The sequence below is a fragment of the Pseudomonas sp. NPDC089547 genome (assembly GCF_050280665.1).
In the GTDB taxonomy this organism is placed as follows: Bacteria; Pseudomonadota; Gammaproteobacteria; order Pseudomonadales; family Pseudomonadaceae; genus Aquipseudomonas.
The window spans coordinates 1-111,195 of sequence record NZ_JBNNVS010000015.1 but is presented as its reverse complement, the minus strand read 5'-3'; the positions used below and the strand labels follow the sequence as shown (position 1 = coordinate 111,195).

Below are 111,195 nucleotides of genomic sequence, written 5' to 3'. Positions count from 1 at the left end.
ACGACTTCATCGCGCCGCTGCCCTGTGCCAGCAACTGGCGCAGGATCACGCAGGTATCGGTGAACTCGTCCACCGCCAGCAGCTGTGCGACCTTTTCCAGCTCGGGGCCCAGTGCCATGCCTGAATCCACCCGTTGCAGCACCTGGCGCAGCTCTGCGCTTATGTTCGGGATCAGCGACTGCCCTTCGTGGCTCAGCACGCGTAGCGCCTGCTCAACGGCAAGGCCGGTCTCGAAGAGAATTCGCAGCAAGGGGATCAACAGGCTGACCTCTTCCGCGATGCGTTGCTGACGACGTGCCGCAGCCAAGGCCAACAGGCGCTTGGGCAGCAGGTAACCGACGCCCAGTGCGCACAATGGCCAGACTACCCAGCTGGCTGCGGCATTGCCCTTGAAGCCCTGTTGCAACAGCAGCGTCATCGCCACTGCCAGCAGCGGCAGGCCCAGTTGAACGGCGGCAAACAGGGCGCGCTGGCGGCTGCGGCGCCAGCCGATACGTTCGAGCAGCGCCTGGCTTTCGCTGTCGAATCTCTGTAGCCGCTGCCCCCATGGGCTGCTGCCAAGCCAGTGCAGCCAGTCGCCCAGGCGCTCGTCGCGGGCCAGCCGCCCCTGCAGCCGGCGGGCCACCAGGGCCCGTGCGCGCCATTGGCGAACCGCCTGCAGCCCAAACAGGCTGGCGGCAACGAACAGGCACAGGGCGCAGATCAGCAAGGCCATGGTCACAGGCTCCTCATCATGCGCCACAGCACCAGGCAACCGACCACCTGCAGGGCGAAAGCCATCAACAGCATCATCTGGCCGCTGCTGTCGCGCCACATGGCCAGCAGGTAATGCGGGTTGGCCATCATGAAGTAGCCGACCATTGCCAGTGGCAATGAGCCGAGGATGATTGCAGTGATGCGGGTTTCACCGGTCATCGCCTTGAGCTGGCGCGCACCTTGCTCCCGCTCGCGGATCAGTTTGATCAGGTTTTCCATCAGCTCGCTGGCATTGCCGCCATAACGCTGGTTGATGCGCAAGCCTAGGGCGAACAGCCGCAGTTCATCCTGCTTGTGCAGTTCGGCCAGCTCGCTCACCGCGTCCTCCAGCGCCACGCCCAGCTGCACGTTGCGCCGCACCCGCGCCATGGTCGAGCGCAGGGGCTCGCGGCTACTGTCGATGCCACCCAGCACCGCGTCATTGAGGGTGCGGCCGGCCTTGAGGCTACGCACGCTGTAGTCCAGCAGGCTGGGCAACTGATCGACGATCTGGCGCATCCGCCGCCGGCTTTGCCAGCTCAAAATCAGGTACGCAAGGCTTGGCAGGCCAATCAGCAGCATCAATGCAGCCACCCAGCCGGCTGCGATCAGCGCCAGCAGCACCACGCCCAGCCACGCCAGCAACCAGCGCTGTGGCTCGAACTCGACAGTCCCCAGGCCGGCGCGCTGCAGCAGGGCGTCCAGCCATTCGCGCCGGGCGGTACCATTGCGCACAATGCTGAACGCCCGCCCCAGGCGTTGCAGGATGCGCTCTTCGTGCCGCTTGTACAGGCCACGGCGCAACAGCAACAGGGCCACGCCCAGCAACAGCGGCGACAGCGCCAGCAGCAAGGGGCCGGTCACAGCACGCCCTCTGCGCGCAGCTTGCTGCCCGCCGGGTTGGGTGCCTCGCGCAGAAAGCTATCGCCGCCACGGCGATCGAGGCGGAACAGGGTGTTGGTCACGTACACCTCATCGCGCACGCCGACCACTTCCAGCACCTCGCTGACGCAGCGTCGGCCATCAGGCAGCCGGGTCAGCTGGATCACTACGTCCAGCGCCGCGCAGACCATTTGCCGCAAGGTCTTTTCGGCAATCTGCCGGCCGCTCAGGCCGACCAGGGTTTCCAGGCGCAGCAGCGCATCCTGCGCGGTGTTGGCGTGTACCGTGCTCATCGAGCCATCGTGGCCGGTGTTCATCGCGGTCAGTACATCAAGCACTTCGCTGCCGCGGATCTCGCCCAGGATGATGCGGTCGGGGCGCATGCGCAGGGCGTTGCGGATCAGTTCGCTGGCCTTGATTTCGCCATGCCCTTCGGCATTTGGCGGGCGGGTTTCCAGGCGCACCACGTGGGGGTGGTGCAATTGCAGTTCGGCGACGTCTTCGATGGTGACCAGGCGTTCGCGCGGCGCGATCATCTGGCTGAGGATGTTCAGCAAGGTGGTCTTGCCAGTGCCGGTGCCGCCGCTGACCAGGATGTTGCAGCGTTTGCCCACGGCGCGTTCGAAGAAGTCGAAGATGGGCTGGTCGATGGCGCGGGTGGCCAGCAGGTCGGCACTCTTGAGCATGTCCTGGCGAAACTTGCGGATCGACAGGCACGGGCCGTCCAGTGCCACCGGCGGAATGATCGCGTTCACCCGGCTGCCATCGGGCATACGGGCGTCGACCATGGGTGACGATTCGTCCAGGCGCCGGCCGAGCGGTGCCAGGATGCGCTGCATCACCCGCTCCACATGGTGGGCATCGATGAAGCGCAGGTCGGTCTGCTGCAACAGGCCAGCCCGCTCCACGAACACCCGGTGAGGCCCGTTTACCAGAATTTCGGTGACGGTCACGTCACGTAGCAACACCTCCAGCGGGCCAAAACCGGTCAGCTCATCCACCAGCTCTTCGGCCAGGCGCTCCATTTCGTAGCGCGACAGGGCCAGGCGCAGGCGCGCGACGTAATCGCCTACCTGCTCCAGCACGAACTGGGTCAGGGCAGGCCGTGCGCCTTCGAGCAGGTTGCGGCCGCTGTCCTCGATGGCGTCGATGGCAAAGCGGTGCAGGGCACGTTTAAGCGCATAAGGGTCGCCGGAGGCGTGTTGCTGGCCGCCAAAGGGTTGGTCATTGTTCATTTGCTCCCCCAAAGCCGTCGCAACCAGGTAAAGGCCGGTGGTGAGAGGTTTTCCGAGCGCCGTGCCAGGCGTTCGCCCAGGCCGCGCAGGGCTTGGGTGAGGTTTTCACGCGGGGCCAGCTCGAACAGGCTCAGGCCCTGGTTTTTCACGTTCAGGCGCACTTCGGGGCTGTAGGGGATGGCCTTGAGCAAGGGCAGCCCATAGCGTTTGGCCAGGGTATCGGCGTCGGGTGCAACGTTGTTCAGGTAGCGGTCCACCAACAGGCTGGCGTGTTCCAGTTTCATGCCGTGGTCGCGCCACAGGTCGAGCACTTCCAGGTTGCGCCGGCAGTCGAGGATGTTCTGGTCGGTGTAGACGATCAGTTTGTCGCAGTGGCTTACCAGCGTGCGCAGGGCCTCGCTGTCGGCATGCCCGGTGAGGTTCACGACGATGTGCTGGAAGTGCTGGCGCAAGGCACTCAGCAGCATGTACAGCTCGGCGGCACTGGTTTGTTGCAGTGGGTCGTCGGCTTCGGCGTAGGTCAGCAGGCGCAAGCCTTTCTTGTCGCGGGTGAATGCGCTGTCGATCAGTGTGGTGTCGAGGCGGCGCAAGTGGCGCAGGGCGTCGCCGAAGAAGAAAGAAGCCTCCAGGCCGAGCAGTGCCAGGCTGTCGCCGCGCGGCAGGCCCAGGTCAAGCAACAGGGTTTGCTGGCCGCTTTCCTGCACCACCCGGGCGAGGTGGGTGGTGAGCAATGCGCCGTCGGCACTGGTTTGTACGCCGAACAGCACCGTCAGCCCGCCGAGGCTCGGGTTGCTGGTGACCGCCGGCATGCGCTTGCCCAGGCGCCGCACCAGCCCGGCCACTTCGCTGGCACGCGAGCCATAGGCCACGAAGTCGCGGGCGCCAGCGCGCATGGCATGCAGCACCAGCTGGTTGTCCATGCCATCGCCAAGGGCGACGATCGCCAGCATCGGCCTGGCCTCCAGCACCCCCTCGATCAAGGCGCACTGGCTGACCAGCTGTTCGCGGTCCAGGCCGATGAACATCAGGTTGCTGAACGTGGCATTGACCAGCGCCAGCAGCTCGTCGAGGCTGCCGGCACTGGCACCGATCACCTGGCCTTGTGGTGCCAGTGCGCCCTGCAGCCAGTGCAGGTCGTCTTCGTTGCGGGTGATGGCCAGAAAGGTGGGGTTCAGGCTCTCGTTCATTGGGAAAGCCCGCCCTTGCCATCGAAGTTGCCGTTCTCCAGGAAGAACAACCGCCCCCAGCTGGGGTCGTAAGTGCGCAGGTTCTCGCCCGGCAGTTGCGGCAGCCGTGCGTTGGCGGCCAGGGGCTGGACCAGGTGCGGGGTAACGATCATCAGCAGTTCGGTTTCTTCGCGGCGCATGGCCGAGTTGCGGAAGAACGCACCCAGTACCGGCAGGCTACCCAGGCCGGGCAGGCGGTCTACCGCGGAACGTGTGTTGTTGCTGACCAGGCCGCTGATGATGAAGCTTTCGCCATCGGCCAAGGCAATGCTGGTGTCGGTGCGCCTTACCGTCAAACCCGGCACCTGGGTGCCGGCAATGGTCACCACGTTGCTGTAGTCCAGTTCGCTGACCTCCGGCGCCACCTTGAGGGTGATCCTGCCTGGGCTGACCACGGTCGGTGTCAGCGCCAGGCGCACACCGAACTCTTTGTATTCGATCGACACGTTGTCGCTGCCCGCGCTGGGCACCGGGATGGGAATTTCGCCGCCTGCCAGGAAGCTTGCCGTCTGGCCGCTGAGCACGGTCAGGCTCGGGCGCGCCAGGGTGTAGGCGAAGCCGCTGTTTTCCAGGGCGTTGATCATGGCCAGGAAGCGGCTGCTGCCGCCGCCCCAGACGATGTTGAACACGGTGTCGTCGAGGGGGATCGACGGGGTTACGTTCGGCACCGAGCCGGGGCTGACGGACGTGCCGGGCACGGTCCCTGGCGAGCCGATCAGGCTATTGTTGGAGCCCTTGAAGAACAGCCGCGCACCGGCCTCCTTGTATTTGCTGCGGCGTACCTCCACGAAGCGGATATCGGCCTGCACCTGGCTGATCAGCTGTGCATCCTGTGACGGCAAGAAGCTGTCTTCGGCCATGTCGGCACTGGCCCGCCCTTTGACGAACACCATGGCCCTGTGGGGGGCCGGGGCGCATGCTGTCCATAGCATCAGCGAGGTATTGCCCTGGCCCACGGCGGTAATCACCACGCCGCGCTCTCCGCTGGCCTGCACATCGGCCACCTTGGGTTCGCCCACGGCAACCCGGGTGATGGTCAGCGGCAGGCGCAATTCCTGCTGCAGGCCCTGGTCGATCTCGATGACCGAGGGCAACTGGTTGAACGCTTCGCAGGCCTTGCCGGCCGCCTGGGCCTGGGGCAAGAGCACGGCCAGCAGCCCGCTACAACATGCTTGTCTGAAGAAGGAACTGCGCATCGCTGCATCCTTGCCGGGTCAGGGGGTCTTGGTCGTGTCGTCAGCCTTGGCGCCACGGATGATGTGCATGGCGGGTGCGGCGTTGCTGGTCGCCAGGTTGGCAGCGTTGGCCACCGGCGACTGGGACAGCTGGCTGAAGCGGTAGAGTTCGCGGTTGGCGGCTTCTACCTGCGGTTTGGCATCGGGCTCGGCCCAGTAGCGGGCCAGGCGCTGTTCATCGGCACTGCGGACGGCCAGGCGCAACGTGCCGGCCTGGGCAGCCAGCATCAGGCGGCTGGCCAGGGCCTCGGGCACCGCCAGCGCCACGGTGCGGGTGCCCGTGCTGTTCAGGCTGGCTTGTTCGCGCCGGGCTTTCTGCTCTTCGGCGGTTTGCGCCGGGCGGCCGTCGTTGGCAAGGCCCGTTTGCTCGCCGACGCTGAGCACGCGCAAGGCGGGTAACACGACCTGAGCGGAAGATTGCGGGTTGTTGGGTTCTTCACGCAGAAACAGCAGCACGTCCACGTAGTCGCCCGGGCGTAGTTGGCCGGCGGCCCCTACCACTTCGTCGACACCCACTGCCACGGCGCGCTCGTGGGCGCGGATCATTCGCGCCAGCGGCCCCCCAGCCTGAAAGCTCGAATCATCCAGCCAGGTACCTGCTGCCAGTGGCCTGGCGCTGGTGCGCCCGACCACCTGGGCGGTTTGCTGGTAGGCCCCGGCGGGGGCAACCTGAAGGCGCTCGACCAGCACATCGTCTTCGGTGACCGGTGTATTGGCAGGTAGCGCCTTGCGCAGCACGACCACGGCTGTGCGGGGCGGCTCGGGTGGCGTGGTGGGAGGTGGCGCGACGCCTACAACCGGTTGATCAGCCGTTGGGGCAACCGCCACGGGGGCCGGTGCAGGGCGACTGAGCACTACACCCCAGTAACCTGCCAATAGGGCTGCCAGCAGGAAGAACGCCGCCAGGAATAGGGTCAAGCGACTGCTCATCTCGGCCTCCCTGCACGCGTCGAGTGATGGCAAAAAGTTACTATTTCGCTATAGGACGGTAGCGCAGCCATCGCCGTTTGCCATGAGCCAGAGCGGTTTTTTTCGAAATTGTGATTAAGTCCAGCCAATACAGACAGTTAGCGATTTTGCTGTGGTTAATGCCTAGGTGTTAATGCCTTGTGATTAATCCTTTAATACATTTGCAGTCTGCGCTGGCTTGGCGATTCTTGGATGACAAATGGTGTCACTTTGATACCGCTGTAGCCGGCATGTACGCCGCAAGGAGCTGAGCCATGAAACTGTTCATTCTGCACTGCATGAATTTCCTGCATCGCAAGGATGGTGCATCCGGTATCGAGTACGCGGTCATTGCGACAATGGTCGCGGTGGTGCTGGCCGCCTTTGTCACGGATATCTCCACGGCCGTCAACGCTACCTTCACCACGATCAAGAACGCCCTTTGACGGTGACCAGGAGCCAACGCCATGCAGAGCGTTTCCTCGCGTCAACAGATCCTTTTGGTGGATGACGAGCAGGACGTTCTGCTGGAGTTGGCTGAACTGCTCGAGAACGAAGGCTTTGCCTGCCTGACCGCCACATCGGTAAAGGCTGCCTTGCAACAGCTTACCCGTTACCCGGACATTGCCCTGGTGATCACCGACCTGCGTATGCCGGGGGAAAGCGGCATTGGTCTGATCAAGCGCCTGCGCGACCATACGGCTCGCCAGCACCTGCCGGTGATCGTCATGTCCGGGCAGGCGGACCTGGACGATGTCAGTGATTTGCTGCGCCTGCAGGTGGTGGATTTCTTCCGCAAGCCGCTTTACCACGCGCGGCTGCTGACAACCCTGGAGAACCTGTTCCCGGTACCCAGGCTGAAGGTAGTGATTTGAGGGAGGGCTTGAATGGCCGTTAATAGCCCTTGATAGCTCTTAATAAAAAAAGCCCGGCACTTGGCCGGGCTTTTTCATTGTTGCGGTCAGGCCTCTGGGTCACTCAGTTCCAGGGCGCCGCGCTTGCTGCGCAGCTTGCCGTAGAAATGTTCCAGCGCGTGGTTGAGCTTGGTGGCGGCACCGTCGACTGCCTGGTCCACCGAAGTGGCAGTGTGGGTCACGGAAATCGGTTGGTGGCCTTTGGGGCGAGCCTCCATCTGGCAGCGTTTGTCATGCGGTCCGGGCTTGGCGCCGTTCTCGTCGCGCAGGTGAACCTCGATGCGGGTGAGGTCTTCTTCGTAACGTTCCAGCGAGTGCTGCAGTGTGCTGCGGACCCACTGGTCGAGCCGGGCATTGCCTTCGAAATGGTTGCTGCTGTTGACCTGGATTTGCATGATTCAATCCTTATTCAGCTTGCTCGCATGGAGGCGCGCCCAGGTCCTTGAGACCCTTGGAATTTCTGCGCCTCTTGACTCTAAGGTCAGGCAACTGGGAAACGAATTCAACCCCTTTTTGAAAATAAATTTCTTGTTGCAAATGGCCATTCTGGCAAAGCGATCCACTGTAGGAGCGGCCTTGTGTCGCGAAAGGGCCGCGAAGCGGCCCCGGCATTGTCGGCGGCGAAGCTGAAATCCTGGGGGCGCTTCGCACCCCTTTCGCGACACAAGGCCGCTCCTACAGGTACCCGTGCACCTCGGGTAGTATCAGAACTCTACGGATGTCTGCACATACAAGGTGCGCGGCTCACCCACATACTTGCCCTTGTTGTTGTCATCGTAAGAGCGCGTGTAGTACTCGCGGTTGAACAGGTTCTTCACGCCAACCGCCACTTTCAGGTTCGACAGCTGCGGGCCAAAGTCGTACCCGGCACGGGTGCTGACCAGCATGTAGCCGGGGATGCGCCCGGTGCTGCCGTCGGCGCTTTCGGTGCTGGTATTGGCATTGTCGGCGTACTGGCTGCTCTGGAAGCTGCCGTCCAGGTTCAACTGCCAAGGGCCTTCGGTGTAGCCCACGCCCAGGTTGCCCTTGTGGCGTGACGAGAACGGCACCTGGTTGCCTTTGTTCGGCCCGTCTTCGCGGATGGTGGCGTCCACGAACGCATAGCTGGCGTGCACGTCGAAGCCGGCCAGGGCCGGGCTCAGGCCGTCCAGTGCATAGCGGATGCTGGTCTCGATACCTTGGTGGCGGGTTTCGCCACGGGCGATGACCGAGTCGTTGGTCTGGTTGCTTTCGTACTGGTTGTCGAAGTTGATCAGGAAGGCGCCGATCTCGGCCTGCAGGTCGCCGCTGTCATAACGGGTACCCACTTCCCAGGTGCGCGCCTTTTCCGGTTTCACTTCGCCGCTGCTGACCCGGTTGGGCATCTGGCTGTACTGCACGCTGCCGAACGAGCCTTCGGTGTTGGCGTACAGGTTCCAGCTGTCGGTCAGGTGGTACATCACGTTCAGTGCCGGCAGCGCAGTGTTGTAGCTGCCCTGGTAGCGCTGGCCGTTGAGCTTGTTGCTCTGCTCGGAGTCGATCATCTCGTAGCGCACGCCGGGGGTAATGGTCCAGCGGCCGATGTCGATACGGTCATCCAGGTAGATGGCGTGGGCTTCGGTGCTGCCACGGGTGTCGCGGTCGTTGCGGCTGGCCGTGGTCGGCAGGTTGCCATTCAGCGGCTCGCGGAAGCGCAGTTCGTGGCCGGCTTCGTTGACATAGCGGTAGCCGATGCCCAGTTCGTGCCAGCTGTCGCCAAGGGCCAAGCCCTGCGAGAAGCGGGTTTCGATGCCGCGCACCCAGTATTCGCGTGGCGACAGCGAGACGAAGCTACCTTGGTCCAGGTAACCGCTGCGCAGGGTCTTGGTGAAGAAGCTGTTGACGCTGAACTGGCGGTCGTCCTGCTTGTAGTCGTAGCCGAAATTGAACAGGGTGCGGCGGCCCCAGAACTTGTCTTTCAGGCGCGTGGACTGGTACGGGTCGGCATCGAAGTCGGCCGTGCTCAGGCCGCCGGGCATGTCGGCTTCGCCCTCGTAGTACTGGGCCATGGCGTGCAGGCTGTTGGCTTCGTCCAGTTGCAGCTTGCCCTTGAGGATCAGGTCGTCGATCTGCGTGTCGCTGTGTTCGCGCCAATCACCACCGCGGGTACCGGAGTACAGCAAGGCGCCGCCCAGGCCGTTGGCGTTGGTGCCGCCGACCAGCAAGTTGGCGCTGTTCTTGAAACCATCGTGGCTGGAGGACGGGCTGATCTGGTTCTGCATGGCCGCCTTGAAGGTGGCCTCCTCGGGGATCGCCCGGGTGACGAAGTTGACGATGCCGCCAACGTTCTGTGGGCCGTAGCGCACCGCGCCGCCACCGCGCACCACATCCACGGCGTCCATGTTGCCCATGCTCAACGGTGCCAGCGACAGTTGCGGCTGGCCGTAGGGGGCGAAGGGCACCGGGATGCCATCCATCAGCACGGTGGAACGCGAGGCCAGGCGCGGGTTGAGGCCGCGGATGCCAAAGTTGAGCGCCAGGTCATGGCTGCCGGTGCCGTTGTTGTCGGGGGCGTTGACACCGGGGATGCGGTTGAGCACTTCGCGGGCAGTGGTCGCGCCGTTGCGCTCGAACTCTTCACGGCGCACCACGTCGCGGGCGCCGGGGTGTTCGAACACATTGTCCTGCTGCGCCTCGGCCAGCCAGTCGCCGACCACGGTGGAAGCGCCGAGCTCGACCGGGGCGTTGCCAGCGGGGCTACCGACGGGCTGCAGGCTGAAGGCGTTGTCGGTTTCCTGCCGCACCTGCAGGCCGCTGCCGCGCAACAGCACGTCGAGGCCTTGGCGCACATCGTACTGGCCGTCCAGGCCCTGGGTGCTGATGCCTTGGGTCAGTTGCGAGCCGAACGAGATCAGCGCACCGCTTTCGCGGCCGAACTGGTTGAGTGCGTCTTCAAGCGAGCCGGCGGCGATGTGGTAGCTGCGGGTTTCGGCATGGGCGGCGGGCATGGCCAGGCCAAGGGTGGTGGTGAGCAGCAGGGCGTGGAGCAGGGGGCTGGGGCGCAACGGCATGGGTCGGGTCCTGAAAGAGGGGTTCTGCCATGTCTGTCACGCGAGGTTGGGAAAATGGCTCACTTGATCGAAAAAAAATCTGCATCTGCCGGCCCTAGCCGATTTTTGGCTCGACGGTTACCCAGTACCGGGTGAACTGTCGCACTCGCACCGGCAGCGCGACTTCCAGCATTTGCAGGATGCGCTCGCTGTCATCCAGCGGGTACGACCCGGAAATGCGCAAGCCGGCGACCTTCTCGTTGCACCCCAGTTGCCCGTGGCGATAGCGCCCAAGCTCGGCAAGAAAATCCGCCAGGCGCATGTGCGACGCCACCAGCATGCCATCGACCCAGGCGCCCACATTGCGGTCCAGCGCCGAGATCGACTGCCAGCCCCCCGTGAAGCGTGCCTGCTGCCCAGCCAGTAACGGTTGCCCCGCGACGCTGGCCACACCCTCGAAGACGGAAACCAGGCTGTAGCCGTCGAACTGGCGCACGTTGAAGCGCCCGCTGTCCAGGCGTAATGCCCCTTCGCCGGTACGCAGCAGCAACGGCCGGGCATCGCTGGCCACCTGCAGCGCCAGTTCGCCTTCGAACAGCCGCACCCGGCGCTGTTGCCCGTCGAAGCGCACGTCGGCGGCACTGCGGGTGTTGAGCTGCAACACGCTGCCGTCTTCCAGGCCCATGCGCCGGCGCTGACCGACCGGGCTGCGGTAGTCGGCCATAAGGCCCGGCATTGGGTTGTGTTGTTGCAGCCCAAGCCCGGTGGCACTGGCCACACCCACCAGCAGCAGTGCCTTGAGCGCGCGCCGCCGGGCCGGCGAGTGGGGGGCTTGCAGGGTTGCATGCACCACCGGCGAGGACACGCCGCGCAGCCGCTGGTTTACCTGTTGGATATGCGCCCAGGCCCGCTGGTGCTCGAGGTCAGCCTTTAACCAATGGTCGAAGGCCAGTTGTTGCGCCTGGCCAAATTCATCGCCCTGGGACTCGATCAGCCAGTGCACGGCCTGCTCCGCCACCTGCGGGGAAAACGAGGCGTTCACAGGGCGAAGTAGCAGCGCATGGCCGCCTTGCTCAGGTAGCGCTTGACCGTGGCCAGCGAGATGCCCAGTTCGCGGGCGATTTCACCCTGGCCCAGGCCATCGACCTGTGCCAGCAGGAAGGCGCGCTTGACCAAGGGAGGCAGGCCGTCCAGCAGGCGGTCGAGCTCCAGCAGGGTCTCGAAAATGATCGCCTTCTGCTCCTCGCACGGTGCGACTTCTTCGGGCACCTGTGCCAGCGCTTGCAGGTAGGCACGCTCCAGCTCCTGGCGGCGAAAGTGGTTGGACAGCACGCGCTTGGCTACCGTTGCAAGGAACGCGCGCGGCTCGACCAGTTGCGGTGCTTCGCGGGCCTGCAGCAGGCGCAGGTAAGTGTCCTGGGCCAGGTCCGCGGCGCTCTGCGGGCAGCCCAGCCGGCGACGCAACCAGCCGGTGAGCCAGTTGTGATGCGCGTGATAAAGGCCTTCGACAGTGGATGAGAGCGCGCTGGGCACCGTGATACTCCGGCGCTGTACAGCGCAACTGGTAGTAAGAATTGTTCGCATTGTATTGACTGAAGGCTTTTTCAGCAATCGTCAGCCGTCTGCGGGCTTTGCTTATGAGAATTGAAATCATTATTATTGCACCCCCCAAAAAACGCCCGGACCTTCGCCATGACGCGCAAAACTGCCGGCCTCCCGCTCAGCTATCGGCTGGCCGTTGCCTCACGCAGCCTGGCCGCGCTGTTGGGTGGCTACCTGCTGGCGTCCATGGCCAGCGTCTGCATTGCCCTGGTGGCGCCGTTGCCAAGGGTTGATGCCACGCTTACCGGTCTGTTGTTGTCGTTCGTCTTCTACCTGCTGGCATTCATCTGGTGCTTCGCGTGCCGCAGCGCCTGGCGTGCCTGGTTGGGCGTACTGGCGCCAAGCCTGCTGCTGGGGATGATCAGCGGCGTTGCCTACTGGATGAAAAACCCATGAAAGAAGGCTTCCGCCAGGCGATGGCCTGGCTGCACACCTGGACCGGGCTGATTTTCGGCTGGCTGTTGTTCGCCATCTTCCTCACCGGCACGTTGTCGTATTTCAAGGAAGAAATTACCCACTGGACACAGCCCGAAGTGCGCAGCCATGCCCTTGACCCGCTCAATAGCCTGGACATGGCCCAGCACTACTTGCAAGAGCATGGCGCGCATTCGGGCACGTGGTTCATTCGCATGCCCAACGCACGCGAGGCGGCCTTGAGTGTGGGCTACCGCGACCCTGATGGCGGGCAGCGCGGGTTCGTGAGCAAAACCCTCGATACACAGACGGGCCAGCCGGTGGAAGCACGCGACAGCCGCGGTGGCGAGTTCTTCTACCGTTTCCACTTCCAGTTGCAGATGCCTTACCCGTTCGGCCGTTGGCTGTCGACCTTCTGCGCCTTCATCATGCTGCTGGGGCTGGTGACCGGCATCATCACCCACAAGAAGATCTTCAAGGAGTTCTTCACCTTCCGCCCCGGCAAAGGGCAGCGCTCCTGGCTGGACGGGCACAACGCCATTGGCGTGCTGGTGCTGCCGTTCCACCTGATGATCAGTTACAGCAGCCTGGTGCTGTTCATGTACATGGTGATGCCGGCGGGGATCATGGCCAGTTATGGCAATGACACCGACAAGTACTTCAACGACCTGTTCGGCCGCAACGATGCGCCGAAGGCCGCCCAGGTGGCTGCGCCGCTGGTGCCGCTGCCGAGCCTGTATGCCCAGGTGCAGGCCCTGCAACCGGGCGCGCGCATTGGCAACATCCAGGTGCAAAACCCGGGTGACAGCAACGCCCGCGTCACATTCACCCAATCGGCTGCCGACCATGTGGCTTACCGGCGCAGTGCCAACTGGACCTTCGACGGCGCCAGTGGCGCGCTGCTGAGCCAGGGCAAGCCCGAGAGCGGGGCGATGATGACCGCCTTCAGTTTTGCCGGGCTGCACATGGGCAATTTCGCTGGGCCTTGGCTGCGCTGGTTGTACTTCTTCTTCGGGGTGGCGGGTACTGCGGTGATTGGCACGGGGCTTGTGATGTGGTTGGGCAAACGCCAGCTCAAGCACGCCAAGAGCGAGCACATGCCGGGTGAACTGCGCCTGGTCGAAGTGCTGAACATTGCCAGCATGAGCGGCTTGTTGCTGGCGGTGGCGGCTTTCTTCTGGGCCAACCGCCTTATCCCGATGGGCTTCGAAGGCCGGGCCGACTGGGAGGTCAATGCCTTCTTCATGGCCTGGGGCCTGTCGCTTTTGCATGCCGTGCTGCGCAGTGGGCGCAGGGCCTGGGGCGAGCAACTTGCGGTGGGTGCGCTGGCCTTTGCCTTGCTGCCGTTGCTCAACGGCCTGAGCACTGATCGGGGGCTGAACAATTCGCTGCTGGAAGGTGACTGGGCCATGGCCGGCTTCGACCTGACAGCCCTGGCAACCGGGCTGTTCCTGGCCTGGCTGGCCGGCAAGATGCTGCGCAGCCCCAAGCCGGTTGCCAAGCGCCCACGTGTGGCGAAAAAGCCGAGCACCGAAACGGCGGAGGCGAGCTGATGCTGGGTAACGCACTTATCGCATTCGCAGGTTTTGTTGCCTTGTGCCTGGCCATGGAAAAACACTTCAGCGACTTGCTCGGGCGCAAGCCGCGCCCTGGGCAGTTGCGGCTGTTGCGTATCGCCGGTTGGCTGCTGCTGATGCTGTCGCTGGTTCTGAGCGTGCACTTGCGTGGCTGGGCCCACGGCCTGGTGGAGTGGACGGCGGTGATGATGGCCGGGGTGACCTTGTGGGTGTTCGGGCTACCTTACCAACCGCGCCTGCTGCTGGGCCTGGCCGCCGCCAGCGTGGTGCTGGGGCCGTTGCTGGCCGTGTTTGCAGTGTGACCCTGTGAGCGAGCCGGGGGACATGACCGAACTGGACGCCGAGAATGGCGGCGGGCGTGCACGTTTCGTCCAGGTTTTCCTGGCCCAACGGGCGCGCATGGAGGCGCTGGTCAGCCGACGGGTCGGCTGCCGTGCCACGGCTTCGGACCTGGTCCAGGAACTGTTCCTGCGCTTCTGGCGCCGCCCCGAGGTCAAGGTCGAGGCACTGGACACCTACCTGCTGCGTTGCGCCGGCAACCTGGCCATCGACCACCTGCGCAGTGAAGGCAGCCGAGAGCGTGTGGCAGAAGCCGCCTTGCCAGTAGACGAGGTGGCCATGGCCCAAGCACCCGAGCAGGCCCTGGAGGTGGACCACGACCTGCAGCGCATCGAGGCCGCCTTGCGTGCCTTGCCCGAGCGCACCCGGCAGATCTTTCTGCTCAACCGCATCCACGGCTGCAAGTACGGCGAAATCGCCAAGGCCATGCAGTTGTCCCAGAGTGCCGTGGAAAAGCATATGATGCGCGCCCTTGAAGCGTGCAAGGCCAGTGTTGCCGAGCCCGCGCCCACTCCACGCCGGCCAGGGAGCGCCCGTCGATGAGCAGCATGCCCCCCATTACCGAGGCGCAATCCCAGGCAGCACTGCAATGGCTCAGCCGCATCAACGAGCAGCCCGCGCAAGCCGAAGGGGCGGCGTTCAAGCGCTGGTTACTGGCCGACCCCCGGCATCGTGACGCCTATGAACAGGCCCAGGTGCTGTGGCAAAAAAGCGCTGCCCCAGCTTTGCTGCTGGCGGACGAGGAACAGGACGCCTTGCAGCGCTACCTCGATGCCATGGCCAGCCCGCCGACCCGCAGCCCGTGGCGGCGCGTGGCGGCACTGGCGATGGCGGCCTGCCTGGTGCTGGCAGTGGGGATTGCCGGTGGCTGGCACCCGGCCTACTGGTTACAGGACTTGCAGGCCGACTACAGCACTGCCGGGCAGATTCGCCAGGTGACCTTGGCCGACCAGTCGCAAGTAACGCTGGATGCGGGTAGCGCCATTGCCGTCGATTTTGCCCAGGGTGAGCGCCGTGTGCGGTTGCTGCATGGCGCGGCGTTCTTCCAGGTGACGCATACCGGCGAGCCGTTCCTGGTTGAAGCGGCCGGTGGCGAAGTTCGAGTGCTCGGCACCCAGTTCGAGGTGCGTGAGCAAGGCGAGGGCGCCCAGGTGACGGTGCGCAGCGGGCGTGTGGGGGTGAGCCCTGCGCAGGGCACCTTGGCGCGTGAGCTGACTGCCAACCAGCAGGTGAACTACAGCGCAGGCAAGGTCGGTGACACCCAGGTTGTGGACAGTGACAACCGCCTGGCCTGGCGCCAAGGGTGGCTGAACTATTACCAGGTGCCGCTGGCTCAGGTGGTAGAAGACCTCCGGCGCTATTACCCAGGGCGCATTGTGTTGCTGGATGGCGAACTAGGGCAGCGCAAGGTCAGTGGCAGTTTCCCGGTGGGCGAGCCACTGCTGGCGCTGGATTCACTGGGCAAGGTGATGGGCTTTTCGCGGCAGACCGTATTGGGGCGGTTGACCCTGGTTCGGTAGTCGCCTGCACCGGCCTCTTCGCGGGCACGCCTGCTCCCACAGGTACTGTGCCGGTTTTGAGGCTTGTGCCATTCCTGTGGGAGCGGGCATGCCCGCGAAGAGGCCAGCGCAGGAGAAAAAATTTTCAGAAAGCGGGTGAGGTAACAGGACGTGGCATCCGTGTAATGAGTGGAAGTGCGATTCATTCGCAATCATCACCCTCTCACAGGTCAGCGTCCATGAAGTTCACCCCGCGTTGCGTCCCTCTCTGGTTCGGCCTTGCCATGCTCCCGGCCATTGCTGTCGCCCCCTTGGCCAGTGCCGCCGAGCAACAGCAGACCTATGCCTTCGCCCAGCCGGCCCAGCCCCTGGCCCAGGCGCTCAACGCCTTCAGCCGCACCACTGGCCAGAGTGTGGTCTACACCCTGGAACTGCCGGGCGTGCAGGCACCGGCACTGAACGGCCGCTTCAGCGCCGAACAGGCCCTGCAGCAGTTGCTGGGCAATGCCGGGCTGGCCTGGCGCCGAGTCGATGCACGCACCCTCACCCTGGAAACCGCAGATACCTCCGGCGCCCTCAACCTGCAGGCCACCACCGTGACCTCGCAAATGGACGTGTACAGCTATCAACCGCCGGCCACCGCCTCGATCATGCGCGGGCAGGGCCCGAACCAGGACATCCCCCAGGCCATCAACGTGGTACCCGCCCAGGTCATCCGCGATCAGGCCCCGCGTAACCTGGATGATGCCCTGGCCAACGTCAGCGGCATTACCCAAGGCAACAACTTTGGCGGCACCTCCGACACGGTAATGAAGCGCGGTTTTGGCGATAACCGCGACGGTTCGATCATGCGTGATGGCATGCCCATCGTGCAGGGCCGCAGCCTCAACGCCAGCACCGAGCGGGTTGAAGTGCTCAAGGGCCCGGCCTCGCTGCTGTACGGCATCCAGGACCCGGGCGGGGTGATCAACGTGGTCAGCAAGCGCCCGCAACTTGAACAGTACAACGCGCTGACCGTACGCGGCTCCACCTACGGCAGTGGCAAGAATGGCAGTGGCGGCGGGTTCGACAGCACTGGCGCACTGGGTGACAGCAACTTAGCTTACCGGCTGATCGTCGATCACGAAGACGAGGATTACTGGCGCAACTATGGCGTGCACCGCGAGTCACTGGTAGCGCCGTCGCTGGCCTGGCTGGGCGAAGACACCCAGGTGGTGCTGGCCTACGAGCATCGCGAATTTCTCTACCCGTTCGACCGTGGCACCGCGTTCGGCAACAACGGCCACCCGCTGAACATCCCCGCCACGCGTCGGCTGGACGAGCCGTTCAACGACATGGAGGGGCGCTCCGACCTGTATCGGCTGGAAGTCGACCACCAGCTGGCCGATGACTGGAAACTGCACTTTGGCTACAGCTTCAACCGTGAAACATATGATGCAAGCCAGGTGCGGGTGACCGGCGTCAACGAGGCCAAAGGCACACTGACGCGCAGCATCGACGGCACCCACAACGCCATGAGCCGCGACCAGTTCGCCACCCTCAGCCTGGCCGGTAACGTGGAGTTGGCCGGCATGCAGAATGACCTGTTGTTCGGCGTCGACCATGAAGACCGCAAGGTGTATCGCGGCGACCTGATCCGCCAGACCGCACGCTCCACTTTCAGTTACCTCGACCCCGTTTACGGCCAGGAGGTGGAAGGCACCAGCGTACGTGCCAGTGACAGCGACCAGACCGACAAGCTGCGCACCGATGCACTGTTCGTGCAGGACGCGTTGCACCTGGATGATCACTGGCTCCTGGTGGCCGGCGCGCGATTCCAGCAGTTCGACCAGTATGCCGGCCGCGGTCGACCGTTCACGGCCAATACCGATAACAGCGGCCAGGCCTGGGTGCCGCATGCCGGCATTGTCTACAAGGTCGATGACCAGCTGTCGTTCTATGGCAGTTACAGCGAGTCGTTCAAGCCCAACTCCAGCATTGCGCCGCTGACGGGCGGCGTAGTACTGGACTCGTCCGTTGCGCCCGAGGAAGGCAAGTCGTGGGAGTTGGGCGCCAAGCTGGACATGCCGGGCCGCCTGACCGGTACCTTGGCGCTGTTCGACATCACCAAGCGTAATGTGCTGGTCGCCAATTTCGACAGCGGAACCGGCGAGACGGTCTACAGCAATGCCGGTGAGGTCAATTCAAGAGGTGTGGAGCTTGACCTGACCGGCCAGCTCAGCGAGCGCTGGAGCCTGATCGGCAGCTATGCCTTTACCGATGCCAAGGTGACGAAAGACCCGGACCTTGAGGGCAACCGCCTGCAGAACGTGGCCAGGCACACGGGCTCGTTATCGGCTGTGTACGACTTCGGCAGCCTGTTCGGTGGCGACAAGCTACGGTTCGGTGCAGGTGCACGCTACGTGGGTGAACGGGCGGGTAACTCGACCAACACCTTCGACCTGCCGTCGTACACCGTGGCTGATGCGTTCGCTACCTATGAGACCAAGCTCGATGAGCACAATGTCCGGCTGCAATTGAACGTGAAGAACCTGTTCGACAAGGTGTACTACAGCTCGGCGGTGAACCAGTACTTTGTGGCGATTGGCGATGCGCGGCAGGTGAGCTTGTCGAGCACCTTCGAGTTCTAGGTATCTGGGGCTGCTTCGCAGCCCATCGCGACACAAGGCCGCTCCTACAGGGGTGCGCGTTTCCATGTAGGAGCGGCCTTGTGTCGCGATGGGCCGCAAAGCGGCCCCTGTTTCACAGAACGAAGGCCAAACGGTACTCGCCCGGTGTGGCACCCATCGCCTGGCGGAACCGGTTGCTGAAATGGCTGGCACTGGCAAACCCGCAGAGCAGGGCAATTTCCCCCAGCGGCATCACCCCCAGTTGCAGCAGCTGGCAGGCCCGCTGCAGTCGTCGGGCCAGCAGGTACTGGTGCGGCGGTAGCCCGAAACTGGTGCGGAACATGCGCGCAAAGTGGTATTCGGACAGGTTGCAGCGCAAGGCCAGTTCACCCAGGGTAAGCGGCTGGTCCAGGTGTGCCTCGATGTAATCGACCAGTTGCCGGCGCAGGTTGGGTGCCAGCCCGCCTTTCAGGCGCAGGCCCTGGCGCAGGCCGACCTGGCTGAGCAGCGCATGGTCGACGATCTCGTGCGCCAGGGTACTGGCCAGCAAGCGCTCGCCGGGCTCGTCCCAGCCCAGGGTGATCAATTGGCGAAAGCGAGTGGCCTGTTGCGGGTCGTCGAGAAAGGTCGCCTCCTGCAACTGCAATTCACGGGGTTCCCGGTCGAGCAGGCGCACGCAACCCAAGGCGAACTGCGCCTCGCTCACATACAGGTGCGCCAGCCGGATCGCACCATTGACCACCCAGTTCGACTCCTGCCCGGCCGGCATCACGCACAGCTTGCCGGGCGCGCCCTTGTCTGCCGGGCGTTGGCGGCGGAAGGTGCCGGTGCCGTCGGCGATGTAGCACGACAGGGTGTGATGCGTCGGCGCCTGGTAGTCGCGGGCATCGTCACGGTTGCTCCACAACGCCGCCGCCAGCCCGTCGCCCAGGTGCGCGCTCAGCTCCAGCCGCGCGTGGGGCGAGGCGTGCATGGCGTTGAACACTTGCAGCTGGGTGAGTGGGGTCATGGGCGGTTCCTCTGTAGCTCATCCTACTGCGCCTTGGGCAGGGTTACAGCCACTGGCGGGACAAATGCGCAAGTTTGTGCAAGCGCGCAAGTGTTGGACAGGAGAACACTGGAATGCCTCGGCGAGGGCTGCGCCCTCGATTCGCGGGTGAACCCGCTCCCACAGGGACCGCGCCAGTTGCAGAGAAGTGCGGTCCCTGTGGGAGCGGCTTTAGCCGCGAAGCGCCGAGCACCGATCTCGAAAGGCCCCAAGGAACCACCGCCATGAACCTGTCACTGTACCTGCTCACCGTCCTGATCTGGGGTACCACCTGGATTGCCCTGAAGCTCCAGTTGGGTGTGGTCGCCATCCCTGTCTCGATCGTTTACCGCTTCGCCCTGGCGGGGCTGATCCTGTTCGCCATCTTGCTGCTCACCCGCCGCCTGCAACCTATGAACCGCCGCGGCCACCAGATCTGCCTGGCCCAGGGCTTGTGCCTGTTCTGCGTCAACTTCATGTGCTTTCTCACGGCCAGCCAGTGGATTGCCAGTGGCCTGATCGCCGTGGTGTTCTCCACCGCCACATTGTGGAACGCACTTAACGCTCGGATGTTCTTCGGCCAGAAAATCGCCAGCAATGTGCTGGGTGGCGGCGCCCTTGGCTTGCTCGGCCTGGGCTTGCTGTTCTGGCCAGAGCTGTCGCACCACAGCGCCAGCCGCGAGACGTTATACGGCCTTGGCTTGGCCTTGCTCGGCACGCTGTGCTTCTCGGCGGGCAACATGCTGTCGAGCATGCAGCAGAAGGCCGGGCTCAGGCCCATGACCACGAATGCCTGGGGCATGGCGTACGGGGCGATGATGCTGGCGGTGTATTGCCTGGCTAGCGGTATTCCTTTCGACATGGAATGGAACACCCGCTATATCGGGTCGTTGATGTACCTGGTGATACCGGGCTCGGTGATCGGCTTCACTGCCTACCTGACCCTGGTCGGGCGCATGGGGCCGGAGCGGGCAGCCTATTGCACGGTGCTGTTCCCGTTGGTTGCGCTTAATGTGTCGGCGGTGGCCGAGGGGTACCAGTGGACGGCGCCGGCCCTGATGGGGCTGGTGGCGGTGATGGCGGGGAATGTGCTGGTGTTTCGCAAGCCCAAGGCCAAGGTGGCTGAGGGGTTGGTGGTGGCCAAATAGATGATGTGCTGCCTGCACCGGCCTCTTCGCGGGCTTGCCCGCTCCCACAGGTAAAACACAGGCCTCAATATCTGTGCAGTTCCTGTGGGAGCGGGCGCGCCCGCGAAGGGGCCAGTACAGGCTAAGAAAGGCTATCAGCCCTTCCAAACCTGCGGGTTCACCAGGTCCCGCGGCCGCTCACCCAGCAGCGCCGCGCGCAGGTTGTCCATTGCCCGGTTGGCCATGGCCTGGCGGGTTTCGGCAGTAGCCGAACCAATGTGCGGCAAGGTCAGCGCATTGGGCAGCTTGAACAGCGGCGAATCGCTCAGCGGCTCCTTTTCGTACACATCCAGGCCAGCCCCACGAATGGTGCCGTTGTGCAGCGCTTCGACCAGCGCCGCTTCGTCCACCACCGGCCCGCGGGCAATGTTGATCAGGAAGGCGCTCGGCTTCATCAGCTTAAGCTCACGTGCCCCAATCAACTTGCGCGTGGCGTCGGACAGCGGCACCACGATGACCACGAAATCCGCTTCTGCCAGCAAATCATCCAGGCTGCGGAACTGCGCCCCCAGCTCCTGTTCCAGCGCGGTCTTGCGGCTGTTGCCCGCGTAGATGACCGACATGTTGAAACCGAACCGCCCACGGCGGGCAACGGCAGCGCCAATGTTGCCCATGCCGACGATCCCCAGCGTCTTGCCATGCACATCGCTGCCGAAGTGCGCCGGGCCCACGGTGGCCTGCCAGTTGCCGGCCTTGGTCCAGGCATCCAGCTCGGCGGTGCGGCGGGCGCAGCCCATGATCAGCGAGAAACCCAGGTCGGCGGTGCTTTCGGTGAGCACATCAGGGGTGTTGGTCAGGGCGATGCCACGTTCGTTGAAGTAGTCCAGGTCATAGTTGTCGTAACCGACCGAAACGCTGGACACCACCTCCAGCCTGGCCGCGCCTTCAAGCTGGGCACGGCCGAGCTTGCGGCCAACGCCGATCAGGCCATGGGCCTCGGGCAGGGCTTCGTTGAACTGGGCATTGATGTCGCCGAGTTTCGGGTTCGGCAGAATCACGTTGAAGTCTTGCTGCAGGCGTTCGGCCATGGCCGGGGTGATACGGCTGAAGGCCAGGACGGTCTTTTTCATCGGGCAACTTCTCTGCAAGGCGGTGGTTGTCAATGGTTAGCAACCTACCATTGTCTACCACCGCCTTGCAGCAGCTTTTTAGTTGGCGATCAGCACCTGATGGGTTTTCAGGTCGGCCTCATGGGCGGCGAGAATCTCCGGCAGCGAGTTGCGCAGGTACTCGACCCAGGTCTTGATCTTGGCATCCAGGTATTGCCGCGACGGGTAGATGGCGTACAGGTTCAGCTCCTGCAGGCGGTACTCGGGCAGCACCCGCACCAGGCTGCCATCACGCAGGCCGTCGATGGCCGAGTAAATGGGCAGCACGCCCACGCCCATGCCGCTGCGGATCGCGGTTTTCATGGCGTCGGCGGTGTTCACCATGAACGGCGAGCTGGTGATGTTGACCATTTCCTGGCCTTCCGGCCCGTCGAACAGCCATTTTTCCAGCGGGATCACCGGGCTGACCATGCGCAGGCAGGCGTGCTTGAGCAGGTCGGCTGGCTTTTGCGCGCTGCCGTGGCGGGCAATGTAGCCGGGCGAGGCGCAGACGATGCTGTAGGTAATGCCCAGCCGCTGGGATACGAACCCCGAGTCGGGCAGCTCGGTGGCCAGCACGATGGACACGTCATAGCCTTCGTCGAGCAGGTCGGGCACGCGGTTGGCCATGGTCAGGTCGAAGGTCACGTCCGGGTGCGATTCGCGGTAGCGGGCGATGGCATCCACCACGAAGTGCTGGCCGACCCCGGTCATCGAGTGCACCTTCAACTGCCCGGCAGGGCGGGCGTGGGCATCGCTGGCTTCGGCTTCGGCTTCTTCCACATAGGTAAGAATCTGTTCGCAACGCATCAGGTAGCGTTTGCCGGCTTCGGTCAGCGCAATGCGGCGGGTAGTACGGTTGAGCAGCCTTGTTTGCAGATGGGCTTCCAGGTTGGAGACCGCCCGCGACACGTTCGCGGTGGTCGTATCCAGTTGAGCCGCCGCAGCGGTGAAGCTGCCTAGCTGGGCTACGCAACTGAAAGCACGCATGTTTTGCAGGGTGTCCATGGGTCACTCTCAATGTAGAGGACAAAATTGTGTCACGAAGTAACGACAAAAAGCTGAAAAGTTACCTTCGACCAAAGGCGGATTATCGCTGTTTCGGTAACAAAGATTCGCAGGAATCTGCGCTTATCGCCAGTGCTGCCGCCCCCTAGAATTGCCCGGCCCCTTCACCTCTTCCTCGGGAAATCGCAGCTGTGCCGCGTCGCATCATCAGAACGCTCAATGCGTTCAGTGCCTGTGCCCTTGCCCTCACCTTGAGCGGCTGTATCGGAACCTGGGGCATTGCCCCGCAAAGCAAGACGCTGCAAGCCAATACCTTGACCACCGACGCGGCCATACGCGAAGCCGCGACCGACGCCCATTGGCCCGACCAGCAGTGGTGGCACGCCTATGGCGACCCCCAGCTGGACCGTTGGGTTGCCCTGGCAGTGGCCGGCAGCCCAAGCCTGGCCATGGCCGCCGCACGGGTGCGCGAAGCCATGGCCATGGCCGGTGTGGTCGAGTCGGCAGAAAAGCTCCAGGTCAATGGCCAGGCTGCGCTCAAGCGCCACAACTGGCCTGAGGACCAGTTCTACGGACCGGGCGCACTGTCGGGTGCCAACACCTGGGACAACAACGCCGCCTTCGGCTTCAGCTACGCACTCGACCTGTGGGGCCGCGAACGCAATGCCAGCGAGCAGGCGGTGGACCAGGCGCACATGAGTGTTGCCGAAGCCCGCCAGGCGCAGCTGGAGCTGCAGAACAACGTGGTGCGTGCCTACATCCAGCTGAGCCTGCACTTTGCCCAGCGCGATATCGTCAAGGCCGAGCTGGAACAGCAAGAGCAGATCCTGGCCCTGGCCAAGCGCCGCCTGGACGCCGGCATCGGCACCCATTTCGAAGTCAGCCAGGCCGAAGCACCGCTGCCGGAAACCCACCGCCAGCTCGACAGCGTGAACGAAGACATCGCCCTGACCCGCAACCAGTTGGCCGCACTGGCCGGCAAGGGCCCGGGGGAGGGCGCACAGTTGCAGCGCCCGACCCTGGCCCTGGCCGCGCCGCTGAAACTGCCATCCAACCTGCCTGCCGAGCTGGTCGGCCAGCGCCCCGACGTGGTCGCCAGCCGCTGGCAGGTGGCTGCACAGGCGCGTGGCATAGACGTCGCCCATGCCGGCTTCTTCCCCAATGTGGACCTGGTTGGCAGCCTGGGCTTCATGGCCACCGGCGGTGGCCCGCTGGAGTTCCTGACCGGGCGCAAATTCAACTACAACGTCGGCCCGGCCATCAGCCTGCCCATCTTCGACGGTGGCCGCCTGCGCTCGGAACTGGGTGTGGCGTCGGCGGGGTATGACGTGGCCGTGGCGCGTTACAACCAGACCGTGGTTGGCGCGCTGAAGAACATCTCCGACCAGCTGATCCGCCGCGAGTCGATGAAAGAACAGTCGCATTTCGCCGCCGAATCCGTCGCGGCCGCGCAGAAAACCTACGACATCGCCATGGTCGCTTTCCAGCGTGGCCTTACCGACTACCTGAACGTGCTCAATGCGCAAACCTTGCTGTTCCGCCAGCAGCAAGTGCAGCAGCAGGTGCAGGCTGCCCGGCTGATCGCCCATGCCGAGCTGGTCACTGCCTTGGGCGGTGGCCTGCAGGCTGGCCAGGATGTGCCGAAGGAGCAGCGCCAGGCGGCGCCGAAAACCCCGGCCACCCTGGCCATTTTCGACAAGAAGCCGGATAACGCCGAATGAGCACTTCCAGTTTGCCCGTGCGCTGGCTGCAAAGCCTGGAATGGCGCCGGGGCTTCTTTGCCTGGGCGCGCACCGACGGGGTGACGTGGGTGTACATCTTCAAGGTGCTGGCCGCCGCCTTCATCACCTTGTGGCTGGCCATGCGCCTGGAGCTGCCGCAACCGCGCACGGCCATGATCACTGTGTTCATCGTGATGCAGCCGCAAAGTGGCCACGTGTTCGCCAAGAGCTTCTACCGGGTGCTCGGCACCCTGGCCGGTTCGGCGATGATGGTGGCGCTGATCGCCATCTTTCCGCAAAACACCGAGCTGTTCCTGCCTAGCCTGGCCCTGTGGGTGGGGCTGTGCTCGGCCGGCGCCATGCGCTACCGCACCTTCCGCGCCTATGGCTTCGTGCTGGCCGGCTACACCGCGGCCATGATCGGCCTGCCGGTGTTGCAGCACCCCGACCAGGCGTTCATGGCGGCGGTATGGCGGGTGTTGGAGATTGCCCTGGGTATTCTGGTGTCGACTTTCGTCAGCGCCGCGATCTTGCCGCAGTCAGCCAGTGCCGCCATGCGCAACGCCCTGTACCAGCGCTTTGGCGTGTTCGCCGGGGTGGTGGTCGAGGCCTTGCGTGGTGACAGCCAGAAAGACCGGTTCGAGAGCAGCAACGTGCGTTTCGTTGCCGAAGCGGTCGGCCTTGAGAGCCTGCGCAACGTCACCGCCTTCGAAGACCCGCACATGCGCCGCCGTTCTGGCCGCCTGGTGCGGATGAACAGCGAATTCATGGCCATCACCACGCGTTTCAACGCCTTGCACCGTTTGCTGGAGCGCCTGCGCGCCCGTGGCCCGTTGCAGATCGTCGGTGCCATCGAGCCAGGGCTGAATACGCTGGTAGAGCTGTTGCAGCCCTACGTGGGCCGGGCGCTGACCGATGCCGATGCGTTGCGCCTCACCTTGGAGCTGGCCGCCTACAAGGAAGGCCTGCAAGCCCAGGTGCGAGGGCTGCGTGCCGAGTACCTGGCGACCGACCCCAGCGAGGCCGACCTGCTCGATTTCCACACCGCATTCGAGCTGCTGTACCGCTTTGTCGACGAAATGTACAGCTACGCCGAAACCCACGCTTCGCTGGCTGCACACAAGCACGAGCGCGAACAGTGGGATGAGCCCTACGTGGCGCAGACCAGCTGGCTGGTGTCGTTGGCCGCCGGCGTGCGCGCCTCGGCTGTGTTGTTGCTGCTGGGCAGCTACTGGCTGCTCAGCGACTGGCCCAGCGGCGCCATGATGACCCTTATCGCCACCGTCACCGTGGGCCTCTCGGCGGCCTCGCCGAACCCCAAGCGCATGTCGTTCCAGATGGCTTGCGGCACGGCCATCGGCGCCTTTGTCGGCTTCTTCGAAACCTTCTTCGTGTTCCCCTGGATCGACGGCTTCCCTCTGCTGTGCATGGTGTTGGCGCCGGTGTTCGTGCTGGGCGCGTTCCTCTCGTCGCGCCCGGCCTATGCCGGTTATGGCATCGGCCTGCTGGTGTTTTTTGCCATCGGCTCGGTGCCCAACAACCTCACCGTGTATGACCCGTATAGCTTCATCAACGACTACATCGGCATGGTCATCGGCATGTTCGTCTGTGCCGCTGCCGGGGCGATCATCCTGCCGCCCAACAGCCGCTGGTTGTGGAGCCGCCTGGAGCAGGAACTGCGCGAGCAGGTGCTGTTCGCCATCAGCGGCCGCCTGCGTGGTATCGGCACGGCCTTTGAAAGCCGCACCCGCGACTTGCTGCACCAGGCCTATGGTCTGGCGGCCGGTAAACCGCAGGTGCAAAGCCAGCTCATGGGCTGGATGTTCACCGTGCTGGAAATCGGCCACGCCGTGATCGAGCTGCGCAAGGAACAGGCCCGCGCGCCGGTGCACCCGGCCTACGCCGAATCACAGCCGTGGCGCCAGGCCATCCGCGTGATGGGCCGCGCCCTGGCACGGCTGTTCCTGCAACCCAGTGCCAGCAACCACGAACGTGCGCTGGTGGCGGTGGACCATGCCATTGCCCGTGTGCAGGCCACTGACGAGCCGTTTGCCCGGCACTTCGACACCTCGGTGCTGCGCCGTGCACAAAGCTATTTGCACTTCATCCGTTCTTCCCTGCTGGACCCACAGTCGCCGCTGGTACCGGCGAAAGGACTGCACGATGCTCCGTGAAAGCATGCCCCGTGAAATCGCCTTCCATGGCGTGTACATGCCCACCATGACCTTGATGTTCCTGTTCGCCCTGGGCCTGGCCTGGGGCCTGGACCGGTTCATCGCCAGCCATGATGGTTATCGCTTCTTCTGGCACCCGGCGCTGCTGCGCCTGAGCCTGTTCGTCTGCCTGTTCGGCGCCCTGGCGCTATCGCTCTACTGGTGAGAACCCTTCGATGAAAAAGTTTTTCAGCCTGATCGCTACCTTGCTGGTGCTGACCGCCGCCGTGGTGATTGGCCGCCAGTTGTGGCTGCACTACATGACCACGCCCTGGACCCGTGACGGCCGCGTGCGTGCCGACATCATCAACGTTGCCGCCGATGTGCCGGGCTACGTGGTGGACGTGCCGGTCAAGGACAACCAACGGGTGAAGAAGGGTGACCTGCTGATCCAGATCGACCCCGAGCACTACCAGTTGGCGGTCGACCAGGCCAAGGCCATGGTTGCTTCGCGCAAGGCCACCTGGGAAATGCGCAAGGTCAACGCCAAGCGCCGTGCCGACATGGACAACCTGGTGATCTCCAAGGAAAACCGCGACGACGCCAGCAACATCGCCAACTCCGCCCAGGCGGACTACCAGCAGGCCCTTGCCGAACTGGCGGCTGCCGAGTTGAACCTCAAGCGCACCCACATCGTGGCCACGGTGGACGGCTACGTGACCAACCTGAACATCCACAAGGGCGACTATGCGCGTACCGGTGAAGCAGTGATGGCGGTGGTCGACGAGAACTCGTTTTGGGTGTACGGGTTCTTCGAAGAAACCAAACTGCCGCACGTGAAAGTGGGCGACCAGGCCGAGTTGCAGATGATGAGCGGCGAGCGCATCAAGGGCCATGTGGAGAGCATTGCCCGCGGCATCTATGACCGCGACAACCCACAGAGCCGTGAGCTGATTGCCGATGTAAACCCGACCTTCAACTGGGTGCGGCTGGCGCAGCGGGTGCCGGTGCGGATTCATATCGATGAAGTGCCTGAAGGATTTTTGCTGGCGGCGGGGACGACGTGCACGGTGGTGGTGAAGCCGAGCGAGGGGTGAGCTGGCCCAGTCAGAGCTGCTGAGGCCCCTTCGCAGGCAAGCTCATTTCCACAGTCACGTGCAGTTTTTTTGTTTTGGGAAATGGCCTACTCGCTTCGGAGAAGAATCGCGAGTTGCTGCTATTGGCAGTGTTTTACCAGAAGAGCAGGCTGGGACCGCCATTCAAGCAGCATTTCGCCTGATCCAGGAACACTCATCCCATGCCCGAAAGAGCGCCATCTCTGATCGACACGCCAAATGGCTACAAAGCTTGGCTTGCTGATCTCAAGGTTCGTATTCATAAGAGCCAGCAAAAGGCCAGTCTCGCCGTGAATCGGGAGCTAGTGAGTCTTTACTGGCATCTTGGGCGAGACATTGTCGAGCGACAGGCTGCTCAGGGTTGGGGGGCTAAGGTCATAGAGCGACTGGCTCATGACCTGAAAGCTGAGTTCCCGGGGATGAAAGGCTTTTCGCGGGCCAACCTGATGTACATGCGAGCGTTTGCCGAGGCTTGGCCAGAGGAGGCAATTGTCCAACAGGCTGTTGGACAATTGCCGTGGGGCCACAATCTGGTGTTGCTGACAAAGCTGAAAAAACCGGAGGAGCGGCTTGCGTATGCGACGCGGGCATCGGAGTACGGATGGTCGCGCTCAACTCTGCAGATGCACATCGAGTCGAGGTTGCTGGAGCGGGAAGGCAATGCCATCTCGAATTTTTCGACGCATTTACAGCCGCCAGGTACTGATCTGGCAAAACAGTTTCTCAAGGGTCCTTATCTTTTCGACTTCCTGAATGTGACCCCCGAAGCCAGTGAACGAGAGATTGAAGCAGCTTTAGTAGAACACATCACATTATTCCTGCTTGAACTGGGGGCAGGTTTTGCCTTCGTCGGGCGCCAAGTGCATCTGGAGGTCGGAGGTGATGACTTCTACATCGATCTCCTGTTCTACCACTTGAAGCTGCGTTGCTATGTGGTGATAGAACTGAAGACTGAGAAGTTCAAGCCGGAGCATCTGGGTCAACTGAGCTTTTACCTCACTGCAGTTGACTTGCAGATGAAGCTGGAACAAGACAACCCTACGATTGGATTGCTTCTATGCAAAGGCAAGAACAAGGTGGTCGCTGAATACGCATTGCGTGGCAAGGCTCAACCTATTGGAGTCGCTGAGTTTCAGTTGATCAGTGCTTTACCAGAAGAGTTGCAGGCAAGCTTGCCGAGTATCGAGCAGATCGAGCAGGAACTTGCTAGTCGTCGCGATTGACCCATCCCTTATGGGATGCCGCTCAAGCCTGCCTACCTGGGCCTGACATGCACAGCCCCGCACTCTCGCAGCAATTGATCCCAATCGTCTGGTGGATGGCCAGTTAGCAGCATCTTCTGAAAGACCTTGTAAGCGTCCTCGCTGCTGTCGTAAGCCCGCTTGGTCGAATCGTCATTGACCCAAGCCAGTACGATGATCCGGCTGGCGGTGTGATAGCGAAAGAACAAGCGGTATTGCTGAAAGAATTTCGCTCTGAACCAGTGCTTGTGGTCGACGCTCAGCGTTGCGCCCTGCCTGTACTCAACTTTGGTCAATGCAATCGCATTACCCGGCTGATCAGCGGTTCACGCCGCCCCCACCAACACTGGAACCTCAACCCGGTCGATCACCTTTGCGCTGATCGACGGATCCAGCAACCGCCCCAGCCGCGACAGGTGGCGGTGGCCCATGATGATCAGCTCGCAGTTCAACGCCTGCGCCTTGGCCACGATAGCCTCTACTGGCTGCCCGGCCACCATGCAGCCCTGGCTGGTGAAGCCGGCTTGCTGCAATGCGCGCACCGCCTCGGCCACGGCGTGGTCGGCATGCTGCTGTTCCTCACAGGCGGCGGGGTATTCCTCCAGTTCTTCAGCGGTGTAGGGCGCGGGATGCTCGTGCACGGCGAAGGTGGAATCGATGGCCAGCAGGATGTGCAGTTCGTGTTCGGCGGGGCGGCAGTAGCGGCGGGCGAGGGTGAGCAGGGCGGTGGAGGCGGGGGAGGCGTCGATGGCAATCAGGACGGGGGTGGGCATTGGGGATCCTTGGCTGAGGCTGGCTGATAAGTCTGCAGGACCGGCCCTTTCGCGGGCATGCCCGCTCCCACAGGTACTGCGCAGCCTTCAGATACTGTGCGATCCCTGTGGGAGCGGGCGTGCCCGCGAATAGGCCAGACCTGGCAATGGTTCATTTATCGCCGATCACATTCGGTGAATAAATGCCCCACCACGCACGAGCGCATTGCGTCTGGTGCAATCCCCCAACCTGCTACCATCGCCATTCCCCACCGCTGTAACGGAAAACGGCCATGCAACTCCCGGACATGAACCTGCTCATTGCCCTCGATGTCTTGCTTGATGAAGGCAGTGTGGTTGGCGCGGCACAGCGCATGAACCTGAGCCCGGCAGCCATGAGCCGCACCCTGGGGCGTATCCGCGACGCATTGGGCGACCCGATCCTGGTGCGCGCCGGCCGTGGCCTGGTGCCGACGCCACGGGCATTGGCCCTGCGCGAGCAGGTGCACGGGCTGGTGGAGCAGGCCGGGCAGGTGTTCCGCAGCCGTGACGATGTGGACCTGGTGAGCCTGGACCGCGCGTTCAACATTCGCACCAACGACCTGTTCATCGCCCTGTACGGTGCCCAGTTGCTGCGCATGATGCTGGCCCAGGCGCCGCGTACGGTGCTGCGTTTTGTGCCGGAGGGCAGTGGCGACGATGATGCGGTGCTGCGCAACGGGCAGATCGACCTGATCATCAGTTCGGCCGTTGAGCTAGGCCCGGAAATCAAGGTCCAGAGCCTGTTCAACACTTACTTCGTGGGGCTTGCACGCGAAGGGCATCCGATCTTCGATGCGCCCATCACCCCACAGCGCTTCGCCAGCTACCCGCAGATCAGTGTGTCCCGGCGCGGCCGTGCCAATGGGCCGATCGATGTGGCGCTGGCCCCTCACAAGGTAGAGCGGCGGGTCGCATTGATCACCACGAGCTTCCATTCAGCCATGTTCTCGTTGCCGGATTCGGACCTGATCCTCCCGATACCGGCCAATATCCTTAACAGTGTGAACCGGCTGAAACTGCCATTGCGGTCGTTTGAAATTCCCGTGCCACTGGAAAAAGTGAACGTCAAACAGGCGTGGCACCCGCGTTTCGACAACGACCCGGCCCACCGGTGGCTGCGCCAGACACTTAAAGCCTGTGGCAGCATAGACCCGTGAAACCGGATGGGATTCTTCGCGGGCACGCCCGCTCCCACAGGGATATCACTGCCCTGAAGAGTAGCGATGCCCCTGTGGGAGCGGGCGTGCCCGCGAAGCAGGCGACTCGGTTGTGAAGTGGATTGCGTCTGACGCAACATAACACTACCGAGAATTCAGTTTTCGTCAGCATTCGACCTTCTTAGACTTGCTCCAGTCGCAAATTTGTTGCTGGAGATGTCTTCCCATGAGTTCCCTGTCCGCCCCGTCTGCCGCCATTGCCGCCGCCCCCGCGCCGGCAGCGCCTGCGCAAACGGCGTTCGGCCTGCAGGTGGTGGTGGGGCTGTTCGGTGTTTTGCTGGCCGTGTTATGTGCGGGCCTCAACGAATCGGTCACCAAGATTTCCCTCGCCGATATCCGTGGTGCCATGGGCATCGGTGCCGACGAAGGCGCCTGGCTGCTGGCGGTGTACAGCGCCGCTTCGGTTTCGGCCATGGCCTTTGCGCCCTGGCTGGCCACCACCTTCTCGCTGCGCCGCTTCACCATGAGCGCCATTGGGCTGTTCGCCGTGCTCGGCCTGCTGCAACCGTTCGCCCCCAACCTGCACAGCCTGATGCTGCTGCGCGTGCTGCAAGGCTTCGCCTCTGGCGCCTTGCCGCCGATGCTGATGAGCGTGGCCCTGCGCTTCCTGCCGCCCGGCATCAAGGTGTACGGCCTGGCCTGTTACGCCCTTACCGCCACCTTCGGCCCCAACCTCGGCACGCCGCTGGCGGGGCTGTGGACCGAGTACGTCGGTTGGCAGTGGGCGTTCTGGCAGATCATCCTGCCGTCGGTGCTGGCGATGGCCTGCGTCGGTTGGGGCCTGCCGCAAGACCCGCTGCGCCTGGAGCGTTTCAAAGAGTTTGACTGGCGCGGTTTGCTGCTTGGCCTGCCGGCCATCAGTTGCATCGTGCTGGGCCTGTCGCTGGGTGATCGCTGGGGCTGGTTCGACTCGCCGCTGATCTGCTGGCTGCTCGGCGGTGGCCTGCTGTTGTTGGTGCTGTTCATGTACAACGAATGGTCCGAGCCGCTGCCGTTTTTCCAACTGCGCATGTTGTCGCGGCGCAACCTGAGCTTCGCCCTGGTAACCCTGGCGGGTGTGCTGATCGTGCTTTCGGGCGTGGGTAGCCTCCCATCGGCCTACCTGGCGCAGATCCAGGGCTACCGGCCGGCGCAGACCAGCCCGCTGATGATGCTGGTGGCCATGCCGCAGCTGATCGCCCTGCCGCTGACGGCAGCACTGTGCAACATCCGCGCAGTGGACTGCCGCTGGGTGCTGGGCATCGGCCTGGCGATGCTGGCGGTGTCCTGCGTGGGCAGCAGCTTGTTGACCAGCGAGTGGATCCGCGGCGACTTCTACCCGTTCTACCTGTTGCAAGTGTTCGGCCAGCCGATGGCGGTGCTGCCGCTATTGATGCTGTCGACCAACGGCATGACGCCGCAGGAAGGCCCGCTCGCCTCCAGCTGGTTCAACACCGTGAAAGGCCTGGCCGCGGTGATTGCCGGTGGCCTGCTGGATGCCCTAGGCACCCTGCGCCGGCACTTCCATTCCAACCACCTGGTGGACAGCCTGGGCAACGCCCCGCTGGTCGATGACAACACCGCAGGCCTGGCCAAGCGCATCCACGACCAGGCGCTGGTACTGACCTCCGCCGACCTCTACCTGGTCCTGGCCTGCATCGCCGTGGCCCTGATCTGCCTGATTCCTTTCGTGCCTACCCGGGTCTACCCGCCGCGTGCGGTGGCCTGAACCCCGGATGAATTCGAGACCCCCTGAAATGACCAACAACCGCAAAACCCTGTTCATCGGCTCGGTGCTGGCCGTGGCTGTCCTGGCTGGCATCGTCGGCCCGTGGATGCTCGGCAGCGACCACCGCCAGAGCACCAATGACGCCTATGTAATCGCCGACTACACCGTGGTCGCGCCAAAGGTGGCCGGCTTCATCAAGGAAGTGCTGGTGGAGGACAACCAGCAGGTCACGGCCGGCCAGTTGCTGGCGACCATCGATGCCCGTGACTACCAGGCCGCCCTGGACGCCGCACAAGCGCAGTTGCTGGTAGCCCAGGCGCAAAGCGCCGATGCCCGCGCCACCCTCGAACGCCAGGCCGCACTGATCGCCCAGGCCGAAGCCGCAGTGAAAGCTGCCCAGGCCGAAGCGGCGTTCGCCGACCACGAGGTCAACCGCTACAGCCGCCTGGCCGAACAGGGTGCCGGTACCGTGCAGAACGCCCAGCAGGCGCGCAGCGGGGTCGACCAGGCCCGCGCCCGCCTGGCCAATGCCCAGGCGGCGCTGGTGGCGGCGCGCAAGCAAGTGGACATTCTCACGGCCCAGGTGGCCAGTGCCGATGGCCAGCTCAAGCGCGCCGAAGCGGGCCTGGAAAAGGCCCAGCTCGACCTGTCCTACACGCGTATCACCGCCCCGGTGGACGGCATGGTTGGCGAGCGCGCCTTACGGGTCGGCGCGTACGTCAACCCGGGCGCCCGCCTGCTGTCGGTGGTGCCGTTGCAGCAGGCCTATGTAGTCGGCAACTTCCAGGAAACCCAGCTGACCCATGTGCAGCCTGGGCAACCGGTAAACATCACGGTCGACACCTTCTCCGGCGAGAAGCTGCAGGGCCATGTAGAAAGCATCGCCCCGGCAACGGGTGTGACCTTCGCCGCCGTGAAGCCGGACAACGCCACTGGCAACTTCACCAAAGTGGTGCAGCGCATCCCGGTGAAGATCGTCTTCGATGACGGCCAGCCGCTGCTCTCGCGCCTGCGGGTGGGCATGTCGGTGGAAGCGACCATCGATACCCGTGGCGACAAGCTGGCCGGCAAAGAGGTAAGCGCACGATGAAGCCGGCATCACGCTTGAGCCCTTTGCTGCTGGCTGTGTTGATGGCGGGTTGCACGATGGGCCCGGACTTCCAGCGCCCCGACACCCAGGCACCGCAGCAGTGGGCGCCGTTGCAAGGCGAGGCAGCGGCCAGTCAGCCGCAGGCCGAACCGCTGGAGTTGCGCTGGTGGGAAACCTTCCATGACGCGCAGCTTGGCGCCTTGATCCAGCGGGTTGCCGAACGCAACCTCGACCTGCAGATGGCCAGCGCCCGCCTGCTGCAAAGCCGCGCCTTGCGCAGCACCGTCGCGGCGGATGAAGTGCCGTCGGTAGACGCGAACGCTGGCTACAGCCGTGCCCGCAACAGCGCCGAAGGCCTGAGCGACCCCTCTGGCAAGGCTGGCAAAGAGGCTTACAACCTCTGGCAAGGTGACCTGGTGGCGGGTTGGGAGCTGGACTTGTGGGGCCGCGTGCGGCGCCAGGTCGAGGCTGCCGATGCCACGGTCGAAGTGGCCGAGAATGACCGCCGTGGGGTGCTGCTGGCGCTGCTTTCGGAAACCGCCGGCAACTACATCCAGCTGCGCGCGGTGCAGCACACTATCGAGGTGACTCAGGACAACCTCAAGGTCGCCCGGCACAGCCTGAAACTCTCTGAAAACCGCCAGGCAGAAGGCGTCGCCACCCGGCTTGATGTGGCCCAGGCCAGCGCTCAGGTCGCTTCGATCGAGTCACGCCTGCCCAGCCTGGAAGCCCGCCGCGATGACCTGATCAACGCCCTCAGCCTGCTCGCCGCCGAGCCACCGCGCAGCTTGCAGGCCGAATTGTCGAAGGGCGGCGAGCTGCCCGCACCGCAACAGAAGTTTGCCATCGGCTTGCCGTCCGAGCTGGCCGAGCGCCGCCCGGACATTCGCCAGGCCGAGGCCCGCCTGCATGCCGCCACCGCCAGCATTGGCGTGGCCAAGGCCGATTTCTATCCGAGCATCCGCTTGTCGGGCAGCATCGGTTTTCAGGCGATGCAGCTGTCCGATTTCGGCGCCTGGGATTCACGCCGTTTTGCCTTCGGTCCGCAGTTGTCTTTGCCGATCTTCGAGGGCGGCCGGCTCAAAGGCACTTTGGAACTGCGCGAGGCGCAGCAGCAGGAAGCGGCGTTGAACTATCGCAAGGTGGTGCTGGGTGCCTGGCATGAAATCGACGATGTGCTACGCCTGTACAACGCCAGCCAGTTGCGTCGTGACCATTTGGCCGAGGCCGTACGGCAGAACCGCATCGCCCTGGAGACTGCCCAGCGCCAGTATGTGGAAGGGGCGGTGGACTTTCTCAATGTGCTGACCGTGCAGGGTGCCTTGCTGGCCAGCGAAGAGCAGTGGATCGACAGTTCGGCCGCGGTGTCGCAGGCGCTGGTGGGGCTGTACAAGGCCCTGGGTGGTGGCTGGCAGGCGTTTGATGAGCAGCCGGTGAAGAAAGCATGAAAGCGGGGCCGCTTTGCGGCCCATCGCGACACAAGGCCGCTCCTACAAGGGATTGCGTTCGCCTGTAGGAGCGGCCTTGTGTCGCGATGGGCTGCAAAGCAGCCCCGGCAATTGACCTGTTTACCTAGGAGGCACAGATGCACATTTCCCTGAACGGCAAGCGCGCCATCGTCAGCGGCTCCACCGCCGGCATTGGCCTGGCCATCGCCATCGGCCTGGCCGAGGCGGGGGCCGAAGTGGTTCTCAATGGTCGCACCCAGGCCCGCGTCGACGAAGCCCTCAAGGCCGTGCGCGAACGCCTGCCGCAAGCACGCATCATCGGCATCGCCGCCGACCTCGGCAGCAAGGACGGCGCGCAGAAACTCTTCGACCAAGTGCCGCACGCCGACATCCTCATCAACAACCTCGGCATCTTCGAGCCCAAGCCGTTCTTCGAGATCGAGGATGAGGACTGGCAGCGCTTCTTCGACGTCAACGTACTCAGCGCTGTGCGGCTGTCGCGTCACTACGCTCAGGGCATGGCCGAGCGCAAATGGGGGCGGGTGGTGTTCCTGTCTAGCGAGTCGGCGCTGCAAATCCCGACCGAAATGATTCACTACGGCATGACCAAGACGGCACTGCTGGCGGTTTCGCGTGGGCTGGCCGAAACCCTGGCAGGCACCGGGGTGACGGTGAATGCGGTGTTGCCGGGGCCGACCCGCTCGGAAGGTGTGGGCGATTTCTTTGCCAAGCTGGCGCAGGAACAGGGGGTGTCGAGTGATGAACTGGAAGCCAACTTCCTGGCTGAGCACCGGCCGACATCGCTGATAAAGCGGCTGGCGACGGTGGAAGAGGTGGCCAATATGGTGGTGTACCTGGCGTCGATGCAGGCCAGCGCGACGACCGGGGCTGCATTGCGGGTGGATGGTGGGGTACTGCGCTCCATCGCCTGATTTTGTGTTGCCTGTACTGGCCTCTTCGCGGGCTTGCCCGCTCCCACAGGTATTGCACCAGCTTCGGGATCACACTACTCCTGTGGGAGCGGGCAAGCCCGCGAAGAGGCCAGTACAGGCGACCGAAGCTCAGAGAGGGCGCAGCAAGCCAAAGCGTTTGCGCAACGCCCAGTCCAGCACCCGCCGCGGCAGCAAGCGGGCCATCAGTGGCAACGCGGTACTGCCATTCCCCAATCGCACCAGCGCCGGTACCGGTGTCTTGCCGACAGCCGCCAACACCCCCTGGGCAAACACCGCCGCCGAAGTCGGTTTGTCCTGCGACGCCCGGGCCCGGGCCTGTACATGCTCGCGCAACGGCCACCACGCCGAATCCGCCGCCAGTACCTGCTCTGCCTGGCGCTGGGCGTTGTTGGCGAACTGGGTGTCAATCGCTCCTGGCTGCACTTCCATCACCTGCACACCAAATGGCGCCAGTTCCAGGCGCAAGGCATCGCTCAGCGCATGCACGGCAGCTTTCGAGGCGCAGTAGGCTCCGGCGAATGGCGTGACCAGTACGCCCGAGACACTGCCGATGTTCACCACAGTGCCTCGTGAGCGGCGTAGCAGTGGGAACAAGGCGCGGGTTACGCCTACCACGGCGAACACGTTGGTTTCGAACTGCTGGCGCAGGGCGTCCACGCCGCCATCGAGCAACGGGCCCATGGCGCCGTAGCCGGCGTTGTTGATCAGGATGTCGAGGCTTGGCAGTTCCTCGGCCAGGCGGACCAGTGCCTCGCTGTCGTTCACATCCAGTTGCCGGGCGCTGAACCCGGCGGCGTTCAATACCTCTACATCTTCAGCCTTGCGGGCGGTGGCCCAGACTTGGTGGCCGGCATCGCGGAAGGCGTCGGCCAGGGCGCGGCCGATGCCGCTGGAGCAACCGGTGATCAGAACGGTGGGCATGTGAGTGGCCTTCGATTAATTGGCAAATGTACCCTGCAGGTGCTCAGCCCGAAACTCCAGGGTCTGTGGCCGGTACCCGGAGCGCAGCGGCGGCAATGGCAAGCAGTCTTTCCATTCGGCCCCCGGCTGCAATTCACCCGGCCCCCGGTAACGCGGCGCATTGTAGGTATTTTCGGCCAGGTTCACCGTATCACCCGGCGCATACGCCGCCACCCGCCAGCGCAGCTCGGTAAGCGGCACGTTGTTGCCGTTTTTCATGCGAACCTGCAGCGCACGGTCGGCAGGGCATTGCTCGGGGGCATAAACGAGGCGCAAGTCCAGGCGGGCCAGTCGTGAGGTTTCGCGGTTGTCCTGCCACACGACAAACAACGCCACCAGGCCCAGGCCGCACACGGCGGCCAGCGAAATCGGCAGGGCCTTGGCCGGGTAGCGCAGCAGCAGTACCAGCCAGGTAAGGATGAGGAAGGCACCGATGATCATGGGGCGGGCAGACCTTGGTTGCGCGGGGTCTGACCATCGTAGCCTGAAATGGGAAAGGGCCGCAAAGCGGCCCCTGGGTGTTACTTACTGCGCGATGGTTTTCACCGAAACACCTCGCTCGACGGGTGTGGAGGTTCGCCCATACACATCCTCGAAGCGCTCGATGTCATCCTCGCCCAGGTAGCTGCCCGACTGCACTTCGATGATCTCCAGCGGGATCTTGCCTGGGTTGCGCAGGCGGTGGATCGAGGCGATCGGAATGTACGTGGACTGGTTCTCGGTCAGCAGGAACACGTTCTCGTCGCAGGTAACCTCGGCAGTGCCCGACACCACGATCCAGTGCTCGGCGCGGTGGTGGTGCATCTGCAGCGACAGGCTGGCACCCGGCTTGACGGTGATGTGCTTGACCTGGAAGCGGCCGCCCATGTCTACCGAGTCGTACGAGCCCCACGGGCGGTACACTTCCAGGTGGTTCTGGGTTTCGCTGCGGCCCTGTTCGTCGAGGGTCTTCACCATCTGCTTCACGCCCTGGACCTTGTCCTTGTGGGCGATCATCATGGCGTCCTTGGTCTCGACCACCACGATGTTTTCCAGGCCGATCACCGACACCAGCTTGCCGTTGCCATGAATCATGCAGTTGCGGCTGTCCTGCACCACCACGTCGCCTTTGGTGACGTTGCCATCCTCGTCTTTCTCGTGCACTTCCCACAGCGATGACCAGCAGCCCACGTCGCTCCAGCCGGCCGACATCGGTACCACGCAGGCACGCTGGGTTTTTTCCATCACGGCGTAGTCGATGGAGTTGTCCGGGCAGCAGGCGAAGGTGGCTTCGTCGATGCTCAGCACATCGTCGTCTTCCTGGCTGCGCTCCAGGGCCAGCACGCAGGTGTCGTAGATGTCGCCTTCGTGCTTTTTCAGCTCTTCGAGGAAGCGGCTGGCGCGGAACAGGAACATGCCGCTGTTCCAGAAGTAACCACCGGCCTGGACGAACTCGGCAGCGCGTTTCTCGTCAGGTTTTTCAACAAACTGGGCCACCCGTGCCACGCCTTCGGGCAGCAGGGCGTCCTGGCTGGAGCGGATGTAGCCGTAGCCGGTTTCCGGTTTGGTCGCCGGCACGCCGAACAGCACCATCTCGCCACGCTCGGCGGCCACGGTGGCCAAAGCCAGGGCGCGTTGCAGGGCCTTCTGGTCATCGATCACGTGGTCGGCGGGCAACACCAGCATCAGCTCGTCGCGGCCTTCGTTGACCAGCTTCATGGCGGCCATGGCCACGGCGGGCGCGGTGTTGCGGCCGAACGGCTCCATCAGGATGCCCTGGGTTTCGAGCGTCAGCGCCGCCAACTGCTCCTGGACAATGAATTTGTGGTCTTTGTTGCAGACCACGATTGGTGCGTCCATGCCTTCGAACACCAAACGCTGGATGGTTTGCTGGAAAAGGGTGTATTCACCGGTCAGGGCCAGGAACTGCTTGGGGAACTGCTTGCGCGACAGAGGCCACAGACGGGAACCGCTACCACCAGAAAGAATTACCGGGATCATTGTGTTTCTCCAATAAGGTTCGAAAGAGGCAGAGGGGATCAGTTGCTAGCCACGGGGCGAGTTACCCACACCGGCGACAAGGCGTTGCCGGAACCTGTTACATACAGCACCGCGGCCTCGCCGCGCTCCAGGGCAACGGGTTTCACGTCGCCGACTTTCTTGTCTCCTTGGAACAGCGCCAGGTTGACCTTCACCGGGTTGATTTCACGTTCACCACGGCCGTTGGCGGCCACCGGCTTGACCACTTCGGTCTTGCCGTCGGCGGTTTTCAGGGTCAGTTGCTGGTCGCTCAGGTTCTGCACGCGCACCAGGGCTTTCTGCTTGTTCTTGAACGGCGGTTCTTCGATCAGCTGCGGGTTGCCGCTGCTGCTGTTGACCAGGGTGTAGTACTTGTCCGAGGCCAGCTTCACCGGCACGCTCTTGCCGCCGACCTGGGCGGTGTAGTCGCCACCGGGCAGGAAGCTGAAGTCGCTGCTGGCCTGAGCGCCAACCTGCTTGATCTGGGTGTTGCCGACGCTGGCGGCAGCCGGTGCGCTGGCGGCGTTGAACAGGCGCACGAAGGTCGAGCCTTTTGGCGCGCTTGGGCCGTACAGCGCAGCGTCGGCACCGGCAAAGGCCTGCATCGAAGCAAGGGAAAGGCCGGCCGCGAGGGTGAGGGCTTTGGCAATGGAAGTCTTGGTAGTCATGTGCATTTCCTCTCTATCGTTCAGTGGTTCGTCCGGGGGGACGACAAGGCCAGGTTTTCTTCGGATTTACGGGCGTTTTTCAGCTGCGCGATCCACTGCGGATCGAAGCTGCCGAGGTCGGTTTTCATGGGCAGGTAACGTTCGGGGAATTCCCACACCACCACTTGCGGTGCGGCGTTCTTGAAGGCATCGCTTTGCAGGTACTTGAGCATTGGCAGCAGCGGGCCATGGCCGTCTTCGGCGTAGTTGGCCACGTCGCTGCGCAAGGCCTGCTGCAATGCACCCAGGAAGTTCCAGTGCGGGTTGGCGCTGTAGCTGGTGCCTACCAGCGCCACCGGGATTTCGTTGTTGGCGAACAGTGCGTCGTCACTTTCACCCGCTGCTTCTGCCGGGCGGGTGCTGCGCTGTTGCAGGTTGTCCGGGGTTGGCAGCAGGTTGCTGAACAGCGGGTCGAGCGGCAGGAAGTTGGTCAGGTCGCCTTTGTAGGGCGCGGTGCTGCCGGCTTCGGTGACGAAGGTTTGCGGGTCACCGTTGAGCAGGTGCTGCCGGCTTACCGCCTCGGCCAGGGCCTGGGCGGCGACTTCGGCGCCCATCGGTGTCCAGTGGGTGTCGGTGCGCAGGAATACCTGGCCGCGAGCCTTGGCTTGTTCCATGGCCGCTTGCAGGTCCGGGGCAAACACGTTGGCCTGGCGCACCTGGGCGTGGAACTGGTTGTACAGGTCGTCGTGCAGGCTGGCCGGTTGCTCCTTGCCCAGGTATTCCGAATAGATACGCGCCTTGGCGGGCACGATGGCCAGCACCAGCTGGCTGCCATGCTGTTGCAAGGTGTCGCGCACGCCGCGGATCAGCGCCAGGTTTTCCTGCATCTGTTGTTCGGCACCGGCGGTGGGGTTGAACTCCTCGTCGCTGAACAGCCACTGGTCGCGGCCCAGCACCACACCGGGGCGGCCTTCGTTGAACAGCTTGAAGTCCAGCGCCGCCCAGAGGTTGGTGCCCAGGCGCTTGATCGGGAATTCGGCGTCGTAGTGGGTTTCGGCGGCCTTGGCCAGCTTGCCGTTGAGCACGGTCATCTGCTCGGTGCGCTGGAAGCTTTGCAGGCCACCGGTGGACCACACGCCCATGCCGACCAGCAAGCCGAGGAACGACAGTGAATACGTGATGCGTAAGGTACGGTTCATGTCATCGGCCTCAGAACTGGAAGTACAGGAACGGTGAGTAGCTTTGCGCCGAGAGCTTGAGGATCGAGGCCACGAACAGCAGCAGCACCAGGGCGCGGGTCATCACCCGGGCCCAGTCCAGGCCGATCGAGCCATCCGCGTTGACCTGCACTGGGGTTGCTTTTGGCGCTGGCTTGGCATTGCGGTAGAAGTCGCGCAGGCCGAAGAACGCCAGGGTGAGGTAGGCGATGACCAGGGTGGCCACTTGCAGGCCGGTGAGCTGGGCGCGGTTGAGTTCCGACAGCTGCCAGTCGCCGAAGCTGAACATGGCGCCGTACATGCGGCCGGCCACGTGCAGGTTTTCGGCGCGGAAGATCACCCAGCCGACCACCACCAGCAGGAAGGTGAAGGCCCATTTCACCGGGTTGAAGCGCTGCGGGTTGGTGTCGATGCCCAGCGCGCGCTCGATGGCCAGCCACATGCCGTGCCAGGCGCCCCAGATGATGTAGGTGAAGTTGGCGCCGTGCCACAGGCCGCCCAGCAGCATGGTCAGGAACAGGTTGCGGTAGGTGTTGAAGGTGCCTTTGCGGTTACCGCCCAGGGTGATGTACAGGTAGTCGCGCAGCCAGGTCGACAGGCTGATGTGCCAGCGGCGCCAGAACTCGGTGATCGACTGGCTGATGTACGGCTGCTTGAAGTTCTCCATGAAGCGGAAGCCCATCATCAGGCCAAGGCCGATGGCCATGTCGCTGTAGCCGGAAAAGTCGAAGTACAGCTGCGCGGTGTAGGCCAGTGCGCCAAGCCAGGCGTCGCCAGTGGTGGGGTTTTGCAGGGCGAAGCAGTGGTCGGCCACCACCGCCAGGGTGTCGGCGATGAACACTTTCTTGATGAAGCCCTGCATGAAGCGGGTGCAGCCTTCGGAGAACTTGTCCAGGGTGTGGGTGCGGTTGTTGAACTGGTCGACCAGGTCCTTGAAGCGCAGCACGGGGCCGGCGATCAGGTGCGGGAAGATCGCCACGAACGCCGCGAAGTCGATGAGGTTGCGGGTAGCCGGGGTGTCGCCGCGGTACACATCGATGATGTAGCTGATCGACTCGAAGATATAGAACGAGATACCGATCGGCAGCAGCACGTGGGTGAGGATGAATGGCTCCAGGCCGAACGAGCTGATGATCGCGTTGAGGCTGTCGACGCCGAAGTTGGCGTACTTGAAATAGCCAAGGATCGCCAGGTCGACGCCCACACCCAGCAGCAGCCAGCGTTGGGCGGGCTTGGTGCGCACACCGGCGGCACCGACTTTAAGGCCGATCCAGTAGTTCCACAGGGTGACACCGGCGAACAGGGCCAGGAAGTCCACCCGCCACCAGGCATAGAAGATGTAGCTCGCGACCAGCAGCAGCAGGTTGCGATAGCGTTGCCCGCTCAAGTAGTACAGGCCGAGGAAGATCGGCAAGAACAGGAACAGGAACACGTTGGACGAGAAGACCATCCCGGTTCTCCTTTTTGTTCACAGCATCCGGGGCACAGCGCCCCCCAAACCCCCCAGCAAAAAGCTGGAGGGCAACTTAGATCCCTGTGGGAGCGGGCATGCCCGCGAACAAGGGCGAAGCCCTTGCCATGCACCGCGGTGGCTTCTTCGCGGGCATGCCCGCTCCCACAGGTACCGACCCCACAATGGGAGTCAGTTCATTTCTTGCTTGCTGCGCTCGGGTCGTAGACCCGGGTCAGGTTGCCGCCAAGTCGGAAGCTGTCGAACGGCTGCATGCCATGCTTGCGCTCGAGCGTGTCGCCGACGCACTGGTACAGGGCGCACCACGGTTCGAGCCAGGCGTACTTGCTGTCGACCTTGAGGTCTTTCATGTCTTGTTTTTCGCCCGCGCGTTCAGCGAAGTGCTTGGGGTCGCGGGCGCCGTACAGCACGCCTTCACCCAGGCGCTGCAGGGCAAAGTTGTTTTCGCTGCGCAGGTCCACACCGTTGGCCTTGGCAAAACTGGCAATCATCGCCAGCGGTGGCAGGGCGTAGTTGTGGTAGGCCAGGGCGCGCTGCTTGCGCTTGATCTCGTTGGGCAGGAAGCCCTGCTCGTCCACCTGGTTGGCGCCGATCTTGTATTCCTTCACGGCCCAGTCGAACAGGTCGCGGCGGTTGGTAGCCACCGAGGTGGCCATTACCGACCAGGCGGCCCAGTAGCTGTGGTTGTTGATCTTCGCCAGTGGCAGGTTGCTCCAGTCGCGCACGGTCTGCTCGGCCAGGCGGGCGAACCATTTTTCAATCAGCTCGGCCTCGGCCTGGTGCGCGGCCAGCGGCTGCGAGTTGGAGAACTTCAGGCGCAGCCACGAACCACTCATGCTGCCCAGCGCCCATTTGCGCATGGACTTGCCCGTGTGGTTGTAGTTGGTGGACATCAGCGCATCGGCACGCGCCCAGGTGCCCAACCAGGTCAGGGCGCAGTCGAGTTGTGCCGGGCGGCCGTCACGCATGTACTGGTTGACCATCTTGGCGACGCCACGCTCCAGGGTGGTGATGTCCTTGGTGGAGTCGCGGAATGCCTGCTCGGAATCCTCGTTGAGGGTTGCCCGGGCACTGTCTGAACCTTCGTACTTGCTGCGGAACTGCAGCGCACCGGTGTACGGCTTGGGCGTGGCTTCGCAGCGGAAGTTACCGTCGCCGGTCTTGAGCTTTTCGATCCCCTCGTAGTACCCCTGTGGGGGGACCAGCGCAGCATGTGCGGCCCCCCCGAACAGGGCCAGCGCGAGCAGGGCGGGGCGGAAGATTCGCTTGAAGGTGGTCATGGGTCGCCTCACTGGCCGGCTTGCGCGGTTTGCGCAGGCACGGCGAAGTTGTTGCGTTTGCAGAGTTTTGCTTCGACTTTCTGGGTGCCGCTTTCCGGGCCCTGCACCTCGAAGGCCAGCAGGCTCTGGCTGGCCCAGTCCTCGTCTTCACGCATCTGGAAGACAAAGCGGCCGTCGGTGTCGGAGGTTTCCGGTTTTTCCAGCTTGATGTCCTCGTGGCGGCCGTTGAGGTACCACAGGGTGGCCTGCAACACCTTCACCGACGGGTCTTCGAACTTCACGTCCATTTGCAGGTTGCGGTTGATCAAGTCCTTGATCACGCCGCCCTTGCCGTTGACCATCAGTTCGTTCTTGCCGGGCTTGAGGGTGGTGCTGGCGCTCATCAGGGCCGGGCGGTCGTCGCAGCCGTCGTCGAGCAGGCCAAGGATTTGCCGCCAGATGGTTTCCTGGTCCAGGCGGTACAGCGGGGAGAATTCCCAGATCAGGATCTTCGGCGGGTTCTTCTGGAACTCCTCGCTGCCCAGGTACTGGATCATCGAGCCTTCCAGGCCACCACCGGGGAAGGCGACGTTGAGCACGTCGGCGCCGATGTACTGTTCGAGGAAGCCCGAGAAGTTGTAGTTCTTGCCACTGTGGCTGGTGCCCACCAGGGTGATCTGCGCGTTGCCACTGTCACCGAACAGGTCGTCGCCACCGCCGCTGGAGCCTTTGGGCTCGGTGGCGAACTGGTCCATGTACTGCACCGCATAGCTGGTGCCGCAGAGCTGGCCGGCAACGTTGTGCAGGGTGCCGGTCTTGCCCATGCGCCCGGATTTCTGGGTTTCGAATTCCTTGCGCGGGATGCCTTCGAACGCCGGCATGTGGTGCACGGTGTCGGCCACGATCCTGGCGGCGCGTTCGGCGCCGTAGGGCGTCCAGTGCTGGTCGCCGCGGAAGTAGAAATCCTTGCCCTGGTCGGCGGCAGCCAACTGCTCGTTGGTCAGCGGCGACAGGTCGGGCACGTTGTAGCCCATGCTGGCGAAGCGCTTGAGCATGGCCTGGTAGTTGCCCAGCGCCTTCTGGTAATCGAAGGCTGCTTTCTCGGCCGGGTTGAGCATGTTGCGGTTCACCAGGCCACGGGTCGGCTGGTACACCACCACCAGTTCCACGCCGCGCTTCTTGAACGCGTCGTGCACCTGCTGCAGGCGCTTGTAGCCGGCCGGGGTGGTGTTGAACTCGGTGCGCAGGTCTTCGCGGGTACGGAACAGCCAGTCCCCCTTGGCCTGCACCAGCGTGGTGAAGTTCTGCTGGTAACGGGTGGTGTAGCGGCTGGCGTCATGCGCTTCGGGGCACAGCTGGCAGCACGGCTCGGCGCTGAAGGTGGGAGCCTTCACGTCGTCGGCGCGCACGCCCTGGCTGATCGCCAGAAGGGCGGCGGACAGGCCCAGCAGTTTCATCAGGTGTGGGGTCATGGTCTGGGCTTCCTTAATCGATCATTTCGGTCTGGCGTTCGACCGGGTCGATCAGCACAGCCTTTTGCTGGCGCACCAGCAGGTCGAGGATTTCGTCCTGGCGCTCGCCGAGGATGCCGTTGAGGCTGATACCGCTGGCCTTGCGCGGGGCGAGCATCGACACCTTGTACAGCTCGACCGACAGCGGCGAGTCGATCGACAGCGGGCCGGAGCCGTTGGCCGTGAGCTCGCCGCCCACCAGAATCAACGACACCTTGGTGTCGAACGGGTCCAGGGCAATGTCGCGGTCGGTGTCGGACAGGTCTTTGATGTGGCCGTACACGCCCACCAGGCCGTTGGCCATGGCGACGTTTTCGTACAGGCGGATGTTCACGCTGTTACGCACGCGGATGCCGTGGCGGCGGTTGTTGATCAGCTTGTTGCCCCAGATCAGGTTGTCGCCGCTCTCGTACAGGGTGATGCCGTCGGTGTGGTTGCGGTAGATCTCGTTGTAGGCGATCAGGTTGTTGACGCTGTTACGGTCGATCACCACGCCTGAGAGCTTGTTGTCGTAGCTCTTGTTGTTGATGATCCAGCTGTCGTTCACCTCACGCGAAACGATGATGCCGTGCTTCTTCTTGGTGCCGTACACCGTGTTGCCGGCGATGATCAGGCGGTGCGAGCGGTCGTGCGGGTCGATGCCGTAGACGATGTTGTCGCGGTAGGTACTGTCCTTCACCACGAAGTCCTGGGTTTCGTAGCAGTAGAAGCCGTACCACATGTCGCTGAACTCTGAGCCGATGATCCAGCCGGTGGGTTCCGGGCGGCCCATGCGCTTGGCCATGTTCGGCGTGTACTGCGAGATGCTCACACCGTACGACTTGGACTTGGCGTAGCCGAAGCTGGCCATCTTCGTATTGACGATGTAGGTCTCGGTGCCGCCCCACGACAGCAGGAACGGGCGGAATTCCTTGGGCGAGCGGAAGGTCGCCGGGCCATTGTCCTTTTCGCGCCAGCCGGTCACCTGGGTGTCGGTGACGAACAGCTTGCCGTCGTTGACCAGGAACGAACCGCCCTCCTGGGACAGGCGCAGCTGCTTGACCTTGCCGTCGATCTCGAGGATGCCCTTTTGCCCGACCACAATCGGCAGTCGCGCCAGGTAAACACCGGGCTCGACTTCGCTCAGGTACTGCTTGGGCACCTTCTTGCTCAGCTCCACCAGGTCGACATGGCCGTCATCGACGAAGATCGCCTGGGGAATACCGTGCTGGCGCTGCACCCACTCGGCCGCCTTGTTGTCACCGCCGACGAATTCCTTGAGGGTGTCCTCCTGGAACATGCGGCGCAGGCTGACTTTCCCCTTGCGGCTACGGTCGATCTTTTTCTGCACGGCCTCGGCCGTGAAACCGGTCAGGTCAGGCAGCTTGGGCGGGTCCATCTGCAGCGGCTCGATCGGCGCGCTGGCCACGGTGTAGGTCTTGGCCTGCTGCAGTTCCTTGGCAATCACCTGAGGTTCTGCGGCGGCGACCAGGCCGCTGGCCAGCAGCAAGGCGCTGGCCAACAGGCTGTGACGTAAGTGCGGGTGAAGGTTCATCAGGTTTCTCCCGGCCTCAGAATCGCCAGATCACGTCGACGAAGGCGCGGTGCATGTACGAATCCGCTTCCTTGCCATAGGCGTCGCCCGGCTTGAACACACCGGCACGCAGGCGCACCAGGGCGGACGGCTCGTCGATCGCCTGGCTCATTGATGCCGGCAGCAGGCCTTGCTTGAAGTACTTGGTCACGACCACGTCCATTTCCTGGCCAAGGTCTTTTTCACCGTCGACCAGCTGGCGGTTGACGCCGTTGTCGTCGACAGCGGCATTGATGCCGCTGGAGCCGATGTTCTGGTTACCGTCGACACGCCAGAACTTGTGGTAGATCAGGCTGGCGTCGTAGTCGTCGCGCAGCTGCCAGGAGGCGAACAGGGTGGCGGCCTGCAGGTTGCCCAGTTCGCCACGGAATGCTTCGCCGAAACGGTGCACGCGCGAGCGGGTGCCGGTGAAGTTGGAGCGGTTGCTCTCAAGGCCGGTCTGCTCGAAGTTGTTCGAACCGTCGTCGCCACCGCCGCCGCTGCCACGGGCATAGGCCGCGCCGACCTGCCATTGCGGGTCCAGGCGCAGGCGGATGCCGAGGTCGGTGGCCCAGGCATTGACGTCGCCGCTCTGCTTGCCGGTGGCAACCTGCTCGTCGCCGACGGCCTGGCTGCTGAGGGTGTCGCGGTCACCGGTCAGCCAGGTGACGCTGCCCCAGTAGTTGACGGTGTGGTCGTTGCGCCAGTTGTAGGCGTCGCTGTTGGCTTCCAGGCCCAGCCAGGTCAGGTCGCCGGTGCGGGTCTTGTCCAGTGCGTCCACGGTTTCGCCCGGGTTTTTCAGGCTGCCGCTGTCGTGGGTGTGGTGGGCACGTACGCCTACCCAGTGGCCAGGCGTCCACTGCGTGGCGACGTTGCCGTAGATGTGCGTGCGGTCCTTGTCTTCCGGGGCCAGCTCGGTGAGGTCGGTGCGGTATTCGCTGAAGCGCTGGGCCACGCCCAGGTCGGCCTTGAGCAGGGTGGTGTCGAAGGTCCAGTTCAGTGCTTCGATGTTAGTGTCGCGCCACATGCCATCGTCGCTGCGCAGGCGCTGGCGACCAAGGCGAAGTTGCTCGCCCGGGTAGGCGGTGAGGCCACTGTAACCCACCCAGAACTCGCGCATGGCCAGGTAGCTCTTGTCGGGCGTGCGGCCATGATCGCCGGTGTCGGTGGTGGTGCCGTCGTCGTTCTGGCGCAGGGTGTCGGTTTCGATGGTGTCGGTGGCGGCGACGGCCTGGCCCATGGCGTAGGCGCTCCAGTTGCCGCGTTCGCCGTACACCCACGGGCGCAGGTCCAGGCCCAGGCCGTTGACGTCACCGCCAGGGCGGGTGCCCAGGTCGCGGTCGTCTTCCGACTGGCCGGTGATTTTCACGTCCAGGCCAAAGTTCTTTTCAGCAGTCATTTCCGCCAGGGTCGGGCAGGACCACAGCAGGGCGAAGCTCAGGCCGATGCCAGCTTTCACGAAGGGATTGAGCGTCATAGCGAGTCCTCACCGTCTACTTCTTTTTCGTCGTCTTGCAGGGCTTCCAGGGCCAACGTGCTGTTCGCGCCCTGGGCCATGCTGCCACGTGCCTGCTTCTCTTGCGCCAGCAGCTGCTGGGCCTGGCTGCGCTGGTCTGGCGTGAGTTGCTGGTCGAGTTGCTGCAGCAGTTCGCTCGATTGCGGGGTCGGGTTGACCTGCGACAGCTGGGCAAATACCCAGGCATTACCCGGTTGCGGGCGGATGCCGTGGCCTTCGCTGAACAATTGGGCCAGGGCGTAGTCGGCGCTGTTCTGCCCGCCACGGGCGGCGGCCAGCAGGTGGTCGACGGCCTTCTGCGGCTCGACGTTGCCCAGATAGCCGCGGCGGTACAGCTGGCCCAGGTAGTAATGGGCGCTGATCTCGCCTGCGTCGGCGGCGGCCTGCAGGTGTTGCTCGGCCTTTTTGGCGTCGGCTGGCAGGGTCTTGCCTTCGTAGTACAGGCGGCCCAATAGCAGTTCGGCACGAGGCTGTTCGGCTTCCCGGCCCTTGTCGATGTAGGCCAGCAACTGGTCGGTGTCGCCCAGTTCAGGGAAGTCGTAGACCAGCTGTGCCAGGCTGACCCATGAGGCCGGGTTGGCCGGGGCCACCTGCTCAAGCAGCGCCTTGGCGGTTTTCTCGTCGGTCTGGCCGAGGCTGCGGTCAGCCAGCACACGGGCAACGCTGTCGACCCGGGTGGCCGGCACTGCACCACGGGCGTAGGCGGCTTTGAGCTGGCCGAGCAGGGCCGCTTGCTGGTCGGCCTGGCCACGCTTCTGGTACACGGTGGCCAGTTCGACGTAGCAGATGTCGGTGGTGTTCAGGGCGGCCTTGCAGATTGTTTCCACGTCGCCCAGGTGCTGGTCGTAGGTGCCTTGGGTGCGGTAAAGCAGCACCTGGGCCAAGCCCGCTTCCGGGTTGCCGGCGGCGCGCCATTGGTCGATCTGCTGCTGGGCGTTGACCTTGGGGAAGCTCTGCGGGTAGCTCAGGTAGAGCATCGCCAGCGGGATCAGGGTATTGCTTTCGCCTTGACGGGCGGCTTGCTTGAGCAGGGTTTCGGCTTCTTCGCGTTCGGCCTGGGTGCTGTCGGGCTTGGCCACCAGCAGGCGACCAAGGCGTGCCTGGGCGCGGGGCGACGTGGCCGCTGCGGCGCGGTAGGTGGCCTCGGCTTCCTTGATTTGCGACGGGTCGCGGGTGGCCACCTTGATGTCTGCCAGGCCCACTTGCGCTTCGCTGTAGCCCAGGTCGGCCAGGGCCTTGTAGTTGCGCTCGGCCAGGGCTGTGTCACCGCGCTTCATGGCTTCGTTGGCCAGGCGCTGGTCGGGCAGGCCGGCACAGCCGGCCAGGGCGATGGCCATGGCCAGACCACACAAGCCAAGGTTCACACGGACCCTGTGGGAGCGGGCAAGCCCGCGAATTGGCGTGGCCGACGATGCTGCCCATGCTGGCCTCTTCGCGGGCATGCCCGCTCCCACAGGATAGGTGTTGGTATCAGAGATCATCGTCCGGTCCTCTTACAGCCCACGGGCCACGGCTTTGTCGATCAGCCAGTTCAGCGATGGGCCACGGTCGCTGTTGACCGCAGCCGGGCGGCCGGCCAGTTCGGCGGGCAGGCCGCTATCGGGCTTGATCTGCACGCGAATGTCGGAAGCCAGGTCTTCGCTGTTGAGGCTGGCGCTGCTGACAATCTGACCGGTGCGGACTTCGTCTTCGCCGGCCACCTGGAAGTTGACCTGGGTGCCTGGCTTGACCTCGTCGAACTGGCGGTAGCTGAAGCGCGCCTCGACCATCGGCGTGGTGGTGCGCGGGATCAGCTGGAAGATGGCCTGGCCCTTGGCGGCATACTGGCCGTCGTCCACCAGCTGGCGGGCGACCACGCAATCGCAGGGGCTGGTCAGGGTGCCGGACAGCTGCTTGCCGAACAGCTCCTCGATCTTGGCCGGTTCCAGTTGCGCGTCATCCAGGTTGCCTTTGAGCATGTCCAGCATGCTGGTGGTGAAGCTGGCCAGTGGTGCGCCCTTGGCAATTTGCCCACCACTTTCGACCAGGCTGCTCACGGTACCGTCGCGCGGCATGGTGATGGTGGTGGTCGGCACTGCGACCACACCGGCTTCGGCATGGCTGACGAAGTACATGCCGTAGAGCGATTTGGCGACAAAGCCGAAAGCAGCCACGCCGACCACGAACACGCCCAGGGTGACGGTAACGGCCTTGAGCCGGCCGAAGGCGCTCAGGCCAGAGCCGCCGTCTTTTTGCTTGCGCGCCTTGGTGAAGTTGTCACGTTGCAGGGTGCTGAGCACGTCGCCGATGCTGATCAGCTCACCCGACAGGTGGCTGGTGATGATGTGCCGCAGTGTGGCGATGTCGCGGGGTTCGAGGTTCTGGAACTGCGCGCCGGTACGGCCGCTGCCTGGGTTGTACGAGCGCACCTGGAACTCGATGTCGATCGACAGGCCCAGGTTGTCGACCACGAACTGCAGGCGCCCGCGCAGTACATCGCCCACCGACAGTGGCTGCTTGGTGTGGAAGCTCAGGCCACCGGCAGAAAGGTCGTCGACCTTCACTTCGTGGGTCTGGCGCTGGGCGTCCAGGAACCGCAGCTTGGCGGGAATGCGCACCCGGGCGTGTTGGCGCTGGGCTTCGGACTCATGCACGACATTGACGTTCACGGCGGTATTCATGGGGTTTGTTCCTGTTAGATCCGATCCGGGTTGGGCTCACACGACCATGAACAGCACAGCAACGAAGATGCTGGCAGCCGAGAAGGTCATGGTCCGCGAGGACCAGGTGTTGAACCATTGTTGAAAGCTGGCGAGGTCACGCTTGAGGGCAGTGGGCTGACGCGTCCACGACTGCTTGTCGAGGCGGAAGAACACGTAGATCTTCATCAGCGCGCCGATGATCTGGTTGTAATAGAGAATCAGCGGGTAGGCCGGGCCGACGTTGTGGCCGCTGCACAGCAGCATGACGGTGAGGATCAGGCGGGTGATGCCGATCCACAGCAGGTACACCAGCAGGAAGGCCAGGCCGAACTTGAGGCTGGCGATTACCGCCACGGTCAGCCCCAGCAGGCTGGTCCACATCGACACGCGCTGGTCGAACAACACGATGCTGGTGAACAGCCCCAGGCGGCCGAGGCCCAGGCCCAGAGCACGGGAGTTCTGCCGCAGGTTGTTGCCGTACCAGCGGTACATCAGCTTGCGGCTCGCCTTGAAGAAGCTCTTTTCTGGCGGGTGCTCGACCGTGTTGATGGCGGCGTCCGGCACGTAGAAGGTGTCGTAGCCCAGGCGCATCAGGCTGAACCAGCTGGACTTGTCGTCACCGGTGAGGAACTTGAAGCGGCCCAGGCGCCAGTGCATCAGCGAGTCGCTTTCGACGTCGGCGATGAACTCGGGGTTGGTCACCACGCTGGCGCGGAACATCGACATGCGCCCGGTCATGGTCAGCACGCGCTTGCTCAGGGCCATGGAGCACATGTTGATGTGGCGCTGGGCGAAGCGCAGCTTGTGCCATTCGCTCATGATGTAGCCGCCACGTACTTCGCAGAACTCGTTGGTGGTCAGGCCGCCCACGTTGGGGAACAGCTTGAACCACGGCACGGTCTTGCTTACCACGCCATCGGCCAGCACGGTGTCACCGTCGATCACCGCCACCACGGCGTTTTCGTCCGGCAGCATGCGCGAAATGGCACGGAAGCCGTAGGCCAGGCCATCGCGCTTGCCGGTGCCGGCAATGCGCACGATGTCCAGCTTCACATGGGCCGGCGGGTTGTACTTGGCCCACAGGCTCTTCACCAGCAGTTCATCGGACATTTCCACCAGCGAGCAGACCACGGTGGTGGGGAAACCACAGTTGATGGCCTCGCGGATCACCGAGCTGTACACCTGGGCGGTGGTCAGTGCTTCGATGCGGAAACTGGTCACCATCAGGTACACATGCGACGGGGCGGTGGCATCGCCCATTTTCTGCACCTTGCGGCGCAGGTACGGGTAGACGATGTACAGGAAGATCATGCCGCGGATGAAATGGGTGGCGCCCATGGAATAGCGCCAGATGCCGACTGCGCCGACCAGGAAGATGAAGTGCTTCGACTGCGAGTCGAAGATATCGGCTGGCAGGGCCAGGGCGATCAGCATGAGCAGGCTCATGTAGAGCAGCCACCCGGCGCACTGCAACAGCACGGTCTGGAGCCTTTGCATGTTCAGCATCCGTCGAGAATTCGGGGGAGGGTGGGCAGCGCAAGTGGGGAGGCTTGCGCTGCCCGGCCAGGCACTTACCAGCAGATGCCTTCAGTGCGGCTGGTGGTGCAGGTCGGTTTGCTCATGAAACCGACCAGGTCGATCACCTGCTTGCCGGCTGGCGCTTGCTGGGCCAGCGCGCGGAACTGCTCGTCGCGGTTGCCGAGCACGATGATGTCGGCGTTGTCGATCACCTGCTGGAAGTCGGCGTTGAGCAGCGACGACACGTGCGGGATCTTCGACTCGATGTAGTCCTTGTTGGCGCCGTGTACACGGGCGTACTGGACGTTCTCGTCGTAGATGTCCAGCTGGTAGCCCTTGCCGATCAGGCGCTCGGCCAGCTCTACCAGTGGGCTTTCGCGCAGGTCGTCGGTACCGGCCTTGAAGCTCAGGCCCAGCAGGGCGACCTTGCGCTTGTCGTGGGCTTCGATCAGCTCGAAGGCGTTCTGCACCTGCGATTCGTTGCTGCGCATCAGCGAGTCGAGCAGTGGTGCGCGTACATCGAGGCTGGCGGCACGGTAGGTGAGGGCGCGCACGTCCTTGGGCAGGCACGAACCGCCGAAGGCGAAACCAGGGCGCATGTAGTACTGGGACAGGTTCAGCACGGTGTCCTGGCAGACCACGTCCATCACTTCGCGGCCATCGACGCCCACGGCCTTGGCGATGTTGCCGATCTCGTTGGCGAAGGTGACCTTGGTGGCGTGCCACACGTTGCAGGTGTACTTGATCATCTCGGCCACTTCGATCGGCTTGCGGATGACCGGGGCGTCGAGTTCTTCGTAGAGGGCTTGCAGGATGTCGCCGCTGGCGCTGTCCAGTTCGCCGATGACGGTCATCGGTGGCTGGTCGTAGTCCTTGATCGCGGTGCTTTCACGCAGGAATTCCGGGTTGACCGCCACGCCGAAGTCGACGCCGGCCTTTTTGCCCGAGCAGTCCTCGAGGATCGGGATGACCACGTTCTTGACGGTGCCAGGCAACACGGTGCTGCGCACCACGATGGTGTGACGGCGGGTGGTGTCACGCAGCACGTAGCCGATTTCGCGGCACACCGACTCGATGTACTCCAGGCCCAGGTCGCCGTTTTTCTTGCTGGGCGTACCCACGCAGATCATCGACACGTCGCTGGCACGGATGGCTTCGGCGAAGTCTGTGGTGCCGCGCAGGCGGCCATTGGCGATGCCCTGTTGCAGCAGTGCTTCCAGGCCAGGTTCGACGATGGGCGACTTGCCCTGGTTGATCAGGTCGATCTTGGTGCTGGACACGTCCACACCGATCACTTCATGGCCACGCGCCGTCAGGCAGCCTGCACAGACTGCACCCACATAACCCAAACCAAAGATGCTGATACGCATCGCTATCACCTCATGTGTTTATCACGCCGACGCTTACCAGAAGTGCCGGCCGGGTTGATTAACAACAGTTTTCGGGCGCACGGGTCCATGGCGAATGCACACTTCGCCGAGCGCAGGCAAAACAAATCCGGAGCGCAAAAAGTTATGCACTCAACGTTGGCAGTAAAAAGCCATCAATTAAAAAACGTGCCCTGAAATGCAGCCGTCTTTATTGCAATACGCTACTTGGCGCGTTGCTGTGCTTGTTCTTTCAAGTGGAAAAATCCTTTGAAATCAACCACTAGGACGATTCGTAAGGGGCGCGCTTCTCCTGCGTGGACAGGGTTTCGGGATTTCCGTGATACCTGTCGAAGTTATCTAGGCGGGTAATGGATACCTGCCCGTGTCATCTGTAAGTCATCTCTCACAGCCCAGGGGCAGGAAATTCGTTACGGCACTATGAGCGGCAGGTTGCAGGAGAAGTTCCTGAGTGGGTTTCGCCCGGATGAAAGATTTCTAAATATTTATTCAGTTGTAGGCAGTTTCAATTTGATAGCACGCGGGGGTTTCGTCCCTGTGTATCAAGGGTGAAACTGTTGCGAGATATTTTTATGCCAGTATCGAAAAATATTTTTCAAAAATCGTCAAAAAAGGTATGAGCGGTCTTATGACGGTTGGCGATAACGACAGGTCTGGAGAAATTTTGGCGCCGGTTTTTTGGCGTAATGGCGGTTTGCAGTGTGCCCTGTTGCAGGGCAGGAGGATTTATCCGGGCTGCTGGCCTCTTCGCGGCTAAAGCCGCTCCCACAGGTTCAAAGTGAACCCGAAGCCAGTGCAGTATCTGTGGGAGCGGGCGTGCCCGCGAACACCGGCGCAGCCGGTGCCATGCCTTGCGTTGGATTCTTCGCGGGCACGCCCGCTCCCACAGGGATATCCCAGTATTCAAAACTGTGGTGATCCTGTGGGAGCGGCTTTAGCCGCGAAGAGGGCCTGGCAGGCTTACTCGCCCGGATGATCGCGCAAAAACACCAGATGGTCTGGCTTGGACTGCTCGGCACTGTAGTAGTACCCCTGCACATCGAACTGCTTGAGTTGCTCCGGGTCGCTGATGCGTTGCTGAATGACGAACCGGCTCATCATGCCGCGGGCTTTCTTGGCGTAGAAGCTGATGATCTTGTACTGGCCGTTTTTCCAGTCCTTGAAGTCGACGTTGATCACCCGGGCCTTCAGGGCACTGCGTTTTACCGCGCTGAAGTACTCGTTGCTGGCCAGGTTCAGCAGCACGTCATCGCCCTGTTCGGCCAGGGCCTGGTTCAGCCATTCGCTGATGCGCGTGCCCCAGAAGGCGTACAGGTCCTTGCCGCGGGCGTTGGCCAGCTTGGTGCCCATTTCCAGACGGTAGGGTTGCATCAGGTCCAGCGGGCGCAGCAGGCCGTAAAGGCCCGAGAGCATGCGCAGGTGGTTTTGCGCGTGGCTGAAGTCGTCTTCGCCCAGGCTCTCGGCGTCGAGGCCGGTGTACACGTCACCCTTGAACGCCAGCAGCGCCTGCTTGGCATTGGCGGGGGTGAAGTCCGGAGTCCAGCTGCCGAAACGGGCGGCGTTCAGGCCGGCGAGCTTGTCGGACAGGTGCATCAGATCGCTGATCTGTGCAGGCGACAGTTCGCGCAGCTGCTGGATCAGTTCCTGAGAGTCGTCCAGGTACTGGGGCAGGGTGAAGCGCTCGGTTACCGGCGGGGTATCGTAGTCGAGGGTCTTGGCGGGGGAAATCACCGTCAGCATCGGGTCGGCTCCTGGCATCGTTGGCCGGAGATTCTACGGGCTGGGCGGTGCAAGTCCAAACTATGGCGACGATAGTCACAGACCATGGGGCGGTACAGGCGCTATAGTTCGCGTTTTGCCGTTGCGGAGCCTTCCCCGTGCGCATTGCCTTTGCCTTGCTGGCCGCGCTGTTGAGCCTGGCCGTGCAAGCCGCCCCTTCACCCCAGGTAAGCCTGGACCGCAGCCTTTGGCCCGAGCAACTGGACAGCCCGGCGCTGTTCGATGTGGCCTCGCGTGCCGAGATCCTCTCGTTCGCCCAGGTGTTGCACGAAAGCGAACTGCTGGACGATGCGGCGCTGGCGTCGCGGCTGGGGCTGCGGCAGATCAACCTGCAGAAGGTGCGCCAGGTGAGGGCGCGCATGTGGCAAAGGCTGTGGGAAGGTTATGGACAAGCCCAGCGCAGCTGCGAGCAGGATGCGTCATTCTGCTACCCGGTAACCTCAATGGCGGATTTGCGCACACAGGCAGCGACGTTCGCTGCGGATGTCGGCACGTTCTATACCACCTGGATCGAGCCAAGCCATCAGTTCCATGTGCGTTACCTGGACGATCAATTGCGCAAGGCAGCACTGCTGCCGCAGACCAGCAGCGAAGTGGAGCGGTTGTCTTCGCGCGAGCGCAACGGTGATCAACTGAACGACCGCATGTTCCTGTTGACCTTCGTCGGCGGGCCCGGGCCGGATGGCGGGAATACCGACCTGCTGACGGATTACCTGCGTCGGCAGAAGCTTCAGGGCACGTTCTTCGTGCTGGGCAACCGCTTGCAGCAACGCCGTGACGCGGGTGCGGCGAATGCGTTGCGCCAACTGTATCGCGGGCAGTGTGTGGGCATTCAAGGCTGGGAATACCGTTCCCATGCCCAGTGGACGGATTGGCAGGACTCGTTGCGGCGCAGTCAGGCGCGGGTGCAGGCGGACTTACCGGACCAGTATGTGCCGCTGTTCCGCCCGCCTTATGGCCAACGCCGTGCTGATGGCGAGGCGTTCATGGCCACGCAGCAACTGCGGGTATCGTTGTGGGATATCGATGCCGAGGACGATGGCGCCCTGGGCGCAGAGGCTTCGGCGCAACGCGTGCTGACGCTGATGCTGTTGTGGCGCAAAGGGGTGATCCAGTTCCATGACAGCGCGCCCAAGGCCCAGCCCGCGGTGGAATGGCTGCTGCGTAATACCGCGCAAAGCGGGATCGGTTGGGAGGGTTGCCGGGAATATGGATATAGCGATTAGAGGGTATGACTTCTGAGCGTAGTCCCCTCTGGCCTCGCCGCCAAGGCCTCTTCGTCAATCGGAAAAATAAACTTCAAAAAGACGTAAAAATGCTTTTTTCGGTCATGGTTTTTGCGGTATGAAGAAACCAGACAGCCGATTCCTGCAGCACAGGTGGCGTCATCCAGGCCCACCTGAGCAGGTTCGCTTCCCGCCCGTAACAACGCGGATACGGGGAGAGCGGTAGTCACTTTGCGGCGCAACAGACCGCGCCGTATGGCTTCGACATAAGGTGACCGAGTATGGATGACCAAGGACGCAACCCTTCCTCCAGCAAGCCAATCCTCTATGTGCTCGATACCAACGTCCTGATTCACGACCCCAACGCGTTACTGAACTTCGAGGAGCACCATGTCGGCATTCCGATGACGGTGCTGGAGGAACTCGACAAGCTCAAGACCGGTAAACAGACCATCGCCGCCGAATGCCGCCAGGCCATTCGCCTGATCGACCAGACCCTGGGTGATGCTTCGCCCAGCGATGTGGAGCAGGGCGTGCCGATCCAGCGTAACAAGAGTGGGCCCAAGGGCTTCCTGTCGATCCTGATGAGCCCGCGCAACGAGCCCAGCAAGTTGTTGCCGGAAAACCTCAACGACAACATCATCATCAACACCCTGCTTGAAGTACGCAGCCGGCGCACCGACCTGGATGTGGTGCTGGTTACCAAAGACATCAACATGCGCCTGAAGGCCCGTGCCTGTGGCATTGCGGCCGAGGACTACAGCACCGACCAGCTGGTGGATGACGTGTCCTTGCTGTCCAAGGGCTACCATTCGGTTACCGGCTCGTTCTGGGACCGGGTGAGCAAGGTCGACACCCGCCAAGAGCGCGGCCGCACCTGGCATCGGGTGCAGATGATCGACAACCTGCCAGCCGTGCACATCAACGAGTTCATCATTGATGAGCAGGGCTTCGTTGGCTGGATCAAAGGCATTCGCAACGATGAACTGCTGCTGCTTGACCTGCACCAGGAACCCCTGTTGCACCAGGAGGCATGGGGGCTGAAACCACGCGACATCCATCAGAGCCTGGCGCTGTTCGCCCTGCTCGACCCGGATATCCATCTGGTAAACCTGACCGGCGCCGCCGGTTCCGGCAAGACCATCCTGGCCCTGGCCGCCGCCATCGAGCAGACCATGGTCAGCAAGCGCTACCGGCGCATCATTGCCACCCGCAGCGTGCAGGGGCTGGACCAGGAGATCGGCTTCCTGCCGGGCACCGAAGCGGAGAAAATGGAGCCCTGGCTGGGTGCGATTACCGACAACCTCGAAGCCTTGCACATGGATGACGAAAGCACCCATGGCAGCGTCGAGTACATCCTTGAGCGCGTGCCGTTGCAGTTCAAGTCGCTGAACTACATTCGTGGTCGCAGCTTCCAGCAAAGCCTGATCCTGATCGACGAGTGCCAGAACCTGACGCCGCACCAGATGAAAACCATCATCACCCGCGCCGGCTCCGGTTCCAAGGTGGTCTGCCTGGGTAACCTGGCGCAGATCGACACCCCCTACCTGTCCGCGACCAGCTCGGGCCTGACCTACCTGACCGAGCGCTTCAAGGACTTCCCCCACGGCGTGCATATCACCCTGCAAGGTGTGCCACGGTCGGTGCTGGCCGAGTACGCCGAGTCGCATCTGTAATTCAACAGCGCGGGCCTGCCATGGCAGGCCCGCGCTGTTGCCTGATGCGGTAGTGGGCAAGGGTCAGAAGTCGTACGCTACCTTGGTGTACCAGTAGCCTCCACCGGGGTAGAACGGCGGGTTACCGTAGGGTGCCAAACCCAGGCTGCTGTAGACAGCATGGTCATCAGGGCGTACATCAAAGATGTTGGTGCCGCCCACGCTGAGCGTGAAGTGCTCGGCGAAGGTGTAGCTTACGTCCAGGTCGGTGATCCATTTGGCGCCGAAACTCCGGTCGCCGCTGGGGTTCACGGCCAGCGTCTTGACTGAGCCATAACGGGTTGTTTGCAGGTTGATCGCCAAGTCCGAAACCTTCCAGTTGGCGCCGACGATCCACTTCGTCTTAGGCGAGGCGTCGGTCAGGTCGCCCTCGCGGTCGCGACCCACCAGGTTTACCCCCGAATTGGCCAAGGCAGCTGGCGTGTCCCGTGTGCCTTCGATAGTGGTCTTGTTCCAGTTGAATGCCAGGTTCCAGCGGATATCACCCCAGGCACCCAGCCCGGTGGTGTGATCGGCAACGATATCGAGGCCGCGGGTGCGGGTGTCGAAGGCGTTGGTGTAATAGTTGACCCAGGTGCCTTGAGCGACACCTTGGGCGGCCAGGATGCTGTTGATGACGCCATTACCCTGGTCATAAATGTTGGTGGTGAGGGCGATGCGATCGTCGATGTCGATCAGATAGGCGTCGGCCGTGATGCTGGTGCGCGGCGCCGGTTGCCAGGTCAGGCCCAGGCCCAGGTTGCGGGACTTCTCAGGTTTCAGGTCGTCGCCGCCCAGGGCCTGGGCCAGTGCGCTGCCAGACGGGGTAAGGCGGGTGACTGCTGGCACCACGTTGCCATTCACGTCGGTGGCGACGCGGTTGTCTGCCACGGTATAGCCGATCTGGGTTAGGGAGGGCGCGCGGAACCCCGTGCCGACTGTGCCACGGACAGCGACGTTATCGGTCAGTTCGTAACGCGAATTGACCTTCAGGCCGAAAGTATTGCCAGAGTCGTCGTCGTAATGCTCGACGCGGCCGGCGACGTCGAGAAACCAGCGGTCGGTCAGGTCGAAGGCCAGGTCGAGATAGCCGGCATAGTTGTTGCGGATCAGGCTGACTTCATCTTCAGGGCGGATAGTGACTGCCGCCTGGGCGCCAGAGGCCGCCGGATAGGCACCGGTAATGTAAGCTTCCGGGTCCCCGGCAAAGGTGCTGAACCGTTCCCAGCGATGTTCCAGGCCTGCCGAGACCTGAACCGGTGCAGTGAGATTGAACAGGCTGTCGGAACGGCGCGTGATGTCCAGGTTGTTTACCCACTGCTCGAAGCGGAAGGTGGCCAGGTTATCGAACCGTGTCGGCGAAGTGGTGCCCAGGGACGGGTTGATGTTTAGGTCGCTGGAGTGATGCACATTGTTGCGACCGTACGTGGTGCTCAGGTCCCAGTTCCAGTCCGCCACTTGCCCCTTGCCACCGAACAGGAACTGGTAGTCCCGGTCCTTGATGTTGTTCAGCGGGTAGTAGCCGTCCGGGAATACCTCGGGTACTGACGCGGTACCGGTGGGCAGGCGGAAATAGTTAGCGGCTTCGGCGTCACGCTCGCCATAAGTGGAGAACGAATAGAGGGTGAGGGCGTCCAGCGGCAGTTCGGCGTTGTAGGCCAGGTTGAACGCCTTCAGCTCGGGGTCGCCGTTCTTGATCGCCTCGCGGTCCCATGCTGCTTCCTTGGCCGGGTCCTGAAAAGCCCGGACGCTGCTGTCGGCCTTGTTGTTCCAGGATGCGCTGCCGCGCTTGCGGGCATCGGCGGACAGGTGGAAAAAACCGTTCTCGCCGAGCTCGAAGCCCTGGTTGCCCGCGACCTTGATGGTTTCACCCTCACCGGAGAACAGCCTGCCGTAACTGCTTTCAAGGTGGCCGCCAGCGTTATCGGAACGCAGGATGATATTGATAACGCCTGCCACGGCATCTGAGCCGTATTGCGCCGCAGCGCTGTCCTTGAGCACTTCGATGTGGTCCACCGCGCTGACTGGAATCAGGTCGATGTCTACCGCGTTGGCACCGCTGTTGTCGATCGAGCCGCGCTGGCCGGTGGCGCCGTTGTGCCTGCGTTTGCCGTTCACCAGCACCAGCGTGTACGCCGGGCCAAGGCTGCGGTTGCTGAGCGGGCGGGTGACCGAATTGTAGCCGGCGATATTGGTGCCGAAGTTGAACGACGGCAGCAGTTTGGAGATCGCTTCGGACAGCTCGGCGCGGCCGGTCTTGAGCAACTGTTCGCTATTGATCACATCAATGGGCGCCGGGCTATTGGCCACGGTGCGCTCCTGCCCGCGTAACCCGGTGGAAATCACGGTGACTGTGCCAAGGGTGGCGTCGGATGTGGCGGCGCTTGCCACTGTGGGTATCGACGCGAGCAGCAACGTACTGGCGAGCATCGTGCGCACGGGGGTATTGGCACGCGTGGAAGGGGCAATAGCTGGCATGTGCTAGAAAAAGTCCATTAAGCCTGGCACTGGCCCGTTGTATGGGTGCAGCAAGGTAAGGGTGGCGAGGAGGGGTTCAGGGGTGTCCTGTAAACATTGTGTGCGGTTCGTTAGCGAAGGTAATGCGATAAAAACGCTATTGGAAAGGTTTTTTTCGCATAAGCTAATTATGATAAATGCTGATTTAATGCTTCTACAAAATAATGTTTTTTAATAAAGATTTGTTGTCGTGTACAGGTGGGCCATCTCGATGAGTTTTCTCGTACAGTTTTCCTGACTGCCAGGTTTACACTGTGGGTTCCCTTCACAGGAGCAGAGCAGTGCTGACACATCTTGATTCCCAGGGGCGGGCCAACATGGTCGACGTCACTGAAAAGGCGGTGACCGAGCGCGAGGCCGTCGCCGAGGCGCGGGTGCGGATGTTGCCGCAGACCTTGCAGATGATCGTCGACGGGGAACACCCCAAGGGCGATGTGTTCGCCGTGGCGCGTATCGCCGGCATCCAGGCGGCGAAGAAGACCAGCGACCTCATCCCGTTGTGCCACCCACTGATGCTGACCAGCGTCAAGGTCGAACTCAGTACCGAGGGCCAGGACGCGGTACGTATTGTCGCCCGTTGCAAGCTGGCCGGGCAGACCGGTGTGGAGATGGAAGCGCTGACCGCTGCCAGCGTGGCTGCGCTGACGATCTACGACATGTGCAAGGCGGTGGATAAAGGCATGGTCATCGAGCAGGTACGCTTGCTGGAGAAAGTCGGCGGCAAGAGTGGCCACTACAAGGTGCAGGCGTGATGAAGATCAAGGTGATGTACTTCGCCCGTTACCGCGAGCTGCTGGGCGTGGATGCCGAGCGGGTGGAGGGTGAGTTCAAGGTTATTGACGATGTGCGCCAGGCCTTGTTGGGCAAGGGCGGGCCATATGAACTGCTGGCTGAGCAGAACCTGATGTGCGCGCGCAACGAAGAGCTGTGCAAGCTCGATGAGCCGTTGGAAGAGGGTGATGAAGTGGCGTTCTTCCCGCCGGTGACCGGAGGCTGAACATGGCAGTGCGAGTGCAGGAGGGCGCGTTCGACCCGGGAGTCGAGGTCAACGCCATGCATGCGGCCAACGTCGGCGTGGGCGCGGTGGTGGGTTTTGTCGGCTATGTGCGGGATTTCAACGATGGTCGCGAAGTGGCGGGGATGTTCCTTGAGCATTATCCGGGCATGACCGAAAAGGCCTTGGCCAAGATCGTGGCCGAAGCCGAGCAGCGCTGGCCGTTGCTCAAGGTGGAGGTGTTGCACCGCATAGGGGCGCTGGAGCCAGGTGAGCCGATTGTGTTCGTGGGGGTGGCCAGTGCCCATCGGCAGGCGGCGTTCGATGCCTGCAACTTCATCATGGACTACCTGAAGACCCGGGCGCCGTTCTGGAAGAAGGAGAATACCCAGGACGGGCCAAGGTGGGTGGAAGGGAAGCAGAGTGACCAGGATGCCGCCGGGCGCTGGTAAGGCAGGGCACAGATCGCTTTTGTAGGAGCGGCCTTATGTCGCGAAAGGGCCGCGCAGCGGCCCCAGCAATCTCTGCATTTATGCTGAAATCCTGGGGCCGCTGCGCGGCCCTTTCGCGACACAAGGCCGCTCCTACAAGGGCGCGGCTAGCGCTGCTAAATCAGTGATGCTTGCGCGGCACCGGTTTCAGCAGCTCATCCGGCGGCATCTCACACTTGATCTTGCGCCCCAGCAGCTCTTCGATCGCCGGCAGCTGGTAGGAGTCATCCTCACCGGCAAAGCTGATCGACACGCCATTGGCCCCCGCACGGCCGGTCCGGCCAATGCGGTGCACATAATCGTCCGGGTCTTCTGGCAGGGTGAAGTTGATCACGTGGCTGATGCCATCAATGTGAATGCCTCGCCCGGCCACGTCAGTCGCCACCAGCACGGTAATGCGCCCTTCGCGGAAGCTTTCCAGGGTGCGAATGCGCTTGTGCTGCGGCACGTCGCCCGACAGCTGGGCGGCATTGATGCCGTCGCGTACCAGTTTTTCCTCGATGCGCCGCACTTCGTCCTTGCGGTTGGCGAACACCATTACCCGTTCCCACTTGTTCTGGGTCACCAGGTTGTACAGCAGCTTGTACTTGTCGCTGCCCGCCACTGCGTAGACATGCTGCTCGACCGTATCGCTGGCAACGTTTTCCGGCTCGATCTCGACGATGGCCGGGTTGGTGGTCCACTGCTTGGCCAGGTTCATCACGTCGTCGGTGAAGGTGGCGGAGAACAGCAGGGTCTGGCGCTCGCTTTTTGGCGGCGTCTGGCGAATGATCTGGCGTACCTGCGGGATGAAACCCATGTCGAGCATGCGGTCGGCTTCGTCCAGCACCATCACCTCGACCATGTCCAGGTGCACCTCGCCGCGCTGGTTGAAGTCCAGCAAGCGGCCAGGGGTGGCCACCAGAATGTCGCAGTGGCGCGCTTCCAGGGCCTTGAGCTGCTTGTCGAAGTCCATGCCGCCGACGAAGCTCATCACGTTCAGGCCGGTGTACTTGGTCAGGGCGACGGCGTCCTTGGCGATCTGTACCACCAGCTCGCGGGTCGGCGCGATGATCAGCGCGCGCGGTTCGCCCATGTAACGTTCCTTGGGCGGTGGCGTCTGCTGCAACTGGGAAATGATCGAAATCAGGAATGCCGCCGTCTTGCCGGTACCAGTCTGGGCCCGGCCGATGGCGTCCTGGCCAGCCAGGGTGTAACCCAGCACCTGCGCCTGGATCGGCGTGCAGTACGGGAAGCCCAGGTCGTGGATGGCGTGCATCAGTTCGTTGGACAACTTGAAGTCGTGGAAGCGGGTCTTGCCTTCCTGTGGCTCGACCACGAAGTCTTCCGGTTTCCACAGGCTGGCCTGCGGCTTGGGCTTGCGCTCGCGACGCGGTTTGTCCTTGGCCGGGGTATCGGCTGTTGGCGTGGCGGTAGGCCGTTCAGCCTTTGGGGCAGGTTTGGCGCGTGGGGCGGCCGGTTTGGGCGCGGGCCGGGCCTCTGCGGCGGGGGCGGGCGCAGGCGGCGTCACGCTGGCAGCAGGAGCGACGGCCTGTGGCGCGGCGTCTCCCTTGCCGAAAATTTTCTTGAGTGCCTTGAGCACGATCGTCTCATCAACTGGTTAAGGAATGTACGCCGGGCAGTGTAAAGCAAGAATCGGGCGCGGCGTAGTGGAATAGCCTTACAACTACAGGCGGCACTGGCTTATTGCAGTTGCTCGCTCAGCCAGAGCTGGATGTCGTTCAGCTCTTCGACCACCACTTCGTGCTCCATCGGGTACTCGTGCCAGCGGGCGGCGATACCCCAGGTGTTCAGATACTCGAAGGCGGTACGGCCCATGGAGGGGATCACCACCGGGTCATGCACGCCATGCAGGCACAGGGCCGGCGTGCGTTGCTGACAGGCACTCAACTGGTGCTGGTTGTGGAAGGTGGGGGCGTAGGTGGACAGGGCGATCACCCCGCCGAGTGCTTCTTGCCACTTTATATAAGCAGTGTGCAGCACCACCGCACCACCTTGGGAGAAACCGGCCAGGAAGATCCGCGACAGGTTGATGCCTTTGGCCTGCTCGGCCTTGACCAGGGCAATCACCTGATCGGCCGACTCTTCCAGTTGCACTTCGTCAATGGCACGGGCTGGTGTCATGGCCTTGATGTCATACCAACTGGGCATGGCGTAGCCGCCGTTGATGGTCACGGGGCGGGTGGGGGCCTGGGGCATGATGAAGCGGGTGCTGGGCAGACGCTCCTGCATGAATTCGGCTACCGGTAGGAAGTCGTAACGGTCGGCCCCCAAACCGTGCAACCAGATCACACAGGCGTCAGCGGTTTTCTGTGGTTCAAGAATCAGCGGGTTGGTCATGACTGCTCCGAAAGTGTGCGGGTCTTGTTAGGGCGTGCCTGAAAAGAAGGCGCTGCAAATGATTGTCGGAAAAAGAATGTCGCAACGATACAACTTTCCCTACTTGACGAGCGCTTAAACGCTACAGCTGCAAATTCTGGTACGCGCTTTGCAATCCATTCTGTGATGCAAAGGGCAGGCCGTGACGGTAACACCCTTTGCACGCGAAGGCTGTCACAGAACAGCCCATTGCGCCAATTGACCCAATAACAAGCCAATACGGGTCGGATACGCCTCAAAAGGGTGCGGTGCAATTCCGGCTCGATACAACAAGAGCGATTTGGAGGTTGTGAATGAAGATGTTGAAAACCACCCTGGCAGTCCTGACCGCTGCCGCCGCACTGGGCGCCGTGAGCACTGCCCAGGCCGGCGCCACCCTCGATGCGGTCAAGAAGAAGGGCTTCGTCCAGTGTGGCGTGAGCGACGGCCTTCCGGGCTTCTCCGTACCTGATGCGCAGGGCAAGATCGTCGGCATCGACGCCGATGTGTGCCGCGCCGTGGCCGCCGCCGTGTTCGGCGATGCCACCAAGGTCAAGTTCAGCCAGCTCAACGCCAAGGAACGCTTCACTGCCCTGCAGTCGGGCGAGGTTGACGTGCTGTCGCGCAACACCACCTGGACCAGCTCGCGCGATGCCGGCATGGGCCTGGTGTTTGCAGGCGTCACCTACTACGACGGTGTCGGCTTCCTGGTCAACAAGAAGCTGGGTGTTTCCAGTGCCAAGGAACTCGATGGCGCGACCATTTGTATCCAGGCCGGTACCACCACCGAGCTGAACGTGTCGGACTTCTTCCGCGCCAACAACCTGAAGTACACCCCGATCACCTTCGACACCTCGGACGAAAGCGCCAAGTCGCTGGAATCGGGCCGTTGCGACGTGCTGACCTCGGACAAGTCGCAGCTGTTCGCCCAGCGTTCCAAGCTGGCGGCGCCGACCGAGTACGTGGTACTGCCGGAAACCATCTCCAAGGAGCCCCTGGGCCCGGTGGTGCGTAAAGGCGACGAGGAGTGGTTCAGCATCGTCAAGTGGACCCTGTTCGCCATGCTCAATGCCGAAGAGGCGGGCATCACTTCGAAGAATGTCGAAGCCGAGGCCAAGGCCACCAAGAACCCGGACGTGGCCCGCCTGCTGGGTGGTGACGGCGAGTACGGCAAGGACCTCAAGCTGCCCAAAGACTGGGTAGTGCAAATCGTGAAGCAAGTCGGCAACTACGGCGAAGTGTTCGAGAAGAACCTGGGCCAGAGCACCGACCTGAAGATCGACCGTGGCATGAACGCCCTGTGGAACAACGGCGGCATCCAGTACGCGCCACCTGTGCGCTGATGGCTGCACCCTGCGGCGGCATCCCGCCGCCGCAGGCTGTTCGAATCCCTACTGTCCGGGGCACTTCATGCAAAATCAAATCGGCGCACCCAAGGGCTTGTCCCTTAATGATCCGCGTGTGCGCGCGTGGCTGTTCCAGATCCTCACGATCGTGTTCGTGGTCGGCCTGGGCTGGTACCTGTTCCACAACACGCAAACCAACCTGCAACACCGGGGTATCACCTCGGGCTTCGACTTTCTCGACCGCAGCGCCGGCTTCGGCATCGCCCAGCACCTGATCCCCTATGTGGAGTCAGACAGCTATGCGCGGGTGTTCGTCATCGGCCTGCTCAATACCCTGCTGGTCACCTTCATCGGTGTCATCCTGGCGACGATCCTGGGCTTCATCATCGGTGTGGCGCGGTTGTCGCCAAACTGGATGATCAACAAGCTCGCGACCGTATATGTGGAAACCTTCCGCAACATCCCGCCGCTGTTGCAAATCCTGTTCTGGTACTTCGCCGTGTTCCTGACCCTGCCGGGACCGCGGGGCAGCATCAATATCGACGACACCTTCTTCATCAGTAACCGCGGTTTGAACATGCCCGGCGCTTCGATGACCGACGGCTTCTGGCCGTTCGTCGTTGCCTTGGCGGTCGCCATTGCCGCCATCGTCGTGATGGTGCGTTACGCCAACAAACGCTTCGACGAGACCGGTGTGCCGTTCCACAAGTTCTGGGTGGGGCTGGCGCTGCTCATCGCCATCCCGGGCCTGAGCGTGCTGGTGTTCGGCAGCCCGGTGACCTGGGAAGTGCCGCAGCTGAAGGGCTTCAACTTCGTCGGTGGCTGGGTGCTGATCCCTGAGCTGCTGGCGCTGACGTTGGCACTGACGATCTACACGGCAGCCTTCATCGCTGAAATCGTGCGCTCCGGCATCCGTTCGGTCAGCCATGGCCAGACCGAAGCCGCACGCTCGCTGGGCCTGCGCGAAGGGCCAACCCTGCGCAAGGTGATCATCCCCCAGGCACTGCGGGTGATCATTCCGCCGCTGACCAGCCAGTACCTGAACCTGGCGAAGAACTCGTCGCTGGCGGCCGGTATCGGCTATCCGGAGATGGTCTCGCTGTTTGCCGGTACCGTGCTCAACCAGACCGGCCAGGCCATCGAGGTGATTGCCATCACCATGAGTGTCTATCTCGCCATCAGCATCAGCATTTCGCTGCTGATGAACTGGTACAACAAGCGCATTGCGCTGATCGAGCGGTGAGGATACGCCCGTGAATGCCCATGTTTTCAAACCCGACATGCCGCCACCGGTGAAAACCGTCGGCGTGCTCGCATGGATGCGTGCCAATCTGTTTTCCAGCTGGCTCAACACGCTGCTGACCCTGTTTGCCATCTACCTGGTGTGGCTGATCGTGCCGCCGCTCATCCAGTGGGCGTTGATCGACGCCAACTGGGTCGGTACCACCCGTGCCGACTGCACCAAGGAAGGCGCCTGCTGGGTGTTCGTGCAGCAACGCTTCGGCCAGTTCATGTATGGCTACTACCCGGCCGAGTTGCGCTGGCGCGTGGACCTGACCGTGTGGCTTGCCGTGCTCGGCGCCGCGCCGCTGTTCATCAAGCGCTTCCCGCGCAAGGCCTTTTATGGCCTGGGCTTTTTGGTGCTGTACCCGATCCTGGCCTACACCCTGCTGCATGGCGGCGTGCTTGGCCTGGAAACCGTGGCCACCAGCCAGTGGGGCGGGCTGATGCTGACCCTGGTGATCGCCACCGTGGGCATCGTCGGCGCCTTGCCGCTGGGCATCCTGCTGGCCCTGGGCCGGCGTTCGAGGATGCCGGCTGTGAAGGTGGTGTGCGTGACCTTCATCGAGTTCTGGCGCGGCGTGCCGTTGATCACCGTGCTGTTCATGTCGTCGGTGATGCTGCCGTTGTTCCTGCCCGAAGGCATGAGCTTCGACAAGCTGCTGCGGGCGATGATCGGCGTGATCCTGTTCCAGTCGGCGTATATCGCCGAGGTGGTGCGCGGTGGCCTGCAGGCCATTCCCAAAGGCCAGTACGAAGCCGCTGCGGCCATGGGCCTGGGCTACTGGCGTTCGATGGGCCTGGTGATTCTGCCTCAGGCGCTGAAGCTGGTGATCCCGGGCATCGTCAACACCTTCATTGCCCTGTTCAAGGACACAAGCCTGGTGATCATCATCGGCCTGTTCGACCTGCTGAACAGCGTCAAGCAAGCCGCCGCCGACCCGGCCTGGCTGGGCATGGCTACCGAGGGCTATGTGTTCGCCGCCCTGGTGTTCTGGATTTTCTGTTTCGGTATGTCCCGCTACTCCATGCACCTGGAGCGCAAGCTGGACACTGGCCACAAGCGTTAGGAGTTTCGAAATGAGTGAAGCGATCAAGCAGCCTGCCGGCCCCGAAGGCATCATCCAGATGCAGGGTGTGAACAAGTGGTATGGCCAGTTCCATGTGCTCAAGGACATCAACCTGAACGTGCGCCAGGGCGAGCGTATCGTGCTGTGCGGGCCGTCCGGTTCGGGCAAATCCACCACCATCCGTTGCCTCAACCGCCTGGAAGAACACCAGCAGGGGCGCATCGTGGTGGATGGCGTGGAGCTGACCAACGACCTCAAGCAGATCGAAGCCATCCGCCGCGAAGTGGGCATGGTGTTCCAGCACTTCAATCTGTTCCCGCACCTGAGCATCCTGGAAAACTGCACCCTGGCGCCGATGTGGGTGCGCAAGATGCCCCGGCGCAAGGCTGAGGAAATTGCCATGCATTATCTGGAGCGCGTGCGTATCCCTGAACAGGCGCACAAGTACCCAGGGCAGTTGTCCGGGGGCCAGCAGCAGCGTGTGGCGATTGCCCGCGCCTTGTGCATGAAGCCGAAGATCATGCTGTTCGACGAGCCGACCTCGGCGCTGGACCCGGAAATGGTCAAGGAAGTGCTCGATACCATGGTGGGCCTGGCCGAAGATGGCATGACCATGCTCTGCGTGACCCACGAGATGGGCTTTGCCCGCACGGTGGCGAACCGGGTGATCTTCATGGACAAAGGGGAGATCGTGGAGCAGGCGGCGCCGGACGATTTCTTCGACCGACCGCGCAGTGACCGGACCAAGTTGTTCCTGAGCCAGATCCTGCATTGATGTAACCGGGGCCGCCCCATCGGGGCGGCTGACGCGGTACTTGTAGGAGCGGCCTTGTGTCGCGAAAGGGCCGCAGGGCGGCCCCGGCAACATGTGCTGCGAAGCTGAGATCCTGGGGCCGCTACGCGCCCCATCGCGACACAAGGCCGCTCCTACAGGGACCGCGGTACGGTTCACCCCGTGTTGGTTTACTTTTCTTCTTGCGCGGCAGCCGGCGCCGGTGGCGGCCGCAGCCCCACCTCTGCCACCAGCTTAAGCTGCTGCCCGTTACGCATCACCTCGATGGTGATCTTCTCGTTAGGCTTGATCCGTGCCACCTGGTTCATCGACTTGCGCCCGTCACCCGCCGGTTCGCCGTTGATGCTCAGAATCACGTCACCCAGTTGCAGCCCCGCCTTGGCCGCCGGCCCTTCGCGGAAGATGCCCGCCACCACGATACCCGGCCGGTCCTTCATGCCGAACGACTCGGCCAGCTCCTGGCTCAGCGGCTGCACTTCAATACCCAGCCAGCCACGAATTACCTGGCCGTGCTCGACGATCGACTTCATCACCTCCAGTGCCAGTTTCACCGGGATGGCGAAGCCGATGCCCTGCGAACCACCCGACTTGGAAAAGATTGCGGTGTTGATGCCGACCAGGTTGCCATTGGCATCGACCAAGGCGCCGCCCGAGTTGCCTGGGTTGATTGCGGCGTCGGTCTGGATGAAGTCTTCGTAGTTGTTCAGGCCCAGTTGGTTACGGCCAGTGGCGCTGATGATACCCATGGTGACGGTCTGGCCGACGCCGAACGGGTTGCCGATGGCCAGCGACACGTCGCCGATGTGAATGGTGTCGGAACGGCCGATGGTGATGGCCGGCAGGCTCTTCAGGTCGATCTTCAACACGGCCAGGTCGGTTTCCGGGTCGCTGCCGATTACCCGTGCCAGGGTCTCGCGACCATCCTTCAGGGCTACGACGATCTGGTCGGCGCCGCTGGTGACATGGTTGTTGGTCAGCAGGTAGCCCTCGGGGCTCATGATCACTGCCGAGCCCAGGCTCGACTCCCAGCGGCGCTGCTTGGGCAGGTTGTCGCCGAAGAAGCGGCGGAACTGCGGGTCTTCGAACAGCGGGTGGGCGCTCTTGTTCACCACCTTGGTGGTGTACAGGTTGACCACTGCAGGTGCGGCCAGGGTCACGGCGTCGGCGTATGACACCGGGCCCTGCATGATGCGCGTGGTCTGCGGTGCCTGTTGCAGGTTGACGTCCTGGCTGGGCAGGCCGACCCACTCCGGGAACCGCTGGATGATCAACATGGCGATCAGCACGCCGGTGAGCAGGGGCCAGCCAAAGTAACGAAACGCCTTGAACATGAACGAATCCTGGAAAGAGCGGGGGCCACTGGCCGCGCAGCGGGGCATGAGCGCGCGCGATGATACACCGGTTCCCCCGGTGCCGACGACGGCCCATAATGGCCGGCATTATACGGGCGTTACGCCCGAGAAAAGCGCAGTTTTCGAGGAGATTTTCATGGCCGTCGCTCTCAACACCCTGGTCGAGGAAGCCGAGCGCTACCTGGGCAGTGCGAAGATCCAGGATTATTGCCCCAATGGCCTGCAGGTCGAAGGCCGGCCGCAGGTCAGCCGCATCGTCAGCGGTGTTACCGCCAGCCAGGCGTTGCTGGATGCAGCAGTCGAGGCCGAGGCCGACCTGGTGCTGGTGCACCATGGTTACTTCTGGAAGGGTGAGAACCCCTGCATTACCGGTATCCGCCAGCGTCGGCTGAAGACCTTGCTGAACAACGATATCAGCCTGCTGGCCTTTCACCTGCCGCTGGATGTGCACCCCGACGTCGGCAACAACGTGCAGTTGGCGCGACAGCTGGACATTATCGTAGAAGGGCCGCTGGACCCGGAGAACCCCAAAGTGGTGGGGCTGGTCGGCTCGCTGGCTGAACCGATGACCGCGCGCGATTTTGCCCGGCGGGTGCAGGAGGTGCTGGGGCGCGAGCCGTTGCTGGTTGAAGGTGACGAGATGATCCGCCGGGTCGGATGGTGCACCGGGGGCGGGCAGGGGTACATCGACACCGCGATTGCGGCCGGCGTGGACCTGTACCTCACCGGGGAGGCGTCCGAGCAGACCTACCACAGTGCACGCGAGAACGGCGTCAGCTTCATCGCGGCCGGGCACCATGCCACCGAGCGGTATGGGGTGCAGGCGTTGGGTGACTATCTGGCGCGGCGGTTTGCCGTGGAACACCTGTTCATCGATTGCCCGAATCCGATCTGATATCGGCGTTGCCTTCTTCGCGGGCGCGCCCGCTCCCACAGGTACTACGCAGGCCAGGAGACTTGTGGAGCTCTTTGTGGGAGCTGGCTTGCCGGCGATGGGCCGCAGAGCGGCCCCCGTTCAAGCCCAAACCCCCAGTCATATCGTTAGACCTTTTCGATCTAGCCCGCCGCCTAAATAGAAGAAGCCGCTGTGATAAAGTGGCTCGCTCGAACACGGCCCGCAGGCCGTCCATAAGATCGTTTTTCGTGAGTAGCCATGGTCGACAAACTGACGCACTTGAAACAGCTGGAGGCGGAAAGCATCCACATTATCCGCGAGGTGGCCGCCGAGTTCGACAACCCGGTGATGCTGTACTCGATCGGCAAGGATTCCGCCGTGATGCTGCACCTGGCGCGCAAGGCCTTCTTCCCGGGCAAGCTGCCGTTCCCGGTGATGCACGTCGACACCCAGTGGAAATTCCAGGAGATGTACAGCTTCCGCGACAAGATGGTCGAGGAAATGGGCCTGGAACTGATCACCCACGTCAACCCTGAGGGTGTGGCGCAGGGCATCAACCCGTTCACCCATGGCAGCTCCAAGCACACCGATATCATGAAGACCCAGGGCCTGAAACAGGCACTGGACAAGCATGGTTTCGATGCAGCCTTCGGTGGCGCGCGCCGCGACGAAGAGAAGTCGCGGGCCAAAGAGCGTGTGTACTCCTTCCGTGACAGCAAGCACCGCTGGGACCCGAAAAACCAGCGCCCGGAGCTGTGGAACGTCTACAACGGCAAGGTCAACAAGGGCGAGTCGATCCGCGTCTTCCCGCTGTCGAACTGGACCGAGCTGGACATCTGGCAGTACATCTACCTTGAAGGTATCCCGATCGTGCCGCTGTACTTCGCCGCCGAGCGTGAAGTCATCGAGAAGAACGGCACCCTGATCATGATCGACGACGAGCGCATCCTCGAGCACCTCTCCGAGGAAGAAAAAGCACGCATCGTCAAGAAGAAGGTGCGTTTCCGTACCCTCGGCTGCTACCCGCTCACGGGCGCTGTCGAGTCGGAAGCCGAAACGCTCACCGACATCATCCAGGAAATGCTCCTGACGCGCACTTCCGAGCGCCAGGGCCGGGTCATCGACCACGATGGCGCCGGTTCCATGGAAGACAAGAAACGTCAGGGCTACTTCTAATTTTCAGGGTTACTCCATGTCGCACCAATCCGATTTGATCAGCGAAGACATCCTCGCTTATCTGGCTCAGCACGAGCGTAAAGAACTGCTGCGTTTCCTCACCTGCGGCAACGTGGATGACGGCAAGAGCACCCTGATCGGGCGCCTGCTGCACGACTCGAAGATGATCTACGAGGACCACCTCGAGGCCATCACCCGTGACTCGAAAAAGTCCGGCACCACCGGCGAAGAAGTCGACCTGGCACTGCTGGTAGACGGCCTGCAGGCCGAGCGTGAGCAGGGCATCACCATCGATGTCGCCTACCGCTACTTCTCCACCGCCAAGCGCAAGTTCATCATCGCCGACACCCCGGGCCACGAGCAGTACACCCGTAACATGGCCACCGGTGCGTCCACCTGTGATCTGGCGATCATCCTGGTCGATGCCCGCTACGGTGTGCAGACCCAGACCCGCCGTCACAGCTACATTGCCTCGTTGCTGGGCATCAAGCACATCGTGGTGGCGGTCAACAAGATGGACCTGAAGGGCTTCGATGAAGGCGTCTTCGAGTCGATCAAGGCTGACTACCTGAAGTTCGCCGAAGCTATCAACCTGACCCCGAGCAGCCTGCACTTCGTGCCGATGTCGGCGCTCAAGGGCGACAACGTGGTCAACCACAGCGAGCAGTCGCCGTGGTACGCCGGCCCGACGCTGATGGAAATCCTTGAAACCGTCGAGGTTTCGGCCGACCGCAACTTCACCGACCTGCGCTTCCCGGTGCAGTACGTCAACCGTCCGAACCTGAACTTCCGCGGCTTTGCCGGCACCCTCGCCAGCGGCGTGGTGCACAAGGGCGACGAGATCGTCGTGCTGCCGTCGGGCAAGAGCAGCCGGGTCAAGTCCATCGTCACCTACGAAGGTGAACTGGAAAACGCCGGCCCAGGCCAGGCCGTGACCCTGACCATGGAAGACGAGATCGACATCTCCCGTGGTGACCTGCTGGTACACGCCGACAACGTTCCACCGGTGACCGACCAGTTCGACGCCATGCTGGTTTGGATGGCCGAGGAGCCGATGCTCCCGGGCAAGAAGTACGACATCAAGCGCGCCACCAGCTACGTGCCGGGCTCGATTGCCAGCATCACCCACAAGGTCGATGTGAACACCCTTGAAAAGGACGCTGCCAGCGCCCTGCAACTGAACGAGATTGGCCGCGTCAAGGTATCCCTGGACAGCGCCATTGCCCTGGACGGTTACGACAGCAACCGCACTACCGGTGCGTTCATTGTTATCGACCGCCTGACCAACGGCACCGTCGGCGCCGGCATGATCATCGCTCAGCCAGTCCTGCCGCACGGTAGCACCGGCCAGCATGGCAAGCAGGCCCACGTGTCCACCGAAGAGCGCGCCCTGCGCTTCGGCCAGCAGCCAGCCACCGTGCTGTTCAGCGGCCTGTCCGGCGCTGGCAAGAGCACCCTGGCCTACGCCGTGGAGCGCAAGCTGTTCGACATGGGCCGTGCAGTGTACGTGCTCGATGGCCAGAACCTGCGCCATGACCTGAACAAGGGCCTGCCACAGGACCGCGCCGGCCGCACCGAGAACTGGCGCCGCGCCGCCCATGTGGCGCGCCAGTTCAACGAAGCCGGCATGCTGACCCTGGCTGCGTTCGTGGCCCCGGATGCCGAAGGCCGCGAACAGGCCAAGGCACTGATCGGCAAGGAGCGCCTGGTGACCGTTTACGTCCAGGCCTCGCCGCTGGCCTGCCGCGAGCGTGACCCGCAAGGCCTGTACGCTGCCGGTGGCGACAACATCCCGGGCGAAAGCTTCCCGTTCGATGTGCCGCTGGATGCTGACCTGGTGATCGACACCCAGTCGATCAGCGTGGACGAAGGCGTGAAGCTGGTGCTGGATGTGCTGCGTCAGCGTGGCGCGATCTAAGCGCTAGGCTGCAAGAAAAACCCCGCTTCGGCGGGGTTTTTTATTTTGTGTTTTCCACAGGCTGACGCGATCCGTGTAGGAGCGGCCTTGTGTCGCGAAAGGGCTGCGCAGCAGCCCCGAGTCACCTGATCCAGTTTACAAATTGACTTGTTGACAAGTTGACGGTTAAAAATCGAGACCCTATCTTATTTACCAATAGCCTCTACGTATTCAAGGATTCCCCATGGCCACTGCTACTCGCGAAGCGCTCCACCCGGCATTCGCTTGCATCGAAGCTGTCAAAGCTGCCTTGCGGCAGCGTTTCGAGGAGCACCTTGCACGTGCATCTGAAGCGGTGTTAATGGAAGCGGTGGCCCAGGCAGACGAAAAAGCGTTTGTTGCGCTAGCCAAGGTCGATGTTGAAACGAAGCGCAGTGTCGCAACGCGGAATCAGGAAGCCATCGCCAGGATGAAGGCGCGCGCATTCGAGCGTGTCGCCAGCCGTTGCGAGTTGCTGGATGCCAAGGCGGTCGGTGAAATACTGGGTATCAGCAAACAAGCGCTGAGCCAGAAGACAAAAGTAGGGAAGCTGCTCGCCTACACCAATACTGGTAATCGCAGAAAATTCTATCCGTCGTTTCAGTTTGCCGAAAACAAGCCGAGAGCAGTTGTTGAGGAGCTGATCACGTCGCTCGATGTAGATCCTGCTGACACCGAAGCCATGAATTTTCTGGTTCAGCATTTGGTCGGCAGGATGGACTACTCCGAACCTGGAGAGCCGGGTAGCGAGTTGCCACGTTTTGAACTGCTGGATGACAGTGCAGCCGTGGAAATCATCAAGCGTGACTTTGTGAATGCTTTTGACGATGGACAGTGAAATATGGCCTTCCCAACAGATTCGGCTTGTGCCTCTACTCCACTGCTACACCCAGGCTATCCAGAAACTCTAGTACCGTTTCCCCGTTCGCCAGAACGGCCGCCATCACCGGTTGATGGCTTATCGCTTCGACCTGCTCTGAGCGGCCCTCGAACAGCACGACATTGCACCCTTTCATTGAGCCGGTAATGGTGTAGACCGCTGACTGATAAAGCAGGCCATCAACACTGCGGTGATGCATGCATGCTTGGCTGATTTCCTGGGTGAGTGCATAGCCCTCCCGGCCCTGACCTTTGGCCTGCACGATATCCCGTATCTTGTGATGAGTGGTCCGATTCGCCAGGGCCGCTACATCCACTACGCACAATTCACGAGCTGTCTTGAGCAGATGCAGGGAGGTCTGTTCCAGGTGCGACAGACGCACGGGCTGGCCATCAATGCCTTGGCCCGGCTGGAACGACTCGGCGATGGCAACTTCCTCGGTAAAGCCGAGGTAATAAACACCGACCTGTCTGGCAGGGTCGGCATAGCGAGTATCGGAATCGGCTCGATAACTGACGGGGTTGGCATCATGGCGAGAAGGCTGCACACGGTATAGGAGTGTACCTGCAGGTATTGATCTAAAAAGCGCTTGGTGCTTGTTCAGTGCTTCCTGCACCTGATCAGCTATTTGGTTCACATTTCTGATCCCTGAACAGTGGTAGCCCCTTCGATTCTCTCCACTTCACAATGAGTGCCATTACTGTTTCGGCATTGATATCCTCTACGTTGCCTGGGTAGTAGATCAGGTCCGAACCGGCGGGATGTGCTACCAACTCAATAAACAGCTCGAGTAACCGGTCCTGCCAGGCTGGAGAACCCTCTGCCTGTATCAACGCTTCAACAATCGACTGAAATTCAGCGTATGTATAGTCCGCAAGGCAGTGCTTCCCGCTGGTCACCATGGCGCCTCCGATGACAGTGCATACTGCATGGCGCTCATGATTCGCAGGTTCGCGGCGTCGTACATCAACCCACCCCATTCGGGCAGGTGCAGGTGGATAATCTGGTAGGAGCGCAAGCCTTTCGCGGTGTCACAAAAGGGGGCGCGAGGAGGCCAGCCTTTCTTGAGGCGGTTGAGTTGTGCAGGGACAAATTGCTTACAGTAGATAGGGTCTTCTGCGATCGCCAACCAGAAAGATTGTGAGAAATGGTCGAAGCTTTCAAATGTTTTTTCTGAAAGCTTTTTAACTATGTAGTCAGGAAGGCAAGCGGCCATGCTAGAGCTAACTCCGTTAGAGGATTTTCCATTTTAATCTAATTATTTTATTTGGTGATCCTAGAATACTGTGTGATTGGTCTTGAAGGGGTGTGGGAATTTTCTGTTAAGGTGCTTTAAGGTTGTACACCCCGCGTGAGCAGGGTGTCAGAGTCATTCTGCTTTGAATCCTGACTTTCCGTTAGCTGCGCGCCACTCTTTTATGATGCGTACAATTTCTTCAGGCGTATCAAGGCCGTCTGCTTCAGGCCAATAAATTAGGTCTGAACCATTGGGGTGTTCGCTCAAAGCCTTGAATGTCATGATTTGTATATCAAGCTCTTGATCGCTTATGTTGTCTGGTGGGTTGATTATTGATTTGATAAAGGTTAAGAATTCAAGTTCTGTGTATTCGGAAATCGTGGCTTTTTGAGTCATTCGGAGGCCCCGTAGTGAATGTCGTGATGCGCCGCTGGCGTAACTACTCTCAAGTTATCCACGTCGTATACAGATCCGTTCTCGGAAATTGGAATCACGTGGTGGAGTATGAAGGTTGCGTGACCTTTGTAGTGATCTTTCACGCGCTTTTGGTGCACGCCCGTTGGTGATGAGACTTCTGTTTGCATTATTGAACTGGCTACAGCGCTTCATCGAGATAGTACGTGTTGTCCTGTGCCATGTAGGTTCTTCTGGTCACTACATGGGCTAGCTTTACGTGAATCGAATTTGCGGTATGTCAGCTGCAGCCTGTCAACCAGTAGGAAGCTTCGCGTCACTCGGAATGATCTGTCTCAGATGTGTTTTTCCGACACCGGAATCACCCGCCGTTCCTTCACCGCCTTGTAGGAAAAGCTCGAGTAAATCTCCTTAACCCCCGGCAATCGCTGCAGCACTTCCCGGGTGAATTCGCCGAACGACTCCAGGTCACGCGCCAGGATCTCCAGCAAAAAGTCATAACGCCCGGAGATGTTGTGGCAGGCGACGATTTCGGGAATTTCCATCAGCCGCTGCTCGAACGCCAGCGCCATGTCCTTGGTGTGCGAATCCATCATGATGCTGACGAACGCCGTTACACCAAACCCCAAGGACTTGGGCGAGAGGATGGCCTGATAGCCAGTGATATAGCCGTTGTCTTCCAGCAGTTTGACCCGTCGCCAGCAGGGCGAGGTGGTGAGTGCCACCTGGTCGGCCAGTTCGGCAACGGTGAGGCGGGCGTTGTCCTGCAGGGCGGCGAGCAGGGCGCGGTCGGTGCGGTCGAGGCTCGAAGGCATGATTTGCCCTCCTGATGATTCAATTATTGTTTTTGTCCCAATAACCACCCGCATGCGTGGGCCATTTTGGAAAAAATCGGGTAGCTCGGTGGCATAAGCTTATAACAAACCACCAGAGGCTGTTGCCATGCGCGACTCCCATAACAACACCGGTTTTTCCACGCGGGCCATTCACCATGGCTACGACCCGCTGTCCCACGGTGGCGCGCTGGTGCCTCCGGTTTACCAGACCGCCACGTACGCATTTCCCACCGTGGAATACGGCGCTGCCTGCTTTGCCGGGGAAGAGGCGGGGCATTTCTATAGCCGTATCTCCAACCCCACCCTGGCATTGCTGGAGCAGCGCATGGCTTCGCTGGAGGGAGGCGAAGCGGGGTTGGCGTTGGCGTCGGGGATGGGGGCGATCACCTCGACCATCTGGACCCTGCTGCGGCCCGGCGACGAGCTGATTGTCGGGCGCACGTTGTATGGCTGCACCTTTGCCTTCTTGCACCATGGCATTGGTGAGTTCGGGGTAAAGGTTCGCCATGTTGACCTCAATGATGCCAAGGCGCTTAAAGCGGCGATCAACAGCAAAACGCGAATGATCTACTTCGAAACACCGGCCAACCCCAACATGCAACTGGTGGATATTGCTGCGGTAGCCGAGGCGGTGCGGGGGCATGATGTGTGGGTGGTGGTCGACAACACCTATTGCACGCCGTACCTGCAGCGGCCCCTGGAGCTGGGGGCGGACCTGGTGGTGCATTCGGCGACCAAGTACCTCAGCGGCCATGGCGATATCACTGCCGGGCTGGTGGTGGGGCGCAAGGCGCTGATCGACCGTATTCGCCTGGAAGGGCTAAAAGACATGACCGGGGCGGTGCTGTCGCCGCATGACGCTGCATTATTGATGCGCGGGATCAAGACCCTTGCACTGCGTATGGACCGCCACTGCGCCAATGCCCTGGAGGTGGCGCAGTTCCTGGCTCGGCAGCCTCAGGTCGAGCTGATTCACTACCCGGGCTTGCCATCGTTCGCCCAGTACGAGCTGGCGCAGCGGCAGATGCGTTTGCCCGGGGGGATGATTGCTTTTGAGCTGAAGGGGGGGATTGAGGCCGGGCGGCGATTCATGAATGCCTTGCAGCTGTTTGCCCGGGCAGTGAGCCTGGGGGATGCCGAGTCGCTGGCGCAGCACCCGGCGAGCATGACCCATTCCAGCTATACGCCGAAGGAGCGGGCGCATCACGGGATTTCGGAAGGGTTGGTGAGGTTGTCTGTGGGGCTGGAAGATGTGGAAGACCTGCTGGCAGATCTCGAACAGGCATTGTGGCACCTGTAGGAGCGGCCTTGTGTCGCGAAAGGGCTGCGCAGCAGCCCCGACATTCTTGCCGGATGGCTGAAATCCTGGGGCCGCTGCGCAGCCCTTTCGCGACACAAGGCCGCTCCTACAGGGGTCGTCTACAGGCTTTGCCCACAAAAAAGGCCTCTCGCGAGGCCTTTTTCATGTTCAGCGGATCAACGCTTGAGCCCGTAGCTCTCGTCGAGCATGCCCGGCGAGTTCGGCGCTTTTGGCGCATAGTCGCGCGGCACTTCGGCGGTGTCTTTCGGCGGGGTCAGGCGGTCACGTGGGCCTTGCGGCGCTTCAGAATGCAGTGCAGCCAGTAGGCGCTGGCGAGTGACGTCATCGAGGGCCAGGCTGTTGGCGCCTTCGGCCAGGTGATCCTGTACGTCCTGGTAGCTCTGGGTCAGTTTCTTGACCAGCATGGCGGTGCTGTTGAAGTGGGTGACCACTTCGTTCTGGTAGCTGTCGAAGCGCTTCTGGATGTCATCCAGTTGGCGCTGGGTGTTACTCGGCGCCGCGTTGGGCAGCAGGCGGGCAACAATGAAACCAACCGCCACACCAATGACCAGGGCCAGGGTCGGCAACAACCAAACAAGGAGCGAGAGTTCCACGAGTCCTTCCTCTATAAACGGCTTTGCTTTACGTTAACGGCTCAGACCTGCGCTGTATACCGCGAGCGATCGCAAATCAGAACAGAATTCCTCACCTAGACGAATCGACCCTCCCCGAGGTCACGGAGTAGTGCCTTGCTTGTCCGCGAAACCCCCTTGTTCATCGATGGCCCCAGCGGCCAGCTGGAAGCCTTGTACCTGGACGTGGCCGATGCCCGCGGCGCGGTGCTGATCTGCCACCCCAACCCGGTCCAGGGCGGCACCATGCTCAACAAGGTGGTCTCGACCCTGCAACGCACTGCCCGCGATGCCGGCTATGTGACCCTGCGTTTCAACTACCGTGGTGTCGGCCAGAGCGCCGGTAGCCATGACATGGGTGCCGGCGAAGTGGCCGATGCCGAGGCCGCCGCCGCCTGGCTGCGTGCCAGGCACCCCGAGCTGCCAGTGGTACTGATGGGCTTCTCGTTCGGTGGCTTTGTCGCTACCAGCCTGGCCGGCCGCCTGGAAGCAGCCGGGGTATCGCTGCAACACTTGTTCATGATTGCCCCGGCAGTCATGCGCCTGACGGCCGAATTCCCGTTGCCACAGCACTGCCCGATCACCGTGGTGCAGCCAGACGCCGATGAAGTGGTTGCGCCGCAGCTGGTTTACGAATGGTCCGACAGCCTGTCGCGCCCCCATGAGCTGCTGAAAGTGGCAGAATGTGGCCACTTCTTCCATGGCAAGCTGACCGATCTGAAGGATCTGCTGCTGCCGCGCCTTTCGAACTGAGCCAAGCCTGAATAAGCGAACACCCATGACCACGCGCATTCTTACCGGTATCACCACCACCGGCACTCCGCACCTGGGCAACTACGCCGGCGCCATTCGCCCGGCGATCCGTGCCAGCCAGCAGCCCGGTGTCGACTCGTTCTACTTCCTGGCCGACTACCACGCCCTGATCAAGTGCGATGACCCGCTGCGCATCCAGCGCTCGCGCCTGGAAATCGCCGCCACCTGGCTGGCCGGTGGCCTGGATCCGGACAAGGTGACCTTCTACCGCCAGTCCGACATCCCGGAAATCCCCGAGCTGACCTGGCTGCTGACCTGCGTTGCCGCCAAGGGCCTGCTGAACCGTGCCCATGCCTACAAGGCCTCGGTGGACAAGAACGTCGAGGCCGGCGAAGACCCGGACGCCGGCGTGACCATGGGCCTGTTCAGCTACCCGGTGCTGATGGCCGCCGACATCCTCATGTTCAACGCCAACAAGGTGCCGGTCGGCCGTGACCAGATCCAGCACGTGGAAATGGCCCGCGACATCGGTCAGCGCTTCAACCACCTGTTCGGCCAGGGCAAGGACTTCTTTGCCCTGCCGGAGGCGGTGATCGAGGAAAGCGTGGCGACCCTGCCAGGCCTGGACGGGCGCAAGATGTCCAAGAGCTACGACAACACCATCCCGTTGTTCACCAGCGCCAAGGATATGAAAGACGCCATCTCGCGCATCGTCACCGACTCGCGCGCGCCAGGCGAAGCGAAAGACCCGGACAACTCGCACCTGTTCACCCTCTACCAGGCTTTCGCGACGCCAGGGCAGTGTGCTGAATTCCGTGATGAGCTGTTGCAGGGCCTGGGCTGGGGCGATGCCAAGCAGCGCCTGTTCCAGCTGCTGGACGGCCAGTTGGCCGAAAAACGCGAGTACTACCACCAGTTGATCGCCCGCCCTGCAGACCTGGAAGACATCCTGCTGGCCGGCGCCGCCAAGGCGCGCAAGATCGCCACGCCGTTCCTCGAACAACTGCGCGAGTCCGTTGGCTTGCGTTCCTTCCGCAGTGGCGTGCAGGCCAATACCGAAGTGAAGAAGAAAGCCGCCAAGAGTGCGCGCTTCGTCAGCTTCCGTGATGAAGACGGCAGCTTCCGCTTCCGCCTGCTGGCCGCCGACGGCGAACAACTGTTGCTGTCGCGCAGCTTTGCCGATGGCAAGAGCGCCGGTGCCGTGAGCAAGCAGCTGCAGCAAGGTGGCGAGGCTGATGTGCGTGTCGAAGGCTTGGGCTTCGGCCTGTGGCTGAATGGCGAGCAGGTTGCCGACGGGCCGCAGTTCGACAGCGCCGAGGCCCGTGATGCAGCCATTCAAAGCCTGCGCGATGCCTTGGCGCCACAGCAGGACTGAGGCATATTGACGCAAGTCTGATTGCCATAAGGCGGGCCTGTCGCTACAGTGACGGCCCGTTTTTTGTTGCCTCGCTAACGAATCATGACTCCCTTAGAACGCTATCAAGCAGATCTGAAACGTCCCGACTTCTTCCATGACGCGGCGCAGGAAACTGCGGTGCGTCACTTGCAGCGCCTGTACGACGACCTTGTACACGCGCAGAACAACAAGCCGGGCGTGTTCGGCAAGCTGTTCGGCAAGAAGGAACAGACCCCGGTCAAGGGCCTGTACTTCTGGGGTGGGGTAGGGCGAGGCAAGACCTACCTGGTCGATACCTTCTATGAGGCGCTGCCGTTCAAGCAGAAGATGCGCACGCACTTCCACCGCTTCATGAAGCGTGTGCATGAGGAAATGAAAACCCTCAAGGGCGAGAAGAACCCGCTCACCATCATCGCCAAGCGCTTCAGCGATGAAGCCAAGGTGATCTGCTTCGACGAATTCTTCGTGTCGGACATTACCGATGCCATGATCCTCGGCACCCTGATGGAAGAGCTGTTCAAGAACGGCGTGTCGCTGGTGGCCACCTCCAACATCGTGCCGGACGGCCTGTACAAGGACGGCCTGCAACGTGCGCGCTTCCTGCCGGCCATTGCCATGATCAAGCAGTTCACCGATGTGGTGAACGTCGACAGCGGCGTCGACTACCGCCTGCGCCACCTGGAGCAGGCCGAACTGTTCCACTACCCGCTCAATGACGCTGCGCACCAGAGCATGCGCGCCAGCTTCAAGGCGCTGACCCCTGAATGCACCCAGGCGGTCGAAAACGATGTGTTGATGATCGAGAACCGCCCGATCAATGCCCTGCGTACCTGCGACGACGTTGCCTGGTTCGACTTCCGCGCCCTGTGCGACGGGCCGCGCAGCCAGAACGACTACATCGAACTGGGCAAGATCTTCCACGCCGTGCTGCTGAGCAACGTGGAGCAGATGGGGGTCGCCACCGACGACATCGCCCGCCGTTTCATCAACATGGTGGACGAGTTCTACGACCGCAACGTCAAGCTGATCATCTCGGCTGAGGTGGAGCTGAAAGACCTGTATACCGGTGGGCGTCTGAGCTTCGAGTTCCAGCGCACCCTGAGCCGGTTGCTGGAGATGCAGTCGCACGAATTCCTGTCGCGCGCGCACAAGCCTTAAGAATTTTGGGGCCGCTTTGCGGCCCATCGCGACACAAGGCCGCTCCTACAAGGGATCGCGTACTTCTGTAGGAGCGGCCTTGTGTCGCGATGGGCTGCAAAGCAGCCCCCTGGGCCTCAAGCCTCCTGCATGAACTGCTGCCGATACTGGTTCGGCGACAACTCGGTATGCTGGCGGAACAACCGCGCAAAGAAACTGGCATCGTCATAGCCGACCTCATAACTGATGGTCTTGATGCTCTTGCGCGTGCTCGACAACAACCCCTTGGCGGTCTCGATACGTAGCCGTTGCAGGTAGTGCAGGGGCTTGTCACCCGTTGCGCCCTGGAAGCGGCGCATGAAATTGCGGATGCTCATGCCGTGGTTGCGGGCCACGTCCTCGAAGCGGAACTTGTCGGCGAAGTGCTCTTCCAGCCAGTGCTGGATCTGCAGGATGATCAGGTCCTGGTGCAGCTTCTGCCCGCCAAAGCCCATGCGCCCTGGGGTGTAGTTGCGCTGCACTTCGTAGAGGATGTCGCGGGCCACGGCGCGGGCCACGTTGGCGCCGCAGAAGCGTTCGATCAGGTAGATGTACAGGTCGCAGGCCGAGGTGGCACCGCCAGCGCAATAGATGTTGTCGGCGTCGGTCAGGTGCTTGTCCTGGTTCAACCGGATCTTCGGGAAGCGCTCGGCAAACGTGTTGAAGAAGCGCCAGTAGGTGGTCGCCTCCTTGCCATCGAGCAGGCCGGACTCGGCCAGCCAGAACACGCCACTGGCCTCGGCGCACAGCACCGCGCCACGCGCATGCTGGTCGCGCAGCCAAGGTAGCACCTGTGGGTAACGTTGCAGCAGGTTGTCGAAGTCGTCCCAGTAGGCCGGGAGGATGATTACATCAGCGTCGTCCAGGCCACCGTCGACCGGTAGCTGTACATTGCTGAAGCTGTCCACGGGCTGGCCGTCGGGGCTCACCAGGCGGATTTCGAACATGGGCTGCAAGCCCAGGCCAAGCTGCTTGCTGTAGCGCAGGGCGGCGAGATGGAAGAAGTCCTTGGCCTGCATCAAGGTAGAAGCAAATACCTTGTCAATGGCCAGGATGCTGACGCGCCGCAGCGACGCGGAGGGTTGGGTAAACATCATTGTCATTGTTCTTATAGGGTAGAGTGGTCAATCACCGGCTGGATCGTCTTATTTTTTGGCGATTGTGTCTACCCCGCAGCACCGCGTGGTCTTCTTCGCGGGCAAGCCCGCTCCCACAGGGGCTGCGCTGAACCCTGTGGGAGCGGGCGTGCCCGCGAATAGGCCGGTAAAGGATTACGCTCAAGGCGCCGGGTTCGGCTGCTCCTGGTGAATCGCCTCGATCGCTGCCAGCAGCTCGTCATTCAGGTTCAACTCGATGCTGGCCAGGTTGCTTTCCAGTTGCGCCAGGCTGGTAGCGCCAATGATGTTGCTGGTCACGAACGGTTGCCGGGTCACGAATGCCAGGGCCATCTGCGCCGGGTCCAGGCCATGCTCGCGAGCCAGTTGCACGTAGCGGGTACAGGCTGCAACGGTCTGCGGGTTGGAGTAGCGGGCAAAGCGGCTGAAGAGGGTCAGGCGTGCGTTGGCCGGGCGTGCACCGTTCTCGTACTTGCCCGAGAGCATGCCGAACGCCAGTGGCGAATAAGCCAGCAGGCCGCACTGCTCGCGGATGGCCACTTCCGCCAGGCCCACCTCGAAGCTGCGGTTGAGCAGGTTGTACGGGTTCTGGATCGACACCGCCCGCGGCCAGCCACGGCTTTCGGCCAGTTGCAGGAACTTCATGGTGCCCCACGGCGTTTCGTTGGACAGGCCGACATGGCGGATCTTGCCTGCACGCACCTGCTCGTCGAGTACTTCGAGGGTTTCTTCCAGCGGGGTGAAATGGTCCTGCGGCAGGTGCTGGTAGCCCAGCTTGCCGAAGAAGTTGGTGCTGCGTTCCGGCCAGTGCAGCTGGTACAGGTCGATGCGGTCGGTCTGCAGGCGCTTCAGGCTCTCGTCCAGCGCCGCGACGATGTGCTGGCGGTTGTGCTTGAGCTGGCCGTCGCGGATGTGGCTGATGCCGTTGCCTGGCCCTGCGACCTTGCTGGCCAGCACCCAGTCGTCGCGGTCACCATTGGCACGGAACCAGTTGCCGATGATGCGCTCGGTGGCCGCATAGGTTTCCGGGCGGGGCGGCACCGGGTACATCTCGGCGGTGTCGATGAAGTTGACCCCGGCGGCCTTGGCCTGGGCAATCTGTTCGAAGGCTTCGGCCTGAACGTTCTGTTCACCCCAGGTCATGGTGCCCAGGCACAGGGCGCTGACGTTGAGGTCGGTACGGCCGAGCTGGCGGTATTCCATCGGTTAGACACTCCTTGGCAATAGATGCCCATCAAAGCAGGTTGAAATTTTTCTCGCAATCTGGATAATTCAGCCCCTCTCCGCGTGGCGGAAGTGATGCACCATCACGCAGGAAGAACCCCGTCGAACATTGGCGTGCCCGACCCGAGCCCCCAAAAGCGTCTGTGTTCGGCTGCGCGCTTGCCCTTGGCAAGCTGTGCACTATCCAGTAAGATTCGCCGTCTATTTTTCGCTGGGCGGCCTCTGAGGCTTTAGAGAATGAAAACTTTTACTGCTAAACCGGAAACAGTAAAGCGCGAGTGGTTCGTAGTCGACGCCGCTGGCCAGACCCTGGGTCGTCTGGCTACCGAAATCGCTACCCGTCTGCGTGGCAAACACAAACCAGAATACACCCCTCACGTTGACACCGGCGACTACATCGTCGTTATCAACGCCGAGCAGGTTCGTGTGACTGGTGCCAAGTCTTCCGACAAAATGTACTACTCCCACTCCGGTTTCCCGGGCGGTATCAAGGAAATCAACTTCGAGAAGTTGATCGCCAAGGCCCCTGAGCGTGTTATCGAAACCGCGGTCAAAGGCATGCTGCCTAAGAACCCGCTGGGTCGCGACATGTACCGTAAGCTGAAAGTGTACGCGGGTGCTGCTCACCCACACACTGCTCAGCAGCCTCAAGAACTGAAGATCTAACGGGATAGTTCATTATGTCGGCGACTCAAAATTACGGCACTGGCCGTCGCAAGACCGCAACCGCTCGCGTATTCCTGCGTCCGGGTACTGGTAACATCTCCATCAACAACCGTTCTCTGGACGTGTTCTTCGGTCGCGAAACCGCTCGCATGGTTGTTCGTCAGCCGCTCGAGCTGACCGAAACCGTTGAGAAGTTCGACATCTACGTCACCGTTTCCGGTGGTGGTGTCAGCGGTCAAGCCGGTGCGATCCGTCACGGTATCACCCGCGCTCTGATGGAATACGACGAAACCCTGCGTGGCGCTCTGCGTCGTGCTGGCTACGTCACCCGCGACGCTCGTGAAGTCGAGCGTAAGAAAGTGGGTCTGCGTAAAGCGCGTAAGCGTCCTCAGTACTCCAAGCGTTAATACCGCTTCGGCAGTCGAGAAAAGCCCGGTTCCTTGGAACCGGGCTTTTTTTTTGGCTTGAACTAACCTGTCAGCATGTCAGTGGCCGCTTGTCGCATAGACACAGATCAAGCAAACCGCGGGTAGAGGGCCCTTGCCGGGGTAATCACCTTGTCAGTGTGTGGATTTGTTTCTTACCATGGCGACCAAATTTTAGTGCCACTGACACAACCTAAGTACGAGCCTGATTCAACAGGCCAAGCAAGCTGATGGGAGAGGACTGAATGAGCAATGACGGCGTCAACGCAGGCCGGCGCCGCTTCCTCGTAGCCGCGACATCCGTGGTCGGGGCAGCGGGAGCAGTGGGGGCTGCGGTACCGTTCGTGGGGTCATGGTTTCCCAGTGCCAAGGCGAAAGCCGCAGGTGCACCGGTGAAGGTCAATATCGCCAAGGTCGAGGCCGGGCAGCAGATGGTGGCCGAGTGGCGTGGCCAGCCGGTGTTCATCGTGCGGCGAACGGAGGAGATCCTCGGCAACCTGAAAAAAATCACCGGCGACCTGTCTGACCCGGATTCCAAGGCCTCGGTGCAGCCGACCTATGTCGACCCCGAGGTTCGCTCGATCAAGCCGGAAATCCTCATTCTCGTTGGCCTGTGCACGCACCTGGGCTGCTCGCCCACCTTCCGCCCGGAAGTTGCACCGGCTGACCTCGGTCCTAAATGGGTGGGTGGCTACTTCTGCCCGTGCCACGGCTCCCACTACGACCTGGCTGGCCGTGTCTACAAGTCGCAGCCGGCACCTCTCAACCTGCCCGTGCCGCCGCACTCTTATGAGTCGGACGAAATCGTCGTCATCGGCGTCGACCAGGAGAAAGCATGATGAGCAAGTTCATGGACTGGATTGATGCTCGCTTCCCCGCCACCAAGATGTGGGAAGACCACCTGAGCAAGTATTACGCGCCCAAGAACTTCAACTTCCTGTACTTCTTCGGCTCCCTGGCATTGCTGGTACTGGTCAACCAGATTGTCACCGGCGTATGGCTGACCATGAGCTTCACGCCCTCGGCGGAAGAGGCATTCGCCTCGGTCGAGTACATCATGCGTGATGTGGAATACGGCTGGATCCTGCGCTACCTGCACTCCACCGGTGCGTCGGCGTTCTTCATCGTGGTCTACCTGCACATGTTCCGTGGCTTGCTCTACGGCTCGTACCAGAAGCCACGCGAGCTGGTGTGGCTGTTCGGCATGCTGATCTACCTGGCACTGATGGCCGAAGCCTTCATGGGCTACCTGCTGCCGTGGGGGCAGATGTCGTACTGGGGTGCCCAGGTAATCATCTCCCTGTTCGGTGCAATCCCGGTGATCGGTGGTGACCTCACCCAGTGGATTCGTGGTGACTACCTGATTTCGGGGATCACGCTGAACCGCTTCTTCGCCCTGCACGTGGTTGCCCTGCCGATCGTGATTCTTGGCCTGGTGGTGCTGCACATCCTGGCCCTGCACGAAGTGGGTTCGAACAACCCCGATGGTGTCGACATCAAGAAGAAAAAGGACGAAAACGGCATTCCGCTGGACGGCATTCCGTTCCACCCGTACTACACCGTCAAGGACATTGTCGGCGTGGTAGTGTTCCTCTTCGTGTTCTGCGCCGTCGTGTTCTTCTTCCCGGAAATGGGCGGTTACTTCCTGGAAAAACCGAACTTCGAGCAGGCCAACGCCTTCAAGACACCTGAGCACATTGCGCCGGTGTGGTACTTCACACCCTTCTACGCAATCTTGCGTGCGGTGCCTGACAAACTGATGGGTGTCATTGCCATGGGCGCGGCCATCGCCGTGCTGTTCGTACTGCCGTGGCTCGACCGCAGCCCGGTGAAATCCATGCGTTACAAGGGCTGGATCAGCAAGGTCTTCCTCCTGGTGTTCTGCGTGGCCTTCGTCATCCTCGGTGTGCTGGGCGTACTGGCGCCGACACCTGGGCGTACCTTGCTGTCGCAGGTGTGCACGGTGTTGTACTTCGCCTACTTCCTGCTGATGCCGTTCTACACAAGGCTCGAGAAGACCAAACCGGTTCCGGAAAGGGTGACTGGCTGATGAAAAAGTTGATTGCAGTATTTTTGCTGGCAGTGATGCCTGCCTTTTCCTTCGCTGCCGAACACAGCCTGGAGCTGGACAAGGCCGATATCGACCTGACCGACAAGGCCGCCATGCAGGACGGTGCGCGTACCTTTGCCAACTATTGCATGGGGTGCCACAGTGCCAAGTTCCAGCGTTACGAGCGGGTAGCCGATGACCTGGGTATCCCGCATGAGCTGATGCTCGAGAAGCTGGTGTTCACCGGTGCCAAGATCGGTGACCACATGCAGATCGGCATGAAGCCCAGTGACGCCAAGACCTGGTTCGGCGCCGCACCGCCCGACCTCACCCTGGTGGCTCGCGTGCGGGGTACCGACTGGCTCTACACCTACCTGCGCAGCTTCTACGAGGACCCGTCGCGGCCTTACGGGGTGAACAACAAGGTGTTCCCGAACGTCGGCATGCCTAACGTGCTGGTCGGCCTGCAGGGTAACCAGGTGATTGGCTGCAAACAGGTGCAGACGGTGACCGATGGCAAGAAGCAATTCGACCCGTTGACCGGCAGCCCGATTACCCACGAAGCCTGTGACCAGCTGACCATTACGCCGAAATCCGGTACCCTGACCACCGAGCAGTTCGACGAGAAGGTCAAGAACCTGGTGACCTTCCTGGCCTATTCGGCCAACCCGGTCAAACTGGAAAGCCAGCGCATCGGTACCTATGTGTTGCTGTACCTGGCTTTCTTCTTCGTATTCGCCTACTTGCTCAAGCGTGAATACTGGAAGGACGTGCACTGATCACGCAGTAGTTTCTGGTTGTTGAACGCGCCCGGGGCGCCCCAGCAGAAATGCTGGGGCGCCCCGGGCGCGTTTTCATTTACAGTTGCACAAGCATCCCGTGCGAGGAGCCGCTACATGGGCGCAACCAACAGGTTAGCCTGCTATTCCGATCCCGCTGATCATTACTCTCATCGGGTACGCCTGGTGCTGGCCGAGAAGGGTGTCAGCGTACAGGTCATCGATGTCGACCCGGCCCGCCTGCCGCCCAAGCTGGCTGAGGTCAACCCTTACGGCAGCGTGCCGACCCTGGTCGACCGTGACCTGGCGTTGTATGAATCGACCGTGGTGATGGAGTACCTCGAGGAGCGTTACCCGCACCCGCCGCTGATGCCGGTATACCCGGTTGCGCGCGGTAACAGCCGTTTGCTGATACACCGCATCCAGCGTGACTGGTGTGCCCTGGCCGATACCGTGCTCGATTCGCGCAGCAGCGAAGCTGCCCGTACCGAAGCACGCAAGGCCCTGCGCGAAAGCCTGACCGGCGTTTCGCCACTGTTCAATGAATTCGCCTGCTTCATGAGCGATGAGCAAAGCCTGGTCGATTGCTGTCTATTGCCCATACTCTGGCGTTTGCCGGTGTTGGGTATCGAGTTGCCGCGGCAAGCCAAGCCGCTGCTGGATTACATGGAGCGTCAGTTCGCCCGCGAGCCTTTCCAGGCGAGCCTGTCCTCCGTAGAACGTGAAATGCGCAAGCTTTAAGGAGCCGTTGATGAACTCCAGTCGCCCCTATCTGGTTCGAGCACTGTATGAGTGGATCGTCGACAACGATTGCACGCCCCACATGCTGGTCAATGCCGAATTCCCGAAAGTTCAGGTGCCGGATGGTTTCGCCAGTGATGGCCAGATCGTCTTGAATATCTCGCCAAGTGCCGTGCGCAGCCTGCACATGGACAACGATGCGGTCAGCTTCGAGGGCCGCTTCAGTGGCGTGGCTCATTCGCTGTTCGTGCCGGTTGGCGCCATCCTGGGTATCTACGCCCGTGAAAATGGCCAGGGCATGGTCTTTGAGCTGGAATCCCCGCTGGAGGGTGACGAGCTGGAGGACGATGAGGTACAGCCAGATGATGATGGCCCGCCAGAGGGTGGCGGCCAGCCACCGCGGCCGACTGGTCGGCCAAGCTTGAAGGTGGTGAAGTAACAAAAAAAGGCGATCCGTAAGGGTCGCCTTTTTCTTTGCTGCCAACCTTGGGTTACAGGTCGCTGATGGTGCGTACCTGGTCCTTGTTGATGCGGGTGCGCTTGCCGTCGAGTTGCTGGAACTCGTAGAAGCCAGCGTCGCGGTCGTACTTCGGTGCGTCGACAGCCTGGATTTCACGGCCATCGTTGAGGGTGATCAGGCTAGGGGTGGAGCAGCCGGCCAGGGTGGCGAAGGTGCCGAGCAGCAGGGCAGGCAGCAGAAGCTTTTTCATGCGGTGTTTCCTGGGTTTCTGGAAAAATGGAGCATCTCTGTTGCCTGTCCGGGCCTCTTCGCGGGTAAACCCGCTCCCACAGGGACCTCACATTTCCAAGGCTTGTGAGGTCCCTGTGGGAGCGGGTTTACCCGCGAAGAGGCCCGGACAGGCAAGCAGTGAATCAGTCGATGTACTCGAACAGCTTGACGATCTTCTGCACGCCCGACACGCCCTGAACCACGGCAGTGGCCGAGTTGGCCTCCTGCTGGGTCACCAGGCCCAGCAGGTAGACGATACCGTTCTCGGTGATCACCTTGATGCGCGAGCTGGGCACGGCATTGTCGGTCAGCATCTGCGTCTTGATCTTGGTGGTCAGCCAGGCGTCGTTGTTGCGCGCCAGGATCGAGGAGGGCTGCATCACCTGCAGTTCGTTGTGCACTTTCTTGACGCGCTGTACCTGGCCGGCGGTCTGCTCGGCGAGGCTCTTGAGGTCTGCACGTGGCGTCTGGCCGGCCAACAGGACGATGCCGTTGTAGCTGCTGACAACGATGTGCGAGCCCTTGTCCAGGTCGGGGCTGGCCTTGGAAATGTTGACAGCAGCCTTGGTTTCGATCAGCGAATCGTCGATTTTGCTGCCGATGGTGCGCGTGCCGCGATCGTCCTCGATGGGCGAATTACGGGTAGAGGTGAGTACCGAGCTGCAACCGGTGACGCTCAGGCACATGGTCAGGGCCATCAGGCCGAGGCGCATAGGGGTCATTCTTCACTCCCGAACAGTTGGCTGTCGATCAGATCGCAAAGGCAGTGGATCGCCAGCAGGTGGACTTCCTGGATGCGCGCAGTAACGGTTGAAGGTACGCGGATTTCCACGTCTTCGGGCAGCAGCAGCGAAGCCATGCCGCCGCCGTCGCGACCCGTCAATGCTACGACAATCATTTCGCGGTCATGTGCGGCCTGGATCGCCTGGATCACGTTGGCCGAGTTGCCGCTGGTGGAGATCGCCAGCAGAACGTCCCCAGGCTGGCCCAGGGCGCGGATCTGCTTGGAAAAGACTTCGTTGTAGCTGTAGTCGTTGGCGATCGAGGTCAGGGTCGAGCTGTCGGTGGTCAGCGCAATGGCCGGCAGGCTCGGGCGTTCGCGCTCGAAGCGGTTGAGCAGCTCGGACGAAAAGTGCTGGGCATCACCGGCAGAGCCGCCGTTGCCACAGGCGAGCATCTTGCCCTCGTTGAGCAGCGCATTGACCATGACCAGGCTTGCCTGCTCGATGTGCGGTGCCAGGATGTCCATTGCCTGTTGCTTGGTATCGATGCTGGCCTGGAACAGCCGGCGAATTCGGGATTGCATGTCCATCTGGTGACCTTAAGTGGGGCGGTGGCCTTTGCTACGCGCAACAACGACCAGCCCGCGATACATAGAGCAAAAAATACGAAGTGAGTTCAGCATTCGAAGGCGTTTTTCAGCCATTGAAGCGGTCTGCCTGCATGGTGGCTACCCTGCAGGGCGACAACGTCGAAGCGGCAGGGGTGGTTGCCCCAGCGGGGTTCCTTTTGCAGGAACAGGCTGGCGGCGAGCACCAACCGTTTCTGCTTGCGCCCGTCGATACTTTCGAGGGCACCACCGAAGCCCGCGTGCAACCGGTAGCGGACTTCGACGAATACTACTGTATCGGCGTCGAGCATGACCAGATCAAGCTCGCCGCCTTTGCATCGCCAGTTACGTGCCAGCAGTTGCAGGCCCTGCCCTTGAAGGTGCTCAAGGGCCTGGGTTTCTGCCTCTTGCCCGGCACGGGTGGGCGATGCTGTTGCCATCAGCGCGCAGTATCGGGCAGGCGCTTGACTTGGCCGCCAGCGAACTCGGCCCATGGCAGCTGGCGCTCGACACGCTGGTTGGCGTTGATGCTCAGGCTGCCCGAAAGGCCCAGGACGCGGTTGTCCGGCAGCGCTTTCAGTTGGCCCAGGCGCGGTGCGAGGCTGTAGGCATCGACGCCCATGGCATACAGGCGGCCAAGGCTGCCGGCAGCTTGCGGCCACTGCTGGACAACCTGCTGGCGCAAGCTGTTGCTGGTGTCGAGCAGCCATGGCGTTTCGCAGAAGCGGATGCCGTTCATGTCGTTGTACTGGTTCACGTCACCGCTGGCGCTGTACAGGTTCGAGGTGGCGTAGACCGGCACGTCACCGGCGTACTGGAAGTTCAGGGTCGGTTTGATCTGCTGGGCCTGTTGCGGGGTCGAGGCCAGGAAGATGAAATCGATGTCCTGGCGGCGCGACGGTTGTGCGGCGATGCTGCCACCTACCGTGCTTTGCAGGCTCTTGGCGCGGCCTTCGCTCTGGCGCAGCTGGAACAGGTCGGCAATCTGCTGGGCCAGGGCAACCGGCTGGGCAATGCGCTCGGCAGCGAGCAGGGTGCCGCCATTGCCTTCCCAGTCCTGGCGGAAGGCGGCCAGCACGCGGTCACCCCATTCGCCACTCGGCACCAGCGCCACGGCGCGGACCATGCCGTCGGCGCGGGCGCGGCGGGCGACTTCACGGGCTTCGTCTTCGGCGGCCAGGCCGAACTGGAACAGTTGCGGCGGCGCTTTCTGGCCAGCGTCGGCGTAGTTGAGGGCCAGGGTGGTGATCGGCAATTGCGGTTTGGCCGCCAGTTGCTTCACCAGTGGTTTTTCCAGCGGGCCGATGACCAGTTGCACGCCAGCGGCCTGGGCCTGGCGGTAGAAGTCGTCAAGCGAGCCGATGCGCGAGCTGTCGAACACCTGCACTGCAGGTGCTGGCTGGCCGGCTTGCTGGGCCTGGAAATGGGCGGCCATGAAGCCATCACGCAGGGCGCGGGCAACACCGGCCAGCGGGCCCTCCTGAGGCAGCAGCAGGGCGATCTTGGTCAGCGGCTGGCTGGCCAGCTCCTTGAGCTTGGTCAGTGCCAGTGGCAGTTGTTGTGCCGCTGGGTGGTCCGGGTGCTGTTTGACCCAGGTTTCGATAGCCGCTTGCTGTTGTTCCAGGGTGCCTGCGCTTTTCACGGCGAACGCCAGGCTGGTCCAGCCGGCCAGGGTCTGGTCGTTGGCGGGCTGTTGCAGTTGCTCTGCCGGCAGCGAGGCGACCAGGGCCCAGATGGCGTCGTTGTTGGCACTGGCGGCCTGGCCGCTCAGCAGCGGGGCCAGCAGTACGCGCTGTTGCGCAGCAGCCAGGGCCTGGCCGTCGGCTTCGAGGGCGGCGGCGTGCACGCTGTAGGTGCGCGCTTGCTGCTCTGCCGGCAGTTCGGCAACGCGCTGCAGGCTAGGGTGGGCCAGGGCAGTCAGTGCCGCCTTGGGCTGGTTACGGCTCATGGCCAGCTCGGCAGCGAGGGTGCTGGCGAACACTTGTTGGGCCGGCTTGAGCGTGTCCAGCGGGACTTGCTCGAGAATGCGTGCGGCGCGTGGGAAGTCCTTCTGCTTGTAGGCCAGGTCGGCTGCGCTCAGGCGCAGCAGGGCGGCGTCTTCCGTAGACTTGCTGGAAGCGGCCTTTTCGAGCAGTTGCTCGATGCTGGCGTCCGGGGTGCGTGGCAGTTCGCCCAGGCTGGATGAGGGCGAGCTGGCGCAGGCTGCCAGCAGGGCAGCGAGGCAGAGGGCTGTTAGCAGCCGCAGGCAAGCGATCATGTAAAGGTCCTGTTACTCGATCAAGTTGGCCGGCAATTGTACCCAAGCACTGGCCGGGGCGCGATGTCGCTGTGCTGATCCTTCACTATAGGTGGCTTGCCGCTGGTCGCAGGTGAAGTTCTTTGCGCCCTGTTACAGGCGCTCGGGCTACAATGGCGCCTTTGATCCGAATGACAGGTGTGCGCAGTGACTGATGTGGCAGGGGCTTCGAAATCCACGGTGGGGACGCTGTATGTGGTTGCAACCCCCATCGGCAACCTTGACGACATGAGCGCCAGGGCGCTGAAGGTGCTGGCGGATGTGGCGCTCATCGCCGCCGAAGACACCCGTCATTCGATCCGTCTGTTGCAGCACTTTGGTATCGATACGCCGCTGGCGGCCTGCCATGAGCACAACGAGCGCGATGAGGGTGGGCGTTTTCTCACCAAGTTGCTGGCTGGCGAAAACGTGGCGCTGGTATCCGATGCCGGTACGCCGCTGATCTCCGACCCGGGCTACCACCTGGTGCGCCAGGCGCGGGCCGCGGGTGTGAATGTGGTGCCGGTGCCGGGCGCGTGCGCCTTGATTGCCGCGTTGTCGGCGGCCGGCCTGCCATCGGACCGCTTCATCTTCGAAGGCTTCCTGCCGGCGAAGCAGGCGGGGCGCAAGGCGCGTCTGGAGCAGGTGAAGGAAGAACCGCGTACGTTGATCTTCTATGAGGCGCCGCACCGCATCCTGGAATGCCTTGAAGACATGGAGGCGGTATTTGGTGGCGAGCGCCCGGCGCTGCTGGCGCGCGAGCTGACCAAGACATTCGAGACCCTCAAGGGCTTGCCGTTGGCCGAGTTGCGAGCATTCGTTGCTGGCGACAGTAACCAGCAGCGCGGTGAGTGCGTGGTGCTGGTAGGGGGCTGGAGTGCGCCCGAGGGTGAGCAGGCCATCAGTGCCGAGGCGCAGCGCGTACTTGACTTGCTGCTGGCCGAGTTGCCGCTAAAGCGGGCAGCGGCACTTGCGGCGGAAATTACCGGGGTACGCAAGAATCTTTTGTATCAACTTGCCCTGGAAAAGCAAAAGGCCGAATAGTGGCAAAATGATATAGATGCCGGTATCGCTTGTTCTTGGGCGCGCGTGCCGGTAACCTTGTCGGCGGAGAGTCGATCGGACAGTCGCTGCCTGTTTTTGTTCCACTACCTTGTAGAACAAACCAGGGGGAGGAAAGTCCGGGCTCCATAGGGCGGAGTGCCAGGTAACGCCTGGGAGGCGCGAGCCTACGGAAAGTGCCACAGAAAATAACCGCCTAAGCACTTCGGTGCCGGTAAGGGTGAAAAGGTGCGGTAAGAGCGCACCGCACGGCTGGCAACAGTTCGTGGCTAGGTAAACCCCACTCGGAGCAAGACCAAATAGGGTTCCATCAGGCGTGGCCCGCGTCGGAACCGGGTAGGTTGCTAGAGGCGTCCAGTGATGGCCGTCGTAGAGGAATGACTGTCCTCGACAAAACCCGGCTTACAGATCGACTCTCCACCTTTTCCTTCCCTGCTTGATTCGATAGCAGATCCTCTCTGGTAATACCGAAAAAATCTTACTCTTGATAAATCACTTTAACTTCTAACTCCATGTGCTCGCGTGGGTTTGATTTTTCTCGTGTTTTTTTCCTGTCGGCAGTCCTTCCACATTCCCATATCGCGCTAAATCTCCGTCCTGTAAGGCTTTTCCTTATGAACGTGCCTTGACGGTGCTGCGGGCGGATTCCTATAGTGTGCGCAAGTGGCAGAAAGTGGGATGAAGTGGGTTTTCTGGCACAAAAAAGCTAACATTGTGGGGAATCGCAGCCGTGTTCCGCGGAGCCAACGCCGTCAGCCTCGATGCAAAGGGCCGTCTCGCCATGCCGAGCCGGTACCGTGACGAGCTCGATTCGCGTTGCAATGGCCAGCTGATCGTGACCATTGATGCCGTTGATCCCTGCTTGTGTGTTTATCCCCTCGATGAGTGGGAGCAGATAGAAGCCAAGTTGCGTGCCTTGCCGTCGTTGCGTGAGGAAAACCGCCGCCTGCAGCGTTTGCTGATCGGCAATGCGGTTGACCTGGAGCTCGATGGCAGTGGTCGTTTCCTGGTGCCGCCCCGCCTGCGTGAGTACGCCAAGCTCGACAAGAAGGCGATGCTGGTGGGGCAACTGAACAAATTCCAGCTGTGGGACGAAGATGCCTGGAACGCGGTTTCGGCAGCCGACCTTGCAGCTATTCAACAACCGGGCGCCATGCCCGACGAATTGCGTGACCTGATCCTGTGACCATAGATAGCGGCTTCAACCACATTACCGTCCTGCTCGACGAGGCTGTCGAGGCATTGGCCCTGCGCGCCGACGGTTGCTATCTGGACGGCACGTTTGGCCGTGGCGGACACAGCCGGCTGATTCTCAGCAAGCTCGGGCCGCAAGGGCGGCTGCTGGGCTTCGATAAAGATCCACAGGCGATTGCCACGGGGCAAGCGCTGGCGGCCGAAGACGGCCGCTTTGTCATTGTGCAGCGCAGCTTTGCCGAGCTGGGCGCGGAAGTGGCCGAGCGCGGCCTGCACGGCAAGGTCAGCGGTGTGCTGCTGGACCTGGGCGTGTCCTCGCCGCAACTGGATGACCCCGAGCGTGGCTTCAGCTTCCTCAATGATGGCCCGCTGGACATGCGCATGAACCCGGACCAGGGCATCAGTGCCGCCGAGTTTATCGCCACGGCGCCTGTGGAAGAAATTGCCCGCGTCTTCAAGGAGTACGGTGAAGAGCGCTTCGCTGGCCGCATGGCGCGTGCCGTGGTTGAGCGCCGTGAAAAGCAGCCGTTCACCCGTACTGCCGACCTGGCAGAGGTGCTCAAGGTGGCCAACCCTGCCTGGGAAAAAGGCAAGAACCCGGCTACCCGTGCCTTCCAGGGCCTTCGTATCCACGTCAACAACGAGCTGGGCGACCTTGAGGCCGGCCTTGAGGCGGCGCTCGATGCGCTCGAAGTGGGTGGTCGCCTGGCGGTCATCAGCTTCCACTCGCTGGAAGACCGTATCGTGAAGCTGTTCATGCGCAAGCTGGTAAAGGGCGAGGCCGACAACCTGCCACGCAACCTGCCGGTACAGCACAAGGTCTTCGAGCCGAAAATCAAGCTTATAGGCAAGGCCCAGTTCGCTTCCGAAGCCGAACTCAAGGCCAACCCCCGGTCGCGTAGCGCCGTGATGCGTGTGGCGGAGAAGCTGCGGTGAGCAGGCTGTTTGCCAAGCCTTTGCCAGGCGGAAGCTTCCTGATGCTTCTGCTGTTCGTTGCCGTGCTGGTTTCGGCCATTGCCGTGTCTTACAGCGCGCACTGGAACCGCCAGTTGCTCAACACCCTGTACGGTGAGTTGAACGAGCGCGACAAGGCCCAGGCCGAGTGGGGCCGGCTGATTCTTGAGCAGAGCACCTGGACTGCCGCCAGCCGTATCGAGAACCTGGCGTCCGAGCAGTTGAAGATGCGCGTGCCTTCGGCTGACGAAGTACGGATGGTGGCACCATGATGAAGCTCGAAGGCGCACTCTACCCGTGGCGCTTCCGCGTGGTAATCGGCTTGCTGGCCATCATGGTGGGTGCCATCTGCTGGCGCATCATCGACCTGCAGGTGGTCGACCGTGACTTCCTCAAGGGCCAGGGCGATGCGCGCAGCCTGCGTCATATTCCTATCCCGGCGCACCGCGGCCTGATTACCGACCGCAACGGTGAACCGCTGGCCGTGAGTACCCCGGTTACCACCCTGTGGGCCAACCCCAAGGAAATGCAGGCGTCCAGGGACCGTTGGCCACAGCTGGCTGCGGCGCTGGGGCAAAACCCGCAGCAGCTCACCGAGCGCCTGACCCAGCAGGCGAGCAAAGAGTTCATCTACCTGGTCCGCGGCCTGACCCCGGAACAGGGCCAGCATGTGCTCGACCTGAAAGTGCCAGGTGTGTACGGCCTGGAAGAATTCCGCCGCTTCTATCCTGCCGGTGATGTCACGGCGCACATGGTCGGGTTCACCGACCTCGACGACCATGGTCGCGAGGGTGTGGAGCTGGCCTATGACGAATGGCTGGCCGGCGTGCCGGGCAAGCGGCAGGTGATCAAGGACCGGCGCGGCCGGCTGATCAAGGACATCCAGGTAACCAAGAACGCCAAGGCCGGTAAGACCTTGGCGTTGTCGATAGACCTGCGCCTGCAGTACCTGGCCACCCGCGAACTGCGTAATGCCATTGCCGAACAGGACGCCAAGGCCGGCAGCCTGGTGATCATGGACGTCAAGACCGGTGAGGTCCTGGCCATGGTCAACCAGCCGACCTACAACCCCAACAACCGCCGCAGCATGTTCCCGGCGGCCATGCGTAACCGGGCGATCATCGACGTGTTCGAGCCCGGTTCCACGGTCAAGCCGATCTCCATGAGCGCGGCCCTGCAGAGCGGCCGCTGGAAGCCGACCGACAAGGTCGAAGTCTACCCGGGCAGCCTGCAGATCGGCCGCTACACCATCAAGGACGTATCGCGCAGCGAGGGCCCGATCCTCGACCTGACCGGTATCCTGATCAACTCCAGTAACGTCGGCATGAGCAAGATCGCCTTCGACATCGGTGGCGAGGCCATTTACCGGGTCATGTCCCAGGTTGGCCTGGGCCAGTATACCGGCCTTGGCTTCCCGGGTGAGCGCGTCGGCAACTTGCCTAACCACCGCGAGTGGCGCAAGGCCGAGACCGCGACGCTGTCCTACGGCTACGGCGTGTCGGTGACCGCCCTGCAATTGGTGCATGCCTACGCGGCACTGGCCAACGACGGCAAGATGGTGCCGCTGTCGATTCTCAAGGTCGACCAGCCGCCGGAAGCGGTGCAAGCCATTCCGAAGGAAACCGCCGAAACCGTTCAGGGCATGTTGCAGCAGGTGATCGAAGCGCCCCGCGGCGTGTTCCGTGCCCAGGTGCCGTTCTATCACGTGGCCGGCAAGTCCGGTACCGCACGTAAGGCCACCGTGGGTTCCAAGGGCTACACCGAAAACGCCTACCGCTCGCTGTTCGCTGGCTTCGGGCCAATGAGCGACCCGCGATACGCCATCGTCGTGGTCATCGACGAGCCGGGCAAAGGCGGCTACTTCGGTGGCCTGGTTTCGGCGCCAGTGTTCAGCAAGGTCATGTCCGGCACCCTGCGTTTGATGAACGTACCGCCAGACAACCTGCCGCCACCTGCGCCAGCAGCGCCCGCCGGGCAATCGCAAGTCAATGCAGCAGACGCCAAGGGAGGGCGTGGATGATGACAATGCCATTAAGCAAACTTTTCGCCCACGCCAGCCGTGACCCGCTGATCCGTGAGCTGACCCTGGACAGCCGCAGTGTGCGCCCGGGCGACCTGTTCCTGGCTGTGCCGGGCGCCAAGGTCGATGGCCGCGAGCACATCGCTGATGCCTTGGCCCGTGGCGCTGCCGCCGTGGCCTATGAAGAGCAGGGCGCCAATGTGCTGCCGCTGACTGACGTGCCGCTGATTCCGGTGAAGGGCCTGATTGCGCAGCTGTCCGAGATTGCTGGCCGTTTCTATGGCGAGCCCAGCCGCCAGTTGAACCTGGTGGGCGTGACCGGCACCAACGGCAAGACCAGCGTGACCCAGCTGGTGGCGCAGGCACTGGACCTGCTCGGCCAGCGCTGCGGCCTGATCGGCACGTTGGGTACAGGCTTTTTTGGCGAACTGCAGAGCGGCCGGTTGACCACGCCAGACCCGATCGCCGTGCAGTCGACGCTCAATGACCTCAAGAAAGGTGGCGCCAAGGCCGTGGCCATGGAAGTTTCCTCCCATGCCCTGGAACAAGGCCGGGTTGCCGCGCTGGAATTCGACATCGCGGTCATGACCAACCTGTCGCGTGACCACCTCGATTACCATGGCAGCATGCAGGCCTACGAGGCCGCCAAGGCCAAGTTGTTCGCCTGGCCGAGCCTGCGTTGCCAGGTGGTCAACCTGGATGATGACTTCGGTCGTCGTCTGGCTGACGATTTTGCCCGCAAGCCGATGACCGATCGTATCGAGACCCGGCTGATCAGCTATAGCCTGGAAAACCAGGACGCGTCGCTGTTCTGCCCTGAGGCCAGGTTTGATGACGATGGCGTCCGCGCCACGCTCGTCACCAGCCAAGGTGAGCGCACCCTGCGCAGCCAGTTGCTGGGCCGCTTCAACCTCAGCAACATGCTCGCCGCCGTAGCTACGCTGTTGGCCCTGGACTATTCGCTGGACGAAATCCTCAAGGTCACCCCGCAACTGCAAGGGCCGGTAGGCCGCATGCAGCGCCTGGGTGGCGGCGACAAGCCACTGGTGGTGGTCGACTACGCGCACACCCCGGATGCCCTGGAAAAGGTGCTCGAAGCCCTGCGCCCGCACGCCCACGGCAAGCTGCTGTGCCTGTTTGGCTGCGGCGGCGACCGTGACCGCGGCAAGCGCCCACTGATGGCCGAAGTGGCCGAGCGCCTGGCCGACCGCGTGGTGGTCACCGATGACAACCCGCGTACCGAAGACCCGCTGCGTATCTTTGACGACATCCGTCCTGGTTTCACCGGGCCTGGCAGCGTCGAGTTCGTTGCCGGTCGTGGCGAGGCCATTGCGCACCTGATTGCCACCGCCGCTGCCAACGATGTGATCGTGCTGGCCGGCAAGGGGCATGAGGATTACCAGGAGATCAATGGCGAGCGCCATGATTTTTCCGACCTGATCGAAGCCGAGAAGGCACTTGCAGCCTGGGAGGCTCCACATGCTTAAGCCGCTGTCACTCAGCCAGCTGACCACAGCACTGAGTGGTCAACAAATCGGTGGCGACGCCACGTTCACCGGTGTCAGCATCGACAGCCGCAGCGTCGGTGCCGGGCAGCTGTTCGTGGCCCTGGCCGGCCCGCGTTTCGATGGTCATGACTACCTGGCCGATGTAAAAGCCAAAGGCGCAGTCGCTGCCCTGGTCGAACGCGCAGTGGTCGGTGTCGACCTGCCGCAGTTGCTGGTCAAGGATTGCCGTGTAGCGCTCGGCCAGCTCGGCGCACTGAACCGTGCTGCGTTCGACAAGCCTGTTGTGGCCATTACCGGCTCCAGCGGCAAGACCACGGTCAAGGAAATGCTCGCCAGCATCCTGCGTACCCGTGGCCTGGTGCACGCCACCCGCGGCAACCTGAACAACGACCTCGGTGCGCCGCTGACCTTGCTGGAGATTGCCCCGGAGCACAGCGCTGCGGTGATCGAGCTGGGTGCGTCGCGCATAGGTGAGATTCGCTACACCGTTGGCCTGACCCAACCTCAGGTGGTCATCATCAACAACGCCGGTACCGCCCACGTTGGCGAGTTCGGCGGCCCGGAGAAAATCGTTGAAGCCAAGGGCGAAATCCTTGAAGGCCTGGGCGAGGGCGGCATCGCCATCCTTAACCTGGACGACAAGGCTTTCTCCATCTGGAAGGCGCGTGCCGGTGCACACAGCGTCATCAGTTTTGCCCGCAGTAATCCGCAGGCCGACTTCTACGCCACGGACATCGGTCGCGATGCCCGTGGTTGCCCGTCTTTCAAGCTGCATGGCGCCGGTGGAACGGTAGCTGTGCAACTCAATGTGCTGGGTGAGCACAACGTCAGCAATGCGCTGGCCGCCGCCGCCGCTGCCCATGCCGTTGGTCTGAGCCTGAGCGGCATCGCCGCGGGCCTGGCTGCCGTGCAACCGGTCAAGGGCCGTACCGTGGCGCAGATCGCGCCGAACGGTGTGCGGGTGATCGACGATAGTTACAACGCAAATCCCACCTCCATGTGTGCGGCCATTGATATACTCGCCGGCTTTTCCGGGCGCACCGTTCTGGTGCTTGGGGATATCGGCGAACTGGGGCAATGGGCGGAAGAAGGCCACCGTCAGGTGGGTGACTACGCGCGTGGCAAGGTAGATGCCCTGTACGCAGTGGGTTCCAACATGACACATGCGGTCAAGGCGTTCGGCGCCAATGGCCGTCATTTCGCTACTCAAGCTGAGCTGATCGACGCGGTTAGCGCCGAAAGTGCCAGCGACACCACAATCTTGATCAAGGGCTCGCGCAGCGCTGCGATGGAAAACGTCGTGGCGGCATTGTGCGGTGCCAGCGGGGAGAAACATTAATGCTGCTGCTGTTGGCCGAGTATCTGCAACAGTTCCATAAAGGCTTCGCAGTCTTCCAGTACCTGTCCCTGCGCGGGATTCTTGGTGTACTGACCGCGTTGTCGCTGGCGCTGTGGCTGGGGCCGTGGATGATCCGTACCCTGCAAATTCGCCAGATCGGCCAGGCCGTGCGTAACGACGGCCCGCAATCGCACCTGTCCAAGTCCGGTACCCCGACCATGGGTGGCGCGCTGATCCTGTCAGCCATTGCCATCAGCACGCTGCTGTGGGCGGACCTGAGCAATCGCTACGTCTGGGTGGTGTTGATCGTTACCCTGGCGTTCGGCGCCATCGGCTGGGTCGACGACTACCGCAAGGTGATCGAAAAGAACTCCCGTGGCCTGCCAAGCCGCTGGAAGTACTTCTGGCAGTCGGTGTTCGGCCTGGCTGCAGCCGTGTTCCTGTACAAGACCGCGCCAACCAGCGTCGAGACCACGCTGATCCTGCCGTTCATCAAGGATGTCACCATCCCGCTGGGCGTTGGCTTCGTCGTACTGACCTACTTCGTCATCGTCGGCTCCAGCAACGCGGTCAACCTTACTGACGGCCTCGACGGCCTGGCAATCATGCCAACGGTGATGGTCGGCGGCGCCCTGGGCATCTTCTGCTACCTGTCGGGTAACGTGAAGTTCGCCGAATACCTGCTGATTCCTTACGTGCCGGGCTCGGGCGAGCTGATCGTGTTCTGCGGCGCGCTGATCGGCGCCGGCCTGGGCTTCCTGTGGTTCAACACCTACCCGGCACAAGTGTTCATGGGTGACGTCGGTGCGCTGGCGCTGGGTGCCGCACTGGGCACCATTGCGGTGATCGTCCGCCAGGAAATCGTCCTGTTCATCATGGGCGGCATCTTCGTTGTGGAAACCCTGTCGGTGGTAATCCAGGTTGCCTCCTTCAAGCTGACCGGCAAGCGCGTGTTCCGCATGGCGCCGATCCACCACCACTTTGAACTCAAGGGCTGGCCAGAGCCACGGGTGATCGTCCGCTTCTGGATTATCACCGTGATCCTGGTGCTGATCGGCCTTGCAACCCTGAAACTGAGGTAGATGAGCGTGTCCCTGATCGCTTCCGACCAATTCCGCATCGTTGTCGGCCTCGGCAAGAGCGGCATGTCCCTGGTTCGCTTCCTGGCGAGCCGGGGCATTGCCTTTGCGGTCGCCGACACCCGCGAGCAACCGCCGGAACTGGACACCCTGCGCCGTGATTACCCGCAGGTGGAAGTGCGCTGTGGCGAGCTGGACGTCGACTTCCTGTGCCGCGCCAACGAACTGTACGTGAGCCCCGGCCTTGCCCTGGCTACCCCGGCGCTGCAACAGGCCGCCGCGCGCGGCGTGAAACTGTCCGGTGATATCGAACTGTTCGCCCGCTACGCCAAGGCGCCGATCATTGCCATCAGCGGTTCCAACGCCAAGAGCACCGTTACCACCCTTGTTGGCGAAATGGCCGCCAAGGCAGGCAAGCGCGTGGCGGTGGGCGGCAACCTCGGCACCCCGGCGCTGGACCTGCTGGCCGATGACGTGGAGTTGTACGTGCTGGAGCTGTCCAGCTTCCAGCTGGAAACCACAGACCAGCTCAATGCTGAAGTGGCCACTGTGCTGAACATCAGCGAAGACCACATGGACCGCTACAGCGGGCTGCCGGCGTACCACCTGGCCAAGCACCGGATTTTCCGCGGCGCCAAGCAGGTGGTGGTCAACCGCCAGGACGCTCTCAGCCGGCCGCTGCCGGTGGAAGGCCGCCCATGCTGGACCTTCGGCCTCAACCAGCCGGACTTCAAGGCCTTTGGCCTGCGTGAAGTCGACGGTGAGAAATACCTGGCATTCGAGTTCCAGGCGCTGATGCCGGCGCGCGAGCTGAAGGTTCGTGGTGCCCACAACCAGAGCAACGCATTGGCAGCCTTGGCGCTGGGGCATGCCGCAGGCCTTGCGTTCGAGCCCATGCTCGAAGCCCTGCGCGAGTTCGGTGGCCTGGCCCACCGCTGCCAGTGGGTACGTGAGCGTAACGGTGTGAACTGGTACGACGATTCCAAGGCCACCAACGTCGGCGCTGCCCTGGCTGCCATCGAGGGCCTGGGTGCCGATATCGAAGGCAAGCTGGTGCTGATCGCCGGTGGCGACGGTAAAGGTGCCGAATTCACGGCGCTGCGCGAGCCGGTCAAGCGCTTCTGCCGCGCAGTGGTATTGCTGGGTCGCGATGCCGAGCGCCTGGCCGAAGCCCTGGGCGATGACGTGCCGCTTGTTCGGGTCAAGACCCTCGACGAGGCCGTGCAACAGTGCGCCGAACTGGCCCGGGCCGGTGACGCCGTGCTGCTGTCGCCGGCGTGCGCCAGCCTGGACATGTTCAAGAACTTTGAAGAGCGTGGGCGCCTGTTCGCCCAGGCAGCGGGGGGGCTTGCATGATCTTCGGCATCTTCAAACCCTACCCGTCGCCGCTGATCAGTGGCCGCGGCATCGACCTGGACTTCCCGATGCTGGCCGGCTGCCTGGCGCTGCTGGGCCTGGGCCTGGTGATGATCACCTCGGCGTCCTCGGAAGTGGCTGCGGTGCAGTCGGGCAACCCGCTGTACCACATGTTCCGCCACCTCGTTTACGTGTTCCTTGGCCTGGTAGCCTGTGGTGCGACCATGCTGGTGCCAATCGCCACCTGGCAGCGCATGGGTTTCATGATGCTGCTGGGCGCCTTCGGCCTGCTGGTGCTGGTGCTGGTACCGGGTATCGGCCGTGAAGTGAACGGCTCCATGCGCTGGATCGGCTTCAGCTTCTTCAACGTCCAGCCTTCGGAAATCGCCAAGGTGTTCGTGGTCGTCTACCTGGCCGGTTACCTGGTACGCAGGCAGACCGAGGTGCGCGAAACCTGGATGGGCTTCTTCAAGCCGTTCATCGTACTGCTGCCCATGGCTGCCTTGCTGCTGATGGAGCCGGACTTCGGCGCCACCGTGGTAATGATGGGTGCGGCAGCGGCCATGCTGTTCCTCGGTGGGGTGGGGCTGTTCCGCTTCAGCCTGATGGTGGTGTTGGCGGTGCTGGCGGTGTTTGTTCTGGTGCAGGCGCAGCCGTACCGGATGGCGCGGCTGATCACCTTCACCGACCCGTGGTCTGACCAGTTCGGTTCGGGCTATCAGTTGACCCAGGCACTGATTGCCTTCGGTCGGGGCGAATGGCTGGGCGTTGGGCTGGGCAATAGCGTGCAGAAGCAGTTCTACCTGCCCGAAGCACATACCGACTTCGTGTTCTCGGTACTGGCAGAAGAGCTGGGTGTAGTCGGCTCGCTGGTGACCATTGCGTTGTTCGTGTTCGTCACTGTGCGTGCCCTGTACATCGGCCTGTGGGCCGAGAAGGCCAAGCAGTTCTTTGCCGCCTATGTGGCCTTTGGCCTGGCGTTCCTGTGGATCGGCCAGTTCCTGATCAACATCGGGGTGAACGTCGGCCTGCTGCCGACCAAGGGCCTGACCTTGCCATTCCTCAGCTACGGCGGCAGTTCGTTGGTGATCTGCTGCGCATGCGTGGGCTTGTTACTGCGCATCGAGTGGGAAAGCCGCACGCACCTTGGCAGCGAGGAACACGAATTCAGCGAAAGCGATTTTGCCGAGGAGACCAGTCATGGCCGCTGACGGCAAGAACGTACTGATCATGGCAGGCGGCACCGGGGGCCATGTGTTCCCGGCCCTGGCATGCGCCCGGGAGTTCCAGGCACGCGGTTATACCGTGCACTGGCTCGGCACCCCACGCGGTATCGAGAACGAGCTGGTGCCCCAGGCCGGCTTGCCGCTGCACCTGATCCAGGTCAGCGGCCTGCGTGGCAAAAGCAAACTGTCTTTGCTCAAGGCACCGTTCACCCTGGTCAAGGCTGTGCTGCAGGCGCGGCGTATCATTCGCCAGCTCAAGCCGGTCTGCGTACTGGGCTTTGGCGGCTACGTGACCGGCCCCGGCGGCGTGGCCGCACGGCTGTGCGGCGTGCCGTTGGTGATCCACGAGCAGAACGCCCGGGCCGGTACCGCCAATCGGTTGTTGATGCCACTCTCGGCGCGGGTCTGCGAAGCTTTCCCCAACACCTTCGAGGCCAGCGACAAACGTCGTACCACCGGCAACCCGGTGCGCCCGGAGCTGTTCATGGACGCGCAACGCGCACCCCTGGCCGAGCGCCGTGCACGCCTGCTGGTACTCGGTGGCAGCCTGGGTGCGGAACCATTGAACAAATTGTTGCCTAAGGCCCTGTCTGAAGTACCCGCTGCTTTGCGGCCAGAAGTATTCCACCAGGCCGGCAAGCAACATGCACCGATTACCGCCGAGCGTTATCACGAGGCGGGCGTCGAGGCTCAGGTAGAGCCCTTCATCAAGGACATGGCCCAAGCCTATGGCTGGGCCGACATGGTGGTGTGCCGGGCCGGTGCCCTGACCGTCAGCGAGCTGGCGGCAGCGGGCCTGCCTTCGATGCTGGTGCCTTTGCCCCACGCCATCGACGACCACCAGACCCACAACGCCCAATATCTGGCCCGTGAAGGCGCTGCCTTCCTGATGCCACAAGCGACAACTGGCGCAGCGCAGCTCGCTGAACGCCTGAACGAGGTGCTGATGCAACCCGAGAAACTCAACGTCATGGCAGGCACCGCACGGCGCCTGGCCAAACCTGCTGCAACCAGCACCGTGGTCGATATCTGCCTGGAGGTGGCCCATGGTTGAAAGCCAGAAAGCCATGCCCCAGCCGAAGATGGGCCGTATCCGCCGCATTCACTTCGTCGGTATCGGCGGCGTCGGCATGTGCGGTATCGCCGAAGTGTTGCTGAACCTGGGCTATGAAGTGTCCGGCTCGGACCTTAAGGCCTCGCCAGTTACCGAGCGCCTCGAATCGTTCGGTGCCGAAATCTTCGTCGGCCACCGCGCCGAGAACGCCGCCACCGCCGATGTGCTGGTAGTGTCCAGCGCCATCAACCCGGCCAACCCGGAAGTGGCCACCGCCCTCGAGCGGCGCATTCCGGTGGTGCCGCGTGCCGAGATGCTCGCCGAACTGATGCGCTACCGCCATGGTGTGGCCGTTGCCGGTACCCACGGCAAGACCACCACCACCAGCCTGCTGGCCTCGGTGTTCGCCGCCGGCGGCCTGGACCCGACGTTCGTCATCGGTGGCCGGCTGACCGCTGCCGGCACCAATGCCCAGTTGGGCACCAGCCGCTACCTGATCGCCGAAGCCGACGAGAGCGACGCCAGCTTCCTGCATTTGCAGCCGATGGTGGCCGTGGTCACCAATATCGACGCCGACCACATGGCGACCTACGAAGGTGACTTCAACAAGCTGAAGAAAACCTTCGTCGAGTTCCTGCACAACCTGCCGTTCTATGGCCTGGCCGTGATGTGCCTGGACGACCCGGTGGTACGCGAAATCCTGCCACAGGTGAAGCGCCCGACCGTGACCTATGGCTTCAGCGAAGAGGCCGACATCCGCGCCATCAACGTGCGCCAGCAGGGCATGCAGACCCACTTCACCGTGCTGCGCCGTGACCGCGAGCCGCTTGAGGTGTCGGTGAACATGCCCGGCAACCACAACGTGCTCAACGCCCTGGCCACCATCGCCATCGCCACTGACGAAGGCATTACCGACGAGGCCATCATCCAGGGCCTTTCCGGCTTCCAGGGTGTCGGCCGACGCTTCCAGGTGTACGGCGAACTGCCAGTCGAAGGCGGCAGCGTGATGCTGGTCGACGACTACGGCCACCACCCGACCGAAGTGGCTGCGGTGATCAAGGCCGTGCGCGGAGGCTGGCCAAGCCGCCGCCTGGTGATCGTCTACCAGCCGCACCGTTACAGCCGTACCCGTGACTTGTACGACGATTTCGTCCAGGTGCTGGGCGATGCCAACGTGCTGCTGCTGATGGAAGTGTACCCGGCCGGCGAAGAGCCGATCCCGGGTGCCGACAGCCGCCAGCTGTGCCACAGCATCCGCCAGCGCGGCAAGCTGGACCCGATCTACATCGAACGTGGTGCCGAGCTGGCGCCGTTGGTCAAGCCGCTGCTGCGCCCGGGCGACATCCTGATCTGCCAGGGTGCCGGTGATGTTGGCGGGCTGGCCCCGCAGTTGATGAAAAGCCCGCTGTTCGCTGGCGCCAAGCAGGAGAAGTCGAAATGACCAGCGCCTACGACAAGCTGCACTCCACCCTGGACGTAAAAGCGTTCGGCCGCGTAGCCGTGCTGTACGGCGGCAAGAGCGCCGAGCGTGAAGTGTCGCTGAAGTCCGGCGCAGCGGTAATCGACGCGCTGACCACGGCCGGCGTCGACGTGGTTGCCATCGACGTCGGTGACGACCTGCTCGACCGCCTGCAGAGCGAGAAGATCGACCGCGCCTTCATCATCCTCCACGGCCGTGGCGGTGAAGACGGCAGCATGCAAGGCCTGCTGGAGTGCCTGGGCATTCCCTACACCGGCAGTGGCATCCTTGCCTCGGCGCTGGCCATGGACAAGCTGCGCACCAAGCAGGTGTGGCAGAGCCTGGGTATTCCGACCCCGCGCCACGCCGTGTTGGCGAGCGAAAGCGATTGTTTGCAAGCCAGTACGGAACTGGGCTTCCCGCTTATCGTCAAACCCGCCCATGAAGGCTCTAGCATCGGCATGGCCAAGGTGAACAGCGCCCAGGAACTGGTCGCCGCCTGGCAGGACGCCGCTCAATACGATTCCCAGGTACTGGTGGAGCAGTGGATCCACGGCCCGGAGTTCACCATCGCGGTACTGCGCGGCCAGGTGCTGCCGCCGATCGCCCTGGGTACGCCGCACGTGTTCTACGACTACGACGCCAAGTACATCGCCAACGATACCCAGTACCGCATCCCGTGCGGCCTGGATAGCGTCAAGGAACAGGAACTGATCGACCTGACCGCGCGCGCCTGTGATGCCATCGGCATCGAAGGCTGGGGGCGGTTGGACGTGATGCAGGACGAGCAGGGCCGGTTCTGGCTGCTCGAAGTCAACACCGCACCGGGCATGACTGATCATAGCCTGGTGCCCATGGCGGCCCGCGCGGCAGGCCTGGACTTCCAGCAACTGGTGCTGGCGATCCTGGCTGAAAGCGTGGCGACGCGAGGTTAACCACCATGCAAGGCGCGATGATACGTCAGCAGCAACCCGTTACCGGCCGCAGCAAGCCGGTGCCACGTGGTGCCAGCCGGCTGGTGGCCGACGAGCCCGTATCGGCGCGCCTGCCGCGGCCAAGCCTGGGTGGCCTCAAGCGCCTGCTGTGGCCGGTGCTGCTGGTGGCGGCAGGCTTTGGTGCTTATGAGGGCGCCATTCGCCTGATGCCGTATGCAGACCGGCCGATCACCAAGATCGATGTGCAGGGCGACCTCAGCTACATCAGCCAGCAGTCGGTGCAGCAACGTATAGCGCCCTACGTGGCGGCGAGCTTCTTCAGCGTCGACCTGCCGGCGATGCGCGCCGAGCTTGAGCAGATGCCGTGGATTGCCCACGCCGAAGTGCGCCGGGTGTGGCCCGACGAGGTGGTGATCCGCCTTGAGGAGCAACTGCCGGTGGCACGCTGGGGTGACGAAGCCTTGCTCAACAACCAGGGCCAGGCTTTCACTCCGCGCGAGCTGGCCAACTACGAGCACCTGCCGCAGCTGGCCGGGCCGCAGCGTGCCCAGCAACAAGTCATGCAGCAGTATCAGGTATTGAGCCAGATGCTGCGCCCCATGGGCTTTTCCATCGCTCGCCTGGAGCTGCGCGAGCGAGGCAGCTGGTTCCTGACCACCGGTGCGAGCAGCGCCGGGCCGGGCATCGAGCTGCTGCTGGGGCGCGACCATCTGGTGGAGAAGATGCGCCGTTTCATCGCCATTTACGACAAGACACTCAAAGACCAGATCACCACTATCGCCCGCATTGATCTGCGTTATTCCAACGGACTTGCCGTTGGCTGGCGGGAACCGATTGCACCGACGACGGCCCAACCCGCCGTTGCGAAGAATTAGAGAGAGGCAGGACCATGGCAAACGCGCATAGCGGCAAAATGATCGTCGGGCTGGACATTGGCACCTCCAAGGTGGTGGCGCTGGTGGGCGAAGTGGGCGAAGACGGCACCCTGGAAATCGTCGGGATCGGCACCCATCCGTCCCGCGGCCTGAAGAAAGGCGTGGTGGTGAACATCGAGTCCACCGTGCAGTCGATCCAGCGCGCCGTGGAAGAAGCGCAGCTGATGGCCGGCTGCCGTATCCACTCGGCGTTCGTTGGCGTGGCCGGCAACCACATCCGCAGCCTGAACTCTCACGGCATCGTCGCCATCCGCGACCGCGAGGTCAGCCTGGCCGACCTGGAGCGCGTGCTCGACGCCGCCCAGGCCGTGGCGATTCCGGCCGACCAGCGCGTGCTGCACACCCTGCCGCAGGATTACGTGATCGACAACCAGGAAGGCGTGCGCGAGCCACTGGGCATGTCGGGCGTGCGCCTGGAAGCCAAGGTGCATGTGGTCACTTGTGCCGTGAATGCTGCGCAGAACATCGAGAAGTGCGTACGCCGCTGTGGCCTGGAAATCGACGACATCATCCTCG

106 protein-coding genes and 1 other RNA gene (1 of these 107 only partly in view) are annotated in these 111,195 nt (G+C 62.5%); 59 read left to right on the top strand and 48 right to left on the bottom strand.

Annotated features, from left to right (window positions below; genetic code table 11):
- The 6 genes in view from ACQKPZ_RS13255 to cpaB are tightly spaced (at most 18 nt apart) and all read right to left on the bottom strand, a layout consistent with a single transcriptional unit that may run on beyond the window.
- Positions 1-715: the 5' portion of a type II secretion system F family protein gene (locus ACQKPZ_RS13255; protein ID WP_427538639.1), read on the bottom strand. It extends 173 nt beyond the left edge of the window; only the first 715 of its 888 coding nucleotides appear in the window; its start codon is at positions 713-715; its stop codon lies off the left edge, out of view.
- Positions 716-717: 2 nt separating this feature from the next.
- Positions 718-1,599 (bottom strand): type II secretion system F family protein, encoded by an 882-nt coding sequence (locus tag ACQKPZ_RS13250; RefSeq protein ID WP_427538636.1) that lies wholly within the window; start codon positions 1,597-1,599, stop codon positions 718-720.
- Positions 1,596-2,852, bottom strand: coding sequence for a CpaF family protein (locus tag ACQKPZ_RS13245; protein WP_391127457.1), 1,257 nt, complete (start codon positions 2,850-2,852; stop codon positions 1,596-1,598). The genes ACQKPZ_RS13250 and ACQKPZ_RS13245 overlap by 4 nt, the downstream gene beginning before the upstream one ends.
- The gene (locus ACQKPZ_RS13240; RefSeq protein WP_427538633.1) at positions 2,849-4,039 is read right to left on the bottom strand and encodes a pilus assembly protein; all 1,191 of its coding nucleotides are present in this window, start codon (positions 4,037-4,039) and stop codon (positions 2,849-2,851) included. Before ACQKPZ_RS13240 ends, ACQKPZ_RS13245 begins: the two co-directional genes overlap by 4 nt.
- Entirely contained in the window at positions 4,036-5,274 is a 1,239-nt protein-coding gene (locus tag ACQKPZ_RS13235) for a type II and III secretion system protein family protein (protein ID WP_427538630.1), read from the bottom strand. Before ACQKPZ_RS13235 ends, ACQKPZ_RS13240 begins: the two co-directional genes overlap by 4 nt.
- Positions 5,275-5,292: 18 nt before the next feature.
- On the bottom strand, positions 5,293-6,243 hold the full coding sequence (cpaB, locus tag ACQKPZ_RS13230) for a Flp pilus assembly protein CpaB (RefSeq protein WP_427538627.1): 951 nt from the start codon (positions 6,241-6,243) through the stop codon (positions 5,293-5,295).
- Positions 6,244-6,536: 293 nt separating this feature from the next.
- Here cpaB and ACQKPZ_RS13225 point away from each other — a divergent pair, with 293 nt between their 5' ends.
- Positions 6,537-6,707, top strand: coding sequence for a Flp family type IVb pilin (locus ACQKPZ_RS13225; RefSeq protein ID WP_427538624.1), 171 nt, complete (start codon positions 6,537-6,539; stop codon positions 6,705-6,707).
- Positions 6,708-6,728: 21 nt separating this feature from the next.
- Complete coding sequence (locus tag ACQKPZ_RS13220; protein WP_427538621.1) at positions 6,729-7,136, top strand: response regulator; 408 nt, start codon at positions 6,729-6,731, stop codon at positions 7,134-7,136.
- Between the two features lie 86 nt (positions 7,137-7,222).
- Here ACQKPZ_RS13220 and ACQKPZ_RS13215 read toward each other — a convergent pair whose 3' ends face one another.
- From ACQKPZ_RS13215 to ACQKPZ_RS13200, 4 genes are all read right to left on the bottom strand, one after another.
- Positions 7,223-7,570, bottom strand: a complete 348-nt coding sequence (locus ACQKPZ_RS13215; RefSeq protein WP_427538618.1) for an HPF/RaiA family ribosome-associated protein — start codon at positions 7,568-7,570, stop codon at positions 7,223-7,225.
- Between the two features lie 309 nt (positions 7,571-7,879).
- Positions 7,880-10,204: a TonB-dependent Fe(3+) dicitrate receptor FecA gene (gene fecA, locus ACQKPZ_RS13210; RefSeq protein ID WP_427538615.1), complete on the bottom strand. Its 2,325-nt coding sequence runs from the start codon at positions 10,202-10,204 to the stop codon at positions 7,880-7,882.
- A gap of 94 nt (positions 10,205-10,298) precedes the next feature.
- Positions 10,299-11,225: a FecR domain-containing protein gene (locus tag ACQKPZ_RS13205; RefSeq protein WP_427538612.1), complete on the bottom strand. Its 927-nt coding sequence runs from the start codon at positions 11,223-11,225 to the stop codon at positions 10,299-10,301.
- Positions 11,222-11,767, bottom strand: coding sequence for a sigma-70 family RNA polymerase sigma factor (locus ACQKPZ_RS13200; protein ID WP_427538609.1), 546 nt, complete (start codon positions 11,765-11,767; stop codon positions 11,222-11,224). Before ACQKPZ_RS13200 ends, ACQKPZ_RS13205 begins: the two co-directional genes overlap by 4 nt.
- Positions 11,768-11,875: 108 nt before the next feature.
- On the opposite strand from ACQKPZ_RS13200, the gene ACQKPZ_RS13195 reads away from it, so the two are divergent.
- From ACQKPZ_RS13195 to ACQKPZ_RS13170, 6 genes are all read left to right on the top strand, one after another.
- A complete protein-coding gene (locus tag ACQKPZ_RS13195; protein WP_427538606.1) occupies positions 11,876-12,181 on the top strand; it encodes a DUF3649 domain-containing protein in 306 nt (101 codons plus the stop codon).
- Entirely contained in the window at positions 12,178-13,752 is a 1,575-nt protein-coding gene (locus ACQKPZ_RS13190; RefSeq protein ID WP_427538603.1) for a PepSY-associated TM helix domain-containing protein, read from the top strand. Before ACQKPZ_RS13195 ends, ACQKPZ_RS13190 begins: the two co-directional genes overlap by 4 nt.
- Entirely contained in the window at positions 13,752-14,078 is a 327-nt protein-coding gene (locus tag ACQKPZ_RS13185) for a DUF3325 domain-containing protein (RefSeq protein WP_110740528.1), read from the top strand. Before ACQKPZ_RS13190 ends, ACQKPZ_RS13185 begins: the two co-directional genes overlap by 1 nt.
- A 22-nt stretch (positions 14,079-14,100) precedes the next feature.
- On the top strand, positions 14,101-14,658 hold the full coding sequence (locus tag ACQKPZ_RS13180) for an RNA polymerase sigma factor (protein ID WP_427538600.1): 558 nt from the start codon (positions 14,101-14,103) through the stop codon (positions 14,656-14,658).
- Positions 14,655-15,635: a FecR family protein gene (locus tag ACQKPZ_RS13175; RefSeq protein ID WP_427538597.1), complete on the top strand. Its 981-nt coding sequence runs from the start codon at positions 14,655-14,657 to the stop codon at positions 15,633-15,635. Before ACQKPZ_RS13180 ends, ACQKPZ_RS13175 begins: the two co-directional genes overlap by 4 nt.
- Positions 15,636-15,853: 218 nt before the next feature.
- The gene (locus ACQKPZ_RS13170) at positions 15,854-18,244 is read left to right on the top strand and encodes a TonB-dependent siderophore receptor (protein WP_427538594.1); all 2,391 of its coding nucleotides are present in this window, start codon (positions 15,854-15,856) and stop codon (positions 18,242-18,244) included.
- 112 nt (positions 18,245-18,356) lie between these two features.
- Here the strand turns inward: ACQKPZ_RS13170 and ACQKPZ_RS13165 are convergent, their stop codons facing one another.
- A complete protein-coding gene (locus ACQKPZ_RS13165; RefSeq protein ID WP_427538591.1) occupies positions 18,357-19,232 on the bottom strand; it encodes a helix-turn-helix domain-containing protein in 876 nt (291 codons plus the stop codon).
- A gap of 263 nt (positions 19,233-19,495) precedes the next feature.
- Between ACQKPZ_RS13165 and ACQKPZ_RS13160 the strand changes: the two genes are divergently transcribed.
- Positions 19,496-20,398 carry a DMT family transporter gene (locus ACQKPZ_RS13160; protein ID WP_427538588.1) on the top strand — a complete coding sequence of 301 codons (903 nt, stop codon included), beginning with the start codon at positions 19,496-19,498 and terminating at the stop codon, positions 20,396-20,398.
- A gap of 134 nt (positions 20,399-20,532) precedes the next feature.
- On the opposite strand, the gene ACQKPZ_RS13155 is transcribed toward ACQKPZ_RS13160, so the two are convergent.
- Positions 20,533-21,507 (bottom strand): 2-hydroxyacid dehydrogenase, encoded by a 975-nt coding sequence (locus ACQKPZ_RS13155; RefSeq protein WP_427538586.1) that lies wholly within the window; start codon positions 21,505-21,507, stop codon positions 20,533-20,535.
- A gap of 78 nt (positions 21,508-21,585) precedes the next feature.
- Positions 21,586-22,533, bottom strand: coding sequence for a LysR family transcriptional regulator (locus ACQKPZ_RS13150; RefSeq protein WP_016713499.1), 948 nt, complete (start codon positions 22,531-22,533; stop codon positions 21,586-21,588).
- A 191-nt stretch (positions 22,534-22,724) separates the two neighbouring features.
- On the opposite strand from ACQKPZ_RS13150, the gene ACQKPZ_RS13145 reads away from it, so the two are divergent.
- The 5 genes from ACQKPZ_RS13145 (at position 22,725) to ACQKPZ_RS13125 (ending at position 28,745) form a co-directional block, all read left to right on the top strand.
- A complete protein-coding gene (locus ACQKPZ_RS13145) occupies positions 22,725-24,254 on the top strand; it encodes an efflux transporter outer membrane subunit (RefSeq protein ID WP_427538583.1) in 1,530 nt (509 codons plus the stop codon).
- Positions 24,251-26,428 (top strand): FUSC family protein, encoded by a 2,178-nt coding sequence (locus ACQKPZ_RS13140; RefSeq protein ID WP_427538580.1) that lies wholly within the window; start codon positions 24,251-24,253, stop codon positions 26,426-26,428. The genes ACQKPZ_RS13145 and ACQKPZ_RS13140 overlap by 4 nt, the downstream gene beginning before the upstream one ends.
- A 4-nt stretch (positions 26,429-26,432) precedes the next feature.
- A complete protein-coding gene (locus ACQKPZ_RS13135) occupies positions 26,433-26,633 on the top strand; it encodes a DUF1656 domain-containing protein (RefSeq protein ID WP_008097766.1) in 201 nt (66 codons plus the stop codon).
- A gap of 10 nt (positions 26,634-26,643) precedes the next feature.
- Positions 26,644-27,504: an efflux RND transporter periplasmic adaptor subunit gene (locus ACQKPZ_RS13130; RefSeq protein WP_391127514.1), complete on the top strand. Its 861-nt coding sequence runs from the start codon at positions 26,644-26,646 to the stop codon at positions 27,502-27,504.
- A 200-nt stretch (positions 27,505-27,704) separates the two neighbouring features.
- Entirely contained in the window at positions 27,705-28,745 is a 1,041-nt protein-coding gene (locus ACQKPZ_RS13125; protein WP_427538577.1) for a PDDEXK nuclease domain-containing protein, read from the top strand.
- Positions 28,746-28,777: 32 nt separating this feature from the next.
- On the opposite strand, the gene ACQKPZ_RS13120 is transcribed toward ACQKPZ_RS13125, so the two are convergent.
- Together ACQKPZ_RS13120 and ACQKPZ_RS13115 are read right to left on the bottom strand one after the other, a co-directional pair.
- Complete coding sequence (locus tag ACQKPZ_RS13120) at positions 28,778-29,059, bottom strand: type II toxin-antitoxin system YhaV family toxin (RefSeq protein WP_391127521.1); 282 nt, start codon at positions 29,057-29,059, stop codon at positions 28,778-28,780.
- A gap of 30 nt (positions 29,060-29,089) precedes the next feature.
- A complete protein-coding gene (locus ACQKPZ_RS13115) occupies positions 29,090-29,536 on the bottom strand; it encodes a universal stress protein (protein ID WP_427538574.1) in 447 nt (148 codons plus the stop codon).
- Between the two features lie 272 nt (positions 29,537-29,808).
- On the opposite strand from ACQKPZ_RS13115, the gene ACQKPZ_RS13110 reads away from it, so the two are divergent.
- The 5 genes from ACQKPZ_RS13110 (at position 29,809) to ACQKPZ_RS13090 (ending at position 35,952) form a co-directional block, all read left to right on the top strand.
- On the top strand, positions 29,809-30,714 hold the full coding sequence (locus ACQKPZ_RS13110; RefSeq protein ID WP_391127527.1) for a LysR family transcriptional regulator: 906 nt from the start codon (positions 29,809-29,811) through the stop codon (positions 30,712-30,714).
- 226 nt (positions 30,715-30,940) lie between these two features.
- On the top strand, positions 30,941-32,482 hold the full coding sequence (locus tag ACQKPZ_RS13105) for an MFS transporter (protein ID WP_427538571.1): 1,542 nt from the start codon (positions 30,941-30,943) through the stop codon (positions 32,480-32,482).
- Between the two features lie 28 nt (positions 32,483-32,510).
- Positions 32,511-33,572, top strand: a complete 1,062-nt coding sequence (locus ACQKPZ_RS13100; protein WP_427538569.1) for an HlyD family secretion protein — start codon at positions 32,511-32,513, stop codon at positions 33,570-33,572.
- Positions 33,569-35,020 (top strand): efflux transporter outer membrane subunit, encoded by a 1,452-nt coding sequence (locus ACQKPZ_RS13095; RefSeq protein WP_427538566.1) that lies wholly within the window; start codon positions 33,569-33,571, stop codon positions 35,018-35,020. Before ACQKPZ_RS13100 ends, ACQKPZ_RS13095 begins: the two co-directional genes overlap by 4 nt.
- 137 nt (positions 35,021-35,157) lie before the next feature.
- Entirely contained in the window at positions 35,158-35,952 is a 795-nt protein-coding gene (locus ACQKPZ_RS13090) for an SDR family NAD(P)-dependent oxidoreductase (protein WP_427538563.1), read from the top strand.
- 129 nt (positions 35,953-36,081) lie between these two features.
- Here ACQKPZ_RS13090 and ACQKPZ_RS13085 read toward each other — a convergent pair whose 3' ends face one another.
- The 15 genes from ACQKPZ_RS13085 to yaaA form a co-directional block, all read right to left on the bottom strand.
- Entirely contained in the window at positions 36,082-36,894 is an 813-nt protein-coding gene (locus ACQKPZ_RS13085) for an SDR family oxidoreductase (RefSeq protein ID WP_427538560.1), read from the bottom strand.
- 15 nt (positions 36,895-36,909) lie between these two features.
- Positions 36,910-37,374 (bottom strand): multidrug transporter, encoded by a 465-nt coding sequence (locus ACQKPZ_RS13080; protein WP_391127545.1) that lies wholly within the window; start codon positions 37,372-37,374, stop codon positions 36,910-36,912.
- A gap of 84 nt (positions 37,375-37,458) precedes the next feature.
- A complete protein-coding gene (locus ACQKPZ_RS13075) occupies positions 37,459-38,913 on the bottom strand; it encodes a mannose-1-phosphate guanylyltransferase/mannose-6-phosphate isomerase (RefSeq protein ID WP_427538557.1) in 1,455 nt (484 codons plus the stop codon).
- Between the two features lie 38 nt (positions 38,914-38,951).
- The gene (locus ACQKPZ_RS13070) at positions 38,952-39,599 is read right to left on the bottom strand and encodes an alginate O-acetyltransferase AlgF (RefSeq protein ID WP_403197851.1); all 648 of its coding nucleotides are present in this window, start codon (positions 39,597-39,599) and stop codon (positions 38,952-38,954) included.
- Positions 39,600-39,619: 20 nt separating this feature from the next.
- On the bottom strand, positions 39,620-40,777 hold the full coding sequence (locus ACQKPZ_RS13065; RefSeq protein WP_427538554.1) for an alginate O-acetyltransferase: 1,158 nt from the start codon (positions 40,775-40,777) through the stop codon (positions 39,620-39,622).
- Between the two features lie 10 nt (positions 40,778-40,787).
- On the bottom strand, positions 40,788-42,245 hold the full coding sequence (locus ACQKPZ_RS13060) for an MBOAT family O-acyltransferase (RefSeq protein ID WP_391127554.1): 1,458 nt from the start codon (positions 42,243-42,245) through the stop codon (positions 40,788-40,790).
- A gap of 197 nt (positions 42,246-42,442) precedes the next feature.
- Positions 42,443-43,546 carry a mannuronate-specific alginate lyase gene (locus ACQKPZ_RS13055; RefSeq protein WP_427538551.1) on the bottom strand — a complete coding sequence of 368 codons (1,104 nt, stop codon included), beginning with the start codon at positions 43,544-43,546 and terminating at the stop codon, positions 42,443-42,445.
- 8 nt (positions 43,547-43,554) lie between these two features.
- Positions 43,555-44,997 (bottom strand): alginate O-acetyltransferase, encoded by a 1,443-nt coding sequence (locus tag ACQKPZ_RS13050; RefSeq protein ID WP_427538548.1) that lies wholly within the window; start codon positions 44,995-44,997, stop codon positions 43,555-43,557.
- 13 nt (positions 44,998-45,010) lie between these two features.
- Positions 45,011-46,570 (bottom strand): mannuronan 5-epimerase AlgG, encoded by a 1,560-nt coding sequence (gene algG, locus ACQKPZ_RS13045; RefSeq protein WP_427538545.1) that lies wholly within the window; start codon positions 46,568-46,570, stop codon positions 45,011-45,013.
- Positions 46,571-46,586: 16 nt separating this feature from the next.
- Complete coding sequence (locus ACQKPZ_RS13040) at positions 46,587-48,065, bottom strand: alginate export family protein (protein WP_286111237.1); 1,479 nt, start codon at positions 48,063-48,065, stop codon at positions 46,587-46,589.
- Entirely contained in the window at positions 48,062-49,546 is a 1,485-nt protein-coding gene (gene algK / locus ACQKPZ_RS13035) for an alginate biosynthesis TPR repeat lipoprotein AlgK (protein WP_391127566.1), read from the bottom strand. Before algK ends, ACQKPZ_RS13040 begins: the two co-directional genes overlap by 4 nt.
- 51 nt (positions 49,547-49,597) lie before the next feature.
- On the bottom strand, positions 49,598-50,764 hold the full coding sequence (locus ACQKPZ_RS13030; protein ID WP_391127569.1) for a PilZ domain-containing protein: 1,167 nt from the start codon (positions 50,762-50,764) through the stop codon (positions 49,598-49,600).
- A gap of 36 nt (positions 50,765-50,800) precedes the next feature.
- Complete coding sequence (locus ACQKPZ_RS13025; RefSeq protein ID WP_427538543.1) at positions 50,801-52,282, bottom strand: glycosyltransferase family 2 protein; 1,482 nt, start codon at positions 52,280-52,282, stop codon at positions 50,801-50,803.
- Positions 52,283-52,356: 74 nt separating this feature from the next.
- Complete coding sequence (locus ACQKPZ_RS13020; RefSeq protein WP_016713524.1) at positions 52,357-53,673, bottom strand: nucleotide sugar dehydrogenase; 1,317 nt, start codon at positions 53,671-53,673, stop codon at positions 52,357-52,359.
- A gap of 978 nt (positions 53,674-54,651) precedes the next feature.
- The gene (yaaA, locus tag ACQKPZ_RS13015; RefSeq protein WP_427538540.1) at positions 54,652-55,431 is read right to left on the bottom strand and encodes a peroxide stress protein YaaA; all 780 of its coding nucleotides are present in this window, start codon (positions 55,429-55,431) and stop codon (positions 54,652-54,654) included.
- A gap of 137 nt (positions 55,432-55,568) precedes the next feature.
- Between yaaA and ACQKPZ_RS13010 the strand changes: the two genes are divergently transcribed.
- Positions 55,569-56,696 (top strand): polysaccharide deacetylase family protein, encoded by a 1,128-nt coding sequence (locus ACQKPZ_RS13010; RefSeq protein WP_427538537.1) that lies wholly within the window; start codon positions 55,569-55,571, stop codon positions 56,694-56,696.
- Positions 56,697-56,977: 281 nt separating this feature from the next.
- Positions 56,978-58,372: a PhoH family protein gene (locus tag ACQKPZ_RS13005; RefSeq protein WP_391127584.1), complete on the top strand. Its 1,395-nt coding sequence runs from the start codon at positions 56,978-56,980 to the stop codon at positions 58,370-58,372.
- A 63-nt stretch (positions 58,373-58,435) separates the two neighbouring features.
- Here the strand turns inward: ACQKPZ_RS13005 and ACQKPZ_RS13000 are convergent, their stop codons facing one another.
- Positions 58,436-60,868: a TonB-dependent receptor plug domain-containing protein gene (locus ACQKPZ_RS13000; protein WP_427538534.1), complete on the bottom strand. Its 2,433-nt coding sequence runs from the start codon at positions 60,866-60,868 to the stop codon at positions 58,436-58,438.
- A gap of 320 nt (positions 60,869-61,188) precedes the next feature.
- Between ACQKPZ_RS13000 and moaC the strand changes: the two genes are divergently transcribed.
- The 3 genes from moaC to moaE are packed head-to-tail and all read left to right on the top strand — an operon-like array spanning position 61,189 to position 62,353.
- Positions 61,189-61,659 carry a cyclic pyranopterin monophosphate synthase MoaC gene (gene moaC / locus ACQKPZ_RS12995; RefSeq protein ID WP_427538531.1) on the top strand — a complete coding sequence of 157 codons (471 nt, stop codon included), beginning with the start codon at positions 61,189-61,191 and terminating at the stop codon, positions 61,657-61,659.
- Positions 61,659-61,904: a molybdopterin converting factor subunit 1 gene (gene moaD, locus ACQKPZ_RS12990; protein ID WP_427538528.1), complete on the top strand. Its 246-nt coding sequence runs from the start codon at positions 61,659-61,661 to the stop codon at positions 61,902-61,904. Before moaC ends, moaD begins: the two co-directional genes overlap by 1 nt.
- 2 nt (positions 61,905-61,906) lie before the next feature.
- Positions 61,907-62,353: a molybdopterin synthase catalytic subunit MoaE gene (gene moaE, locus ACQKPZ_RS12985; RefSeq protein ID WP_427538525.1), complete on the top strand. Its 447-nt coding sequence runs from the start codon at positions 61,907-61,909 to the stop codon at positions 62,351-62,353.
- A 160-nt stretch (positions 62,354-62,513) separates the two neighbouring features.
- On the opposite strand, the gene rhlB is transcribed toward moaE, so the two are convergent.
- Together rhlB and ACQKPZ_RS12975 are read right to left on the bottom strand one after the other, a co-directional pair.
- Positions 62,514-63,974 (bottom strand): ATP-dependent RNA helicase RhlB, encoded by a 1,461-nt coding sequence (gene rhlB, locus ACQKPZ_RS12980; RefSeq protein WP_427538522.1) that lies wholly within the window; start codon positions 63,972-63,974, stop codon positions 62,514-62,516.
- A gap of 101 nt (positions 63,975-64,075) precedes the next feature.
- Positions 64,076-64,732 (bottom strand): alpha/beta hydrolase, encoded by a 657-nt coding sequence (locus ACQKPZ_RS12975; protein WP_427538519.1) that lies wholly within the window; start codon positions 64,730-64,732, stop codon positions 64,076-64,078.
- Between the two features lie 332 nt (positions 64,733-65,064).
- Here ACQKPZ_RS12975 and ACQKPZ_RS12970 point away from each other — a divergent pair, with 332 nt between their 5' ends.
- From ACQKPZ_RS12970 to ACQKPZ_RS12955, 4 genes are all read left to right on the top strand, one after another.
- Positions 65,065-66,093 (top strand): amino acid ABC transporter substrate-binding protein, encoded by a 1,029-nt coding sequence (locus ACQKPZ_RS12970; protein WP_391127601.1) that lies wholly within the window; start codon positions 65,065-65,067, stop codon positions 66,091-66,093.
- A 67-nt stretch (positions 66,094-66,160) separates the two neighbouring features.
- The gene (locus tag ACQKPZ_RS12965; protein WP_427538516.1) at positions 66,161-67,339 is read left to right on the top strand and encodes an amino acid ABC transporter permease; all 1,179 of its coding nucleotides are present in this window, start codon (positions 66,161-66,163) and stop codon (positions 67,337-67,339) included.
- A 10-nt stretch (positions 67,340-67,349) separates the two neighbouring features.
- Positions 67,350-68,447: an amino acid ABC transporter permease gene (locus ACQKPZ_RS12960; RefSeq protein ID WP_264360699.1), complete on the top strand. Its 1,098-nt coding sequence runs from the start codon at positions 67,350-67,352 to the stop codon at positions 68,445-68,447.
- Positions 68,448-68,457: 10 nt separating this feature from the next.
- Positions 68,458-69,222, top strand: a complete 765-nt coding sequence (locus ACQKPZ_RS12955) for an amino acid ABC transporter ATP-binding protein (protein WP_003251792.1) — start codon at positions 68,458-68,460, stop codon at positions 69,220-69,222.
- A gap of 188 nt (positions 69,223-69,410) precedes the next feature.
- Here ACQKPZ_RS12955 and algW read toward each other — a convergent pair whose 3' ends face one another.
- Positions 69,411-70,571 (bottom strand): Do family serine endopeptidase AlgW, encoded by a 1,161-nt coding sequence (gene algW / locus ACQKPZ_RS12950; RefSeq protein WP_427538513.1) that lies wholly within the window; start codon positions 70,569-70,571, stop codon positions 69,411-69,413.
- 157 nt (positions 70,572-70,728) lie between these two features.
- Here algW and ACQKPZ_RS12945 point away from each other — a divergent pair, with 157 nt between their 5' ends.
- The 4 genes from ACQKPZ_RS12945 (at position 70,729) to ACQKPZ_RS12930 (ending at position 75,437) form a co-directional block, all read left to right on the top strand.
- The gene (locus ACQKPZ_RS12945; protein WP_427538510.1) at positions 70,729-71,487 is read left to right on the top strand and encodes a Nif3-like dinuclear metal center hexameric protein; all 759 of its coding nucleotides are present in this window, start codon (positions 70,729-70,731) and stop codon (positions 71,485-71,487) included.
- Between the two features lie 258 nt (positions 71,488-71,745).
- Complete coding sequence (gene cysD, locus ACQKPZ_RS12940; protein WP_003251799.1) at positions 71,746-72,663, top strand: sulfate adenylyltransferase subunit CysD; 918 nt, start codon at positions 71,746-71,748, stop codon at positions 72,661-72,663.
- Between the two features lie 16 nt (positions 72,664-72,679).
- Positions 72,680-74,581: a sulfate adenylyltransferase subunit CysN gene (cysN, locus tag ACQKPZ_RS12935; protein WP_391127619.1), complete on the top strand. Its 1,902-nt coding sequence runs from the start codon at positions 72,680-72,682 to the stop codon at positions 74,579-74,581.
- A gap of 223 nt (positions 74,582-74,804) precedes the next feature.
- A complete protein-coding gene (locus tag ACQKPZ_RS12930) occupies positions 74,805-75,437 on the top strand; it encodes a hypothetical protein (protein WP_427538507.1) in 633 nt (210 codons plus the stop codon).
- A 34-nt stretch (positions 75,438-75,471) separates the two neighbouring features.
- On the opposite strand, the gene ACQKPZ_RS12925 is transcribed toward ACQKPZ_RS12930, so the two are convergent.
- The 6 genes from ACQKPZ_RS12925 to ACQKPZ_RS12900 all read right to left on the bottom strand — a co-directional run bounded on the left by ACQKPZ_RS12925 (position 75,472) and on the right by ACQKPZ_RS12900 (position 77,945).
- Entirely contained in the window at positions 75,472-76,116 is a 645-nt protein-coding gene (locus tag ACQKPZ_RS12925) for an RES family NAD+ phosphorylase (protein WP_427538504.1), read from the bottom strand.
- Complete coding sequence (locus ACQKPZ_RS12920; RefSeq protein ID WP_427538501.1) at positions 76,100-76,381, bottom strand: bacteriocin immunity protein; 282 nt, start codon at positions 76,379-76,381, stop codon at positions 76,100-76,102. The genes ACQKPZ_RS12925 and ACQKPZ_RS12920 overlap by 17 nt, the downstream gene beginning before the upstream one ends.
- Positions 76,375-76,695 carry an S-type pyocin gene (locus ACQKPZ_RS12915; RefSeq protein WP_427538498.1) on the bottom strand — a complete coding sequence of 107 codons (321 nt, stop codon included), beginning with the start codon at positions 76,693-76,695 and terminating at the stop codon, positions 76,375-76,377. Before ACQKPZ_RS12915 ends, ACQKPZ_RS12920 begins: the two co-directional genes overlap by 7 nt.
- 153 nt (positions 76,696-76,848) lie before the next feature.
- A complete protein-coding gene (locus tag ACQKPZ_RS12910; protein WP_427538495.1) occupies positions 76,849-77,112 on the bottom strand; it encodes a bacteriocin immunity protein in 264 nt (87 codons plus the stop codon).
- Complete coding sequence (locus ACQKPZ_RS12905; protein WP_427538492.1) at positions 77,109-77,300, bottom strand: HNH endonuclease signature motif containing protein; 192 nt, start codon at positions 77,298-77,300, stop codon at positions 77,109-77,111. The genes ACQKPZ_RS12910 and ACQKPZ_RS12905 overlap by 4 nt, the downstream gene beginning before the upstream one ends.
- A 165-nt stretch (positions 77,301-77,465) precedes the next feature.
- Positions 77,466-77,945, bottom strand: coding sequence for an Lrp/AsnC family transcriptional regulator (locus ACQKPZ_RS12900; RefSeq protein WP_016498026.1), 480 nt, complete (start codon positions 77,943-77,945; stop codon positions 77,466-77,468).
- A 127-nt stretch (positions 77,946-78,072) separates the two neighbouring features.
- On the opposite strand from ACQKPZ_RS12900, the gene ACQKPZ_RS12895 reads away from it, so the two are divergent.
- On the top strand, positions 78,073-79,266 hold the full coding sequence (locus tag ACQKPZ_RS12895) for a methionine gamma-lyase (protein ID WP_427538489.1): 1,194 nt from the start codon (positions 78,073-78,075) through the stop codon (positions 79,264-79,266).
- A 176-nt stretch (positions 79,267-79,442) separates the two neighbouring features.
- On the opposite strand, the gene ACQKPZ_RS12890 is transcribed toward ACQKPZ_RS12895, so the two are convergent.
- The gene (locus ACQKPZ_RS12890; RefSeq protein WP_012274081.1) at positions 79,443-79,880 is read right to left on the bottom strand and encodes a YhcB family protein; all 438 of its coding nucleotides are present in this window, start codon (positions 79,878-79,880) and stop codon (positions 79,443-79,445) included.
- Positions 79,881-80,015: 135 nt separating this feature from the next.
- On the opposite strand from ACQKPZ_RS12890, the gene ACQKPZ_RS12885 reads away from it, so the two are divergent.
- From ACQKPZ_RS12885 to zapE, 3 genes are all read left to right on the top strand, one after another.
- A complete protein-coding gene (locus ACQKPZ_RS12885; RefSeq protein WP_427538486.1) occupies positions 80,016-80,651 on the top strand; it encodes an alpha/beta hydrolase in 636 nt (211 codons plus the stop codon).
- A 25-nt stretch (positions 80,652-80,676) separates the two neighbouring features.
- Positions 80,677-82,026 carry a tryptophan--tRNA ligase gene (locus ACQKPZ_RS12880; RefSeq protein ID WP_427538483.1) on the top strand — a complete coding sequence of 450 codons (1,350 nt, stop codon included), beginning with the start codon at positions 80,677-80,679 and terminating at the stop codon, positions 82,024-82,026.
- Positions 82,027-82,110: 84 nt separating this feature from the next.
- On the top strand, positions 82,111-83,205 hold the full coding sequence (gene zapE, locus ACQKPZ_RS12875) for a cell division protein ZapE (protein WP_427538480.1): 1,095 nt from the start codon (positions 82,111-82,113) through the stop codon (positions 83,203-83,205).
- A 116-nt stretch (positions 83,206-83,321) separates the two neighbouring features.
- On the opposite strand, the gene ACQKPZ_RS12870 is transcribed toward zapE, so the two are convergent.
- Positions 83,322-84,242, bottom strand: coding sequence for a GlxA family transcriptional regulator (locus ACQKPZ_RS12870; RefSeq protein ID WP_391127785.1), 921 nt, complete (start codon positions 84,240-84,242; stop codon positions 83,322-83,324).
- Between the two features lie 258 nt (positions 84,243-84,500).
- Positions 84,501-85,541: an NADP(H)-dependent aldo-keto reductase gene (locus ACQKPZ_RS12865; RefSeq protein ID WP_427538477.1), complete on the bottom strand. Its 1,041-nt coding sequence runs from the start codon at positions 85,539-85,541 to the stop codon at positions 84,501-84,503.
- A gap of 258 nt (positions 85,542-85,799) precedes the next feature.
- Between ACQKPZ_RS12865 and rplM the strand changes: the two genes are divergently transcribed.
- The 7 genes from rplM to ACQKPZ_RS12830 all read left to right on the top strand — a co-directional run bounded on the left by rplM (position 85,800) and on the right by ACQKPZ_RS12830 (position 90,662).
- A complete protein-coding gene (gene rplM, locus ACQKPZ_RS12860) occupies positions 85,800-86,228 on the top strand; it encodes a 50S ribosomal protein L13 (RefSeq protein WP_003251819.1) in 429 nt (142 codons plus the stop codon).
- Positions 86,229-86,242: 14 nt separating this feature from the next.
- Positions 86,243-86,635, top strand: coding sequence for a 30S ribosomal protein S9 (gene rpsI / locus ACQKPZ_RS12855; RefSeq protein ID WP_003260797.1), 393 nt, complete (start codon positions 86,243-86,245; stop codon positions 86,633-86,635).
- A gap of 263 nt (positions 86,636-86,898) precedes the next feature.
- Positions 86,899-87,492, top strand: coding sequence for a ubiquinol-cytochrome c reductase iron-sulfur subunit (gene petA, locus ACQKPZ_RS12850; protein WP_427538474.1), 594 nt, complete (start codon positions 86,899-86,901; stop codon positions 87,490-87,492).
- Positions 87,492-88,703 carry a cytochrome b gene (locus tag ACQKPZ_RS12845; RefSeq protein ID WP_391127788.1) on the top strand — a complete coding sequence of 404 codons (1,212 nt, stop codon included), beginning with the start codon at positions 87,492-87,494 and terminating at the stop codon, positions 88,701-88,703. The genes petA and ACQKPZ_RS12845 overlap by 1 nt, the downstream gene beginning before the upstream one ends.
- Positions 88,703-89,482, top strand: a complete 780-nt coding sequence (locus ACQKPZ_RS12840; protein WP_391127658.1) for a cytochrome c1 — start codon at positions 88,703-88,705, stop codon at positions 89,480-89,482. Before ACQKPZ_RS12845 ends, ACQKPZ_RS12840 begins: the two co-directional genes overlap by 1 nt.
- A gap of 117 nt (positions 89,483-89,599) precedes the next feature.
- Positions 89,600-90,223 carry a glutathione S-transferase N-terminal domain-containing protein gene (locus ACQKPZ_RS12835; RefSeq protein ID WP_403194453.1) on the top strand — a complete coding sequence of 208 codons (624 nt, stop codon included), beginning with the start codon at positions 89,600-89,602 and terminating at the stop codon, positions 90,221-90,223.
- Positions 90,224-90,233: 10 nt separating this feature from the next.
- Complete coding sequence (locus ACQKPZ_RS12830) at positions 90,234-90,662, top strand: ClpXP protease specificity-enhancing factor (protein ID WP_403194455.1); 429 nt, start codon at positions 90,234-90,236, stop codon at positions 90,660-90,662.
- 52 nt (positions 90,663-90,714) lie between these two features.
- Here the strand turns inward: ACQKPZ_RS12830 and ACQKPZ_RS12825 are convergent, their stop codons facing one another.
- From ACQKPZ_RS12825 to ACQKPZ_RS12805, 5 genes are all read right to left on the bottom strand, one after another.
- The gene (locus tag ACQKPZ_RS12825) at positions 90,715-90,933 is read right to left on the bottom strand and encodes a YgdI/YgdR family lipoprotein (protein WP_427538471.1); all 219 of its coding nucleotides are present in this window, start codon (positions 90,931-90,933) and stop codon (positions 90,715-90,717) included.
- 163 nt (positions 90,934-91,096) lie between these two features.
- A complete protein-coding gene (locus ACQKPZ_RS12820; protein ID WP_427538468.1) occupies positions 91,097-91,675 on the bottom strand; it encodes a BON domain-containing protein in 579 nt (192 codons plus the stop codon).
- Positions 91,672-92,265 carry a phosphoheptose isomerase gene (locus tag ACQKPZ_RS12815; protein ID WP_012274070.1) on the bottom strand — a complete coding sequence of 198 codons (594 nt, stop codon included), beginning with the start codon at positions 92,263-92,265 and terminating at the stop codon, positions 91,672-91,674. Before ACQKPZ_RS12815 ends, ACQKPZ_RS12820 begins: the two co-directional genes overlap by 4 nt.
- An 86-nt stretch (positions 92,266-92,351) precedes the next feature.
- Positions 92,352-92,723 carry a YraN family protein gene (locus ACQKPZ_RS12810; RefSeq protein WP_427538465.1) on the bottom strand — a complete coding sequence of 124 codons (372 nt, stop codon included), beginning with the start codon at positions 92,721-92,723 and terminating at the stop codon, positions 92,352-92,354.
- Entirely contained in the window at positions 92,723-94,540 is a 1,818-nt protein-coding gene (locus ACQKPZ_RS12805; protein WP_427538462.1) for a penicillin-binding protein activator, read from the bottom strand. The genes ACQKPZ_RS12810 and ACQKPZ_RS12805 overlap by 1 nt, the downstream gene beginning before the upstream one ends.
- 186 nt (positions 94,541-94,726) lie before the next feature.
- Between ACQKPZ_RS12805 and rsmI the strand changes: the two genes are divergently transcribed.
- From rsmI to ftsA, 16 genes are all read left to right on the top strand, one after another.
- Positions 94,727-95,602 carry a 16S rRNA (cytidine(1402)-2'-O)-methyltransferase gene (gene rsmI, locus ACQKPZ_RS12800; RefSeq protein WP_427538459.1) on the top strand — a complete coding sequence of 292 codons (876 nt, stop codon included), beginning with the start codon at positions 94,727-94,729 and terminating at the stop codon, positions 95,600-95,602.
- Between the two features lie 67 nt (positions 95,603-95,669).
- Positions 95,670-96,041, top strand: an RNA gene (gene rnpB / locus ACQKPZ_RS12795) — RNase P RNA component class A.
- 309 nt (positions 96,042-96,350) lie between these two features.
- Positions 96,351-96,806 carry a division/cell wall cluster transcriptional repressor MraZ gene (mraZ, locus tag ACQKPZ_RS12790; RefSeq protein ID WP_004575120.1) on the top strand — a complete coding sequence of 152 codons (456 nt, stop codon included), beginning with the start codon at positions 96,351-96,353 and terminating at the stop codon, positions 96,804-96,806.
- Positions 96,803-97,750 carry a 16S rRNA (cytosine(1402)-N(4))-methyltransferase RsmH gene (rsmH, locus tag ACQKPZ_RS12785; RefSeq protein ID WP_085626512.1) on the top strand — a complete coding sequence of 316 codons (948 nt, stop codon included), beginning with the start codon at positions 96,803-96,805 and terminating at the stop codon, positions 97,748-97,750. The genes mraZ and rsmH overlap by 4 nt, the downstream gene beginning before the upstream one ends.
- Entirely contained in the window at positions 97,747-98,040 is a 294-nt protein-coding gene (gene ftsL / locus ACQKPZ_RS12780) for a cell division protein FtsL (protein ID WP_003260787.1), read from the top strand. Before rsmH ends, ftsL begins: the two co-directional genes overlap by 4 nt.
- Positions 98,040-99,788, top strand: coding sequence for a peptidoglycan D,D-transpeptidase FtsI family protein (locus tag ACQKPZ_RS12775; protein WP_391127791.1), 1,749 nt, complete (start codon positions 98,040-98,042; stop codon positions 99,786-99,788). Before ftsL ends, ACQKPZ_RS12775 begins: the two co-directional genes overlap by 1 nt.
- A complete protein-coding gene (murE, locus tag ACQKPZ_RS12770; protein WP_427538456.1) occupies positions 99,785-101,275 on the top strand; it encodes a UDP-N-acetylmuramoyl-L-alanyl-D-glutamate--2,6-diaminopimelate ligase in 1,491 nt (496 codons plus the stop codon). Before ACQKPZ_RS12775 ends, murE begins: the two co-directional genes overlap by 4 nt.
- The gene (locus tag ACQKPZ_RS12765) at positions 101,268-102,635 is read left to right on the top strand and encodes a UDP-N-acetylmuramoyl-tripeptide--D-alanyl-D-alanine ligase (protein ID WP_427538453.1); all 1,368 of its coding nucleotides are present in this window, start codon (positions 101,268-101,270) and stop codon (positions 102,633-102,635) included. Before murE ends, ACQKPZ_RS12765 begins: the two co-directional genes overlap by 8 nt.
- Positions 102,635-103,717, top strand: a complete 1,083-nt coding sequence (mraY, locus tag ACQKPZ_RS12760; protein WP_016498046.1) for a phospho-N-acetylmuramoyl-pentapeptide-transferase — start codon at positions 102,635-102,637, stop codon at positions 103,715-103,717. The genes ACQKPZ_RS12765 and mraY overlap by 1 nt, the downstream gene beginning before the upstream one ends.
- Positions 103,718-103,723: 6 nt before the next feature.
- Positions 103,724-105,070, top strand: coding sequence for a UDP-N-acetylmuramoyl-L-alanine--D-glutamate ligase (murD, locus tag ACQKPZ_RS12755; protein ID WP_427538450.1), 1,347 nt, complete (start codon positions 103,724-103,726; stop codon positions 105,068-105,070).
- Positions 105,067-106,281 (top strand): putative lipid II flippase FtsW, encoded by a 1,215-nt coding sequence (ftsW, locus tag ACQKPZ_RS12750; RefSeq protein WP_060499795.1) that lies wholly within the window; start codon positions 105,067-105,069, stop codon positions 106,279-106,281. The genes murD and ftsW overlap by 4 nt, the downstream gene beginning before the upstream one ends.
- Positions 106,271-107,350 (top strand): undecaprenyldiphospho-muramoylpentapeptide beta-N-acetylglucosaminyltransferase, encoded by a 1,080-nt coding sequence (gene murG / locus ACQKPZ_RS12745; RefSeq protein ID WP_391127695.1) that lies wholly within the window; start codon positions 106,271-106,273, stop codon positions 107,348-107,350. Before ftsW ends, murG begins: the two co-directional genes overlap by 11 nt.
- On the top strand, positions 107,343-108,791 hold the full coding sequence (gene murC / locus ACQKPZ_RS12740) for a UDP-N-acetylmuramate--L-alanine ligase (RefSeq protein ID WP_427538447.1): 1,449 nt from the start codon (positions 107,343-107,345) through the stop codon (positions 108,789-108,791). The genes murG and murC overlap by 8 nt, the downstream gene beginning before the upstream one ends.
- Positions 108,788-109,744, top strand: a complete 957-nt coding sequence (locus tag ACQKPZ_RS12735; protein ID WP_427538444.1) for a D-alanine--D-alanine ligase — start codon at positions 108,788-108,790, stop codon at positions 109,742-109,744. Before murC ends, ACQKPZ_RS12735 begins: the two co-directional genes overlap by 4 nt.
- Positions 109,745-109,749: 5 nt before the next feature.
- Positions 109,750-110,619, top strand: a complete 870-nt coding sequence (locus tag ACQKPZ_RS12730) for a cell division protein FtsQ/DivIB (RefSeq protein ID WP_016498051.1) — start codon at positions 109,750-109,752, stop codon at positions 110,617-110,619.
- 14 nt (positions 110,620-110,633) lie between these two features.
- Positions 110,634-111,195, top strand: a 562-nt coding sequence (ftsA, locus tag ACQKPZ_RS12725; protein ID WP_427538441.1) for a cell division protein FtsA, incomplete at its 3' end; no start/stop codon positions are given.

Excerpts from the sequence above, each read along its gene's own strand:
- ACQKPZ_RS13245 (WP_391127457.1), bottom strand. The coding sequence starts at position 2,852 with ATGAACAATGACCAACCCTTTGGCGGCCAGCAACACGCCTCCGGCGAC.
- ACQKPZ_RS13240 (WP_427538633.1), bottom strand. The coding sequence starts at position 4,039 with ATGAACGAGAGCCTGAACCCCACCTTTCTGGCCATCACCCGCAACGAA.
- ACQKPZ_RS13235 (WP_427538630.1), bottom strand. The coding sequence starts at position 5,274 with ATGCGCAGTTCCTTCTTCAGACAAGCATGTTGTAGCGGGCTGCTGGCC.
- cpaB (WP_427538627.1), bottom strand. The coding sequence starts at position 6,243 with ATGAGCAGTCGCTTGACCCTATTCCTGGCGGCGTTCTTCCTGCTGGCA.
- ACQKPZ_RS13225 (WP_427538624.1), top strand. The coding sequence starts at position 6,537 with ATGAAACTGTTCATTCTGCACTGCATGAATTTCCTGCATCGCAAGGAT.
- ACQKPZ_RS13220 (WP_427538621.1), top strand. The coding sequence starts at position 6,729 with ATGCAGAGCGTTTCCTCGCGTCAACAGATCCTTTTGGTGGATGACGAG.
- ACQKPZ_RS13215 (WP_427538618.1), bottom strand. The coding sequence starts at position 7,570 with ATGCAAATCCAGGTCAACAGCAGCAACCATTTCGAAGGCAATGCCCGG.
- fecA (WP_427538615.1), bottom strand. The coding sequence starts at position 10,204 with ATGCCGTTGCGCCCCAGCCCCCTGCTCCACGCCCTGCTGCTCACCACC.
- ACQKPZ_RS13200 (WP_427538609.1), bottom strand. The coding sequence starts at position 11,767 with ATGCGAACAATTCTTACTACCAGTTGCGCTGTACAGCGCCGGAGTATC.
- ACQKPZ_RS13195 (WP_427538606.1), top strand. The coding sequence starts at position 11,876 with ATGACGCGCAAAACTGCCGGCCTCCCGCTCAGCTATCGGCTGGCCGTT.
- ACQKPZ_RS13190 (WP_427538603.1), top strand. The coding sequence starts at position 12,178 with ATGAAAGAAGGCTTCCGCCAGGCGATGGCCTGGCTGCACACCTGGACC.
- ACQKPZ_RS13185 (WP_110740528.1), top strand. The coding sequence starts at position 13,752 with ATGCTGGGTAACGCACTTATCGCATTCGCAGGTTTTGTTGCCTTGTGC.
- ACQKPZ_RS13180 (WP_427538600.1), top strand. The coding sequence starts at position 14,101 with ATGACCGAACTGGACGCCGAGAATGGCGGCGGGCGTGCACGTTTCGTC.
- ACQKPZ_RS13175 (WP_427538597.1), top strand. The coding sequence starts at position 14,655 with ATGAGCAGCATGCCCCCCATTACCGAGGCGCAATCCCAGGCAGCACTG.
- ACQKPZ_RS13170 (WP_427538594.1), top strand. The coding sequence starts at position 15,854 with ATGAAGTTCACCCCGCGTTGCGTCCCTCTCTGGTTCGGCCTTGCCATG.
- ACQKPZ_RS13165 (WP_427538591.1), bottom strand. The coding sequence starts at position 19,232 with ATGACCCCACTCACCCAGCTGCAAGTGTTCAACGCCATGCACGCCTCG.
- ACQKPZ_RS13160 (WP_427538588.1), top strand. The coding sequence starts at position 19,496 with ATGAACCTGTCACTGTACCTGCTCACCGTCCTGATCTGGGGTACCACC.
- ACQKPZ_RS13155 (WP_427538586.1), bottom strand. The coding sequence starts at position 21,507 with ATGAAAAAGACCGTCCTGGCCTTCAGCCGTATCACCCCGGCCATGGCC.
- ACQKPZ_RS13150 (WP_016713499.1), bottom strand. The coding sequence starts at position 22,533 with ATGGACACCCTGCAAAACATGCGTGCTTTCAGTTGCGTAGCCCAGCTA.
- ACQKPZ_RS13140 (WP_427538580.1), top strand. The coding sequence starts at position 24,251 with ATGAGCACTTCCAGTTTGCCCGTGCGCTGGCTGCAAAGCCTGGAATGG.
- ACQKPZ_RS13135 (WP_008097766.1), top strand. The coding sequence starts at position 26,433 with ATGCCCCGTGAAATCGCCTTCCATGGCGTGTACATGCCCACCATGACC.
- ACQKPZ_RS13130 (WP_391127514.1), top strand. The coding sequence starts at position 26,644 with ATGAAAAAGTTTTTCAGCCTGATCGCTACCTTGCTGGTGCTGACCGCC.
- ACQKPZ_RS13125 (WP_427538577.1), top strand. The coding sequence starts at position 27,705 with ATGCCCGAAAGAGCGCCATCTCTGATCGACACGCCAAATGGCTACAAA.
- ACQKPZ_RS13115 (WP_427538574.1), bottom strand. The coding sequence starts at position 29,536 with ATGCCCACCCCCGTCCTGATTGCCATCGACGCCTCCCCCGCCTCCACC.
- ACQKPZ_RS13110 (WP_391127527.1), top strand. The coding sequence starts at position 29,809 with ATGCAACTCCCGGACATGAACCTGCTCATTGCCCTCGATGTCTTGCTT.
- ACQKPZ_RS13105 (WP_427538571.1), top strand. The coding sequence starts at position 30,941 with ATGAGTTCCCTGTCCGCCCCGTCTGCCGCCATTGCCGCCGCCCCCGCG.
- ACQKPZ_RS13100 (WP_427538569.1), top strand. The coding sequence starts at position 32,511 with ATGACCAACAACCGCAAAACCCTGTTCATCGGCTCGGTGCTGGCCGTG.
- ACQKPZ_RS13095 (WP_427538566.1), top strand. The coding sequence starts at position 33,569 with ATGAAGCCGGCATCACGCTTGAGCCCTTTGCTGCTGGCTGTGTTGATG.
- ACQKPZ_RS13090 (WP_427538563.1), top strand. The coding sequence starts at position 35,158 with ATGCACATTTCCCTGAACGGCAAGCGCGCCATCGTCAGCGGCTCCACC.
- ACQKPZ_RS13085 (WP_427538560.1), bottom strand. The coding sequence starts at position 36,894 with ATGCCCACCGTTCTGATCACCGGTTGCTCCAGCGGCATCGGCCGCGCC.
- ACQKPZ_RS13080 (WP_391127545.1), bottom strand. The coding sequence starts at position 37,374 with ATGATCATCGGTGCCTTCCTCATCCTTACCTGGCTGGTACTGCTGCTG.
- ACQKPZ_RS13075 (WP_427538557.1), bottom strand. The coding sequence starts at position 38,913 with ATGATCCCGGTAATTCTTTCTGGTGGTAGCGGTTCCCGTCTGTGGCCT.
- ACQKPZ_RS13070 (WP_403197851.1), bottom strand. The coding sequence starts at position 39,599 with ATGACTACCAAGACTTCCATTGCCAAAGCCCTCACCCTCGCGGCCGGC.
- ACQKPZ_RS13065 (WP_427538554.1), bottom strand. The coding sequence starts at position 40,777 with ATGAACCGTACCTTACGCATCACGTATTCACTGTCGTTCCTCGGCTTG.
- ACQKPZ_RS13060 (WP_391127554.1), bottom strand. The coding sequence starts at position 42,245 with ATGGTCTTCTCGTCCAACGTGTTCCTGTTCCTGTTCTTGCCGATCTTC.
- ACQKPZ_RS13055 (WP_427538551.1), bottom strand. The coding sequence starts at position 43,546 with ATGACCACCTTCAAGCGAATCTTCCGCCCCGCCCTGCTCGCGCTGGCC.
- ACQKPZ_RS13050 (WP_427538548.1), bottom strand. The coding sequence starts at position 44,997 with ATGACCCCACACCTGATGAAACTGCTGGGCCTGTCCGCCGCCCTTCTG.
- algG (WP_427538545.1), bottom strand. The coding sequence starts at position 46,570 with ATGAACCTTCACCCGCACTTACGTCACAGCCTGTTGGCCAGCGCCTTG.
- ACQKPZ_RS13040 (WP_286111237.1), bottom strand. The coding sequence starts at position 48,065 with ATGACGCTCAATCCCTTCGTGAAAGCTGGCATCGGCCTGAGCTTCGCC.
- algK (WP_391127566.1), bottom strand. The coding sequence starts at position 49,546 with ATGCCCGCGAAGAGGCCAGCATGGGCAGCATCGTCGGCCACGCCAATT.
- ACQKPZ_RS13030 (WP_391127569.1), bottom strand. The coding sequence starts at position 50,764 with ATGAATACCGCCGTGAACGTCAATGTCGTGCATGAGTCCGAAGCCCAG.
- ACQKPZ_RS13025 (WP_427538543.1), bottom strand. The coding sequence starts at position 52,282 with ATGCAAAGGCTCCAGACCGTGCTGTTGCAGTGCGCCGGGTGGCTGCTC.
- ACQKPZ_RS13020 (WP_016713524.1), bottom strand. The coding sequence starts at position 53,673 with ATGCGTATCAGCATCTTTGGTTTGGGTTATGTGGGTGCAGTCTGTGCA.
- yaaA (WP_427538540.1), bottom strand. The coding sequence starts at position 55,431 with ATGCTGACGGTGATTTCCCCCGCCAAGACCCTCGACTACGATACCCCG.
- ACQKPZ_RS13005 (WP_391127584.1), top strand. The coding sequence starts at position 56,978 with ATGGATGACCAAGGACGCAACCCTTCCTCCAGCAAGCCAATCCTCTAT.
- ACQKPZ_RS13000 (WP_427538534.1), bottom strand. The coding sequence starts at position 60,868 with ATGCCAGCTATTGCCCCTTCCACGCGTGCCAATACCCCCGTGCGCACG.
- moaD (WP_427538528.1), top strand. The coding sequence starts at position 61,659 with ATGAAGATCAAGGTGATGTACTTCGCCCGTTACCGCGAGCTGCTGGGC.
- moaE (WP_427538525.1), top strand. The coding sequence starts at position 61,907 with ATGGCAGTGCGAGTGCAGGAGGGCGCGTTCGACCCGGGAGTCGAGGTC.
- ACQKPZ_RS12975 (WP_427538519.1), bottom strand. The coding sequence starts at position 64,732 with ATGACCAACCCGCTGATTCTTGAACCACAGAAAACCGCTGACGCCTGT.
- ACQKPZ_RS12970 (WP_391127601.1), top strand. The coding sequence starts at position 65,065 with ATGAAGATGTTGAAAACCACCCTGGCAGTCCTGACCGCTGCCGCCGCA.
- ACQKPZ_RS12965 (WP_427538516.1), top strand. The coding sequence starts at position 66,161 with ATGCAAAATCAAATCGGCGCACCCAAGGGCTTGTCCCTTAATGATCCG.
- ACQKPZ_RS12955 (WP_003251792.1), top strand. The coding sequence starts at position 68,458 with ATGAGTGAAGCGATCAAGCAGCCTGCCGGCCCCGAAGGCATCATCCAG.
- algW (WP_427538513.1), bottom strand. The coding sequence starts at position 70,571 with ATGTTCAAGGCGTTTCGTTACTTTGGCTGGCCCCTGCTCACCGGCGTG.
- ACQKPZ_RS12945 (WP_427538510.1), top strand. The coding sequence starts at position 70,729 with ATGGCCGTCGCTCTCAACACCCTGGTCGAGGAAGCCGAGCGCTACCTG.
- cysD (WP_003251799.1), top strand. The coding sequence starts at position 71,746 with ATGGTCGACAAACTGACGCACTTGAAACAGCTGGAGGCGGAAAGCATC.
- cysN (WP_391127619.1), top strand. The coding sequence starts at position 72,680 with ATGTCGCACCAATCCGATTTGATCAGCGAAGACATCCTCGCTTATCTG.
- ACQKPZ_RS12930 (WP_427538507.1), top strand. The coding sequence starts at position 74,805 with ATGGCCACTGCTACTCGCGAAGCGCTCCACCCGGCATTCGCTTGCATC.
- ACQKPZ_RS12920 (WP_427538501.1), bottom strand. The coding sequence starts at position 76,381 with ATGGTGACCAGCGGGAAGCACTGCCTTGCGGACTATACATACGCTGAA.
- ACQKPZ_RS12915 (WP_427538498.1), bottom strand. The coding sequence starts at position 76,695 with ATGGCCGCTTGCCTTCCTGACTACATAGTTAAAAAGCTTTCAGAAAAA.
- ACQKPZ_RS12910 (WP_427538495.1), bottom strand. The coding sequence starts at position 77,112 with ATGACTCAAAAAGCCACGATTTCCGAATACACAGAACTTGAATTCTTA.
- ACQKPZ_RS12905 (WP_427538492.1), bottom strand. The coding sequence starts at position 77,300 with ATGCAAACAGAAGTCTCATCACCAACGGGCGTGCACCAAAAGCGCGTG.
- ACQKPZ_RS12900 (WP_016498026.1), bottom strand. The coding sequence starts at position 77,945 with ATGCCTTCGAGCCTCGACCGCACCGACCGCGCCCTGCTCGCCGCCCTG.
- ACQKPZ_RS12895 (WP_427538489.1), top strand. The coding sequence starts at position 78,073 with ATGCGCGACTCCCATAACAACACCGGTTTTTCCACGCGGGCCATTCAC.
- ACQKPZ_RS12880 (WP_427538483.1), top strand. The coding sequence starts at position 80,677 with ATGACCACGCGCATTCTTACCGGTATCACCACCACCGGCACTCCGCAC.
- zapE (WP_427538480.1), top strand. The coding sequence starts at position 82,111 with ATGACTCCCTTAGAACGCTATCAAGCAGATCTGAAACGTCCCGACTTC.
- ACQKPZ_RS12870 (WP_391127785.1), bottom strand. The coding sequence starts at position 84,242 with ATGCAGGCCAAGGACTTCTTCCATCTCGCCGCCCTGCGCTACAGCAAG.
- ACQKPZ_RS12865 (WP_427538477.1), bottom strand. The coding sequence starts at position 85,541 with ATGGAATACCGCCAGCTCGGCCGTACCGACCTCAACGTCAGCGCCCTG.
- rplM (WP_003251819.1), top strand. The coding sequence starts at position 85,800 with ATGAAAACTTTTACTGCTAAACCGGAAACAGTAAAGCGCGAGTGGTTC.
- rpsI (WP_003260797.1), top strand. The coding sequence starts at position 86,243 with ATGTCGGCGACTCAAAATTACGGCACTGGCCGTCGCAAGACCGCAACC.
- petA (WP_427538474.1), top strand. The coding sequence starts at position 86,899 with ATGAGCAATGACGGCGTCAACGCAGGCCGGCGCCGCTTCCTCGTAGCC.
- ACQKPZ_RS12845 (WP_391127788.1), top strand. The coding sequence starts at position 87,492 with ATGAGCAAGTTCATGGACTGGATTGATGCTCGCTTCCCCGCCACCAAG.
- ACQKPZ_RS12840 (WP_391127658.1), top strand. The coding sequence starts at position 88,703 with ATGAAAAAGTTGATTGCAGTATTTTTGCTGGCAGTGATGCCTGCCTTT.
- ACQKPZ_RS12835 (WP_403194453.1), top strand. The coding sequence starts at position 89,600 with ATGGGCGCAACCAACAGGTTAGCCTGCTATTCCGATCCCGCTGATCAT.
- ACQKPZ_RS12830 (WP_403194455.1), top strand. The coding sequence starts at position 90,234 with ATGAACTCCAGTCGCCCCTATCTGGTTCGAGCACTGTATGAGTGGATC.
- ACQKPZ_RS12825 (WP_427538471.1), bottom strand. The coding sequence starts at position 90,933 with ATGAAAAAGCTTCTGCTGCCTGCCCTGCTGCTCGGCACCTTCGCCACC.
- ACQKPZ_RS12820 (WP_427538468.1), bottom strand. The coding sequence starts at position 91,675 with ATGACCCCTATGCGCCTCGGCCTGATGGCCCTGACCATGTGCCTGAGC.
- ACQKPZ_RS12815 (WP_012274070.1), bottom strand. The coding sequence starts at position 92,265 with ATGGACATGCAATCCCGAATTCGCCGGCTGTTCCAGGCCAGCATCGAT.
- ACQKPZ_RS12810 (WP_427538465.1), bottom strand. The coding sequence starts at position 92,723 with ATGGCAACAGCATCGCCCACCCGTGCCGGGCAAGAGGCAGAAACCCAG.
- ACQKPZ_RS12805 (WP_427538462.1), bottom strand. The coding sequence starts at position 94,540 with ATGATCGCTTGCCTGCGGCTGCTAACAGCCCTCTGCCTCGCTGCCCTG.
- ACQKPZ_RS12775 (WP_391127791.1), top strand. The coding sequence starts at position 98,040 with ATGAAGCTCGAAGGCGCACTCTACCCGTGGCGCTTCCGCGTGGTAATC.
- murE (WP_427538456.1), top strand. The coding sequence starts at position 99,785 with ATGATGACAATGCCATTAAGCAAACTTTTCGCCCACGCCAGCCGTGAC.
- ACQKPZ_RS12765 (WP_427538453.1), top strand. The coding sequence starts at position 101,268 with ATGCTTAAGCCGCTGTCACTCAGCCAGCTGACCACAGCACTGAGTGGT.
- mraY (WP_016498046.1), top strand. The coding sequence starts at position 102,635 with ATGCTGCTGCTGTTGGCCGAGTATCTGCAACAGTTCCATAAAGGCTTC.
- ftsW (WP_060499795.1), top strand. The coding sequence starts at position 105,067 with ATGATCTTCGGCATCTTCAAACCCTACCCGTCGCCGCTGATCAGTGGC.
- murG (WP_391127695.1), top strand. The coding sequence starts at position 106,271 with ATGGCCGCTGACGGCAAGAACGTACTGATCATGGCAGGCGGCACCGGG.
- murC (WP_427538447.1), top strand. The coding sequence starts at position 107,343 with ATGGTTGAAAGCCAGAAAGCCATGCCCCAGCCGAAGATGGGCCGTATC.
- ACQKPZ_RS12735 (WP_427538444.1), top strand. The coding sequence starts at position 108,788 with ATGACCAGCGCCTACGACAAGCTGCACTCCACCCTGGACGTAAAAGCG.
- ACQKPZ_RS12730 (WP_016498051.1), top strand. The coding sequence starts at position 109,750 with ATGCAAGGCGCGATGATACGTCAGCAGCAACCCGTTACCGGCCGCAGC.